102 protein-coding genes, 1 pseudogene and 2 riboswitches (2 of these 105 cut by a window edge) are annotated in these 115343 nt (G+C 53.3%); of the genes and pseudogenes, 70 read left to right on the top strand and 33 right to left on the bottom strand.

The window, feature by feature from the left end:
* The 3 genes from HQN87_RS15990 to kdgT all read left to right on the top strand — a co-directional run.
* Nucleotides 1-1656 carry the 3' portion of a helix-turn-helix domain-containing protein gene (locus HQN87_RS15990; protein ID WP_173135279.1) on the top strand. Its footprint begins 663 nt before the window's first position, so 1656 of the gene's 2319 nt are visible here — the last part of the coding sequence; the start codon falls outside the window, past its left edge; the stop codon is at nucleotides 1654-1656.
* 184 nt (nucleotides 1657-1840) lie between these two features.
* Nucleotides 1841-2854, top strand: a complete 1014-nt coding sequence (locus HQN87_RS15985; protein WP_173135276.1) for a tripartite tricarboxylate transporter substrate binding protein — start codon at nucleotides 1841-1843, stop codon at nucleotides 2852-2854.
* Between the two features lie 63 nt (nucleotides 2855-2917).
* The gene (gene kdgT / locus HQN87_RS15980) at nucleotides 2918-3922 is read left to right on the top strand and encodes a 2-keto-3-deoxygluconate transporter (RefSeq protein ID WP_173135273.1); all 1005 of its coding nucleotides are present in this window, start codon (nucleotides 2918-2920) and stop codon (nucleotides 3920-3922) included.
* Between the two features lie 371 nt (nucleotides 3923-4293).
* On the opposite strand, the gene HQN87_RS15975 is transcribed toward kdgT, so the two are convergent.
* Nucleotides 4294-5274, bottom strand: a complete 981-nt coding sequence (locus HQN87_RS15975; RefSeq protein WP_173135271.1) for a phosphotransferase enzyme family protein — start codon at nucleotides 5272-5274, stop codon at nucleotides 4294-4296.
* A 113-nt stretch (nucleotides 5275-5387) separates the two neighbouring features.
* Nucleotides 5388-6278: an AraC family transcriptional regulator gene (locus tag HQN87_RS15970; RefSeq protein WP_173135268.1), complete on the bottom strand. Its 891-nt coding sequence runs from the start codon at nucleotides 6276-6278 to the stop codon at nucleotides 5388-5390.
* A gap of 483 nt (nucleotides 6279-6761) precedes the next feature.
* On the opposite strand from HQN87_RS15970, the gene HQN87_RS15965 reads away from it, so the two are divergent.
* The 3 genes from HQN87_RS15965 to HQN87_RS15955 are packed head-to-tail and all read left to right on the top strand — an operon-like array spanning nucleotide 6762 to nucleotide 8803.
* Complete coding sequence (locus tag HQN87_RS15965; protein WP_173135265.1) at nucleotides 6762-7352, top strand: bifunctional transcriptional activator/DNA repair enzyme AdaA; 591 nt, start codon at nucleotides 6762-6764, stop codon at nucleotides 7350-7352.
* Entirely contained in the window at nucleotides 7333-7923 is a 591-nt protein-coding gene (locus HQN87_RS32745; RefSeq protein WP_173135262.1) for a methylated-DNA--[protein]-cysteine S-methyltransferase, read from the top strand. The genes HQN87_RS15965 and HQN87_RS32745 overlap by 20 nt, the downstream gene beginning before the upstream one ends.
* On the top strand, nucleotides 7904-8803 hold the full coding sequence (locus HQN87_RS15955) for a DNA-3-methyladenine glycosylase family protein (RefSeq protein WP_173135259.1): 900 nt from the start codon (nucleotides 7904-7906) through the stop codon (nucleotides 8801-8803). Before HQN87_RS32745 ends, HQN87_RS15955 begins: the two co-directional genes overlap by 20 nt.
* A gap of 113 nt (nucleotides 8804-8916) precedes the next feature.
* Here HQN87_RS15955 and HQN87_RS15950 read toward each other — a convergent pair whose 3' ends face one another.
* Nucleotides 8917-9342, bottom strand: coding sequence for a VOC family protein (locus tag HQN87_RS15950; RefSeq protein WP_173135256.1), 426 nt, complete (start codon nucleotides 9340-9342; stop codon nucleotides 8917-8919).
* Between the two features lie 115 nt (nucleotides 9343-9457).
* Here HQN87_RS15950 and HQN87_RS15945 point away from each other — a divergent pair, with 115 nt between their 5' ends.
* Complete coding sequence (locus HQN87_RS15945) at nucleotides 9458-10417, top strand: helix-turn-helix transcriptional regulator (RefSeq protein WP_173135253.1); 960 nt, start codon at nucleotides 9458-9460, stop codon at nucleotides 10415-10417.
* A 196-nt stretch (nucleotides 10418-10613) separates the two neighbouring features.
* Here HQN87_RS15945 and pdxR read toward each other — a convergent pair whose 3' ends face one another.
* Complete coding sequence (pdxR, locus tag HQN87_RS15940; protein ID WP_173135250.1) at nucleotides 10614-12050, bottom strand: MocR-like pyridoxine biosynthesis transcription factor PdxR; 1437 nt, start codon at nucleotides 12048-12050, stop codon at nucleotides 10614-10616.
* A gap of 106 nt (nucleotides 12051-12156) precedes the next feature.
* On the opposite strand from pdxR, the gene HQN87_RS15935 reads away from it, so the two are divergent.
* The 4 genes from HQN87_RS15935 (at nucleotide 12157) to clpB (ending at nucleotide 17442) form a co-directional block, all read left to right on the top strand.
* On the top strand, nucleotides 12157-12711 hold the full coding sequence (locus HQN87_RS15935) for a GNAT family N-acetyltransferase (RefSeq protein WP_173135247.1): 555 nt from the start codon (nucleotides 12157-12159) through the stop codon (nucleotides 12709-12711).
* A 214-nt stretch (nucleotides 12712-12925) separates the two neighbouring features.
* On the top strand, nucleotides 12926-13399 hold the full coding sequence (locus tag HQN87_RS15930) for an Hsp20/alpha crystallin family protein (protein WP_173135243.1): 474 nt from the start codon (nucleotides 12926-12928) through the stop codon (nucleotides 13397-13399).
* A 293-nt stretch (nucleotides 13400-13692) separates the two neighbouring features.
* Nucleotides 13693-14697, top strand: coding sequence for a DnaJ C-terminal domain-containing protein (locus HQN87_RS15925; protein ID WP_173135240.1), 1005 nt, complete (start codon nucleotides 13693-13695; stop codon nucleotides 14695-14697).
* Between the two features lie 102 nt (nucleotides 14698-14799).
* Nucleotides 14800-17442 carry an ATP-dependent chaperone ClpB gene (clpB, locus tag HQN87_RS15920; protein WP_173135222.1) on the top strand — a complete coding sequence of 881 codons (2643 nt, stop codon included), beginning with the start codon at nucleotides 14800-14802 and terminating at the stop codon, nucleotides 17440-17442.
* Nucleotides 17443-17552: 110 nt separating this feature from the next.
* On the opposite strand, the gene HQN87_RS15915 is transcribed toward clpB, so the two are convergent.
* Complete coding sequence (locus tag HQN87_RS15915) at nucleotides 17553-19490, bottom strand: glycosyltransferase family 2 protein (RefSeq protein ID WP_254075516.1); 1938 nt, start codon at nucleotides 19488-19490, stop codon at nucleotides 17553-17555.
* A 207-nt stretch (nucleotides 19491-19697) separates the two neighbouring features.
* Between HQN87_RS15915 and HQN87_RS15910 the strand changes: the two genes are divergently transcribed.
* Nucleotides 19698-20144: a hypothetical protein gene (locus HQN87_RS15910; protein WP_173135219.1), complete on the top strand. Its 447-nt coding sequence runs from the start codon at nucleotides 19698-19700 to the stop codon at nucleotides 20142-20144.
* Between the two features lie 101 nt (nucleotides 20145-20245).
* Here the strand turns inward: HQN87_RS15910 and HQN87_RS15905 are convergent, their stop codons facing one another.
* On the bottom strand, nucleotides 20246-21085 hold the full coding sequence (locus tag HQN87_RS15905) for an SDR family oxidoreductase (protein ID WP_173135216.1): 840 nt from the start codon (nucleotides 21083-21085) through the stop codon (nucleotides 20246-20248).
* A gap of 223 nt (nucleotides 21086-21308) precedes the next feature.
* Between HQN87_RS15905 and HQN87_RS15900 the strand changes: the two genes are divergently transcribed.
* The 8 genes from HQN87_RS15900 (at nucleotide 21309) to HQN87_RS15865 (ending at nucleotide 27643) form a co-directional block, all read left to right on the top strand.
* Nucleotides 21309-22337: an AI-2E family transporter gene (locus HQN87_RS15900; RefSeq protein WP_173135213.1), complete on the top strand. Its 1029-nt coding sequence runs from the start codon at nucleotides 21309-21311 to the stop codon at nucleotides 22335-22337.
* Nucleotides 22338-22428: 91 nt separating this feature from the next.
* Complete coding sequence (locus HQN87_RS15895; RefSeq protein WP_173135210.1) at nucleotides 22429-23466, top strand: S66 family peptidase; 1038 nt, start codon at nucleotides 22429-22431, stop codon at nucleotides 23464-23466.
* A 24-nt stretch (nucleotides 23467-23490) separates the two neighbouring features.
* Nucleotides 23491-23883 (top strand): hypothetical protein, encoded by a 393-nt coding sequence (locus HQN87_RS15890; RefSeq protein ID WP_173135207.1) that lies wholly within the window; start codon nucleotides 23491-23493, stop codon nucleotides 23881-23883.
* Nucleotides 23883-24275 carry a hypothetical protein gene (locus HQN87_RS15885; RefSeq protein WP_254075514.1) on the top strand — a complete coding sequence of 131 codons (393 nt, stop codon included), beginning with the start codon at nucleotides 23883-23885 and terminating at the stop codon, nucleotides 24273-24275. Before HQN87_RS15890 ends, HQN87_RS15885 begins: the two co-directional genes overlap by 1 nt.
* Nucleotides 24276-24329: 54 nt before the next feature.
* Entirely contained in the window at nucleotides 24330-25154 is an 825-nt protein-coding gene (locus HQN87_RS15880) for a MerR family transcriptional regulator (RefSeq protein ID WP_173135204.1), read from the top strand.
* Nucleotides 25155-25239: 85 nt separating this feature from the next.
* A complete protein-coding gene (locus HQN87_RS15875; RefSeq protein ID WP_173135201.1) occupies nucleotides 25240-26010 on the top strand; it encodes an SDR family oxidoreductase in 771 nt (256 codons plus the stop codon).
* A 194-nt stretch (nucleotides 26011-26204) separates the two neighbouring features.
* Complete coding sequence (locus HQN87_RS15870; RefSeq protein ID WP_173135198.1) at nucleotides 26205-26585, top strand: hypothetical protein; 381 nt, start codon at nucleotides 26205-26207, stop codon at nucleotides 26583-26585.
* Between the two features lie 497 nt (nucleotides 26586-27082).
* Nucleotides 27083-27643 carry a hypothetical protein gene (locus tag HQN87_RS15865; RefSeq protein ID WP_216857321.1) on the top strand — a complete coding sequence of 187 codons (561 nt, stop codon included), beginning with the start codon at nucleotides 27083-27085 and terminating at the stop codon, nucleotides 27641-27643.
* On the opposite strand, the gene HQN87_RS15860 is transcribed toward HQN87_RS15865, so the two are convergent.
* Nucleotides 27606-28763, bottom strand: coding sequence for an MFS transporter (locus HQN87_RS15860; protein ID WP_173135770.1), 1158 nt, complete (start codon nucleotides 28761-28763; stop codon nucleotides 27606-27608). The genes HQN87_RS15865 and HQN87_RS15860 overlap by 38 nt on opposite strands.
* Nucleotides 28764-29030: 267 nt before the next feature.
* Between HQN87_RS15860 and HQN87_RS15855 the strand changes: the two genes are divergently transcribed.
* Nucleotides 29031-29612, top strand: a complete 582-nt coding sequence (locus HQN87_RS15855) for a TetR/AcrR family transcriptional regulator (protein ID WP_173135195.1) — start codon at nucleotides 29031-29033, stop codon at nucleotides 29610-29612.
* Nucleotides 29613-29623: 11 nt separating this feature from the next.
* Here HQN87_RS15855 and HQN87_RS15850 read toward each other — a convergent pair whose 3' ends face one another.
* Complete coding sequence (locus HQN87_RS15850; protein WP_173135767.1) at nucleotides 29624-30067, bottom strand: SMI1/KNR4 family protein; 444 nt, start codon at nucleotides 30065-30067, stop codon at nucleotides 29624-29626.
* A gap of 328 nt (nucleotides 30068-30395) precedes the next feature.
* Between HQN87_RS15850 and HQN87_RS15845 the strand changes: the two genes are divergently transcribed.
* The 5 genes from HQN87_RS15845 (at nucleotide 30396) to HQN87_RS15825 (ending at nucleotide 35994) form a co-directional block, all read left to right on the top strand.
* The gene (locus tag HQN87_RS15845) at nucleotides 30396-31442 is read left to right on the top strand and encodes a LacI family DNA-binding transcriptional regulator (RefSeq protein ID WP_173135191.1); all 1047 of its coding nucleotides are present in this window, start codon (nucleotides 30396-30398) and stop codon (nucleotides 31440-31442) included.
* On the top strand, nucleotides 31439-32848 hold the full coding sequence (locus HQN87_RS15840) for an extracellular solute-binding protein (RefSeq protein WP_173135187.1): 1410 nt from the start codon (nucleotides 31439-31441) through the stop codon (nucleotides 32846-32848). Before HQN87_RS15845 ends, HQN87_RS15840 begins: the two co-directional genes overlap by 4 nt.
* Nucleotides 32849-32950: 102 nt before the next feature.
* Nucleotides 32951-33826: an ABC transporter permease subunit gene (locus HQN87_RS15835; protein ID WP_173135172.1), complete on the top strand. Its 876-nt coding sequence runs from the start codon at nucleotides 32951-32953 to the stop codon at nucleotides 33824-33826.
* 2 nt (nucleotides 33827-33828) lie between these two features.
* A complete protein-coding gene (locus HQN87_RS15830) occupies nucleotides 33829-34701 on the top strand; it encodes a carbohydrate ABC transporter permease (protein WP_246553235.1) in 873 nt (290 codons plus the stop codon).
* A gap of 15 nt (nucleotides 34702-34716) precedes the next feature.
* On the top strand, nucleotides 34717-35994 hold the full coding sequence (locus tag HQN87_RS15825) for a CehA/McbA family metallohydrolase (protein WP_173135169.1): 1278 nt from the start codon (nucleotides 34717-34719) through the stop codon (nucleotides 35992-35994).
* Nucleotides 35995-36103: 109 nt separating this feature from the next.
* On the opposite strand, the gene HQN87_RS15820 is transcribed toward HQN87_RS15825, so the two are convergent.
* On the bottom strand, nucleotides 36104-36514 hold the full coding sequence (locus HQN87_RS15820; RefSeq protein ID WP_246553237.1) for a hypothetical protein: 411 nt from the start codon (nucleotides 36512-36514) through the stop codon (nucleotides 36104-36106).
* 338 nt (nucleotides 36515-36852) lie between these two features.
* Between HQN87_RS15820 and HQN87_RS15815 the strand changes: the two genes are divergently transcribed.
* From HQN87_RS15815 to HQN87_RS15800, 4 genes are all read left to right on the top strand, one after another.
* Nucleotides 36853-37545: a response regulator transcription factor gene (locus tag HQN87_RS15815; protein WP_173135166.1), complete on the top strand. Its 693-nt coding sequence runs from the start codon at nucleotides 36853-36855 to the stop codon at nucleotides 37543-37545.
* Nucleotides 37542-39011 carry a sensor histidine kinase gene (locus tag HQN87_RS15810; RefSeq protein WP_173135163.1) on the top strand — a complete coding sequence of 490 codons (1470 nt, stop codon included), beginning with the start codon at nucleotides 37542-37544 and terminating at the stop codon, nucleotides 39009-39011. Before HQN87_RS15815 ends, HQN87_RS15810 begins: the two co-directional genes overlap by 4 nt.
* Nucleotides 39012-39115: 104 nt before the next feature.
* Nucleotides 39116-40237: a TolB family protein gene (locus tag HQN87_RS15805; RefSeq protein ID WP_173135160.1), complete on the top strand. Its 1122-nt coding sequence runs from the start codon at nucleotides 39116-39118 to the stop codon at nucleotides 40235-40237.
* An 89-nt stretch (nucleotides 40238-40326) separates the two neighbouring features.
* The gene (locus HQN87_RS15800) at nucleotides 40327-40563 is read left to right on the top strand and encodes a DUF6953 family protein (protein ID WP_173135157.1); all 237 of its coding nucleotides are present in this window, start codon (nucleotides 40327-40329) and stop codon (nucleotides 40561-40563) included.
* Nucleotides 40564-41013: 450 nt separating this feature from the next.
* Here the strand turns inward: HQN87_RS15800 and HQN87_RS15795 are convergent, their stop codons facing one another.
* From HQN87_RS15795 to HQN87_RS15785, 3 genes are read right to left on the bottom strand one after another with little or no spacing between them, the layout of a single operon-like run.
* Nucleotides 41014-42096, bottom strand: coding sequence for a mannose-1-phosphate guanylyltransferase (locus tag HQN87_RS15795; protein WP_173135154.1), 1083 nt, complete (start codon nucleotides 42094-42096; stop codon nucleotides 41014-41016).
* Nucleotides 42089-43195, bottom strand: a complete 1107-nt coding sequence (locus HQN87_RS15790; protein ID WP_173135151.1) for a glycosyltransferase — start codon at nucleotides 43193-43195, stop codon at nucleotides 42089-42091. The genes HQN87_RS15795 and HQN87_RS15790 overlap by 8 nt, the downstream gene beginning before the upstream one ends.
* Complete coding sequence (locus HQN87_RS15785) at nucleotides 43195-44376, bottom strand: glycosyltransferase family 4 protein (protein ID WP_173135148.1); 1182 nt, start codon at nucleotides 44374-44376, stop codon at nucleotides 43195-43197. The genes HQN87_RS15790 and HQN87_RS15785 overlap by 1 nt, the downstream gene beginning before the upstream one ends.
* Before the next feature lie 200 nt (nucleotides 44377-44576).
* Here HQN87_RS15785 and HQN87_RS15780 point away from each other — a divergent pair, with 200 nt between their 5' ends.
* The 3 genes from HQN87_RS15780 (at nucleotide 44577) to HQN87_RS15770 (ending at nucleotide 46455) form a co-directional block, all read left to right on the top strand.
* On the top strand, nucleotides 44577-44873 hold the full coding sequence (locus tag HQN87_RS15780; RefSeq protein WP_173135145.1) for a helix-turn-helix domain-containing protein: 297 nt from the start codon (nucleotides 44577-44579) through the stop codon (nucleotides 44871-44873).
* Nucleotides 44839-45786 carry a DUF1861 family protein gene (locus HQN87_RS15775; protein ID WP_173135142.1) on the top strand — a complete coding sequence of 316 codons (948 nt, stop codon included), beginning with the start codon at nucleotides 44839-44841 and terminating at the stop codon, nucleotides 45784-45786. Before HQN87_RS15780 ends, HQN87_RS15775 begins: the two co-directional genes overlap by 35 nt.
* An 84-nt stretch (nucleotides 45787-45870) precedes the next feature.
* Nucleotides 45871-46455 (top strand): 50S ribosomal protein L25, encoded by a 585-nt coding sequence (locus HQN87_RS15770; RefSeq protein WP_173135139.1) that lies wholly within the window; start codon nucleotides 45871-45873, stop codon nucleotides 46453-46455.
* A 139-nt stretch (nucleotides 46456-46594) separates the two neighbouring features.
* Here HQN87_RS15770 and HQN87_RS15765 read toward each other — a convergent pair whose 3' ends face one another.
* The 3 genes from HQN87_RS15765 to HQN87_RS15755 form a co-directional block, all read right to left on the bottom strand.
* On the bottom strand, nucleotides 46595-48943 hold the full coding sequence (locus tag HQN87_RS15765) for an ATP-dependent helicase (protein ID WP_173135136.1): 2349 nt from the start codon (nucleotides 48941-48943) through the stop codon (nucleotides 46595-46597).
* Between the two features lie 51 nt (nucleotides 48944-48994).
* The gene (locus tag HQN87_RS15760; RefSeq protein ID WP_173135133.1) at nucleotides 48995-49450 is read right to left on the bottom strand and encodes an Imm30 family immunity protein; all 456 of its coding nucleotides are present in this window, start codon (nucleotides 49448-49450) and stop codon (nucleotides 48995-48997) included.
* Nucleotides 49451-49739: 289 nt separating this feature from the next.
* The gene (locus HQN87_RS15755; RefSeq protein WP_173135130.1) at nucleotides 49740-50603 is read right to left on the bottom strand and encodes a Cof-type HAD-IIB family hydrolase; all 864 of its coding nucleotides are present in this window, start codon (nucleotides 50601-50603) and stop codon (nucleotides 49740-49742) included.
* A gap of 300 nt (nucleotides 50604-50903) precedes the next feature.
* On the opposite strand from HQN87_RS15755, the gene HQN87_RS15750 reads away from it, so the two are divergent.
* On the top strand, nucleotides 50904-52145 hold the full coding sequence (locus HQN87_RS15750) for a DUF445 domain-containing protein (RefSeq protein ID WP_173135126.1): 1242 nt from the start codon (nucleotides 50904-50906) through the stop codon (nucleotides 52143-52145).
* A 152-nt stretch (nucleotides 52146-52297) separates the two neighbouring features.
* On the opposite strand, the gene HQN87_RS15745 is transcribed toward HQN87_RS15750, so the two are convergent.
* Together HQN87_RS15745 and HQN87_RS15740 are read right to left on the bottom strand one after the other, a co-directional pair.
* Nucleotides 52298-53404, bottom strand: coding sequence for a glycosyltransferase family 4 protein (locus HQN87_RS15745; RefSeq protein ID WP_173135123.1), 1107 nt, complete (start codon nucleotides 53402-53404; stop codon nucleotides 52298-52300).
* A 102-nt stretch (nucleotides 53405-53506) separates the two neighbouring features.
* Complete coding sequence (locus tag HQN87_RS15740; protein WP_173135119.1) at nucleotides 53507-54328, bottom strand: hypothetical protein; 822 nt, start codon at nucleotides 54326-54328, stop codon at nucleotides 53507-53509.
* Between the two features lie 347 nt (nucleotides 54329-54675).
* Here HQN87_RS15740 and HQN87_RS15735 point away from each other — a divergent pair, with 347 nt between their 5' ends.
* From HQN87_RS15735 to HQN87_RS15625, 23 genes and pseudogenes are all read left to right on the top strand, one after another.
* Nucleotides 54676-55302, top strand: coding sequence for a C39 family peptidase (locus tag HQN87_RS15735; protein ID WP_173135115.1), 627 nt, complete (start codon nucleotides 54676-54678; stop codon nucleotides 55300-55302).
* Between the two features lie 239 nt (nucleotides 55303-55541).
* Nucleotides 55542-57497: a type I pullulanase gene (gene pulA / locus HQN87_RS15730; RefSeq protein WP_173135112.1), complete on the top strand. Its 1956-nt coding sequence runs from the start codon at nucleotides 55542-55544 to the stop codon at nucleotides 57495-57497.
* A 160-nt stretch (nucleotides 57498-57657) separates the two neighbouring features.
* Nucleotides 57658-57984: a PadR family transcriptional regulator gene (locus tag HQN87_RS15725; RefSeq protein ID WP_076243519.1), complete on the top strand. Its 327-nt coding sequence runs from the start codon at nucleotides 57658-57660 to the stop codon at nucleotides 57982-57984.
* 5 nt (nucleotides 57985-57989) lie between these two features.
* Entirely contained in the window at nucleotides 57990-58979 is a 990-nt protein-coding gene (locus tag HQN87_RS15720; protein ID WP_173135109.1) for a permease prefix domain 1-containing protein, read from the top strand.
* Between the two features lie 297 nt (nucleotides 58980-59276).
* Complete coding sequence (locus HQN87_RS15715; RefSeq protein ID WP_173135106.1) at nucleotides 59277-60761, top strand: glutamate synthase subunit beta; 1485 nt, start codon at nucleotides 59277-59279, stop codon at nucleotides 60759-60761.
* A 300-nt stretch (nucleotides 60762-61061) separates the two neighbouring features.
* Nucleotides 61062-61604 carry a phosphodiesterase gene (yfcE, locus tag HQN87_RS15710; protein WP_173135103.1) on the top strand — a complete coding sequence of 181 codons (543 nt, stop codon included), beginning with the start codon at nucleotides 61062-61064 and terminating at the stop codon, nucleotides 61602-61604.
* A 166-nt stretch (nucleotides 61605-61770) separates the two neighbouring features.
* Complete coding sequence (locus tag HQN87_RS15705; protein WP_173135757.1) at nucleotides 61771-62799, top strand: agmatine deiminase family protein; 1029 nt, start codon at nucleotides 61771-61773, stop codon at nucleotides 62797-62799.
* 58 nt (nucleotides 62800-62857) lie between these two features.
* On the top strand, nucleotides 62858-63733 hold the full coding sequence (gene aguB / locus HQN87_RS15700) for an N-carbamoylputrescine amidase (protein WP_173135099.1): 876 nt from the start codon (nucleotides 62858-62860) through the stop codon (nucleotides 63731-63733).
* Between the two features lie 99 nt (nucleotides 63734-63832).
* Nucleotides 63833-64087 (top strand): annotated as a pseudogene (locus HQN87_RS15695) (ABC transporter permease subunit); the annotation flags it as partial.
* A 388-nt stretch (nucleotides 64088-64475) separates the two neighbouring features.
* The gene (locus tag HQN87_RS15690) at nucleotides 64476-64922 is read left to right on the top strand and encodes a tellurite resistance TerB family protein (RefSeq protein ID WP_173135096.1); all 447 of its coding nucleotides are present in this window, start codon (nucleotides 64476-64478) and stop codon (nucleotides 64920-64922) included.
* Between the two features lie 109 nt (nucleotides 64923-65031).
* Nucleotides 65032-65628 carry a TerD family protein gene (locus tag HQN87_RS15685; protein WP_173135093.1) on the top strand — a complete coding sequence of 199 codons (597 nt, stop codon included), beginning with the start codon at nucleotides 65032-65034 and terminating at the stop codon, nucleotides 65626-65628.
* A gap of 29 nt (nucleotides 65629-65657) precedes the next feature.
* On the top strand, nucleotides 65658-66233 hold the full coding sequence (locus tag HQN87_RS15680) for a TerD family protein (protein ID WP_173135090.1): 576 nt from the start codon (nucleotides 65658-65660) through the stop codon (nucleotides 66231-66233).
* Between the two features lie 50 nt (nucleotides 66234-66283).
* Nucleotides 66284-66865, top strand: a complete 582-nt coding sequence (locus HQN87_RS15675) for a TerD family protein (protein WP_173135087.1) — start codon at nucleotides 66284-66286, stop codon at nucleotides 66863-66865.
* 95 nt (nucleotides 66866-66960) lie between these two features.
* Entirely contained in the window at nucleotides 66961-68289 is a 1329-nt protein-coding gene (locus HQN87_RS15670) for a TerD family protein (RefSeq protein ID WP_173135084.1), read from the top strand.
* 27 nt (nucleotides 68290-68316) lie between these two features.
* Nucleotides 68317-69060 (top strand): TerC family protein, encoded by a 744-nt coding sequence (locus HQN87_RS15665; protein WP_173135081.1) that lies wholly within the window; start codon nucleotides 68317-68319, stop codon nucleotides 69058-69060.
* Nucleotides 69061-69296: 236 nt separating this feature from the next.
* Nucleotides 69297-70505: an HpcH/HpaI aldolase/citrate lyase family protein gene (locus HQN87_RS15660; protein ID WP_173135078.1), complete on the top strand. Its 1209-nt coding sequence runs from the start codon at nucleotides 69297-69299 to the stop codon at nucleotides 70503-70505.
* Nucleotides 70506-70581: 76 nt separating this feature from the next.
* Entirely contained in the window at nucleotides 70582-71877 is a 1296-nt protein-coding gene (locus tag HQN87_RS15655; protein ID WP_173135754.1) for a phosphoribosyltransferase family protein, read from the top strand.
* On the top strand, nucleotides 71874-73028 hold the full coding sequence (locus tag HQN87_RS15650) for a cysteine protease StiP family protein (RefSeq protein ID WP_173135075.1): 1155 nt from the start codon (nucleotides 71874-71876) through the stop codon (nucleotides 73026-73028). Before HQN87_RS15655 ends, HQN87_RS15650 begins: the two co-directional genes overlap by 4 nt.
* On the top strand, nucleotides 73025-73861 hold the full coding sequence (locus tag HQN87_RS15645) for an HAD family hydrolase (RefSeq protein ID WP_173135072.1): 837 nt from the start codon (nucleotides 73025-73027) through the stop codon (nucleotides 73859-73861). Before HQN87_RS15650 ends, HQN87_RS15645 begins: the two co-directional genes overlap by 4 nt.
* Nucleotides 73858-74919, top strand: a complete 1062-nt coding sequence (locus HQN87_RS15640) for an ATP-grasp domain-containing protein (protein ID WP_173135069.1) — start codon at nucleotides 73858-73860, stop codon at nucleotides 74917-74919. The genes HQN87_RS15645 and HQN87_RS15640 overlap by 4 nt, the downstream gene beginning before the upstream one ends.
* 29 nt (nucleotides 74920-74948) lie before the next feature.
* A complete protein-coding gene (locus tag HQN87_RS15635; protein WP_173135066.1) occupies nucleotides 74949-75674 on the top strand; it encodes a hypothetical protein in 726 nt (241 codons plus the stop codon).
* Nucleotides 75675-75687: 13 nt separating this feature from the next.
* Nucleotides 75688-76782 (top strand): toxic anion resistance protein, encoded by a 1095-nt coding sequence (locus HQN87_RS15630; RefSeq protein WP_173135063.1) that lies wholly within the window; start codon nucleotides 75688-75690, stop codon nucleotides 76780-76782.
* Between the two features lie 335 nt (nucleotides 76783-77117).
* Complete coding sequence (locus tag HQN87_RS15625) at nucleotides 77118-77906, top strand: formate/nitrite transporter family protein (protein WP_173135060.1); 789 nt, start codon at nucleotides 77118-77120, stop codon at nucleotides 77904-77906.
* Nucleotides 77907-78274: 368 nt separating this feature from the next.
* Here HQN87_RS15625 and HQN87_RS15620 read toward each other — a convergent pair whose 3' ends face one another.
* The gene (locus HQN87_RS15620) at nucleotides 78275-80539 is read right to left on the bottom strand and encodes a TPM domain-containing protein (protein ID WP_173135057.1); all 2265 of its coding nucleotides are present in this window, start codon (nucleotides 80537-80539) and stop codon (nucleotides 78275-78277) included.
* Nucleotides 80540-80979: 440 nt separating this feature from the next.
* Nucleotides 80980-81123 (bottom strand): hypothetical protein, encoded by a 144-nt coding sequence (locus HQN87_RS15615; protein ID WP_171720322.1) that lies wholly within the window; start codon nucleotides 81121-81123, stop codon nucleotides 80980-80982.
* A 329-nt stretch (nucleotides 81124-81452) separates the two neighbouring features.
* Between HQN87_RS15615 and HQN87_RS15610 the strand changes: the two genes are divergently transcribed.
* Nucleotides 81453-84593: an EAL domain-containing protein gene (locus tag HQN87_RS15610; RefSeq protein ID WP_173135041.1), complete on the top strand. Its 3141-nt coding sequence runs from the start codon at nucleotides 81453-81455 to the stop codon at nucleotides 84591-84593.
* Here HQN87_RS15610 and HQN87_RS15605 read toward each other — a convergent pair.
* Nucleotides 84583-85647, bottom strand: coding sequence for a GGDEF domain-containing protein (locus HQN87_RS15605; protein WP_173135038.1), 1065 nt, complete (start codon nucleotides 85645-85647; stop codon nucleotides 84583-84585). The two genes, HQN87_RS15610 and HQN87_RS15605, sit on opposite strands and share 11 nt — an antisense overlap.
* 296 nt (nucleotides 85648-85943) lie before the next feature.
* Nucleotides 85944-86043: riboswitch (purine riboswitch) on the top strand.
* A gap of 124 nt (nucleotides 86044-86167) precedes the next feature.
* On the opposite strand from HQN87_RS15605, the gene HQN87_RS15600 reads away from it, so the two are divergent.
* Together HQN87_RS15600 and HQN87_RS15595 are read left to right on the top strand one after the other, a co-directional pair.
* Complete coding sequence (locus HQN87_RS15600; RefSeq protein ID WP_173135036.1) at nucleotides 86168-87598, top strand: NAD(P)/FAD-dependent oxidoreductase; 1431 nt, start codon at nucleotides 86168-86170, stop codon at nucleotides 87596-87598.
* Between the two features lie 70 nt (nucleotides 87599-87668).
* Nucleotides 87669-89186, top strand: a complete 1518-nt coding sequence (locus HQN87_RS15595) for a methyl-accepting chemotaxis protein (protein WP_173135033.1) — start codon at nucleotides 87669-87671, stop codon at nucleotides 89184-89186.
* Between the two features lie 76 nt (nucleotides 89187-89262).
* On the opposite strand, the gene HQN87_RS15590 is transcribed toward HQN87_RS15595, so the two are convergent.
* Both HQN87_RS15590 and HQN87_RS15585 read right to left on the bottom strand, forming a co-directional pair.
* The gene (locus tag HQN87_RS15590; RefSeq protein WP_173135030.1) at nucleotides 89263-89841 is read right to left on the bottom strand and encodes a nucleotidyltransferase family protein; all 579 of its coding nucleotides are present in this window, start codon (nucleotides 89839-89841) and stop codon (nucleotides 89263-89265) included.
* Between the two features lie 33 nt (nucleotides 89842-89874).
* A complete protein-coding gene (locus HQN87_RS15585) occupies nucleotides 89875-90447 on the bottom strand; it encodes a TetR/AcrR family transcriptional regulator (protein ID WP_173135026.1) in 573 nt (190 codons plus the stop codon).
* Between the two features lie 144 nt (nucleotides 90448-90591).
* On the opposite strand from HQN87_RS15585, the gene HQN87_RS15580 reads away from it, so the two are divergent.
* From HQN87_RS15580 to HQN87_RS15555, 6 genes are all read left to right on the top strand, one after another.
* Nucleotides 90592-91278, top strand: a complete 687-nt coding sequence (locus HQN87_RS15580) for an SDR family NAD(P)-dependent oxidoreductase (protein ID WP_173135023.1) — start codon at nucleotides 90592-90594, stop codon at nucleotides 91276-91278.
* Between the two features lie 211 nt (nucleotides 91279-91489).
* Nucleotides 91490-92338 (top strand): BglG family transcription antiterminator LicT, encoded by an 849-nt coding sequence (licT, locus tag HQN87_RS15575; protein WP_173135019.1) that lies wholly within the window; start codon nucleotides 91490-91492, stop codon nucleotides 92336-92338.
* Nucleotides 92339-92469: 131 nt separating this feature from the next.
* Nucleotides 92470-94395 (top strand): beta-glucoside-specific PTS transporter subunit IIABC, encoded by a 1926-nt coding sequence (locus HQN87_RS15570; RefSeq protein ID WP_173135015.1) that lies wholly within the window; start codon nucleotides 92470-92472, stop codon nucleotides 94393-94395.
* 46 nt (nucleotides 94396-94441) lie between these two features.
* A complete protein-coding gene (locus HQN87_RS15565) occupies nucleotides 94442-95911 on the top strand; it encodes a glycoside hydrolase family 1 protein (protein ID WP_173135012.1) in 1470 nt (489 codons plus the stop codon).
* Between the two features lie 272 nt (nucleotides 95912-96183).
* On the top strand, nucleotides 96184-96795 hold the full coding sequence (locus HQN87_RS15560) for an RNA polymerase sigma factor (RefSeq protein ID WP_173135009.1): 612 nt from the start codon (nucleotides 96184-96186) through the stop codon (nucleotides 96793-96795).
* Nucleotides 96756-97739, top strand: coding sequence for a hypothetical protein (locus HQN87_RS15555; protein WP_173135006.1), 984 nt, complete (start codon nucleotides 96756-96758; stop codon nucleotides 97737-97739). Before HQN87_RS15560 ends, HQN87_RS15555 begins: the two co-directional genes overlap by 40 nt.
* A gap of 422 nt (nucleotides 97740-98161) precedes the next feature.
* Here the strand turns inward: HQN87_RS15555 and odhB are convergent, their stop codons facing one another.
* Nucleotides 98162-99478 (bottom strand): 2-oxoglutarate dehydrogenase complex dihydrolipoyllysine-residue succinyltransferase, encoded by a 1317-nt coding sequence (odhB, locus tag HQN87_RS15550; protein WP_173135003.1) that lies wholly within the window; start codon nucleotides 99476-99478, stop codon nucleotides 98162-98164.
* A 57-nt stretch (nucleotides 99479-99535) separates the two neighbouring features.
* Nucleotides 99536-102403, bottom strand: coding sequence for a 2-oxoglutarate dehydrogenase E1 component (locus tag HQN87_RS15545; RefSeq protein ID WP_173135000.1), 2868 nt, complete (start codon nucleotides 102401-102403; stop codon nucleotides 99536-99538).
* Nucleotides 102404-102875: 472 nt separating this feature from the next.
* Nucleotides 102876-102960: riboswitch (cyclic di-GMP riboswitch) on the top strand.
* Nucleotides 102961-102988: 28 nt separating this feature from the next.
* Between HQN87_RS15545 and HQN87_RS15540 the strand changes: the two genes are divergently transcribed.
* Nucleotides 102989-103138 (top strand): anti-repressor SinI family protein, encoded by a 150-nt coding sequence (locus HQN87_RS15540; protein ID WP_425516986.1) that lies wholly within the window; start codon nucleotides 102989-102991, stop codon nucleotides 103136-103138.
* 127 nt (nucleotides 103139-103265) lie between these two features.
* On the opposite strand, the gene HQN87_RS15535 is transcribed toward HQN87_RS15540, so the two are convergent.
* The 9 genes from HQN87_RS15535 to HQN87_RS15495 all read right to left on the bottom strand — a co-directional run bounded on the left by HQN87_RS15535 (nucleotide 103266) and on the right by HQN87_RS15495 (nucleotide 111935).
* On the bottom strand, nucleotides 103266-103598 hold the full coding sequence (locus tag HQN87_RS15535) for a helix-turn-helix domain-containing protein (RefSeq protein ID WP_173135748.1): 333 nt from the start codon (nucleotides 103596-103598) through the stop codon (nucleotides 103266-103268).
* A gap of 260 nt (nucleotides 103599-103858) precedes the next feature.
* Nucleotides 103859-104449 carry a TasA family protein gene (locus HQN87_RS15530; protein ID WP_173134997.1) on the bottom strand — a complete coding sequence of 197 codons (591 nt, stop codon included), beginning with the start codon at nucleotides 104447-104449 and terminating at the stop codon, nucleotides 103859-103861.
* A 61-nt stretch (nucleotides 104450-104510) separates the two neighbouring features.
* Nucleotides 104511-105107: a TasA family protein gene (locus tag HQN87_RS15525; protein ID WP_173134994.1), complete on the bottom strand. Its 597-nt coding sequence runs from the start codon at nucleotides 105105-105107 to the stop codon at nucleotides 104511-104513.
* 100 nt (nucleotides 105108-105207) lie between these two features.
* Nucleotides 105208-105804, bottom strand: a complete 597-nt coding sequence (gene sipW / locus HQN87_RS15520; protein ID WP_173134991.1) for a signal peptidase I SipW — start codon at nucleotides 105802-105804, stop codon at nucleotides 105208-105210.
* 1 nt (nucleotide 105805) lies between these two features.
* On the bottom strand, nucleotides 105806-107209 hold the full coding sequence (locus HQN87_RS15515) for a hypothetical protein (protein ID WP_173134988.1): 1404 nt from the start codon (nucleotides 107207-107209) through the stop codon (nucleotides 105806-105808).
* A 1036-nt stretch (nucleotides 107210-108245) separates the two neighbouring features.
* Nucleotides 108246-109223, bottom strand: coding sequence for an aldo/keto reductase (locus tag HQN87_RS15510; protein WP_301953184.1), 978 nt, complete (start codon nucleotides 109221-109223; stop codon nucleotides 108246-108248).
* Between the two features lie 80 nt (nucleotides 109224-109303).
* Complete coding sequence (locus tag HQN87_RS15505) at nucleotides 109304-109516, bottom strand: YczO family protein (RefSeq protein ID WP_173134985.1); 213 nt, start codon at nucleotides 109514-109516, stop codon at nucleotides 109304-109306.
* A gap of 326 nt (nucleotides 109517-109842) precedes the next feature.
* Nucleotides 109843-110406, bottom strand: coding sequence for a PadR family transcriptional regulator (locus HQN87_RS15500; RefSeq protein ID WP_173134984.1), 564 nt, complete (start codon nucleotides 110404-110406; stop codon nucleotides 109843-109845).
* A 5-nt stretch (nucleotides 110407-110411) separates the two neighbouring features.
* Entirely contained in the window at nucleotides 110412-111935 is a 1524-nt protein-coding gene (locus HQN87_RS15495) for an MDR family MFS transporter (protein ID WP_173134983.1), read from the bottom strand.
* Nucleotides 111936-112205: 270 nt separating this feature from the next.
* On the opposite strand from HQN87_RS15495, the gene HQN87_RS15490 reads away from it, so the two are divergent.
* The 3 genes from HQN87_RS15490 to HQN87_RS15480 form a co-directional block, all read left to right on the top strand.
* The gene (locus tag HQN87_RS15490; RefSeq protein WP_173134982.1) at nucleotides 112206-112556 is read left to right on the top strand and encodes a metal-sensitive transcriptional regulator; all 351 of its coding nucleotides are present in this window, start codon (nucleotides 112206-112208) and stop codon (nucleotides 112554-112556) included.
* Between the two features lie 269 nt (nucleotides 112557-112825).
* Nucleotides 112826-113026, top strand: a complete 201-nt coding sequence (locus tag HQN87_RS15485; RefSeq protein WP_173134969.1) for a copper ion binding protein — start codon at nucleotides 112826-112828, stop codon at nucleotides 113024-113026.
* Between the two features lie 134 nt (nucleotides 113027-113160).
* On the top strand, nucleotides 113161-115343 hold the 5' portion of the coding sequence (locus tag HQN87_RS15480) for a heavy metal translocating P-type ATPase (protein WP_173134966.1). 271 nt of this gene lie beyond the right edge of the window; only the first 2183 of its 2454 coding nucleotides appear in the window; the start codon lies at nucleotides 113161-113163; its stop codon lies beyond the right edge, outside the window.

Below are 115343 nucleotides of genomic sequence, written 5' to 3'. Positions count from 1 at the left end.
GGGGAGCTGATCTATCCCAAGCTGAATCTTCCGTTTCCGCTGGCGGAGCTGGAGCATGTGCTGAAGGCTATTGATGTCAGCCCCTTTGCCCATGTTAATGTTGGAGGCCAGGCCTACATGGCTAATCAGACCTTCTCCAATGTGACCGGCTGGCGGCTGCTGTCGCTGGTGCCGATGGAGCAGTTGCTGAAGAATGTGAAGATTGCCCGCAATATGATGCTGATGCTGTCACTGATCTCTATTGCTGTGGGCCTTGCCGCCATTTATTATTACAATTTCGCGGCCTTCCGGCCGCTCAAACGGATTAATAAGCTGCTGTTCCCCGAACAGAAGGCAGCCGGGCAGGGCGGGCTGTATGATCTGGAGCCGGTGATCGGCAAGCTGGTCGGTGATTTTCGGAGTAAATCACTGGTAGCGGACTGGAGTCTTCCTGAGCTGCGCTCCAAATTCCTGCAGGATCTGATCACAAGAAGCATCGGCACCCAGGAGACGCAGACGAGGTTTGAGCATTACTTTGCCGGCTGGAGGGAAGGTCCGTTTGAGCTGCTCGCCTTATCCATAGACCGGCATACCCAGTGGTCTGCAGGCTTCATTGAAGAGGATCAATTGCTGCTCAAATATGCGATGATCAATATGGCCTACGAAACCTTCGAAGCTTCGTGGCGGACCGTCATCGCTGCACCGCAGCAGGATAGTCTCGTCATCCTGCTGCAAGCGGCAGGCCGGGAAGAGAAGGAGCTGTACGCAGATGCCCGGAAGCTGGCGGCTACTATGCTGGAAGTGCTGAAGATCCCGGTGTCCATCGGCATCGGCGAGCAGGCCGCCTCGATTGCCCAGATCGCCCGTTCTTATTCAGAGGCACAGCTTGCCCTGTCCTACCGGTTATATGAAGGTTATGCCCATGTAAGGGTGTATTCCCCCGCAGAGAACAAATATGAAGAGAGCGGCGGACCTGCTGATGAGGTGTGGAAGCAGGAAATGCTGAATGCCCTGAGATCTTCGGATGCCAAGGCTGCACAAGAGTGGGTCCGCAGAGGGACTGCCGAGATCCGCAGGCGGGGAATTCAGCCGCAAAAGGTATTCCGCTCAGTAGATGACCTGCTGGAGGAGATTTTGCAGATAACCGCTGCCGGAGGATACCCGGTGCCTGCCGAGCTGGCTGACTACACCCGGCATCAGGTTGCGACTATGGATCTTAACGAGATCGAGCAGATGTTATGCAGTATTGCCGTTCAATTGTCAGATGCCTTTGGAACGCACCGGCAATCGAAGGACTTCCTGCTGGTACAGAATCTGATTAAGTATATGGAAGAGAATCTGCAGTTCAATATCGGACTTCAGGATATCGCCTCCCATGTGAATATGGGGGTATCCTCGGTAAGTACGATCTTCAAGGAAGAGACCGGGACCACGATTTATGACTATCTGACCAACCTGAGAATGGATAAAGCCTGTGAGCTGCTGCTAGACAGCAGTCTGAGAATTGCCGATATTGCCCTGCAGGTCGGTTACCAGAATGAGAACAGCTTCATCCGGGTATTCCGCAAGATCAAATCCACTACACCCGGCAAGTTCAGGGAGAACAGCAAATCTTCCAAAGAGTATGCAGATCTGCCAAAACCCCGCCATTCCGGGGTTTCTGAGGATGCGGAGTAAGATTATACGATTGAAGGGAACCCCCCGGTTACGATAATGTTCTATTTGAGAAAAATTTCACATCCTCCCTCAGGGCGGCTGATACTCAAAGAATCCGGGGGTGATAGCTGCGGGCGCAAGGCCAACGTAAGCGTAAGTACAAGATTCAGCAGGCCGCCCGATTACTGTTATTTAGAGAAGAGGGATGGATTTGAAACGGACAACCCGAATAGGAATCTGGACAGCATCCGCACTTGTAGTCCTGCTCCTTCTATGGACCTTCTTGCAGTTAAGAGGCAATGCGGACAGGAAGGAAGCCGGCACTGATTTTCCCGGGCGGCCGATTACACTCATCGTACCTTATGCTGCAGGCGGAGGAACAGATATTACGGCGAGAGCACTGGCCAAAGCGACAGAGACTGTACTGGGCCAGCCGATTATCGTGGTCAACCGGACAGGCGGAGGAGGCTCCGTGGGACTAATGGAAGGCGCTAACGCCAAGGGGGATGGCTATACCGTCACCTTTTTGCCGGCCGAGCTGACTATTCTTCCCCATCTGGGACTGCTGCCGATTACCTATGAGAAGTTCAAACCGATCGCACAGACGAATTTTGATCCTTCCGCCATTACCGTAAGACAGGACGCGCCATGGCAAGACGTCAATGAATTTCTCGACTTTGCGAAAGCGCATCCAGAGGAATTGAAAATGGGGAATGCAGGAACGGGAAGCATTTGGCACTTAGCCGCCGTAACCTTAGAACGGGAGACCGGTGTGAAGTTTGCACATATTCCCTTTGAAGGTGCCGGACCAGCCGTCTCCGCCTTGATGGACGGATTCGTGGACGCGGTGCCGGTCAGTCCCGCCGAGGTGAAGAAGTATGTGGATGAAGGGAAGCTGCGGATACTGGCGGTTAATGCGGACAAGCGTTCAGAGGCGCTGCCGGATGTGCCGACCCTGGAAGAGCAGACCGGAATTCATGTGAACTTCACAGGTACATGGAGAGGACTTGCTGTACCGAAGGATACGCCGGATGCCGTCGCGGAGGTATTGGCCGGGGCATTTATCAAAGGAACCGAAGACAGGGAATTCCGCGAATATATGAACTCGAACGGGCTTGGACTGCTGGTGAAGGATGGCAAGGCTTTCGCCAGGCAGCTTAAGGAGAGCGATGATCTGTTCGCAGGAATGATCCCCGAGCTTGGACTAAGCCGCAAGTAGCCTGTAGGAAAGGTGAAAGCGCCATCAGACACTCATCATGAGTAAGAAGGGTATGATAATGATATGAAAATCAAAAAGACACTAGATCGGATTCCCGGCGGAATGATGCTGGTCCCGCTGTTCCTGGGAGCGATCATTCACACCGCTTATCCTGGAGCGGGCGAATATTTCGGAGGCTTCACCAAAGGCCTGATGACTGGAACCGTTCCGATTCTGGCCGTATGGTTCTTCTGTATGGGAGCCGCCATTGATGTAAGGGCAACCGGAACGGTATTGCGTAAATCCGGTACGCTGGTTTTGACCAAGATTGCCGTAGCGTGGGTGGTTGCCCTGATTGCAATCCAGTTCCTGCCTGAGGGCGGTGTACAAAATGGCTTCTTCGCCGGGCTGTCTGTCCTCGCCATCATCTCTGCCATGGATATGACCAACGGCGGCCTGTACGCTTCCATCATGCAGCAGTATGGCACCAAAGAAGAATCCGGTGCCTTCGTGCTGATGTCACTTGAATCCGGCCCGCTTGTCACCATGCTCATTCTGGGCAGCACCGGTGTTGCTGTATTTGAACCGCATCTCTTCGTCGGCGCGGTACTGCCGTTCCTGATCGGCTTCCTCTTGGGTAACCTGGACCATGACCTGCGTGCTTATTTCGGCAAAGCGACCCAGACCCTCATCCCCTTCTTCGGCTTCGCACTCGGCAGCTCGATTGACCTCGGCGTGATCGTTGACACTGGACTGCTTGGCATCCTGCTTGGCGTGGTCGTTATCATTATTACCGGCATTCCGCTGATCCTGGCCGACAAATTCATTGGCCGTGGTAACGGTACCGCCGGATTGGCAGCCTCCAGTACAGCCGGAGCTGCTGTCGCTAACCCTATGCTGGTGGCGAACATGAAGCCGGAATTCCTGCCTGCTGCTCAGTCAGCAACAGCGCTCGTAGCCGCCTCAGTGATCGTAACCTCCATTCTCGTTCCAATCATAACCGCCTACTACTCCGACTATATGAAGAAAAAGAACCCCCCGGCAGCAGAGGGTCCTATAGACGCTAAAATTCAGGAAGCAGCGGTGTAAAACATCGGATAACAACGTAAATTTGTCAATTCATTTCCGCTAAAGTTTACTTTCCTGACCCTTCGGACGCCGTTACGGCTGCTGGGGGGGCTTTATTGATGTATATAGGATGTATATAGATGGAAACGAATGAATATCGAATCCTTCGGGGATAGCAGTTGGATTTTCTCCACTTGCTAATTAACGAAGGGCTCCTATTAAGACAGCAGTTGGAAAATCAGCACTTAAATTTCTTCATACAAGCCAAAACCGAGGAAATACAGGAAATTAAATGCCGTTTTTCCACTTGCTTCGGTCCAACCCGCTAAAATGGGCAAATTAAGATACGTTTTTCCACTTGCTTAGAGCCCAGGGAAAAGGCTTCTGCCTAGCTATAATTTAATATCGCAGCCGTCGAACGATTGGTCATTCCCGATTAGATGAATGGCATGGGCAACCGCAGCCTGCTGAGCTTCCGACAACCGAGTCTCATCGCCGTCCCAATCACTCAGCCACCAGAAGTAGGAGCAGATATTCCGGTAGTCCATGAACAGGGGGATCTGCTGAATCCAGCAATCGGCCAGATCATTATTAATAGAGTATCCAGCCAGGAATTCATTCAGGAAGCGGGCGGCAAAATTATGTTTGGACTGCCGGTCATCTCCGGGGGAACCCCACCATACAGCATGGACGGCGGCGATTGCAATATCAAGGGCGAACCAGCCATAGATACTGTCATCGAAATCAAAAACCGTAATCTCACCCTTGTCGATATGGAAATTATAAGGATGGAAATCATTGTGGATCAGTCCATACGACTCCGTATCTTTTGGCAGAGTAGAGATCGTATCCTCCAGGGATTTCAATTTGTCTACCAGCATCCGGTAACGGCCTTGGTGCAGATTAGAGTTAGCTATGTCCCGCCTTGCCCAGTCAGACCTTCTTGCAGCGGAAGCTGTAGAATAGGTTTTGGTAAGCAGGTGTATTCTCCCCATGATCTCTCCCCATCGTCTGAATATGGAGTGACCCCACAATTGCGGATTGTTTTTGTCAAAAAAACATCCAGGCGCCATATGAAAAGCTGTAGCAATATAACAATGTTCCTTCTGTCCATATACGGCAGTTAGCTGCCCATCCGAGGCATGTATAGGCAGGGAGGTTGGCACACCATGGCGGGCCAGATAGCAGACCCAGTCTAACTCCGCTTGGATTTGTTCCACATACACCTCAGGCTTCGCCGACATTCGCAGGATATGCGGCTGATTGTTTTTGACAAAACGGTAGACTTCGTTGCTTGAACTGCTCAGACAGACCAAAGTTTCCACATCAAATTCAAAAGATGCCGCAGCTTGAAGCAGCAGTTGTTGGCTCACCAAATGAAACCCTCATCTCATTCTTTAGCGTCCCCCGGCCGGGTGCCCCCTCAGACTAACAACATTTCCCGCTGAAATATAGACTTATAGTTTCCTGTCAAATATACTAAGAATTAAGTCCAAATCATTTTCTTGACCACCGGAATCCACACCTCGCAGATAGATTCTTCATGGCTGTCATCAGTCCAGTAGTATTTCTCCATGCACGGTCCTTCCACTTGTTCAAAACCCGCTGACGGGAACCATTCGGAATAGATTCTCCGCCACACATTCAGGATCTCCATTCCCATCTCAGTGTCATCAGAATAGGTATCCCGGCTATCGAATACAGCATAGGTCTGGTCAGGTACAGTCAGGCTGACAAGCTCCTCTGGCACCTGTTGTCCATCCGGCAGTTCAGTCCCCATCAGATACCGTTTTGTCCCGTCCTCGTTGAAGTCGTAATAATAGCCGAACAGCAGCGAACCCGCAGGTCTCCCGGCACATTCGTTAATCCGGTCATGCGTCCCATCATTCCAGATCATCTCTACGAATGCCGGGATTTCTGTATAAGCATCCTGGCGGACAATGACCTCTTTTCCAATCACATGACAACCCTTTTCTTCCACGATCCGATAATCCATTTCGGTCTCTCCCTTAATTTGAATTTGAAAGGAGATGCGGGGAAACGATTTGAGCTTCACGTTCTTTTTCTTCGCCATATTCGGAGTCACCCCATGCACACGCTGGAACGCCTTGGCGAAGGACTCCGGGGTCTCGTAACCATACTTCAGCGCAATGTCGATCACCTTGCCGTCCGTCCCGGCCAGCTCTTCCGCCGCCAGCGTAAGCCGTCTGTTGCGTACATACTCTGTAACGGTGAAGCCCGTCAAGGCATGGAACATCCGCTGAAAATGGTACTTCGAGGTCATCGCGGCTCCCGCGATATCTTCCACCCCAATGGCGGAGTGCAAGTTCTGCTCCACATAATCAATCGCCTGCTGTAGCAGCCGTATCGTCTCCAAATCCTCACCTTTCCTTTCAATTTCATTGTAGAGAAACCGGCAGGGCGGTTCCTGACCGGGAGTGCTTTGATTTGTCCAACAGAGGTATTAGCTAAGAGCGGATATTATGGCGGCAGAAGCAGTTGGATTTTGTACACTTGCTAATGAGCGAATGGACCGTGATGAACCGGTAGTTGGATAAACAACACTTAATTTCTCCCATTTCAAGCCCAGTAGCCAATACTAGCATTAATAAATGCTGTTTTTCCAATTGCTTCCTCACATCCTTGGAAAATCGACGAATTAAGATACATTAATCCATTTGCTTGTGGCGTGGAGTCTTGCTCCCGACGAACGGCCTAATCTCAATACGTAATCTGCGGCAAATGCGAATTCATCACAGTATCACGGAGCGATACCCCTGTCGTAATCTTGCTCTCCTATCCCAATAGGCTGCATAAGCCAAAACGAATCGTTTATACTGGCTGTAAGAGGTGATCAGGGATGGAACCGCAATTATTTGAGCGTATTTACGATTCGGTGGTGCGGCGCGAGCCGACCTATGACGGTGTTTATTATACAGCGGTGCTGACGACGCATATTGTCTGCCGGCCTTCCTGCCGGGCCAGAACACCGAAGGCTGCCAATGTGGTGTTCTACGGCTCATTGGAGGAGGCCATCCGGGAAGGCTTCCGGCCCTGCAAAAGATGCCGCCCCGAAGAAGGCGGCGTCCTCCGGCCGGACGCGGTGCTGGCGGCGCAGGCGGATGCCATCATGGACGGGCAGTTCGGCAGCAAGCTGACCCTGCAGTCCATGGCCGCAGAGCTGAAGGTCAGCCCGTTCCATCTGCAGCGGACCTACAAGCGGGTAACGGGCCAGTCGCCTGCGGCCAGACTGGATGCCCTGCGCGCGGAAGAAGCCCGCAGGCTGTTGACGGAGACAGAGGCGGGAATGGCTGAAGTAGCCGGGGCCGTGGGATTTCGTACACCCTCCCATTTTGCCGCCTGGTTCGTGAAGAAGACGGGGCTGACCCCTACAGACTACCGCATGAAGCATAACGAAGGAGGAAGACCGCATGAACCCAAGCCGGAATAAAAGTCAAAGTCAAAGTCAAAGCAAAACTGTGATCTATCATCATACCCTGAACCTGGGGAATAGAGAGTGGACCCTATGGGCCAGTGAGAAAGGGCTTATCCGTATCTCTTATCAGGCGGATGAAAGACGCCTGCCGGCTCCCTGGCTGAACCAATATGCTCCGCACACCGAGTTCCATGAAGATGCTGTAAGGTTTGAACAGCTTGGCGCCGTGCAGCTGCTCCAGCGTTATTTTGCCGGAGAGCCGGTAGATTTCAGCAGTGTGGAGCTTGATTTGTGGGGCACAACCTTTCAGCAGGAGGTCTGGCGCGGGCTGCTCACGATCCCGCATGGAGAGGTTGCCAGCTACAAGGAATTGGCTGAACGGATCGGAAGACCGCTCGCCGTCCGGGCTGTCGGCACAGCCAACGGGCAGAATCCGGTGCCGGTGATTGTGCCCTGCCACCGGGTCATCGGCGCGAACGGCACCTTAACCGGTTACCGGGGCGGATTGCAGCTCAAGCAGGAGCTGCTTCAGCTGGAAGGGATTCTAAATGTGAAGGCGGCGGGCCATGAACGATTTGCTTTTTGAGCTGCCGCTGCCGGAGGATTTCAGCCTGGACGCCTGTCTGGAGTACATGAACCGTTCGCCGCTGGAATGCCTGTTCCGCACGGATGAGGCGGGAGTGACCCGGATGTTCAAGCTGGAGGACGGCCCGGTCCTGATCCGGCTTAGTGTGTCTGAAGAGAACAGGCTGAGCGTAACTCTGCTGCACGGGTCTGTTCCCGGTGTCCTGGAGCAGGAATGGCTGGCCCGTTATATTGTCGAGTGGTTCGATCTGGACCGCGATCTTACGCCGTTCTACCGGCTGGCGGATGCAGATCCGCTGCTCCGGCCGCTGGTCAGCCAGCACCGGGGGCTGCGGATTATCGGCATCCCGGATCTGTTCGAGGCATTATGCTGGGCGATACTGGGCCAGCAGGTCAATCTGGCTTTTGCCTACAGGCTCAAGCATCGCCTGACCGAGGTGTATGGAGAATCTCTGGAGCAGGGAGGGCAGACCTATTACCGGTTCCCTGGACCGGAGGTCTTCTCGGAGGTGCAGATCGAGGACTTATGCGCCCTGCAGCTGACCCGAAGCAAAGCGCAGACGATCCTCACGGTCGCCTCGCTGATCGCAAGCGGAGAGCTAAGCCGGGAGGAGCTGCTGGCGCTCCCGTCTCCGGCAGACGCCGAGCAGCGGCTGTTGAAGATCCGCGGGATCGGCCCGTGGACCTCGCAGTATGTCCGGATGCGCTGCCTGCGGGACAGCTCTTCGTTCCCTGTCGGTGATGTCGGTCTGCAGAATGTGATCAAGTTCCTCACCGGCATGGACCGCAAGCCTACGCCTGCAGAGCTGCTCGTCCTGGCCCGGCCCTGGCAGGGCTGGGAGGCATACGCTACCTTTTATTTGTGGCGGGCATTATATTAGCGTGCGCCAAGTATATTGCCGCACACGGCAGCAAGCACTGTCTCGCCGGAGATTCCGGGAGACAGTGCTTTTTGTATCCTGCGCCTGAAGAATTCACCCGGCCCGACTGAGCTTTATTGCGCCCGCTTCGTGAAGATCTGGAAGCATACCCCGTACTTGTCGGTAACCATGCCGAAGGCGGGGCTGAAATAAGCCGGAGCCAGCTCGATATCCACCGTTCCGCCTGCCTTAAGCGAGTCGTACAGCTGCTGCGCTTCATCTGCGGTATCCGCTGTGATACAGATGGTGATGGCATTGCCATAGCTCAGCGGCTGGCCAACCTCCTGATCTGCAACAAAAAACTTGGTTTCGCCCACCAGCAGGACGGAATGGGCAATACGCGCTTTTTCCTGATCGGTCATGGGGGAGTCAGGGTTCTGCGGGCCTTCGCCCACGGTTTGCTTGAAGAGCAGCTCAGCGCCTAGTGCCTCTTGATAAAAGGTAATGGCATCGCTTGCTGTACCGTCCACGAGAATAAAAGGGTTGATTTGCAGGGTCATGTCTAATTCGCTCCTTAGGATGTTCAATTTGCCTTAGCTAACCGGCTTGATTATAGTGTAGTCTATGATAGTGACAGGTATTGTCATAGTTAGAATAATAAATGGAGTGAAGCCTATGTCTAAGTCCAAAAGGCTGCTGGATCTGATGATGACCGTCAACCGCAAGCGGAAATTCACCGTCAAAGAGCTGGCCGACGAATTCAATGTCTCCTCCCGGACCATTCTCAGGGATTTGCAGGAGCTGGGGGAGCTGGGCGTCCCGCTCTATTCCGAAGTGGGGCCGCATGGAGGTTATCAGGTGCTGAACGAAAGAATACTGCCGCCGATTGCGTTCACGGAGGAGGAGGCGGTGGCGATATTTTTCGCCAGTCATGCCCTGCGCCACTACAAGTATCTCCCCTTCAAGCAGGAATCATTATCCGCCCAACATAAATTCTATAACTATATGTCCGGCGATGTCCGCGACCGGATTGACGAGATGAAGAACCGGATTGACTTCCTGACTCCGGTGAGACAGGCGGAATTCCCTTATCTGTCGCTCTTGCTGGAAGCGGCCACCGGGCAAAAGGTGCTGCTGATCCATTATGAATCGAAGGGGCAGGGCAAGGAAAGATGGATTCAGCCGGTAGGCATCTACGCCCATAACGGCTTATGGTATTGTCCGGCGTACTGCTTCCTGCGCGGGGATATCCGTGTATTCCGCTGTGACCGGATTCGCTCTGCCGGATATGACGAGTCGGGGCCGGCAGCACGTGATCTGCGGCATGTTCACCTGGGCAACAAGGAGGGTTACAGCAGCCATACGGGGCAGGGGGATGAAAGTCTTGTGCGGATGTGGGTTGAATTGGGACATGGAGGCGTTCAAGCCTGCGAAGCCGAGCTATGGTCCTCTCCGCTGCTGCATATCCGCGCGGATGGAACGGGCTGGCTGGAGGGGGAGATCCAGAAGAGTGATCTGGGCTTCTTCGCGCGTTTTGCGATCGGCCTCTGCGACGAGGCCACGGTACAAGAGCCGCCTGAGCTGGTGGCGGAGGTGAAGCGGACGCTTACGGGAATGCTGGCGAGATATAAGTAGCTATATAAGAAGCACTAAAGAAATAAACAAAAAGCAAAAGAAGCGGAGGGGAAATTTGGAACTGTAGGAGCGTAGCGTCCGCCTTTGTCACCGGATTTCATCCGCGAACAGCGGATTTAATCAAGAAATCTGGTGACAACAGCGGCCGGAAGTCCAAATGTTCACCGCAGTGACGATGAAGCTTCAAGTTTAAATCTTAAGTGCGTCTTATATAGTTCACCCATATCTCTGCCAGCCTGCGGATGCCCTCATCAATCAGATCCTCGGCGATGCCGCCGAATCCCAGAATGAATTCCGGCTCATCGTAATCCGGCTTATCCCACCACGTATACGACATAGGCGTAACACGGATACCTCCGGCTTCCGCTGCTGCTGCGGCCAGCTCCCTTGCTCTACCCGCTGCGGGAGAGGTCAGGGTCAGGAGAAGATGAAACCCGGCATCCGCTCCGCTGAGCACTGCGGCATCGCCGAAATGCTGCCTGACCGAGCGTAGCAGCAGGTCATGCTTGCGCTGATAGAGCAGCCGCATCCTGCGCAGGTGTCTCTCGAAATGTCCCCGTTCCATGAAATAATGCAGGGCAATCTGATGCAGCCGCGAGGCCGAATGCTCCAGGTACAGCTCACTTCTCAGGCTGTGATAGAGCGGCAGCAGTTCCTCCGGCAGAACCATATAGTGAATGCACAGGGCGGGGGCCACCGACTGCGCGAAGCTGCACATGTAGATGACTGGACTGTCCGCTATAAGCCCTTGAAGCGCAGGAATAGGCCGTCCATGATAGCGGAACTCCCCGTCATAATCATCTTCTATAATGTAACCGCCCGTGGACCGGGCCCAGTCCAGCAATGCAAGGCGTCTGGCTATCGGCATCGCTATGCCCCGGGGGAACTGATGGGAAGGGGAGATGTATACGGCGTCTGCCCCGCTTGGATACAACTTCTCTACTTGCAGACCGTCTTCATCCAGCGGAATGGGCATGACCATATAACCGCTGCGTTTGAATGCTGCGGGCAGCAGGTGATACCCCGGATCTTCAATTCCCAGCCCGCTCACCCGTTCTTTAAGCATCAGGCACAGCAGGGAACACAGCGTATACTGGTCGCCGCCGACTACGATTTGCTTCTCTGTGCAGCGCAGTCCGCGGAATTGCCGCAGATGGGCGGCAATGCTCTGACGCAGCGCCGGTTCCCCCTGCGGATCGCCGTACTGGAGCAGGTCCGGATTCGTAAGCTGCTCCTGATAGAGGCTGCGCCATATTTTGTGCGGGAACAAGGAGAAATCATTACGTGATATATGGAAATCATAAGTATACTGCCGCGAATCGCGGGGAGTGATCGGGCGGGCTGCCGGACGTAACCGTTCACCGTCTTCCGCAGCACTGCTGCCTTTATGCACCGGCAGGATATAATAGCCGCTGCGCGGTTTGCTGGCGATGAAGCCTTCCGCAAGCAACTGCTGATAGGCAAGCTCCACAGGAGTTGCGCTGATTCCGCATAGCGTTGCCAGCCGGCGGATCGAAGGCAGGCGTGTGCCGCTCTCCAGGGAGCCGCCCAGAATCGCTTTTGAGAAATAATTATAGAGCTGTATGTAGTAAGGCAGCTCACTGTGTTCATTCAGATCGGGGACAAGCAGCATCCTTCACCTTCATTCTGTCCTTCGGAATTAGACGTTTTTGTATATTTTATAGTATGCAGTTCTGGTTTACCATAGGAGCTATTACAACAGGCAGGAGATGACGGGAATGAACAGGCATTCGGAGCTGTTAACAGGAGACAAGGTATATCTGCGCCCGCTTAACGGGGAAGACGCTGAGATGTATTACCATATGTTCTATGGCACGGAAGTCCGCAGATTAACAGGGACGAAGAAGCATGTCACCAAAGAGCAGATTGAGCAATATATCGCGCATAAATCTGGAGATGACAGTACGGTGCTGCTGCTTATTGCTCTGAAGGAGAATGATGAGGTCATCGGTGATATCGCCATTCAGGATATAGACGCAGACAACCGCAGCGCAAATTTGCGGATCGCCATCGGGGATGAGCGGCATCAGGGACGAGGGTACGGGCGTGAGGCGCTGCTGCTGATGCTGGAATACGGCTTCGGCATTCTGAATCTGCACAGGATTGAGCTCGAGGTCTACAGTTATAATGCCCGTGCTGCGCATGTGTATGAGTCTATTGGTTTTGTGCATGAGGGGGTGCGGCGCCAGACGCTGTTCTATAACCATGAATACCATGATGTCGTTATGATGGGGATGCTGGAGAGTGAATACCGGGAACGTTATATAAAGTAAAGTCGAATAAAGGTCAAATAAGGTCAAATATTTAAAAATGCTAAAATTTAACCTAAAAAGTGAGCCGAAACGCCGGATTTTCCCGGATTTTCGGCTTATACCGGTTTTGTCATCCCGGTGGATGCAGACTATAATAAAGCCATAGGTCAGACAAAGTCAAAGTCGAACCCATGACCAAACTAAAACTACAAGTCAAATGAGAGGAGAATGGATGATGTTTGATTTAGTTCCTTTTGGTAAACGCAGAGATGATGCATTTGGTGCGCTGGCTAAATCGCTGAATGAAGTGTTCAATGATGATTTCTTCGCACCGCTGACAAGCTCCACGTTGTCCTTCCGGACGGATATCCGCGAGAGTGAAGGGGCGTATCTGATCGAGGCCGAGCTTCCGGGCTTCCGGAAAGAAGAAATCGACATTGATTATTCCAGCCCTTACTTGACGATCAAGGCCGTGCGCAAAGAAGAGAAGAACGAAGAGAACAAGGAGCATCAGACCGTGCGCCGGGAACGGCGGTATGGTGAATATGTGCGCCGCTTCTACGTTCAGGATATCGCTGAAGAGAGTATCCGCGCGTCTCTGAAGGACGGGGTGCTGAGTCTGGAGGTTCCGAAGCGGCAGAAGCCGCAGGGCAAACGGATTGAGATTCAGGATGGCGGGAATGCTTCAGATCCGCAGCAGCTGGAGTAAGCTGTAGAGGAAGGTTGACTTCCAAGTCTGGTTGGAGCAGCCGCTTTACGCGGGAATCCCGGGCTGAGCGGCCGCCGCCGCTGGCCTATCCGGTTCCTTAGTCGGCAGCAGGATTCCGCCGGGCTTTTCATATAGCACTATCATATCAAGGCGCATTGTAGTGGGGTTACCGGCTATAATGCGTCTTTTCCCCGGAGGAAGGATAGGGCGAATAATCGTCCAGGCCAGGAATAGGCTTGATACAGGACGATATGCAGTAAGAGGTTCCCATTATACGAAAGGAGGAGGTACCGGTGGCGGCAAATTACTATGAGCATCTGGGCGTAGACAGGCAGGCCTCGAAGCAGGAGATCAAGAAGGCCTATCAGAGGCTGGCCAAAAAATGGCATCCCGATGTCAACAAGGCCCCGGAGGCAGAGGCGAGGTTCAAGGAAGCGGCGGAAGCCTATGAGGTGCTGGGTGACGAAGAGAAGCGCAGAAGCTATGATGAGGAGCTTCGCTATGGAACCGGCTACGCAGGGTCGCGGGGGCAGCGGAATCACGGGGCAGCCTCCTCTGCGTCATGGGAATCGCCGTTTGGCCCGGACTGGGGCAGCGGAGCCTCTGCTTCCGGCGGCATCCCCGAGGAGGATCTGTTCGGGATGTTCTTCGGCAGCCGGGGAGCTGCTGAACGCAGCGGCTTCGACTTCTTCTCCGGGAGCGGAGAGGGCCGTTCCGGGGGCAGTTCATGGGCTGATGAGTTCAGTACGATGCAGGCCCAGCTTGAGATTACCCTGGAGCAGGCCTACAGAGGCGGCAATATCAGCGTACAGGCGGCCGGCAAGGACCTGAATGTGCAGATTCCGGCACGTTCAGCCGAAGGGACAGTGATCCGGGTGCCCGGCGGCGGAAGCGGGGCGGGCCAGGGGGGCGATCTGCTGATCTCGCTGCGTCTCCTGCCCCATGATATCTATGAACCGGACGGCGGGGATCTGCTCGGCACAGTTGAGATTGCCCCCTGGCAGGCTGTGCTTGGCGGGGAAGCCAAGGTAGCGCTGCCGGATGGCAGCAGCGTGAAGCTGAAGATCCCCGCAGGTATGGCGAACGGCAGAACGCTGCGCCTCTCCGGGAAGGGTCTGAGACGTTCTGACGGGACGAACGGTGATATCCTGTTCCGGATTGAGATTGTCGTTCCGGCAGAGACATCGGAGGCGGAGAAGAAGCTGTACCGCCAGCTTGCCGATTCCGGCAGCTTCCAGGCCGGGGCGAAACGCCACCCTTCAGGCTGGGCGCAGCGGCGTAGGGCGACAACAGGGTAATCATGAATATAAACGCGGCGGTTTGTTATCCGGCTGAACTGACATATGGAATGCTGCGGCTGGGGCTGCAGCAGCATAAATGAATGGAAAGGCGATGATCCTATGGATTTCAATAAGCTTACCCAGAAGCTGCAGGAAGCTGTTGCAGACGCCCAGTCGCTGGCTGCTTCCGGCGGGCATCAGGAGATTGACAATCTCCATCTGCTGAAGGCGCTGCTTCAGCAGCATGAAGGTCTGCTGCCGCGGCTGCTGCAGAAGATGAATATTCCCGCTGCCGGGCTGCTGCAGGATACGGAGACGCTGCTCCAGCGGAAGCCGAGTGTAAGTGGAAGCGGGGCGGGCACGATGCGGCGTTACGCTTCGCCCGCGCTGATCGCCATGCTGGAGCAGGCAGAGCAGGAAGCGGCGAAGATGCAGGACGAATTCGTGGCCGTAGAGCATGCCGTGCTGGCGATGGTCTCGGACTCCCGCAGCGGGAACCGCGAGCTGCGCGGCTTGTTCACAAGCCGGGGGATTACCCGGGAGAAGCTATTAGAGGTGCTGGCGGAGATCCGCGGGCACCAGCGGGTGACCAGCCGCGAGCCGGAAGCCACCTATGAGGTGCTGGAGAAGTACGGCCGCGATCTTGTAGCCGAGGTGCGGGCAGGCAAGATTGATCCGGTGATCGGACGCGATGCCGAGATCCGCCGGGTGATCCGTATCCTCTCCCGCAAGACCAAGAACAACCCCGTGCTGATCGGGGAACCGGGTGTCGGCAAAACTGCGATTGTCGAAGGGCTGGCCCACCGGATTGTCCGCCGGGATGTGCCGGAGGGGCTGAAGGACAAGACCATTTTCTCGCTGGATATGAGTGCCCTGATTGCCGGGGCCAAATACCGCGGGGAATTCGAGGAGCGGCTCCAGGCCGTGCTGAAGGAAATCCGCGAGAGCGACGGACGGATTATTCTGTTCATTGATGAGCTGCATACGATTGTCGGTGCGGGCAAGACCGAGGGAGCCATGGACGCGGGCAACATGCTGAAGCCCATGCTGGCCCGGGGAGAGCTGCACTGTATCGGGGCGACGACGCTGGATGAATACCGCAAATACATCGAGAAAGACCCGGCGCTCGAACGCCGCTTCCAGCAGGTGCTGGTCAGCGAACCGGATGTGGAGGATACCATTTCGATCCTGCGCGGCCTCAAGGAACGCTTCGAGGTGCATCACGGGGTCAAAATCCATGACAGCGCCCTGGTCGCAGCGGGCGTATTATCGAACCGCTATATTACGGACCGGTTCCTGCCGGATAAGGCGATTGACCTGGTGGATGAAGCCTGTGCGATGATCCGCACGGAGATTGACTCCATGCCAGGTGAGATGGACGAGGTGACCCGCCGTCTGATGCAGATGGAGATTGAGGAAGCCGCGCTCAAGAAAGAAACCGACGAGGCCAGCGGACGCCGTCTGGAGCTTCTCCAGCGGGAGCTGGCGGACCTCAAGGAGAAGCATCTGGGCATGACCGTCCGCTGGGAGAAGGAGAAGTCGGCGATTCAGGGCATCCGCGAGCTGAAAAAGATGTTAGAGCAGGCCCGCAAAGACCTGGTCGATGCCCAGGAGATCTACGATCTTAATAAGTCAGCAGAATTAAGCTACGGCATTATTCCTGATCTGGAGCGGCAGCTGAAGGCTGCGGAGGAAGCGGCACAGCAGGATCAGGAGACCCGGCTGCTGCGTGAAGCGGTGACAGAGGAGGAGATCGCCGATATTGTCTCCCGCTGGACCGGAGTTCCGGTAAGCAGACTGGTGGAAGGCGAGCGCGATAAGCTGCTGCGGCTGGAGGACACGCTGCATGAACGGGTGGTCGGGCAGGAGGAGGCCGTCAGGCTGGTGGCGGACGCTGTACTCCGGGCAAGAGCCGGGATCAAGGACCCGAACCGCCCCATTGGCTCGTTCCTGTTCCTGGGGCCGACCGGTGTCGGGAAGACCGAGCTGGCCAAAGCGCTGGCGGTATCGCTATTCGACCGCGAGGACGGCATGATCCGTATCGACATGTCCGAGTATATGGAGAAGCACAGTGTCTCCCGCCTGGTGGGCGCGCCTCCGGGATATGTCGGCTATGAAGAAGGAGGCCAGCTGACGGAAGCGGTACGCCGCCAGCCCTACACCGTGGTACTGCTCGATGAGGTGGAGAAGGCCCATCCCGATGTGTTCAATATTCTTCTGCAGCTGCTGGATGACGGGCGGCTGACCGACTCGCAGGGCCGGGTGGTTGACTTCAAGAATACGATCATCATTATGACCTCCAATATCGGCTCGCCGCATCTGATTCAAGGCACGGACGACAATGGCGAACTGACGGAAGCCGTTAAGGACCGGGTGATGAAGGAGCTTAGCGGCCATTTCCGTCCAGAGTTCCTTAACCGGGTGGACGATATCGTGATGTTCAAGCCGCTGACGCTGGATGAGACCCAGCAGATCGTGGTGAAGCTGGCGAACGGCCTGCGCCTGCGATTGGCAGAGCGGAATATCGGCCTCACGCTCAGTGACCGGGCGGTCCGCTTCATTGCCGAGGAAGGCTTCGATTCCGTCTACGGTGCCAGACCGCTGAAGCGGTTCATCCAGCGCAGCCTGGAGACCCGGGTGGCGCGTGCGCTGATCGCCGGAGAAGCGGAGGAAGGCTCCGTGATGGCGGTGGATGAAACTGGCGGCGAATTGACCGTGCAGATCACGAGACCGGAGCCTGCGGAGACAGTAAGCTCCGTGTAACCTGGGGTCAGACCACTGTCTCCACAGCAGAGGGCTGCTGCAAATCAAAGAAAAAGCGTTCCGCCTTAAGCTTAAGGCTGGAGCGCTTTTTCTTTGAAATATAAGGAATTTTATTCTCTCCAAGGCACCAGATAAGGCTGCGGGTCAAGGATAGACTCATACTGTTCCTTCCAGCCGTATTGTCCGTTCGGGTCCAGCTGCATATAGCGTAAATATTTCTGCTCGCGGTATTCCGGCTTCGACCAGCCGAGATGCTTCAGACGCAGGTTGCTTAACTGATGGCGCAACTCAAAAATATTCTCCGGCAGCCGCCCGCAATGCTGCGGGAGGTTGTTCCATAGATAGTTGAAGTTCTCCCGGTAGCGGAGCAGGAACGGCCGGTAGCTGAAGTGTGCCCGCCAGTAGAGATCCTCACGGTAATGGGTCTCACTCCAGAAATCGTAGAGCCGGAAGCAGAATAATTCGCAATTGTCCGTGCGCAGCAGAGAATCCACTTCTTCCGGGAACCGGTCTTCAAACATCTCATCCGCATCCAGATTGAGAATCCACTCTGGACGGGTGGCTACCACCGCATCCCACTGCTGCTTGCGCAGCTCCGATTCATGGTGGAATTTGGAGACAGGATTGCAGATCAGATGAAGCGGAATACCCTGAAGGACCTCGCGGCAGATGTCTGCCGTGTCATCCGTACTGCCGTCGTCGATGATGACCGCTTCATCAATATATTTGCGGTGTTCCAGAAGGACCTGCCGCAGAAACCGTGAGCCTTCATTCTTGACAATCATGGTAAGGGTCAGCTTAGGCCGGGGGGCAGCAGTGGCCGGTGCCACTGCCGGGGCGGCAACCTCTCCGGAAGCAGCTTGCAGTCTCTCAGAGGCTGCTTCCCCGGAGCCGTCCGCACCCGCGCCTGCTGTCGGATCTGCCATCTCTGCCCCGTCTGCTTCAGCAGCTTCCAGAGCTGCACCGCCAGTATCGTCGTCCCCGTCCGGCTCCTTGGACAAGCGCCGCCGGGCCTCGGCTTGCGTCCAGAGTGCTTCCCACTCTGCTCCTGCCTCCTGCACCCTTTTGTCAGCGGGTGCTGCCTCTGCATCGCCGGTCAGATCCGCACCGGCTGCTGTACCTGCGCTGCCCGGCAGCGCAGCCCCGTGCGCTCCGGCTGGCTCCGCTCCAGCCTGACCCCCCGGTGATTCGGAGTCGTCAGCGGACTCCTCCTCAGCTATAGCGGTCTCCGCGTCTGATGTCAGCCGGATGAACTCTGCCACCAGGTCCAGATCGCTGTCTCTGTAGAGATGCAGCGCCGGGAAATGGGTGTCCACAAACAGCGGAATGCCGAGGGCCGCTGCACGGATGCAGAAATGGCGGTCCTCTCCCCAGTAGGAGATGTTGGGGACCCGGTCGTAGCTGACGCCGGACCCGATGGCCCGGCTGCTGATCAGCGTGCAGGCGCCAAGTCCGCCGACCTCGTAGACTCCGGGCTGCTGCATTCTCAGCAGAAATGCGTAGAAGCGGCGCCGGATCTCTTCAGGCGAGAGTTGTTCTCCTGGGAGAACTTCCCACTGGTTGTATTCGTCATGCATCCAGACCTGCGGCTGCATAAGCGTATTAGGCTGCCACTTAGTCCAGAATATTTCGGAGATAATGTCCTTACCTGTACTGATCAGATGCAGCAGCGTACCCGGATGAAGAATGAGATCGGAATCGATCAGGAACAGGTAGTCATAGCCGAAGGCCTCCGCCCGCCGGATCATCAGATTCTTGAAGCCGGCCACCTTCCAGACCAGACTGGAATGCCAGACATGGGTGTTCTCATCCCGGATATAGTCATCACGATAGCCGGAGGCTTGCAGGAAGACGGAACGGCCGCTTTGGCTGGCGAACTGCTGCAGCAGCTCACTGGAGGCTTCATCCTGGTTATCGTCTATAAGATAGTAATCCAGATCAATATGCCCTAAGTTCAGGCGCAGTAGAGAGTTCAGGAATTGCTCCAGGATTGCCGGTTTCTGATGGATCGGGCTGCCCAGCAGCACCCGGATTCTTTTTGAATTCATAGCAGGCCACTCCAGAATAAGCTCAACATGATAGAACATCCCCTTGGATTCGTGAATAGTTGATATGAATTATATGTATTCAATATATTTAGAGAAGTAACTGATTAACCCTCATTCCCCGAAATAAATAGCTGCTTGCGTGAGAACACCTGGATTGCTGTCTGCCCGAAGGCTGTTGTACAATACCGCTTAAAGGGAGGTTATATCATGGGAGATGTACAGAATAAGGTGAAGCTATCGCAATGGGATGCCCTGCTGCTGGAATCGCTGCGTTCGCTGAGCGGGTCTGACGAAGAACTGCTGCGCCGGGTAGGGGAAAAGGATCTGCCGGCGGATGAGAGTGAATACGGGTTCGACTATGGGCAGCTGTCTGCACTTGCCGATGAACAGCCGGAATTGTTCCGCCAGGCTGTCTTGGAGGGCTATCAGATCAAATATAATACCATCCGTGGTATCCGCACCTGGATTGCTGTTGCACTCGGAATCGAAGCGAAGCTGGAGCTTGCGGAAGGCCAGGAAGCCGTGGAGGCAGAATTGACGGAGGCTGAGAGCATCCGGCTGCAGAAGGTATTGTCCTACGGCTGGGAGATTACCGGCGGTTCTGCCTCGGATGGCAGCGCTGGAACGTACTTGATCAAGCCCATTCAGCGTTAGGAGCCGAGAAGGGGTGAAGGATATTCCGGTTCCCCATATAAGAAGAAGCCCTGTCGCTAGGTGGACAGGGCTTCTTCTATATTCTATAGGGGCCGTAGTGATTACATATTCAACTGGATTCGGCGGGTGCTCAGCACTCCGTCCAGTCCGGTAGGGTCTGTGCTGACCTTGCGCGCGACGAATTCTTCGGCCCGCTCCGAGGTGCGCAGGCGCAGCGGCTTGGTCTCCAGCCGGACCAGCTCCCACATGACATCCGCTACGGATTCCGCAGTCTGCGGCTCTACATTCCGCTCCAGGAACGTTCCTCTATAGGCATCGAGGACCGCCTTATATTCGTCTTCGAGGATGCCGCCGGTGCTAGCCACATGCCCCAGCACGGTGTTGTTGAATTCGGTAGCGATGGCCCCGGGTTCAAGCAGAGTGATGTCGATATTGAACTGCGGCTTGTAATAGGTTGCCAGACTCTCCAGCAGCCCTTCCACCGCGAATTTGCTGGCACAGTAGATCTCATTCATCGGTTGGCCAATCAGTCCGCCGACACTGGAGGTCGCCACAATATGGCCGTAACCGGTCTTGCGCAGCAGTGGCAGTGCGGCCCTGATCGTATGCATAACCCCGTAAACGTTGGTGTCGAAGACATCCTGGATCTCAGGGAACGGCGCCTGCCCGAGCGCTCTAAGGTAGCCGAACCCCGCATTGCAGAACAAGACATCCAGCTTGCCCTGCTCCTGTTCAATCCGGTCCATGACCTGCTGAATGCTCTCCGGCTGAGTGACCTCCAGCTCTACGAACTGCAGACCGTCCACATCACGGTACCGCTCCTGCTCGCGCTCCAGATGGCGGGTCCCGGCATAGACGGCCCAGCCTTCCTGCGCGAACTTCATGGCGGTTGCGAGGCCGATGCCCGAGGAAGCCCCGGTAATACAGATAACTTGTTTCATAAGAATACAGCCTCCATTTATTTGAAATCTATAGCCTTCACACGTTAAACTTATACAATTTTGCCCATATTATAGCATATAGCAGAGGAAATTCCGGTAAGATGACATAAAGTTTGTTTTTTCGCAGAATTGGGCGGTGCCGAAGTTGCTATATTTGTTTTCGGTACGGTACACTATAATAAAAAATCCTAATCGCCAGCGAATGGAGAGGAACAAGGGAACAATGGATGTATTCAAGCGTTATATTGCAAATTTAACAGTCCGTCGCTTCTTGATTTTGGCACTGATAGGACTGCTGCTGTACAGTATTAGAGACATGCTTAATCTCGTGCTGCTGACCTTCCTGATCGCCTACGTAATGAACAGCTTTCAGGTGCTGCTCAGCAAACGGATCGGCAAATTTGTGAAGGTGAACAGCAAGGTCATTATCATTATATTGTATCTGGCGCTCATCACCATGATTGTACTTGCGCTGGTCAAATATCTGCCCAAGGTGTTCTCGCAGATCAAGCAGCTAACCGCATTTCTCGGCACACTAACCTCTGATGATATTCCGCAGAATGAGATTATGCAGTATTTGTTCAATACGGTCAAGGAACTGAACTACCAGAGCTACCTGAATCAAGGGATCGAATACGTCTTCAAAATCAGCAACTGGGGAACGACCTTCGTCTTATCGACGATTCTAAGTCTGGTCTTCATCCTGGAGAAGAATAGAATCGTCAGCTTCACCACGCGCCTGAGAGACAGCAAGATATCCTGGTTCTATGTAGAACTGGAGTACTTCGGCAGGAAATTTATAGCCTCCTTCGGCAAAGTGATTGAAGCACAGATCCTGATTGCGCTGTTCAATACCTTGTTTACAGTTGTGGGGTTATGGATTCTGGGCTTCTTCTTCGAACCCTTCCCGTATCTCTTTGCCCTCTCCATTATGATCTTCATGCTCAGCTTAATTCCCGTTGTCGGCTTCGTTATTTCGCTTATTCCGTTATGCATCATCGGCTACAGCACCGGCGGGCTGATCATGACAGTCTATATTCTGGCGATGATTGCTGTATTGCATGTCATTGAGGGGTACTTCCTTAACCCGAAGCTGATGTCCTCCAAAATGAACCTGCCGATGTTCTACACCTTAGTCGTGCTGCTGTTCTCCGAGCATTATATCGGTGTATGGGGACTGATTCTGGGGATTCCTATCTTTGTCTTCTTCCTGGATATCCTGGATATCAACCGGGATAAGGAAAAGGCCTGATTCTACATCTATAAACAGCATAAGTGATATTCAGACTGCTAAGGTTTGGGTATCACTTTTTTAATATTAAACAAGCAGGAGGAACTACAGGATGATCAGATATCCGGTTTTAGACAAAAAGACAGTAATTGGTGTAACAGCCCCTTCATCGGGAGTGGGGGAGGAGCTTCGTGAACTGCTTGAGCTTGCCTGTGTGCGGCTGCAGAAGCAAGGTTATGGCGTAGAGTGCGGAGCCACGGCATGGACGCAGGAGAAGGCCAAGTCTGCCCCGGCCAGCGTGCGTGCGGCTGAATTCAACGGGATGATGGCTGACGAGCGCATCGGGCTGGTAGCCCCTCCATGGGGCGGAGAGCTGCTGATCGAGATGCTGGAGCAGGTGGACTTCGGGCAGATGAAATGTAAATGGATTCTCGGCTATTCCGATATCAGTGTGCTGCTGCTGGCAGTAACTCTTCGGACAGGTATTGCCACCGCCCACGGCACGAACTTCATTGATCTGCGTGGAGAAGAGACGGACAGCGTGACGGCCATGTGGGAACAAGTATTGTCCACCCCAACCGGTGGGTCCGTCGTTCAGCATTCCTCGGAGCAGTATCAGCTGGAATGGGGAGGCGGCGATCCTTCACCCCATGTGTTCAATCTTACCGAAACGACAAGCTGGAAGACGGTCGGCCATCAGACAATAACCATGCAGGGCCGCCTGCTGGGCGGCTGCATCGACGTAATCCGGCATCTCATCGGCACGCCGTATGGGGATGTGCGGCATTTCCAGCAGCATTACATCCAGAATGAGCCTATCCTGTGGTACCTGGAGAACTGTGAGCTGGCGGTGACGGATCTGCGCAGATCTCTGGTGCAGATGAAGCTGGCCGGATGGTTCGAGCATTGCTCGGGCCTGATGTTCGGCCGAAGCGCAGCTAACCGCCCTGTGGAGAATTACACCGTAGAGGATGTGTACCAGGAGCTGGCTATCGAGCTGGGACTGCCGATTGTGTATGACATCGACTGCGGCCATCTGCCGCCGCAGGTTACGCTGGTGAATGGAGCTTTTGCAGAGGTGGAAGTAGCTGGATCAGAGAGCGGGGACCAGAGCGGCAGAGGAAGGGTTATACAGTATTTTCGGAATTGACTAATCGACTTAGGAGGACTTCATATGAGCTATGATCTGATGATTTTCGAGCCGTCCAGTGCACCAAGGGACAAGAAAGAGTTTATGGCTTGGTTCGAGCAGCAAGTACAGTGGTCGGAAGATCATGAATATAATAATCCGTTGGTCTGCTCCGAGCCGCTGCAGCGCCTGTACAGTAAGCTATCGGAGTATTTTCCCAATATGAATGTGGATGAGGAAGTTTTTGAAGCTATGGAGGAAGCCGGAACGGACAACCGGTTAACCGACTACTCGCTGGGCACCGACGTCATCTATGCGGCTTTCGCTTATTCTGTAGCCGGGGAAGCCTATACTACAATGCGAAGTTTGGCTGTAGAGCATAAGGTAGGATTTTTTAATGTTAGCAGCGATGACGGCGAAATCATTTTCCCTGATTGATGAAGCTTAAGGAACAGGATGAGTACATGGACAATAAACGGACATACCAACCACTCGATAACCTCTCGTCTGAAGAAGTTATGAACGTTCTAAATAGAAATCAACTGGAGGAGCTTCTCATTCTTCCGCTATCAGTAGGTGAGAATCACCCCAATTGGAAATTTGCCCAAGACGTTTGCGTTCAACTTTCGAACCACGAATCTTCAGACGTTAGAGCCAATGCTGTTTTGGGGTTTGCGTATATCGCGAGAACCAAAGGACAGCTGGAAAAACACATCGTTAAACCCGTTGTACTTAGAGAACTCAGAGAAAATCACGAGTATAGCTGGAGAATAACCGATTCGATTGAGGATATTAATCTGTTTATGAAGTGGAACATGGCTTCTAAATAATGCTCGGAGAAATAAGAATCAACTGGGAAAATAATTCACATAAGGGGATTTAGGATGTTCAAAATTGGGGCGTTTGCGAAACTGAGCGGCGTGACTGTGAAGACATTACGCCACTATGATGAACTCAGCTTGTTAAAGCCCGCTCATGTGGACGAAGAATCGGGATACCGTTTTTATACTGCGGAGCAACTGCTAACGATCCGTCGTATCGCCGGTTTCAAAGAGCAGGGTTTAACCCTTGAGAAGATACGGCCGATGCTCACCGGAACCGACTCTCTGACTAAAGCGGAGCGCACGTTGCTTGAGAAACGAAAGGAGCTGGAGCGCCAGATCCAAGAGGCTCAGCGACAAATTACGGTGATCGATGAACGACTCGTACGGATTGAACGGAATGAGGCGGTTGCGGAGGAAGGAACGTTCTTGGTGCGTAGCGTTGATCCGGTTCTCGTCGCTTACGTCCGCGAGACTCTTCCCAAAAACCAACTGTGTCTGTTGCTCGATGAACTGAAGCAGTATGTCCGCTCACATGGGGAAGAGCCGGACGGTGAGATGACAATTGTCTGGCATCGGAGGAGCGATCGCGATGAAGACCCCTCGGACATTGAGGTCGCTATGCCTGTCTCAAAATCGCTTCCTAATAGCGGCAGGGTGAAGATTCACCAAATGCCTGGCATAAAGGAAGCAGCCTCTTACACGCATCAATGTGACCCGTATAAGGATAATTGCAGGGCAAGCGAGACGCTGCGGGCTTGGATTGCTGGTACGGGTTACCGGCCACTTGAGACGATACCGGTTCGGGAGATTTATCTGACGTCGGACAAAGATATGTATGGTCAGCTACGTTTAGCAGAGGCGATCGTGCCGGTTGAACGAGTCTGAAGAATAGAGTAGAGTCCATTCCTTGACTCTCCCCTTATGAGGAGGGTTTATGATGGGATCAACCCATTATAAGGAGTGGATCTACATGAAATTAAAGCGTTTGGAAGGTCGAATCGCAGTCGTTACAGGAGCCAGCCGAGGGATAGGGAGAGCGATCGCGCTGCGTCTCGCCGCTGAAGGTGCTCTAGTCGCTGTACATTATGGTACACGGAAGGATGCGGCGGCAGAGACGGTTTCTACGATCGAAGCAGCGGGAGGTACGGCTTTTGCCATTTGTGCCGAGTTGGATTCTCTGGAGGGGGTCGATCGGCTTCTTCAGGGTTTGGATGAGGAACTTATCCGCAGAACTGGCATTAACCATTTTGATATCTTAATTAACAATGCCGGTATCGGCACATCCCCATCATTTGAAGAGACGGGTGAAGAGGACTTTGATCGGCTGTTCGCTGTCAACGTCAAGGCGCCGTTCTTCCTCGTCCAGCAATCGATCGGACGTCTTAGAGACGGAGGGCGCATTATCAATATCTCATCTGGAGTGACACGAATTGCCTATCCGCATATCATGGCCTACAACCTAACCAAAGGTGCACTAAATACATTCACCCTACACCTGGCTCAGCTTCTGGGTCCGCGGGGTATTACTGTCAACGCTGTCTTGCCCGGTATAATTGATACTGAAGTCAATTCGTCGTGGCTGCACACGCCCGATGGCCGTAAGTCTGCGGTAGAGATGTCGGCACTTGGACGGGTCGGCGAGCCTTCAGATATCGCAGACATTGTCGCCTTCACGGCGTCACCTGACGGCCGGTGGATAACGGGACAAATGATCGATGCGACCGGTGGATCACATTTGTAAAACTGATCTAATTTTGTTTTCCGGGTAGGTCTTTGGTATGGCAGAACAAACGGCCGACTGAGACTATACGACGATTATTATTCAATATGGGTTCTGACTGTTGTCATTGCCGGGCCGAATGGGTAATAGAAATGATTAGAACTTTGGAATTGGCTTAATTTGGAACGGGAGCCAAGGAAACGGAGGGACCAATCATGGCGGCACAGACAGTATCAGGAGTCAGCGGGGTACAGGCTATTCAAGCTTACGGCAGTACACAGAGCGATGTCAGTTCTCTGGAGAAGCAGCGGAACCGGCTGCTGATGGAGCTGGACAAGGTGAATGCGGCGCAGGGCGGAGAGATGCAGACTCCGTATCGCCGGGAGCAGCTGCAGCGGCAAATACGGCAGCTGGAGGCCCACCTGGTACAGAAAAGCGGGAGTACCGCCTCGGCTTCATTGGTGCCCGCTCCCCCGCTCCAAGACCATACCCCGCCCTGGCAGGCGGAGAGTAAGGGCGGCTTCAAGGGCATCGGCCTGACCGATCCCCGGACGGCGACGGTAGATGCTGACGGCCACTTCGACGCGTGGATATAGCTTAATAGCGAAGGTGCGCGATGCTTCCGGTGATGAGCCGGTTTGCCGTGCCCCGATGAAGGTGCACATGGTATGCTTAATTGTACTCTGTACACCTAAATTGTCTGATGTACCGGCGAATATCTGTTTAGCTGTATTTCGTACAATTAAAAAGCATCTGTACCTTGGTTTTCACCTATTCGGGCAGATTTAGTTGTACAGACTACAGTTATAAGAGGCGAGCCTTCCTTTTCACTGTTTTTAACTGCACAGAATACAACTATCCCTGAATGATCGCTTCGAACGCAGCTTGATAACGTAAAGCGAAAGAAGCGGAGGGGGAATTTGGAACTGTAGGAGCGGTAGCGACCGCCTTTGTCACCGGCCGGAAGTTCCAATGTTCCCCGCAATGACGGCGAAGCTTCATGTTTAAATTGGGCAAAATTCACACAATCAGAGAAGAAAGAAATGAAGACACCGCGCTTCGTTTCTTTCTTCTTTCATATCTGGAGGGGGAAATGATGTTTCTATATCATTATTTTGATGAATCGGTGGGGCCATTTGTCAGTTTATCCGACTTGCCCATTGATCAGGCACAAGCAGTGCTGGAGACGATTAAACAGACCAAGCCCGGTTCCCAAAGCGCACAAAGACAGGATACATATGTGGAGTACCGGCGCCATTGTGAACAAATTATACGGACGGAATTCAAGAGAAAAGGGGGTCTTGTAAAAAGACCAACCCCGCACTATATGGTAGTTGAACACAGTCCGTGGTTAAGCACCTGGTTTGAACATAGCGCATGTATAAAGATTCCCATTGAAGAATTTGAACGAAACACGATTTCATTTACATACGGCGACTCCATGCCGACATTCAGCCCGAAGGTGAACGACGGAAAAGAATACAGGCATACGCTATATACCTATGACGAGATTCTAACCATCATTGAAAAGTACGGGTTGCCGCAGACCTGGAACAATGACGGCCAATACGGCCCTGAACGGTATATCGAAGCGCATATCTGGAACGATGAACCGGTTAATAAATACCGCGACGGGTCATTACCCAGAATATAAGAGCTAGAGCACTAACGGCTGCACCCAACAAGCACACTCCGTTCCAGCCTGCGTAAGCATAGATAGTGGTAGATGCAATTGCTCCCGTGGCGCTGCCAATGGAATAGAAAACCATGTAGCCGGCAGTAAGCCTGCTGCGTGCCTCAGGGCGTACATTAAGGATCATGCTTTGGTTGGTGACATGCACGGCTTGTACCGCCAGGTCAAGAAGGACAATACCAACGACTAATGCGATCAGCGAGTGCTCCGTATACCGGATGGGCAGCCAGGATAGAAGCAACAGAATCAAGGCCACACCTGTGGTCCTCTGCCCTAAACCCTGATCGGCAAGACGTCCTGCCCGTGCTGCGGCTAAGGCTCCGGCAACTCCGGCGAGGCCAAACGCTCCAATCGCAGTATGCGAGAGAGACAGCGGCGGAGCGCTGAGAGGCAGCACCAGGGAAGTCCAGAATATACTGAACACGGTAAAAATCATCAGGGCCAGCACAGCACGGATTCGCAGGATTCGTTCCTCTGCAAAGAGTGTGAACAGCGAGCGGAGCAGCTGCAGGTAGGATAGTGATTCTCTTTTAGACTCATCCTGCGGCAGTATCCTAAACAGTACACAGACCATGATTAATGTGAACACCGCGGAGACCAGGTAGACAGAACGCCAACCGGCCACATCGGTTAAAACGCCAGCGAACGTTCGCGCCAGCAGAATGCCAATGACGATTCCACTTGTCACCACACCGACCGTACGCCCGCGTTCGGCCGGGGCCGCCAGAGTTGCCGCGAAGGCAACCAGCGTCTGTGTCACCACGGCGAGTAGTCCAACCGCAGCTATCCCGATGAATAACACTATGCCGGTGGGGGCAGTGCCAACCACAATCAAGGCCAACACAGATAATAGCATCTGTCCGGTGATCAGCCAGCGTCTGTTCAATAAATCGCCGAGGGGCACTAATAGCAGCAGTCCAAGAGTATAGCATACCTGAGTAATTGTAATCACAATGCCGACGGATGAATGAGTAATACCGAACTCTTGTGCAATCGCGTCCAGCAAGGGCTGCGCGTAATAGATGTTGGCCACTGCCATTCCGCAAGCAACCGCAAATAAGAGCGCAATTCTGCGGGACATTAAGGGGGCAGCCGTTGTGTCTGATGCGGTCAGCTCCTTGTGAGCAGGTTCAATGTGTTCCAAAAGATAACGCCTCCTTATATTTAGGTTTGTTAGATATGTGAAATTACATACTGATCGGTATATAATAGTCCTGATTAATATAAAGTGCCAAGAAGTCAGATGTCAAGTTGTATTTTTAGCCTACTTCACACATTTGACAGGATGTAATTCAGAGAATAAAATACTAATAACATACTGTTCGATATGAAAAGAGGGGGAATTATTGTGGCCCGGCAACGCGAATTTGATGTGGACAAGGCCTTGGATGCAGCTATGCAGCTATTCTGGGAAAAGGGATTTGAAGCAGCCTCCTTAAGCGACTTGACCTCAAGAATGGGGATTCAGCGTCCAAGCCTATACTCTGCGTTCGGAGATAAAAAGGGGCTATTTGAAGCGGCGTTGCGTAAATATACGAGTGCCCATGCAGCCCATATTCGTTCCACTCTGCAAGGAAAGGCTTCGGTTAAAGAGGCGTTCCGTGCCTTTTTTGAAAATCTGGTGGCTAAAGAATATACAAAAAGCCCCAACTGGGGCTGCTTTTGTATTAATTCAATGGTGGAGCTGGCGCCGCATGATGAGAAATTTGAAATTTTAACCAGAGAACATCAGATGTACCTCTCGGTAATATTTCAGGAAACGATTGAACGGGGAGTGCGCTCAGGTGAGCTTGACCGGGATATTCATGTTAAAGGCCTGGCGCAGACTCTGGTGATCTCGCTAATCGGACTTACTGTATTCATGAAATCCCGTCCTGAACGGGGCTTTGTGGATAATTCCGTGAAGGAGATCCTTACCTTGTTAAGGTAACATCGGGTTTATTACCACTCCGCAAAATTCTCTTCAATCAGCGCCGCGAACGACACCGCGATAACCTCGTATTCTCCGGTATCATGATCGCCGAGCAGCACCCGCCCTTTGGGATCAAGCAGGATCGGATTGCCTGAGCCGTCCATAGAGAATACAACGCTGTGTGCGAGTATGGCTCCCGCAGGAGTGTCCTTGAAATCCTCGCGGAAGGACAACGTTAACTCAGTGATGCGCTCCTGTCCCATGGAGGAGGCGTTGCTGAAGGCATATACGGGTAGCCCGGCATAAGCGCCGCCGAAGCTTTTAATGAACCGGACATAGTCCCTATCCAGTGAAAGACCCAGCACCTTCTCTGCCGCTTCGATCTGGTCATCCGTTGCCGGTATGCCGAGCAGACTCCGGTTATCCTCTCGCGTTAAAAAAAGGTGCAAGCGTTCCATCAGCGCATCATTCATAGTAATTCCCCCATTAAGTATGATATCCCATAATAATAACAAGAGCGGAACACAGGTCAATAGCCCCCGGTTCCGCTCTTTCCATATTCAATCGTTGTTTCTCGCTTTCCCCCTTACACAAAAATAACATTTCGATAATATCAGTCGCACAAAACCGCTTTAATATAAAGCCTGTAAGATATACCGCAGCACTACGGGAATTCCGGCTCAAGACAAGGCCAGGAACAGGGGGCGAATGATGTCCAAGCATTAAACCGGTTTAATGAAATGCGGGAACAAGATTATATAATCCGACTGCACGGGCAGGAGATAAGTGAGGTTTCTTTCTATGGCTACCATTGAGGATGTGGCGAGAGCATCAGGCGTTTCTAAAGGGACGGTATCAAGTGTGTTCAGTAAAAAAAGACCGATCAGCAAGGAAGTCACAGAACGTGTACTGGCGGCAGCCCAAGACCTTAATTACAAGCCTAATTATTGGGCAAGAAGCCTTGCGAACAAGTCGACCCGAATAGTAGGCCTTAATATTCAAGGCGAGAAATTTAAGTTCAGCCAGTTTCACCTCTCGCTTTTAAATGGTGTGTTAAGTGTCTGTTATGAGCAGGGTTACCGGCTGCTCGTCAACACGCTATCCCATACGTATCAGAATCAGCTGGAGCATAGGGTCACAGGTCCTGCCGACGGGGAGATTCTGCTGAACCCGGAAATTAGAGATGAGCGGATCACCGGGCTGCTGTCCGGGGACATCCCCCTCGTACTGATTGGCAGGCCTTCCGCCGAGTTCGAGAACCATATTTCTTATGTCGACAATGACAATGTCAGTATGACCGAGCAGATTACCCTCTACTTGCTTGAGCTGGGGCACCGGAACTTCTTATTTCTGAACGCGCCGGCAGACCGTACAGTTGCAGTTGACCGGGCCAGCGGGTTTCTGGCTGCGGTCATGCAAGCAGGACTTTCACAGTCTTCCTACAACATCCTATATAAGCCTGACCCGGACAATTCTTCCTTTGATTTCGGTTATAAGACAACGCTTAGGGAACTCCGGGCTAACCCGGCAATTACAGCCATAATATCGGATACCGATACGATGGCGCTCGGTGTTTACAAAGCAGCCGGGGTGCTCGGCATCAGTATTCCCGGCCAATTGTCCGTATTCGCCTTCAGTGACGACTCCATCTTCTCTCCCGAATTCACGCCGCCGCTTACGGGGGTCCGCCTCCATGCCGAACAGCTCGGGCGGGAAGCGGCAACTCTGTTGATTGAACGGCTGTCAGGCAACCTCAAGACCGTCAAAAGAACGATTGTCCCAACAGACATGGTTATCCGCAGCTCCTGTTCTGCACCCATTACAAACCTTGGAGGAAATCAATCATGAATAGGAATATGAATGCAGCAAAGGCCTTAGTCTTGGCCGGGACTGTGCTATTGTCCGCATGCAGCAATAACAGCAACGCCTCTTCGCCATCGCCAGCGCCAGCAGAGAATTCAGAGGGCATGAAGCTTGAGATTCTAGCCGGTAATGTGGGAGGCAAGACGCCTGAAGGCAATACCCAATTTGCGCAGGCCCTCAGCGAGAAGACCGGTCTTGAAGTGACACTGGACAAGCCCGCCAGCGATTATGACCAGAAGGTGCTGACCGCACTCAGCTCAGGGGCGAAATATGATCTAATCGAGGTCAGTGACCTGGCCAAGCTGAATGCACTCATTGACCAGGGTGTGGTAACCGATCTGACAGGCTTCGTGCAAGACTCCAAGATATTATCGGACCCATCGGTAATTCCGACCGGTGAATGGGAACAACTTAAAGGTCCGGACGGTAAGATATACGGCGTTTTCTCCAAATTTCAGGGGGCAACCATGCCTATCGTGCGTAAAGACTGGCTGAACAAGCTGGGCCTTCAGGAGCCTAAGACACTGGATGAGCTATACACAGTTCTGAAGGCGTTCAAGGAGAAAGACCCGGACGGGAACGGGCAGGCGGATACCTATGGACTCAGCACTGCGGGGCTGTATGATATTCAGGGGATTATGAGCGCAGCCGGGCTGAAATACAGATATGTGCTGGATAACGGCAAACGTACCCTTCCTTATGCAACCGATGCGGCTATTCCGATGTACGAATGGTTCGCCAAGCTTGTGAAGGAAGGGATTATGGACCCGAATTTCATTACGAATGATACCGCCAAAATGCGCAACCTCTTTCTGACGGACCGCGTAGGGATGGTAACCTACTGGGATGCGTGGGTAGGGATGTTCAATAATCTGAAGCAGCAGGAAGATGCTGCTACAACCTTCCAGGCTGCAGGGATGGCAGGACTTCAGGCGGCGGACGGTACGATACTTATGCGCCGGGGGGACCCGGATTTCTGGATAATTCCTGCCAATGCACCGCATCCCGAGGCTGCTAAGAAGTTCCTCGAATTCTGGAACACTGAAGACGGAATCACACTAGGAAGCCTGGGCGTCGAGGGTTATGACTATGCCTTGGACAACGGGAAGTACACCCTTACGGATACCGGCAAGGAAGCCAACATGGACCACGGCGTTCCTTATTGGTATAACACCACGGTGAAGCCGAAGTTCCCTGCTCTGCCTGGCGTCGAAGACGCTATGGCCCTCTCCAGAGAGTATGCAACCCTTGAACTTTCACTGCCGACATGGCCGGATGCGGAGAAGATTGTGACGAATTACGCGCTCAAAGCCATGGCAGGGCAGATGCCGGCGGGAGAAGCGGTAGAACAGATGCAGAAAGAATTAAAGGCGGCAAACCTAATCGACTAGAATAGACCAGAATCTGCAAGACTTGCAGGGGAAGCGGACTGTGATCATATTACCGCTCCCCGCTTGTTATAGGATTTCATTAAGGCAGGAGGCGGGACAGCCATGAGATTGATCAGGAAAAACTCTATATTGTACATCATGATGCTTCCGGTGATCCTGTACTTCATCATATTTGCCTATTACCCGCTGGCGAAAGGGCTGCAGACCAGCTTCCAGGAGTACAAGCTAATGGGCGAACGTCCTTACATCGGCTTGGATAACTATAGACAGGTTATCCATGATCCAACCTTTTGGGATGCGCTATGGAATACGTTGTATATAGGGGGCGGAATTCTTTTGGCCGGTTTTTTGGCTCCGCTGTTCATTGCCTTGTCTTTGAACGAGGTCATGAAGAGCTGGTTCAAGAGAACCGCGCAGTTAGTGCTGTATGTTCCACATTTATTATCCTGGGTGGTCATTGGCGGGATATTTATTTTTCTGCTGTCTCCTGACAGCGGGCTTGTCAATTTGCTGCTGGTCCGGGTATTTGGCATTCAGCCGGTTAACTTCATGGCAGATGAAGCCTGGGCCCGCAATATCATGATTGTTTCAGCCGTGTGGAAGGATATGGGTTACAATTGTATTTTGTTTCTGGCGGGCATTGCAGGAATCAGTCCCACACTGTACGAAGCAGCCCGGATGGACGGGGCAACCAGATGGCAGCAGGTTAGATACGTGACGCTGCCGCAGTTAATGAACACGATGAAGGTCATTCTGCTGCTGAACACACTCGGAATATTCCGGATATTTGACCAGATCTTCGTGATGCGCAATCCGGCGATCGCAGGCAAGGTCGATGTGCTCATGATGTATACCTTTCAGAAAGGCATTATGGAGATCCGTATAGGCCCGGCAGCGGCAGCCAGCTTCTTCGTGGTTTTATTTACCCTGGTACTTGCTTCTGTGGTTAGAAAAACGACACGTTTTGATGAGGTGTAATCATGAATATTGAACATATGGAGCGAAGAGGATGGGCGAGCAGGACGTTTGATGCTCTAAATGCGCTGTTCTTAATCTTACTGATGTTAACGATGATTATCCCTTTTGCCAATGTAATCGCCCTGGCCTTTTCTTCCGGGATGGCTTCCATGAAGCCTGAGATTATTCTGTTTCCCAAAGAATTCAGCGTAGAAGGCTTCGGGACAGTGTGGAATAGTCTGGATCTGCGGCGCCCTTTCATGAATAGTGTAATTGTCACGCTCACCGGCACGTTTCTTCATGTCCTGCTGTCCAGCCTGGCCGGGTTTGTGCTGATCCAGCCGCAATTGCCCGGCCGAAAAATCATGGTCTCCTTTATTCTGCTGACAATGATGATTCCGCAGGACGCCATGATGATTCCGCTCTATCTGGTGAATCAGGACCTGCATCTTATAAATACGTTAAGCTCCCTGGTCTTGTCGGGCATGATCTCCGGCTTTTCGATTCTGCTCATGCGCAATTTTTTCCTGAATGTCCCCTACGAGATGTGTGAATCGGCGCAGATTGACGGGCTGGGGATGTTCCGTATTTTCACAACGATGTATCTGCGTCTGGCTATCACCGGAGTCGCTACGGTCACCTTGTTTGAATTCGTGAGCCGTTGGAACATGCTCAGTGCACCGGTTCTGTTCATCAACGATAGCACGAAGATTACCCTTCAGGTGGCCCTCAAGTCGATGATCACAGATGCGAGTGCCACATCCGGCAATCTGCTGATAACAACCAATGTCCGGATGGCGGGAATCCTCATTTCGATTCTTCCGCTGCTGGCGGTATATCCGTTCATTCAAAGATATTTCATGAAAGGTCTTATGTTAGGAGCGAACAAAGAATAGAAGGGAGGATATCACATGCAGATTGTCTTGGAGCTGCCTTTGAACAGAAGGATTACAAAAAAAGAAGAGCAGACGTACCTCGAACTCCCTTTTGCAGTAGGGGCTGCTGTGGAAAGGATCGAAGTGAAGTATACGTATGAATCCCGGAACGGGGCGGCAGTGATCGATATCGGACTCCGTTCGCCGGGACGGATCATAGGCTGGAGCGGCGGAGCCAGGGAATCATTCTTCACCGCACTCGGCAAAGCGACACCCGGCTACCTGGCGGGTCCGATCGCTGCCGGAGAATGGAAGGTCATGCTGGGCGCTTACCGCGTACCCGAAGGGGGGTGTGAGGTCCATGTGGAGGTGAAGCTCTTTCATAAGCATCCCCGCTGGATCAGGGGCGACTTGCATATGCACAGTGTTCACAGTGATGGTGCGTACACCATCGGGGAGGCGATGCGGTCGTGCAAGGACAAAGGCCTGGAGTTCATGGCCCTCACAGATCATAATAATGCCTCGCAGAATATAGCCGCGCTGGCCGCCGATGATCAGCTCGTGCTTATTCCCGGTGTGGAATTAACCAGCTATAAGGGGCATTGCAACCTGCTCGGGCATCCGGATGCCTTGGACGATTTTCGTATCCTGACACCGGAGCAGGCCAGGCGGGAATTGCAGCAGGCCACGGACAAGGGAGCCTTCATTTCACTGAATCACCCGTTCTGCGCGAACTGTCCATGGGAACTGGGCTTTGACTTGCCCTTTGATGCTGTTGAGGTATGGAATGGGCCATGGCGCCCGATTAACAGAGCAGCCCTCAACTGGTGGCAGGAGCAACTCGTCTCCGGGCAAAAGATTATTGCAGTAGGGGGAAGTGACACACATAGAGTAGAACCGCATGCCCAGCATGGAACGCCTACGGCTTATGTCCGTTCAGAAGCGGAATCGCAGGAGGAGATTCTTCGCGGAATCAGGGCCGGGCACGTAGTGCTCTCCTCCGGCACCTGCGGGACCTTCATCGACTTATCTATCGGTGCGGCAGGTGTCGGTGACACAGTCATCGTGGATAGCAGGCAAGAATATGAACTGGTTGTGCAAGTGGCCGGTGCGGCAGGAGACCTCGTGCAGCTATGGTCTGACCGCGGCATAGAGCAGGAATGGTCCGTGGAGAGCGGCGGTGAATATACATTGCCGGTGTTAACGGACCGGTTATTCTACCGCGCGGAAGCCATCCGTCACCTGACAGAGATGAATATAACGGTTACCGTCTGCCTGACGAATCCCGTCTACCTGCGCAAGCCTGAACAATAACAACAATAACCCTATAAATAAAGCTGCCCCATCCGCAGTTATATCTGCGAGTGAGACAGCTTTATTTGAATTTAAAAGGTTACCGCTTTCGTCCTGCCTGCCGGATCACTCAACCAAACGAGGTCTCGACACTCTGCGTCACAATCTCCCTGAGTTCAGCCTTCTGTGCGGTGAACTGCTGCAGGGTAATGCTTCCGCTCGCCAGTCTCCCTTCAAGCTGCTGGGTCAGCTGTCTGACCTGCAGATTGATGACCTGCTGGATATTACCGCCGTTCTCTTCAGCGATAGTGTGCAGGGATTTGCCGTCGTACAGGGCATCATACAGCTCTTCGTCGGAGGAGGCGCCCAGGTTCAGGCCATCCAGCAATTCATCGGTATCGGTCACATCTACTGTGGACCATTTGGCAACAGGCAGGGTATGTAAGGCAGGCTTACCCCAGGCCGTTCCTCCAAACGACATCGCTACAATCATCGTTCCAACAATCATTACCCGCTTTATATTCATACGTTCTATGTTCATATCTGTTATCCTCTTTTCGTGTGTGGTTATATCGTTCAAGGTTCAGGGATTGCGGCGGCTAGTGAACTTCAGCTACATACATCTTACCCAACAATACTGAAATGAAGCTTAAGTCTTCTTAAAGATAACCTAAACTTTTGAGCGTTCCTGAATTGTAGTGTCTTGGGCCGATGAATGGAATGCTCCCTGCCCAAGGTTTGCCTGCAAGCCTGAACGGTGATTCTAATAGTAGAGCCCAGCAGCCGTCTGCCTTGTTCTTGCTCCTGCTTCTGGATCTGCGTTATTCTTGAAGGGACTGATCCGAACGAAGCAAGCGCCAACGGAAGGATGAACCGCCTATGAAAAAAATACTGGTCGTCGATGATGAACCGGCCATTGCAAGTGCGATTGCCTATGCGCTGCGGCGTGAGGGCTATGAGGTTGATACCGCCGGTGACGGAGAGGAAGCGCTGAGCAAGGCAAATTCCTTCCGTCCGAATGTGATGGTGCTCGATGTAATGATGCCGAAGCTGAGCGGTTATGATGTCTGCCGCAAGCTTGAGGACCGGGATGATATCGGCATTATTCTGCTGACTGTCAAGAATGATATTGTTGATAAAATTGTCGGTCTGGAGCTGGGCGCAGACGATTATATGACCAAGCCGTTCGAGATCCGCGAGCTGCTGGCCCGGGTCAAGGCGCTGCTCCGCAGGCTGGAGAAGAATACAGTAGAGACCCGCAGCGAGCGGATCGAATACGGCGCGCTGCAGGTTCACCCGGACCGGCGCAGCGCTGAGCTGGACGGGGAGCAGCTGGAGCTGACCCCGAAGGAATTCGATCTGCTGCACCTCCTGCTCTCACACCCGCAGCGGGTGTATATGCGCGAGGAGCTGCTGGAGCAGGTCTGGGATATGGACTATGCCGGGGGCACGCGCACCGTGGACATTCACATCCAGCGGCTGCGCAAAAAACTGGGTGAACCTTACCAGAACATCCTCCAAACCGTCTATGGCGTAGGCTATAAGGCCGTGCCTGCGGGGAGCTACCCATGAGAATCAGCATCAAGCTGAAGTTCAGCCTGTTCCTGGCGGTGCTGCTTATTCTTGCCGTCAGCGTGCTGAGCTATTTCGTGCTGCGCGGCGTCGAGCGTAACGAACAGGGCCAGACGGAGCGTTATCTGGCCCAGCATGTCACCACGGTCAATCTGCGGGTGAAGCAGACGTATTATACCGGCGCGCGCCTCGAGCCGCAGGCCTTCATGCAGCAGCGGGGCAAGGCGCTGGCTGCCGAGCTGGCCGGGTTCACCGGCCTTGAGGTGACCCTGTACGACGCTCAGGGTCAGCCGGCAGGGACCTCGGCGCAAGGCGGGCCGGGTCAGGGCAAGCCGGATCTCAGCGCGGCGCTGGGCTACGCGCTGAACAATAAAGTCGCCTATCAGAGTGAAGGCGACAGGCTGTTCTATCTGGCCCCGCTCCAGGGGCCGGAGGGGCAGATGGGCGTGGTGCAGCTTCAGTACTCCCTGAAGGGCGCCCGCAGCTTCCAGCAGACGCTGCTGAATCTGTTCCTGACCACGGGCGGAGCGGTGCTGGTGCTCAGCTTTTTGGGCGGGTACCTGTACTTCAACCGCGCTGCGGTTGCGATCGGACGGCTGAAGAAGTCGGCGGAGGATATCCGCCGTGCCGATTATATTGCGGCTCCGCCGGTGCGGCGCAAGGATGAGCTTGGAGAGCTGGCCGAGGGCATCTACTTCATGAGCCGGGAGATCGAGAGCAGCATTGCTGCGAAGGATGAGGAGCGGCGCAAGCTGCAGCTGGCCGTGGAGAAGCTTCAGGCGCTGGAGCAGCAGCAGAAGCAGTATATCGGGAACATCAGCCACGAATTCAAGACGCCGCTGACCTCGATCAAGGCGTATGTAGATTTGCTGAACATGTATGACGACGACCCCAAGCTGCTGCATGATGCCAAGATCAATATTGCCAAGGAGACGCAAAGGCTGTATGAGATGGTGGAGAAGGTGCTGCAGCTGACAGCGCTGGAGAAATACGATTTCGAATCCCAGGCGGAACTGCTGGAGGTCGAGAGCACACTGCGGGATATCTGCGGGCGTATGAAAGGCAAAGCGGAGCGCTACGGCCTTACGATCACACTTGACGTCAAGCCGGCGCATATCTGGATCGACAAGGAAAGCTTCATGCATATCTTCATCAACCTGCTGGACAATGCGATCAAATATAACGTGCCCCAGGGGAGGATTCACCTGCACAGCGAGGTCCGGGATCAGCGGGTATGGATTACAGTCCGGGATTCGGGAATCGGCATTCCCGGGGAGTCGCGGGACAAGATCTTCGAGCCGTTCTACACAGTCAACCGTGACCGTTCGAGAGCATCGGGCGGCACAGGGCTCGGACTCTCCCTTGTCCGTAACCTGGTGGAGAAGCAGAACGGCACCATTGCCTTGCTGCAAGAGGGCCCGGACGGGGGGGCGGCGTTTGAGCTGTCTTTTCCGCTGGTGTCCTGAAGGAGTTAAGTTTACAACTTGGAAACATTCTGTGTGCGGTTTGGAAATATGCGTCAGGTATGCTTCTGGAAGCCATAGAAGCGAAGAGCTGGAGGGAAGCCTGGATGAATCGTGAGAGCTATAGAGCCTGGGGCAAGACTTGGAGAGTTCTGCTGTGCGGAGCCGTTCTGCTGTCGGTCACTGCCTGCAATACAGAGAATACGGAAATGCGGGAGGTCGTTGAGACATCCGGCCAGAAGATTACCGTCCTCGATAATATCAGCGAATCGGTCTACACTCAGCTGAAGCTTGAAGGAATCCATAAGGTGGAGGGAGTGCGGGGCACCGACTTCGTCAGTGAGGAGGTGATGGTCGTGACCCAAGAGAACCGGAATCTCCCTGCGCAGGTGATTGAAGGCCAGAAACGGTATCCGGTGAATCTCTATCTCCATACCTTCTCCACAGGAGAGGAGACTCCGCTGCGGGAGGGAGAGCTGAATTATGGCGCGCCGCTGCTGTCACCGGACAAGACACATTTGTTCTACAAGGAATTGTATGAAGCTACGGGAGTGGGCTACATAATGGATCTGTCCACAGGCGCTTCCGTGAAGCTGGGGGACGCAGAGTTCCGGAGTGAAGAAGGAACGTGGGCGGATGACGGGCATGTGATTTTTCCGGATATGGAAGGCAATCTTCTGAGCGCTGATGTGAACGGTAAGCTGGAAACTGTACTCAAGACGGGCGTGTCTTATGCTCATGAGGTGATTCAGACCGGCAGCCGGATTCTGTATATTTCGGGTGAAGAGAGCCAGCTTAACGCTTATGACAGAGGCACGAAGCAGACCAAGGTGCTGGGGCAAAATGTCGAGTGGGCCATTCCCTCCCCTGACGGGAGCAGGCTGGCCATCGTGGAGCGGATTGGAGCCGGGGAGCGGGTGCTGAAGCTCTGCGACAGCGAAGGTAATGAGCAGTCCCGGCTTGCTGACGGACAGCAGATCTTCGGTACCAGCTGGTCGCCGGACGGCAGCAAGCTGGCCTATGCCATTACGGCAGCAGGTGCCGCCGATGACCAGGAGGGCCTGTTCATTACGGAAGTGGAGACCGGGGAGCAGACACCTGTGCTGAATGATATTCATATCGCGGATAAGCTGCACTGGAGCCCGTCTGGCAAGAAGCTTCTGGCTTCAGCAACGGTGCTGAAGGACAGTGCTTATCAGAGTCTTACGTATGTGATTAGTTTGTCGTAACCGGGACCGGCTGAACGAGCTTCTGGTTTTGTTTTCATGCTATAATGGGGAAATGTACAGGCAGGACAAGCCGGAAGGAGCATTATCCTATGGAAGTAACCGCACAGGAAGTGGCGGAATGGATGGTCAAGGAAATCAAATTTACAGGAACCCTGCATCAGACTGCAGCGATTGAATATGTGAAGGCGAATTTCGGCGAATCCTTTGTATTTGTGAATGAGAATGGCAATGCCTCGCTGTCCAAAGAGGTGAAGAAGGCATTCCGTAAGCTGCATGGCGGAAGAATTGCCTGGGACCGCGACGGGTTCCTGTGGGCCTGGACCTGAGGACAGCATGAGCGTAGGGCCATATAAGACGCACTTAAGTTTTAAACTTGAAGCTTCGTCGTCACTGCGGTGAACATTTGGACTTCCGGCCGCTGTTGTCCCCAGATTTCTTGATTTATTCCGCTGTTCGCGGGTGAAATCCGGTGACAAAGGCGGTCGCTACCGCTCCTACAGCTCCAAATTTCCCCTCCGCTTCTTTTGCTTTTTGTTTATTTCTGTAGTGCTTCTTATATAATACTTATATTTCAATAAAGGGAGCGTTGCTTGTTCAGCAGCGCTCCCTTTTCGTGCGGTTTAGCAGGACGATTCTTGCAGTTTCTACAACAATTCCTCGAACACCCAGCTATCTAATAATCACAGTTGCATAACGTGCAACATTTATGTTAACCGTGCTACTAAGTAATTTTTCTCCATCATACTAAGAAGTCTTCATTCTGCCGGTGACATCACCTATACATATTCCAGCATGCCCTTGTCCTTGAGCAGATCAACAATGTCTTTGACCGACTGTGCTTTATCCTTGGGGCAGATCATGACGGCATCCCCGGTGTCCGCGATGATGAAGCCGTCTACGCCAATGGTGGTGATCAGCCGCCCGTTGCCATAGATGATGGAATTGCGGGTGTCGATGCCGACATGATTAGCCTTGATAATATTGCCTTCATCATCAGGCGGGAAGATGGCGCCGAGCGCGTCCCAGCTGCCGATATCATTCCAGCCGAACTGGCCGGACAGCACCACTACTTCATCAGAACGTTCGAGTATGCCGTAGTCAATCGAGATATTCTGCAGCAGCGGATAGATCCGGTTAATCGTCTCCTGCTCCCGGGCTGTACCGAGCGCTTCACTAATCGGCAGCATCGTATTATACAGCCGCGGCAGATAACGCTTGAAGTTATCAATAATGACCGAGGTTTTCCAGATGAAAATCCCGCTGTTCCAGAGATAATTGCCTGAGGCCAGATACCCCTGTGCCTTCTTGAAATCCGGCTTCTCCACGAATTCAGCTACATCGTATACAGCAACCGGCTGGACGGCGATCGGCTCTTGATCATAAGCAATGTAGCCGTAGCCGGTGGACGGGAAGGTCGGTTTGATCCCGATCGTGACAATGGCGTCACTCTCCATCGCAACGGTGCAGGCTTCGTCCAGCGTAAGCCGGAACTGGGGCTCATCGGTAATATAATGATCAGAAGGCAGGACAACCATTAAGGAATCCCCCTCACTCATCTGCTGGATGGAGAAGGCGGCGAACAGGATGCTTGCTGAAGTATTCCGGGCCACAGGCTCGATCAGAATATTACTCTTCTGCACACTGCTGTGCATGATGCTCTCTAGCAGGACTGCCTGGGTGCGGTTCGTCACAATAACGGTATTCTCCTGCGGGATGATGCCCTTGAAGCGTTCGATCGTATCATTCAGCATAATATCGTTGCCGCTGATGTTCAGCAGCTGCTTGGGAATTTCCTGTCTGGACAATGGCCAGAAGCGGGTACCGCCTCCGCCTGCGAGGATCGTTGCATATTTATTCATGGTGAGTCACCAGATGGGCAATCGTGAAGGAGATGATACTCTCCGATCCCTGATTGAGGTTCAGCCCCGAGCTGTGAATCCCGTCGTAGCAAGCCCCGGTCTGGGGATCGATCAGGGAGAGCTGCAAGGAATTATGTCCCGTGTACCAGGCGTAGCATAATTCAGCCTGCTTCAGATAAGCCGGCTCCTGCAGCACTGCGGCAGCCTCCCGGCAGGCGAGCAGCATCTCGCAGGCTTCGATCGGCTGCTCGTCATAGAGAGCAGGCTTGCCGCCGCGCAGCAGCCAGCCATGGCTGCCGATAGGCCGGTAATAGCCTTCCGGTGCGAAGGTCATGGAGATCAGGAAGTCTAGACTTTCTGTCGCTGTTACACGAAGCTCAGGATTGCCGGAGAGCGTGGCAGCCTTAAGCAGCGCCCAGGGCAGCATCGAATTTCCGTATGTCAGGCTGTCTTCGTACCAGTTCCAGCCCCCGCCCTTGGTATGATTGTACTGGTCATTCAGCCGGAGCGCTACAGATTCTATAAGCTCTTGAATGTAGGCTTCAGGCAGGAAGTCCCGCTCCTCTTCTGTACTTGGTATATGCGGATAAGGGAAGGAGTAGGTGAGTGCTCCCGGAGTCTCAAGCAAATAGCTGAGGCCGATAACGGCATAGCCCAAGGCCCGGGGAGAGCGCAGGCCAGCGATATGCGGCAGTGCCTGGTTGATCAGATACCGGCAGGTATTCAGCAGATTATCCGGCAGAATGGAAGAGTGGGAGAGTACGAACCCCAGCGCCCAGAGTGTGCGCCCCTGGCAATCCTCGGAGCCGCGCTCCTCCAGGAAGGAACGGCTGTAGTCCATGAAGTTCCGGAAGTTGCCCTCTTCATTCTGGGCATGATGGACGAATGAGAGATACGTATGAATCAGACCGAGTGAGGCGGTGTCCTGATTCTGCCGGTACATCAGCACGGCTGCGATTAATGCCCGCGCATTGTCATCGGTCGTGTAGCCCTTGGCACGGTCGGGAACACCGAATTTCGTATGCTGGAAAATGCCCGTGTCATCGGTTATTTGCTTCAGATAGCCGGTATTGAACTGTAACACCGCTGGCGCCTGCATCAGATCACACTCCGGTCAGCCGGTGTGGCAAGGCCTATAATGTCCTGGAAGATAGCGGCATAGGTCTTCGCAACCTCACTCCACATCATTGTACTGCCGAGTGCCTGTGTACGCTGTTCCATATCCCGGACTTTGGCCGGACTGTCCAGCAGCTCTAGAATACAGGCCTCCAGGGAAGCTGAATCGCGGAATTCCGCCAGCAGTCCTCTGCCTCCGGCAAGCATTTCTTCGGCATAGCGGTAAGGGGTGGAGATAATCACTCTGCCATAGCCGACTCCATAAGCGAGCGTTCCGCTGACGGCCTGTTCCTTGCCCAGATAAGGAGTCATATATATATCCGACATCACCAGGGACTCAATGACCTCTTCCTGGGTCAGCAGCTTGTCGACGAACAGCACATTATTGACCAGGTCTAATTCATGCACCAGATCGGTCAGCTTTTGACGGTATACTTCACCGATCTCCTGTTTGACCACCGGGTGCGTCTTGCCCCAGATGATATAGAGCGCGTCAGGATGCTGCTTCACTACTCCGCTCATAGCCTCAATCGCATATTCAATGCCCTTGCCGGGACTCAGGAAGCCGAAGGTCGAGAGGATTTTGCGTTCGCCGAACTTGTATTGAAGCTTCAGCTCTGCACGGGTGGAGGTCTGGACAAAAGGAACGCCGTGATGAATGAATGCTATTTTGGCGGCGTTAATATGATAGACAGAGATCAGATCTTCTACGGTGGACTGGGCCATGGTGACCACCTTGACGCTTCCTTCGGCGAGCCGGGTGATAATCTCATGCTGCTTGGGGGTAGGCTTGGTTAAGACGGTATGGAAGATAACCACGTAAGGGACCTCAAGCTCCTTAGTGAACTGTAGCAGATATTCGCCGCTCTCTCCGCCGTATATGCCGAATTCATGCTGAATGACTAGCAGATCGGTATCTGACTGGTTGATGTCCCTGGCTGATTCTATATAATCAGATAGCTGATGTTGGTTAATTTCCCGCATGACCTGGTCCGTGTAACGGTAGTTTCCGTTGTTATTCATGGCGATAATGCGCGGTTTGTTGAAGCCCTGAAGCTTCGTGAATTCATCCAGCAGATCCTGGGTGAAGGTAGCAATTCCGCATTCTCTAGGCAGGCTGGTGGACAGGAAAACAATGTTTTTGTTGCGGTTGCTGTGGTTCATAATAGAAAGCCTCCCTATGATTATCGAACTTTTGGGGACAAAAAAAGAAAATAAAGAGGACTTTATTTTCCGGGGATGAGTGGTATAAAATTTTGTTTCTGCAAATTATTTCCTGCCCAAACTATAACATGACCATTTAATCTTGTCAATTTATTGACTCCCTTGAAATCACCGGATATAGTGATGTAGGAGGTGTATGGATGCCAGTCATACGCAGTAAGTTGAGTGAGGTTATGGAGAAGCATGACCCGAAATTATCAATCCGTAAGCTAGCGAAGGACATTAATTACCATTTCGATTCCGTCCGGCGGATGTACAAAGACGAGATGGTGCAGTATCCCCGCGATCTGCTGCTGAAGCTGTGTTCGTATTTCAATATTCAGCCCGGAGAATTGATCCGGATGGAATCCGATGAGAACGATTGGGACATAGATAAGACAAATGAATATGAGGAGGAAGGCAATGACAAGGAGCCCGGCGAAGACAGCAACCTGTAATGAACTGCTGGATACCTTTTATGCCAATCTCCGTACCGTGCACGTGGAGAAGCTGGTCTTCTCCGGTGTGGGCGGGCGTGATGTCTACAATATAACGGCTCCGTTCCCGCATGACGGGGAGGAAGTGATCTTGGGAAGAGTTGAGGAACGGGATAGCGAGTTCTCTCAAGTCTTCTTTTTTACATCCGGCGAAGATGGGGTATGGGTTCCCCGTGCGCATACCCATACCTATAATCTGCAGGACCCGTGCGTAACCCGCGTTAAGGGAGAACTGATTGTCGGCGGAGTTGAAGTGATTACGGCCGGGGATAACCCGTCCAAGATAGTCTCCTGGGTTACCCAGTTCTACCGGGGATACCGGATCGACTCACTGCATCACTTCTCCTCCGGTCCGGGGCTGATGAAGGATATCCGGCTGATTGAGCTTCAGGATGGCAGAATCGGCGTATTGACCAGACCGCAGGGAGAGCGGGGCGGCAGGGGGCAGATTGGCTTCACCATTATTGATTCCCTGGAGGAGCTGCATGAACAGACCTTCCTGGAGGCGGAGATTCTGCAGCAGCAGTTCGTGCCGGAAGAGTGGGGCGGAGCCAATGAAGCCCATCTGCTGCGCAATGGCCATATAGGTGTACTCGGGCATATTGCCTGCTTCGGCCGCTCCGGGCAGAAGCACTACTATTCCATGGTGTTCTCGCTTAATCCGGGTACCTTTGAAACCACTCCGGTCAAAATCATCGCGGCCAGAAGCGATTTCCCCATCGGTCCGGGGAAACGTCCCGAGCTTCAGGATGTCATCTTCAGCGGCGGTCTGGTGCGCGGAGCGGACGGCCGGGCGGTGTTGTCTGTAGGCGTCAGCGATGCGGAAGCCTATAGAATCGAGATCCCGGATCCTTTTGCCGAATATGAAGTCTGATTGCCGCAGGTTTGACTAGATTCTATGGTCATGTTACACTTGATATGACAAGAATTTATGGTCGAAGAGAGCGGGAACCAAGCAATGAGTAAATTTATTCAACTAAGCAATCGTACGTCTGATACGAAGTCCAACCTGAATGTGGCAAGACAGCAGGGCCGCATCCCGGCTGTACTGTACGGAATTGGTAAAGATACTCTTAGTCTTGAAGTGAACGAGAAGGAACTGCTGGAAGTGCTGAGAACGAATCCGCGGGCGATCCTGCAAGGGAAATTGACCGACGGTACAACCGTTCCGGTAGTGGTTCAGAACATCCAGAAGCAGTCGATGTCCGGTAAAGTGCTGCATATTGATTTCCAGCATGTAAATATGAGCATCAGCATGGACAGTAAGGTGACTATTCATTTTGCAGGCGAAGCTGCCGGCGTCAAAGAAGGCGGCGTTCTGCAGGTGGAAATCTATGAAGTAGAAGTCCGCTGTATGCCGGGCAATCTGCCCACTTCCATGGAAGTGGATATCAGCAGCCTTGCCATCGGCGACCAATTGCTGGTGTCGGATCTGATTTTCCAGGATGGCATTGAAGTGCTGACCGATCCAAGTACGGTCATGATTCAGATCAAGACTGTACATGAAGAAGCTGAAGAACCGGTAGAAGTTACTCCGGCTTAAATACAAGAATGACGAAATAACCCCTTTCAGCAGGATCAGCGGGGAACTCATGGGTGCATGAGTCCGCTGTTCTGTGCTGCAAGGGGTTATTTGTGTTGTCTATCAGACTGGAGATTCCGCTGTAGCAGCGAAAGGCCAGTTATACAGGGACTTCCCGGGTGCTTTTCTCCATCGGGGACTTGCAGAGCGGGCAGGGCTTCGAGGCCAGATGATCCTCAGCCCCGCCTGCCTTCATCCGGGTCCAGCCCGGGCAGGCCTTGCCGGTACATGTCCAGACCGGGACGGTCTGCGTTCTCGCTGCGGCCGAACCCGGGCTGGAACCCGTAGTATAGCTGCTGCGCACGCTAGGGGGTCTGCCTCCAGTGGCCGGAGCAGGCGCTTGCGGCTGAACGGCCGAACGGAAGGCTGAGAGCATGAAGCGCGAGACCTCGGCCTTCTTGCCCCGGTGCCTTGCAGGCGAGCTGATGAACAGCTCCTCCTTGGCCCGGGTAACGGCAACATAGGCGAGTCTGCGTTCCTCCTCTAGCAGCGCGATGCCCGCTTCGGCTGCGGCTCTGGCCGAAGCTGTGCTGATCACCGTTACCGAAGCCTTCCCTGGCTTACGGTCCTTGGGGCGGGCCTCCTCCAAGGCGGAGCTGTGCGGAAGAATGCCCTCGGAGGCTCCAATCAGAAAGACCACGGGGAACTCCAGCCCTTTGGATTTGTGGATGGTCATGAGCGCAACCCGGTTGCCCTGCTCCTTCAGGCCCGGCTGCCGGTTCAGCTCATTGCGCTCCGTCACGTTGCTGATGAACTCGAGGAACAGCGGAATCGTGCCGAACCGCTCCGCCGATGCCTCAAGCTCGTCCAGCATCTCCTTCAGCGTCTCGCGGTGCAGGGTGGCCTGATGCCGCTCGCTGCCTTCGATGAAGTAATCATAGAAGACGGTGCGGATCTGCCGGATTGCCTGCACCGGCGTCAGCTCGCGCAGGCCGCGGATCAGGTCCAGCCGCTCGCGCAGCTTAACGCCTTTGAAATCCTCCATGCCCGGCATCGACAGCAGATGGATCAGCGGGCCTTGCTTCGCCTGCACGGCCTCCATGCGCCGGATATGGTCCATTCCCTTGTCGCGGCTTATATAAAGGGTCGGCAGAATATTCTCCATGGCGGCGAAGTCCCGGCGGTTGACCGACAGGCGCAGGTGATCCAGCACCGGGGAGATCAGCCAATGCTCGTAGAGCAGCTGGCCTTCGCCATAATCTATATATGGGATATCGCGCAGCAGCAGCAGCTCCAGGATTGCCCGGTTGCTGCTGGTAGCGCGGTATAACAGGGCGAAATCCCGGTATTCCCTGGCTCCGCTCTCAATTTCACGCTCTATATGCTCGACAATCTGCCCGGCTTCGTCATCCGCCGTTAGCGGACGCAGATAACGGGGCGGCTTGCCGGTGCTGCGGGCCGCTTGCAGCGTCTTGGTCCGGCGCCGTGAATTATGGCGGATAATTCCGTTGCCGAGGCCGATGATCGCCGGACCGGAACGGTAGTTAATATCCAGGGTAATCACCTTTGCCTGCGGATACAGCTTCTCGAACTCCAGGATGAACTCGCTGCGAGCGCCGTTGAAGGAGTAGATTGTCTGGTCATCGTCACCGACCACCATCAGATTATCCTGCGGATGTGCAATCATCTTCACCAGCTCATATTGCAGCGCGTTCGTATCCTGGAACTCATCGACCATGACGTACTGATACTGCTGCTGCAACTCCCGCAGCAGCCCCGGCTGTTCCCGGAGCATCCGGTAGGCGATCAGCAGCACATCGTCGAAGTCGATTTTGAAATGGTCGGCCTTCCACTGCTCATACCGCGCGAGAATGGCCTTCACTTCCTTCTCCTCCTCGGTAGCCTCCGGCAGATGCTCCGGCAGGCCCATATTCATCTTGCAGGCGGAGAGCAGCGTGAGCAGATTCTCCGGGGGATAGGCATCCTTGGGCAGTCCAAGCTCACGCATAATCTGCTTCAGCAGAATGTGCTGGCGGCGGGTCTCGTGAAAAATCTCCTGCCGCAGCCCCTGCCGCCGCAGGAAATATAGAAAGAACGAGTGGAATGTGCGCGCCTGCAGGCGCGCGGCATCCCCCTCGTGCACCCCGGGCAGCAGGGCGATCCGCTCACGCATCTCTGCTGCTGCCTTGCTGGAGAAGGTCAGCAGCAGCAGGCGGCCGGGGGCGATGCCGCGCACAGACAGCAAATACCCGGTTCTGCAGATCAGCACCGAGGTTTTGCCGGAGCCTGCTCCAGCCAGCGTCAGCAGCGGTCCGAGATGATGCCGCACCGCTGCGATCTGCGGCGGGTTCAGCAGAATGCCGCCTTCCTCCAGCCTGCGGAAATAAGCCGCGTCGCTGTCCCCCGGCTGTACGGTCTCCCGGCTTGTCCGGGCGGAGGCTACCTTCGCCTGCGGTATATTCTCACCGCTGGCCCCCAGCGGGATATTATGAAATATGAGCTTGTTCATTGAGTTCACCTTCATTTGCTCCTTGAGTCAATTTGACCAGTATATCCCGGATCATTTCAGTCTGGCCAGAATGTAATTCACCTTGCGCTCGTACAGCCGGGGCTGATCTTCCTTGATCTCCTCCAGCAGGAAGGCCAGGCATTGACGGATTCTTGGCGGCATACGTACTGCGATCTCTGCATAATCCTTGCGGTAGCTGTCATCCTGCAGAATTCGTTGATTCAGCACAATCGCCCAGTTGCGGGCATGCTCCAGCATCTCCGGCAGCGACTCCAGCAATTGGGTCAGGTACATCTCCATCTGGACACTCTCTACAAAATGAACCAGGCTGAACATCATTTCTTCCTGCTCGGTATCATCATCGAATACCTTGAAGATCTGGTGAATGACGGCATCCTCCGTATCACCGGCCAGACTCTCCAGCGCCTGATCGAACTGCTCGCATTCCAGCTCAGTGCGCAGCAGCCGGTTGTCATACAGCCGGGCAATCCCGGGGTATAGGTCCATAGGTGATTCCTCCTAAGCAAAAAATAACGCCATTTTTCATATAGTCCAATTTTTGACAGCTAAGATTAATATATTGGACAAGGATTAGCTGATTCTAGCAGCTGTACAAATATAAGTGAGGTCTGGAGGGATATCATGTTTATTCCTGTTCTGATGGAATTATCCACAGCCGAGCGGCTCACGCTCATGCTATATCTTGCAATCAACCTGGGTGCTATATCATTGTGCTGCTTCCGGCGCTCAGGAACCAACCGCCGCTAAGAAGAGCAGCCTTCACCAAGAAGGCTGTTCACCCCTTATTCAGAAGATGCCGCAGTCCCGCTGCTACACCATTCTCTGTATTGCTTGACGTAATGAAGTCGGCAGTTTGCTTAAGAACGGGTGCGGCATTCTCCATGGCAATCTTGTACCCCGCCATCTCAAACATAGGCAGATCATTGTAGCTGTCGCCCATAACGGCCACTTGCGCCGCAGGAATGCCATAACGGGCAGCCAGCAGGCTTACCCCGGCGCCTTTATTCGCATCCGTATGATTGATCTCAATATTATTGACATGCGATGCGGTAATAATCAGTCCGGGAATGGCGGCGAACCGCGTAGAGGCTTCTTTCAGCAGTTCACGGTTCAGGGAGAATACCAGGGTTTTGTAGATCAGATTCTCCTCCTTGCTCCAGATTTCCTCCATATTCTCCACATAGGTTACCGCCGCCTGCTGGAATTGCTGGTCGATCATCGCTTGAAGCAGCCAGCCCAGCTCCTCCGGCACCTCATCCTCCTTAAGGGAAGCCAGCTTCTCCAGCTGTACCCGCTTATCCAGCTCTACATACACGTTATCCTCTGTGTACACCTCATAATACAATTCAGGTATTTCGTTCATCCAGCGCAGCGCGGGAATAATATCCTGTTTGTTCAGCGGAGTGCTTGCCGCCACGCTCCGGTCAGACAAGGTGACAACAGCACCGTTAAGACTCACCACGGGACACTCCAGATCAGCCAGCCGCAGTTGCCGCTCAGCATCCATGTAGGACCGGCCTGTAGCGATAATCACGATATGTCCCAGGCTCTGTGCGTGAAGAATGGCCTCTTTGTTCTCCTTACTGATTTCCCCCTCCCCGTTTAGCAGTGTCCCGTCCATATCCAGTGCAATAAGCATAATTGTATATCTCCTGTCCTGTCTATTTATTGTAGGTACCCCTTCAAGGGTGTGAGAGCTTTGCCTGTATTTTATCATTATTTATCTGAAAATTAAAAATCAAAGTATTCGTTAGCAGCCTTTCAGGACAGACTGATTGCTGGCAGGCAGTGTGCGGGATTTTCAGAAAAGAGTATTCGCGTGGTACAATAAAAGGCAGGCCTGCAACCTGGTAACCTGGGGGGCTCCTGCTGAATGCGATATGGACGATTTCCGGGCGAAGGCGGCTTGGGGTCGTTAGGTAAGGGGGATAATATACTTATGAAATCCAGAAATTTAGCTACAATATCTCTTGCGATTATGGCCTGCGGATTCCTGTTCACCTTGTTTCTGCCGGAGAATCTGGCGGTTATACTGCTGAGAGGTGGCTTTGAGGCAGGGCTCGTCGGAGGAATCGCCGACTGGTTTGCCGTAACAGCCTTGTTCCGTCATCCGCTGGGTCTGAGAATTCCGCATACCTCACTGCTGCTGAAGAACCGGGATAAGCTGATCCAGTCCCTGATCTCTGCCATGGAGAATGAGCTGCTGAATAAGGAGAGCATTGAGAATAAGCTGCGCAAAATCAACATAATCTCCATAGGCGCCACCGTGCTGACACGCTTCTTCTCCAGAAGAAAAGCGCGCATGGAAATGCTGGAGCAGCTTAAGGGATTCGTGCTGCGGCTTCCGGTGGAGAATGCGGTTCCGTATCTTCAATCGGCGGCCGCAGCCTATCTGCGTGAAGCCAAGCTTGGCGTAGCTGCAGATTCCATTGCTACCAGTCTGATGAATGACGGCAAGGACATTGCCGCTCTTGATTTCGCGCTGGAGGGGATCTCCTCCTGGAGCGGGCGCCCGGAGACACGGGCGATGCTGGGCAAGATCGCCAGCGAGAAGCTGGCCGAGGTGAAGCTTGGCGGGCTGAAGGGGATGGCTTTCCAGGCTTTTGTGGGGTTCGTGGATGCCGACATGCTGGGTGAAATGCTCCAGGGTATGGTGCAATCGACCATCCGTGACTTCAAGGAAGAGGATAGCCCTTACCGTGAGGAGGTTATCCGGGAGATCCGGGTGGCTCTGTTCCAGCTGTTAAGCGACGAAGAACGGATCGAATCGCTGAGAATCTGGGCGCTGAACGAGCTTCAAGGGGAGGCTGCCGCCACATTTCTTCTTCAGCAGCTCGAAGGGCTGCGCGGTAAGGCGGTCTCGCTGCTGGATGAAGACCGGGCACGGGGCGGCCGCAAGCTGTTCAGGCTGTATGCCATGCTGGTCCGGCGGATCGGCCGGGAGCAGGAGTGGATTCAGACTTCTGAGGAGCGGATTCGCGGTACGCTGATCTCCTTCGTAGAAGCGAATCATTACCGGATCGGGCAGCTGGTCAAGGAGAACCTGGATCAGATGGATGATGCCTCTCTGGTGAATATGCTGGAGGAGAAGGTCGGCAAGGATCTGCAATGGATTCGTGTTAACGGGGCCGTATGCGGCTTTGTGGTAGGGCTTGTACTTACAGTGATCCAGTTGATCTGACCATGGAATAACATAGATAGGGCAGAGGCAGCAAGGCGTTCCCCCGGGCCATCCGAGAAGATGGCACCGGTGTGGGCGCTTTGCTGCCTCTTTCATTTGATCTATCGCCAATAATGGCAATTCAGAGGCGCTGTACAGACAGCCTCCTCTGATTATTGTGAAGGAACCAGCTTAAGGTAGATATTCTCCAGCAATTCAACGGTATGCTGCCATTCGTACATCTGCAGAGCATCGTTTCTACCCTGAAGTCCGATGCTTGCGGCAAGGGCCGGATTACGGCCGATCTGCAGCATGAGCCTGGCAAAAGGAGCAGGGTCCCTGTATTGCTTCACCAGGTACCCGTTACGGCCCGAATCAATAATCTCCCGGATTCCGCCGTTGCTGGAGGCGATGACCGGCAGGCCGGAGGCCATGGCCTCCACATTGACCAGCCCGAAGGCTTCATGGCGCTGGGAGGGACAGATGAAGCAGTCGGCTGCCTGGTATAGACTGTGAATCTCCTCGTGCGGGATATTGCCGAGGAAGATCACCTGGACGCCCAGCCGCCGGGCGAGTGACTTCAGCTGCCGCAGATACGGCGGCTGCCCCCTGCCTGCGATCAGCAGCCGGGCAGGCATATGCTGCTTCAGGCGGCGCATGGCCCGGATCAGCACATTCACTCCCTTGCGCGGAATGACCCGGCCCACGAACAGGACCGTGAAGCCGGGGGGCAGACCGTACAGCGTTCGGAGGCGTGTCTTCTCCTGTGATGACACAGGGATGAAGCGCGACAGGTCCGCTCCCAGAGGAACAACGCTGAGCTTGCTGCGGATGCCGGGGAAGCGGCGGGTTAGCCGCTGCTGTAAGGAGCGGCTGTTGGCTGCGACCGCGTCTGCCAGGGCAAGGCTGCGGGCAATTTCGGGCCTAGCGGGCACGAACGTCAGAGAATGGAGGAACGCCAGCACCGGAGTGCCGGGGTGCTGCCGCTTCACGGCAGCCAGCAGCAGCGGCCGGTTATCAATCTGAATAAGATCATACGGCTCGGCGGCTTCCAGATATCCGAGGACGGAGCTGCGGTACCGGGAAGGGGTGCCGGAAGGCAGCCGGATGAACCTTACCTGCTCGGTCTCGGCTGTGTCAGGGAGTCCGGGGGCTCTCCGGCTCACAATGGTTACCTTATGTCTCCGGGCCAGTCTCCGCGCGATATTCCAGATGCAAATCTCCACAGAGCCGTTCCCTGGAACCGCGAACTGTTCCGGTGCAATAAGGCAGATACGCATTGTGGATCTCCCCTCCCGCTGCATAATAGGTGATGTCCTTAACCTAACATATGCGTTCATGCCTGCGGAAGACACTGAAGCCGCAGAGAGCCGTCTGTCACTCTAGCTCCTGGTCTGCTTAAGAGTGGTGGCAATGACTCCGGCGACAGCCTGCTCATACTCTATAATCTTCAGCTTACCGGCTGCAATCTGCCTGTACCCGGAGACCATAGAGGATAAGGATTGCCCGGCCAGGGCTGGATTCTGCTTGCGGATTGCCGATTTGAAATCACTCCAGTCTGCGGTAAGCCGCTTGTTCAGCGCAGAGACTGCGCTTTTCTGCGACTTGATGGCGCTCTGCGGTCTGTCAATGCCTGCCAGGGTCTTGCGTGCTGCGGCCATCCGGCGGGTGCGGGTATCCTTCGCGGCCTTGAGCAGTGCCTCCTTGTCGCGTATCTCCTGGCGGGCTATTTGGACAAGCAGCTTCATGGCCTCAGACTGCGCCTTCAGGACGGAGTTCAGCGTCTTGTCCTTCAAGCCTTTGAGCAGGGAGATCCGCTTGTTGAGCGCGCTGTATTGATCGAACAGCGGCTGATAACGTTCCTTGGCACTGGCGACGGCTGCGCTCTGCCGTGTCACGGAAGCCAGATCAATGTTCTTGATGGACTCCCGGACTGCATTCAGCGCCTCTGCATTCTGATCGTGAAGAGTCCGGATCTGCACTTCCCGGCTGTCATATTGGGCAGACAGGGCGGTTAGTTCACTGAACTGGCTCTTCAGCCGGGCACGGACAGTACTGTCCGCCGTTGCCGCCGTCAGGTCAAAAGAAGCCTGGACAGATGAGGTGATCACCGTTGCCGATGCAGAAGCAGAACCGGCAGGGGACGTCAGGGCAATGATCAGGCACAGCAGCAACAGGCAGCCAGTCTTGTACAACTTGTTCATTTCATTCCTCCGTTTGTTGTCCATGTCCCCGAAACACAAAGAAGCACCCGCAGCAGAGGCCAACAGGCCTCTGTTACGGGTGCTTCCAGCGTAACGAGTCATGAATATGTATTTAACTTTTAATATAGGGACAAATTCTAGATTAGTCAATATTTACAATTTTAACTGTCTCTGTGCAAGGGAGGCTCTCCGTTTCATTCCGTGCCTGTCTTAGCGTATACTGTGAGAGTAGAACGACAAGCGAAGAACAGCAGAGGGTCTGCAGCAGCGCGGGGCCCCAGATGAAGGAGGCCGTATATAATGGAACACTTGGATGGGCGCTCTATTCAGAACATTAGGAGGCTGCTATGAGCCGGAAGCCTTCCGGGCCGCGGCTCAAGGCAGAGGCGTATACCCAGTGGGAGACGGGGGTCGCTGCGCCTTCCTCTGCCTGCGGTCCGGCAACCATGGCCGCTCTTTTGGAATATTGGCACTCGCATAAGGGCAGGGTGTTTGTTCCGGGGTTCCGTCATTTTGGCTCCAAGGCCGCGCATATCAACTACATCTATACCCATCATGGCGGCACGCCCTGGGGAATGAGCGTACGCAGCCTTGTCAGAGGCCTCCGGGCGTATATCCGTCAAGCGGCTCCTCCTGGAGAGGACCGCAACAGACGGGTTAAGGTATCTGTATTCAACGATATCGGGCGTTACAGAGCCGAGATTGATGCTGCGCGGCCTGTAGCCCTCAAATTCGATAAGTGGTTCAGCTTCCGCTGGCGGGGAAGCTATGTCTATGATTATCATTGGGTGCTGGGAATCGGTTATGAGGATCAGGCGGACGGCTCCTGTACGCTCGTTGTCCATGACAACGGGGTGCGGCATCCGGGCGGCGCATATACCCCGGGCCGAGAACGGCAGATTTCGTATACAGCGAATACAAGCATACTTACGATGGTCTCGCTGGACCTGCCGGGAATCCAGGAAGTCCCGTAAGCCCGGCGGCACATTGGCAGACAACCATAAGCAACAGGGGTGCCAGGGTTACAAAGCGGACAGGGCGGGCAGAGCAGGTACCGTCCTCTTTCTGCTTTTCGGCATCCTGGTGCGGTTGAGTTCAAACGTTTGCACTAAAGAGAAGATTAGGATAAAATTTCATATGGAGAGAAGAAGTATTGTATAAATACCAGGAGTTGTGCCGTATATTTAGTTAAAGGTAAAGGAGGCGGTCTGCCTTGTCTGTACAGAAAGAAATGAAGGAACCGATTGATTACGGGGACCCGGCGGCTACCAGCGGAATATCCGTCTTTGACCGGAATTTCGACGAGCTGTTCAGCTATGACGGAGGTGATCTGGGGCTGAGCTATTCGGCAACCGGCTCTGCGTTTTGTTTGTGGGCCCCAACTGCCCAGGAAGCAGAACTAATACTTTATAAGTCTTGGCAGGACGCGGCGGGCCGGCGAATCCCGATGATCCGCGACGTTAGGGGAACCTGGAGAATCAACGTTCCGGGTGATCTGGACGGGATGTTCTATACCTATAGTGTGCGTATCGGTGATCTATGGAATGAAGCGGTGGACCCTTACGCCCGTGCTGTCGGTGTAAACGGGGACAGAGGTGCCATTCTTGATCTGCGCAAGACTGATCCGGAGCGCTGGACGCCGGACAAACCGCCGCTCCATGACCCAGTGGATGCGGTGATCTATGAGCTTCATCTGCGTGACTTATCGGTTCATCCTGCCAGTGGAATTACCCATAAGGGACAATACCTGGGTCTTGCAGAGGCGGGAACCCGTGGTCCGGGAGGGATTGCCACCGGCCTGGATCATATTGCCTCGCTGGGCGTAACCCATGTGCAGCTGATGCCTGTCTATGATTATGCCACAGAGAGCGTGGATGAGACCCGCCTGGATGAGCCGCATTATAACTGGGGATATGATCCCAAGAACTATAATGCTCTTGAAGGCTCCTATGCCTCAGATCCATATGTTCCGGGCCTGCGGATACGTGAGCTGAAGACGATGATACAGGCCCTGCATGACCGCGGCCTGAGAGTCATCATGGATGTTGTCTATAACCATGTCTATGACGGGTTCCGCGTGAACTTCGCCAAGCTGGTTCCCGGATATTATCTGCGTTATACCAAGGATGGCCGGTTATCTAACGGCTCCGGCTGCGGGAACGATGTCGCCTCCGAGCGGAAGATGATGTCCCGCTTCATTGTGGAGTCTGTGCTGTACTGGGCCAAGGAATATCATATCGACGGCTTCCGTTTCGATCTCATGGGGCTTCTTGATACCGGCACCATGAACGAAATCCGCCGCCGTCTGGATGAGCTGGACCCCTCCCTGATCACCATCGGTGAAGGGTGGGTGATGGATACGGCGCTGGCGGAGGATCTTCGGGCCAACCAGCGCCATGCCAATGAGCTGCCGGGCATCGGACACTTCAATGACGGCTTCCGGGATGCGGTGAAGGGCAATATATTCCTGCATGACCAGAAGGGCTTCATCAGCGGCGGCATCGGCTTCGAGCGGAATGTGAAGGCGGGGATTGCCGGAGCCATCTACTACGGGCCGGGCTTGGGGCAATATGCACAGGAGCCGGAGCAATGTGTTAACTTCGTGGAATGTCATGACAATCATACGCTGTGGGATAAACTGCTTCTGTCCACACCAGGAGTGGAGGAAGAGCAGCGGCGGGCTATGCACCATCTGGCCTCGGCTATGGTCCTGACGAGTCAGGGGATTCCCTTCATCCATGCCGGGCAGGAGTTCCTCAGAACTAAGGGCGGGCTTGAGAACAGTTTCAAATCACCGGTGGAATATAATTGGCTGGACTGGGAACGCTGCGCCGCCCACGCGGAATCTGTTGATTACATGAAGCGGCTGATCGCGCTGCGCGCTGCCCATCCGGCCTTCCGGCTGCGGACTGCCGAGGAGATCCGTGACCGGCTGGTCTTCGAGGAGGCTCCGGCGCACTCGGTGGCTTACACGCTCCGTGATCATGCCGGCGGGGATTCCGCGCAGCATTTGTACGTGCTGTACAATGCCAACCCGCAAGGGGTCAGCCTAAGTCTGCCTGAGCTGGGCGAATGGAGCATTTTGTTCGGCGAAGAGCATATCGGCGGGCTTACGGGCGGTATTTTATCGGCTGACGGAATTGGAATGATTGTACTGGCAGTGATCTAAAAGAATACATTGTACCGCAGAAGCAGGCTGCCCCGGCAGTCTGTTTTTGGCGTGCTGAAAATAACAAAATATAAAGAGAAAAAAACTACTTCATCTGTCGTAGTAATTATGCTACAATGAACCTAATTACTACGACAGATGAAGTATAGGAGGCAGGCAATTGATCAGCAGTGACGTTATCCGGGGATACAACGATACGATGATCCTCTACATGCTTCTGGACGGGGAATCGTACGGCTACGAGATCTCCAAGAATATACGGAAGCTCTCGGAAGAGAAATACATTATGAAGGAGACCACACTCTATTCCGCATTCACCCGGCTGGAGAAGAACGGATATATTGATTCCTTTTATCTGGATGAGACGTTCGGCAAAAGACGCACCTACTACCGCATCACTCCCCAGGGCCTGGCTTATTACCGTACCAAATGCGAGGAGTGGCAAGTCACCCAGGAAGTCATTAACAAATTCATAAAGGAGCTGTGAGAAACTTGGATACAATCATAGGATATTTGAACAATATGTTCGCTTCCCTGCCCAGAACGGAACAGATGCACAAGCTGAAGCAGGAGCTGCTCGGCAACATGGAGGAGAAATATTATGAACTGAAGCATGACGGGAAGTCGGAGAATGAGGCGGTAGGCATCGTTATTTCCGAATTCGGCAACATTGATGAGCTGGTCAGTGAGCTGGGGATCGGGGAGATCCATCAGGAAGAGAAGGTTGCGATGCTTCCCGAGCTTACGGAGCTTGAGACAGACGAATTCATTGCTGCCAAAAAAAGATCCGGCCTGCTCATCGGGCTGGGCGTGGGACTGATCATGGTTGGCGCCGGCCTGCTCATTCTGATTACAAGTTTGGCCGAGAACGGGTTTATGCGCTCTGTGCTCTCAGAGGATGCCATGAGCGTGATGGGAATCATCTTCTTCTTGATTCTGCTGGTTCCTGCCATTGCGATGTTCATCTACAGCGGATTGAAGCTGGAGAGGTTCAAATATATGGAGTCCGGCTTTAACCTGCCCCACCATCTGGAAGCAGAGATTCAGCATAGGCAGTCTGGATTTGCTGCAACGTACACACTATCCCTCATTATGGGAGTTTGCCTGATCGTCCTGTCGCCAATTGCTGTTTTTGTGGCTTCTGCCTTCGGGGATGACGCTTCCTCATATGGGGTTGTAGTCCTGCTTGCTGTGGTGGCTGTATCTGTCTTCCTCTTTGTCTATTACGGGAATATCCGGGGGGCCTACCAGATGCTGCTGAAGACCGGAGATTTCAGTACAGCCAAGAAGGAGGGGGAGGAGGACCGGGTAATCGGCGCGGTTGCCTCGATTGTCTGGCCGCTGGTCACCTGCGGTTTTCTGGTCAGCGGGCTTGTGTTCAATATGTGGCATATTAACTGGATTGTGTTCCCTGTGACGGGAATCCTGTTCGGGGTGTTCAGCTCCGCCTACAATCTGCTCAAGAAGAAGGATGCCGCCTGAATTCCGGTCTCTGAACCGCCTGCTGTAAAAGGGTGCTGTAAAAGGTGACATTGCTCATGTTCGCGCTTAGCGGATAGGTGGTAATATGAAGGCATTTATTCCCCTTATTTGAGCCGTGCAAGAGTCTGTACCGGGGTAATATCAACCCCCGTTGCAGCCTCTTGCTTCGCTGCTTTACAGTGACAGAATAACGGCCGGTGACTGAAGAGTATGCCTCTTTTTGAAGCCGGATGTGGGCATGAATGCCGCTAGACACAGGATCGGCGGCCAATCAGAGAGACTCGGAGGATGACAGGGATGGGTAAAACAACCGGATTTATCGAATATCAGCGGCGGACGCCTGCTGAATGTGAGCCTATGGAGCGGATTAAGAACTGGAATGAATTCTCGGTTCCCATGGAGGAAGAACAGCTGCGGGAGCAGGGGGCCCGCTGCATGGATTGCGGAACACCGTTCTGCCATGTGGGCCGTCTGCTGTCCGGGATGGCCAGCGGCTGTCCGCTGCATAACCTCATTCCGGAATGGAATGACATGGTATACCGCGGCAACTGGCAGGTAGCGCTGAAGCGCCTGCATAAGACGAATAACTTCCCCGAATTCACGGGACGCGTCTGCCCTGCGCCCTGTGAAGGTGCTTGTACCGTGGGGAAGACTGGTGATCCGGTAACGATTAAGTCTATTGAGAAGGCGATTGTAGATAGAGGTTTTGCTGAAGGCTGGATCGTACCGGAGCCGCCGCTTACCCGTACGGGCAAAAAGGTGGCCGTCGTAGGCTCCGGCCCTGCCGGGCTTGCCTGCGCTGCCCAGTTGAACAAGGCAGGACACAGTGTAACAGTGTATGAGCGGGCTGACCGGATTGGCGGTCTGCTGACCTACGGTATCCCGAATATGAAGCTGGATAAGAAGAAGGTGCAGCGCCGGGTGGATCTGCTGGCGGCAGAAGGAATTACCTTCGTCACCCGGACCGAGATCGGAAGAGATATTTCTGCAGCCCGGCTTCAGGAGGAGCATGATGCGGTGGTGCTCTGTGGCGGATCTACCAAGGCGCGGGAGCTTCCGCTAGAAGGCCGGGAGCTGCGCGGCATCCATCAGGCGATGGAGTTCCTGACGCTGAACACGAAGAGTCTGCTGGATTCCGGGCTCTCTGACGGGGAATATCTGTCGGCGGCAGGCAAGGATGTTGTCGTGATCGGCGGCGGAGACACGGGGACGGACTGTGTAGCCACTTCTATCCGCCATGGCTGCCGCAGCGTCATTCAGCTTGAGATTATGCCGCGCTCTCCGCTCACCCGTCAGCCGGGCAACCCTTGGCCGGAGTGGCCGAAGGTGCTGAAGGTGGACTACGGACAGCAGGAGGCGGCTTCTCTGTATGAAGAAGATCCGCGCCGCTATCTGGTCAATACCAAGCGCTTCGTCGGCGACGCCGGCGGACAGGTGCAGGAGCTGCATACCGTTCGCATTGAATGGAAGCGCACGGAAGACGGGCGGATGGTACCAGTAGAGGTGCCGGGCAGTGAAGAGGTTATCCGGGCCCAGCTGGTGCTGCTGGCCCTGGGCTTCACCGGACCGGAAGATACGGTGCCGGGACAGCTCGGCGTAGAGCGCGATGAGCGCTCCAACGTCAAGGCTGAATTCGGTGCGCAGGCAACGAATGTGGAAGGTGTCTTCACCGCCGGTGACATGCGGCGCGGCCAGAGCCTTGTGGTCTGGGCGATTGACGAAGGCCGCCAGGCGGCCCGTGAAGTGGACCGCTTCCTGATGGGCTCGTCCAATCTGCCCTGAGCCTGCTGCGTAAGTGAGGATAACAGCCGGACGCCCGCCAGGGCGTCTTGCTTTGCGTTAAGCCTGCTGAGGCATTTACAATGGATGCAGGTCGGCAGCATTCGATTGCTGCATATAATGCAGCTTTGGTTCAACGACGCCCGGGAGTCTAGGGGAAAGTTGCACAGAATGCAGGAATTTGTCCCGTGAATCCGCTTGGAGGGGATGAGAAGCTGTCTTTTATGCAACAATTTTGGATTAGGGGCAGAATTATGAACGGAATGTTGTATTTCGGGCATGAAGCAGAGAGGAAGTATGAAGATGAAACTGATGTTTATTTCCGATATTCACGGGTCCTTATACTGGCTGGAACAGGCTCTGGCGAAGGCGGAGGAGGAACAGCCGCACACGCTGGTGATTCTGGGGGACTTCCTGTATCACGGGCCGAGAAACCCGCTGCCGGAGGGGTATAATCCTCAAGGAGTCGCCGACATGCTGAATGCTTATGGCAAATCCCTGGTTGCTGTGAGAGGGAATTGTGATGCCGAGGTAGATCAGATGCTGTTGCAGTTCCCGATGATGGGCGACTACGTGCTGATTCTGCATGAGGGCCGCAAGATCTATGCTACGCACGGGCATGGGTTCAGCATCGACCACTTGCCGGCGTTATCCCCGCAGGATGTGTTCATCCAGGGGCATACGCATGTACCGGTGGCGGATCTGAAGGAGGGCATTTATGTGCTTAACCCCGGATCAATCGCCCTGCCCAAAGACAACCACCCGAACTCCTACGGCATTCTGGAGAACGGTGAGTTCCGCATCAAGGATTTCGGCGGCAACATCATCAAGCAGATCCGCCTGTAGAATTGCCGCCCAACTCAGTTCCTCTGATTGTAATCCCTCTGGATATTTCCAGAGGGATTATTGCTCTCTGCAATTGAGCACCCCGGCATATTATTGTATGATGGGTGAGGAGCTTGAGGTGTCTGCCCGGCTTCAAATATAAACAGCAGAGGTAACCAACCAAATGATGTATCCACGAGATTTAAACTATACAATGCCGGCAGAGTGGGCGAAGCATGAACGGACCTTCATTTCCTGGCCGGTGCAGGACTCCATGGTACATCCGGACAATCATGCCGCAGTAAGTGCAGGTTATGCCGGGATTATCCGGGCGATTGCGGAATTCGAGCCGGTGACTGTTATCGTCAATCCTGATGATAAGGAAGCGGTTGAGAAGCTGGCGCTTGGAAGCAATGTGACGCTGCTCCCGATCCGGCATAACGATGCCTGGCTGCGTGATAATGGCCCCACCTTTGTTGCCGGTCCCGAAGGCAAGCTAGCCGGGGTGAACTGGAAATTCAATGCCTGGGGCGGCAAATACTCGCCTTGGGATCTCGATGATGAGGTAGCTCCGCAGATCCTGAAGCATATGGATGTCAGCGTCTTCGATGCTCCGCTGGTGATGGAGGGCGGCTCCATTCATACCGACGGTGAAGGCACGCTGCTGACCACTGAAGAATGTCTGCTGAACACGAACCGCAATCCTGGGCTGAACCGTGAAGAGATTGCCGGTTATGTCAAGCAATATACCGGGACTGAGTCGATCATCTGGCTGAAGCGCGGCCTCAGCGGTGACGAGACGGACGGGCATGTCGATAACATTGCCTGCTTTGCTGCTCCGGGGAAGGTGATTATCCAGGTCTGCGAGGACCCGCAGGATGAGAACTATGCGATTTCGGAAGAGAACCTGCGCATTCTGGAGCAGGCTGTCGATGCCAAGGGCCGGAAGCTGGAGATTATCCGTATTCAGCAGCCGCCCCGTGTAGATTATGAGGACAACCGCCTGACCCTGAGTTATCTGAATTTCTATTTCGTGAACGGCGGTATTATCCTGCCCGTCTTCGGCGGTACGGCGGCTGAGACGGACAAGCTTGCCGAAGAGACTCTGGCCGGGCTGTTCCCGGATCGCAGAATCCGCACGGTAGACGGAATGGCCGTGATCGGTGAAGGCGGGAACGTCCACTGCACCACCCAGCAGATGCCAGCGGTGAATTAGAACCGCAGTTACACACGCCCAAGATCGAATCTTAAGTTCGTAATAAGGAGGAACAACCATGAGACAAGTAAAAGTAGCCGCAACGCAAATGAGCTGTTCCGGCGACATTGATGAGAATATCCGCAAGGCCGAGACACTGGTGAGAGAAGCGGCAGCCCAAGGCGCGCAGATTATTCTGTTGCAGGAGCTGTTCGAGACACCTTACTTCTGCCAGAAGGAGAAGTCTGATTATTACGCCTATGCCACCGAGCTGGAGCAGAACAAGGCGGTGAACCACTTCAAGGCGATAGCCAAGGAGCTTGCGGTAGTGCTGCCGATCAGCTTTTATGAGAAAAAGAATTATGCGCGCTACAACTCGCTGGCTGTAATTGATGCCGACGGAACCGTGATGGGCAAGTACCGCAAGAGTCATATTCCTGACGGTCCCGGCTACGAGGAGAAGTTCTACTTCAACCCGGGCGATACCGGCTTCAAGGTGTGGAATACCCGTTATGCCAAAATCGGAGTCGGCGTATGCTGGGACCAATGGTATCCGGAAGCTGCCCGGGTGATGAGCCTGATGGGTGCAGAAATTCTGTTCTATCCGACAGCCATTGGCTCGGAACCGCAGGATGGCTCGATTGATTCCAAGGATCACTGGCAGACCTGTATGCTCGGACATGCGGCCGCTAACCTGATCCCTGTCGTAGCCTCCAACCGGATCGGCAAGGAGATTGACGAGGATTCCAGCATTAACTTCTACGGTTCTTCGTTCATTGCCGGACCGCAGGGCAACAAGATTGTGGAAGCCGGGCGTGAGGAGCAGACGGTGCTGGTTAGCGAATTTGACCTCGATGCCCTTGAGGTAGGGCGGATTGAATGGGGGATTTTCCGTGACCGCCGTCCAGAGCTGTACCGGATGATTGCTTCCTATGACGGTGATCTGACCTTCTAACAATTGACCAATTGCAATCACTAGCAGCCGGAATGCTGCCGGGAGAGATTTCCCGGGGCATTCCGGCTATTTTTTTGGAAAAATAATAGGCCCCGGCTACAGGCGATGCGCTTCATTATCCTGCCCCAGGCCATCAAGCGGATGGTTCCGGCGTTCGGGAATGAATTCATCGTTCTTGTGAAGGATTCCTCGCTGCTGGCGCTGATTGCCGCACCGGAGATTATGTACTGGAGCAACACCATGAAAGGCCAGTATCTGCGGATTTGGGAGCCATATCTGACCGCTGCGCTGATCTATTTCATCCTGACCTACTCCCTCAGCAAGCTGCTTAATTATATCGAACGGAAGGTGTAGCCCAATATGGAGCCTATGATCTCAGTGGTGCACATGAGACGGGCCTCGCCCGTGAAGTGGGGCCGCCTGGGCAATTGTTCGGAAGTCCGTCACATGAACGTATGCGGGAGCTCCTGTCCAAGGTGCTGCGAGATTCGGCCAAAGTAGAATATTGTTATTTAATCGGTTATATTAGAAGAGTAAGAATTAGACATTAGGACCATGAATGAATAGCTGCCAGAGATGGCGGGGAGGAGGCTCTGGGATATCTTTTTTTAAAGTATAAGGATTAGGGAAGGTTCTGCATAATGATTTATCCTTATATTTCCGGCAGACAAGGTTAGGGTGCTTAGTAGAATGGCATACTATTACTGCTGGTCATAATTCAGAATGATAGAAGGAGAATACGATGAGCACATTCAAAAATTGGCTGAATACGACAAAAGCCGGACTGACAGAACAGGTTAAGAAATTTAAAAATAAAGACTTCATGAATGCTGTAGTGGCAGGCTGCGCACTGGTTGCGGCGGCTGACGGTAAGATTGAGGAGTCCGAGAAGAACAAGATGGCGGGATACATGAATCTCAGCAATGAACTGAAGGTATTTGATATGAGAGATGTCATCGCCCAGTTCAATTTCTATGTGAGCAACTTCGAATTCTCGCCCGAAATCGGCAAGCAGGAAGCGCTCAAAGCGATTGCAAAATTCAGCAGCAAACCGGAAATTGGCCGCGTTATTGTAGGCGTATGCTCCGCGATTGGTGCGGCTGACGGTGACTTCGATGAGCATGAGAAAGCGGTTGTGCGGAATATCTGCAACGTGCTGTCACTTAGCCCTAGCGAATTCAGCCTGTAACCACAGGCTGAATTCGGCTGCCAAATAGGTGAAACTTAGGCGAAGGATCGCCGTATGACTGATGTAGCACCATACGCAAACTTCTATTTGGAAACGGAGGTACTTCAAGTTGGCTGGAATCAATCTGGTAAAAGGACAAAAGATCGACTTAACCAAAGGAAATGCCGGTCTGTCTAACGTAATCGTAGGACTGGGCTGGGACCCTGCCGAACCGGCAAGAGGATTCTTTGGCGTCAAGAAACAGGCGAACGTGGACTGTGATGCCTCAGCGCTGCTGCTGAACGAGAACGGCAAGCTGACCAATAAGCTGAACCTTGTCTGCTTTCACAACAAACAGAATACGAACAACTCCGTGGTTCACTCGGGAGATAATCTGACGGGTGAGGGAGACGGGGACGACGAGCAGATTAATGTGAATCTGAAGTCAATTCCTGCCGATGTCCATAAGGTTCTGGTTGTAGTCAACATCTACGATGCTGTGAACCGCAAGCAGGACTTCGGGATGATCAAATCTGCGTATATCCGGATTATTAATGCGGCAGGCAACGCAGAATTGGTTAAATTTAATCTGACAGACAATTATACCGGCTTCACGGCACTGATCTGCGGTGAGCTGTACCGTCATGGCGAGGAGTGGAAATTCGCCGCCATCGGTGAAGGCGCCCACGCAGCGCATATCAATCAGCTGGCAGAACGGTATCTCTAAATCCAATTTGAGAAAAGAGGGCTCTATTCATGGCTATTAACTTATCCAAGGGACAAAAAATTGATCTGACCAAAACCAACCCGGGCTTGTCCAAAATCACAGTCGGCCTCGGATGGGATACGAATAAATACGATGGCGGCAAGGACTTTGACCTTGACGTATCCGTGTTCCTGACCAATGCGAGCGGTAAAGTCGATAAAGAAACCAACTTCATCTTCTTCAACAACAAGCAGAACGAGAACGCTTCGGTTGTGCACACCGGCGACAACCGTACCGGTGAAGGCGACGGAGACGATGAGCAGATTCAGGTGGACCTGCTGAATGTCCCTGCGGATGTTGACAAAATTGCGTTCACTATTACGATCTATGAAGCTGAAGCCAGAAGCCAGAACTTCGGACAAGTCTCCCGCTCCTATGTGCGTATCGTCAATGATGCGAACAGTGAAGAGCTGATCCGCTTTGACCTGGGTGAAGACTTCTCCGTTGAAACCGGCGTGGTTGTCGGCGAATTGTACCGTAATGGCGCAGAGTGGAAATTCAATGCGATCGGCAGCGGCTACAAGGACGGTCTCTCCGGACTGACCCGCGATTACGGTCTGCAATAAGACCAGTTTGATCTATGAATTAAATTTTTCAGGAAAGAGGGTTTTTGAACGTGACGATCAGTCTTTCCAAAGGTCAGCGGATTGATCTTACCAAAACTAATCCGGGCCTGACGAAGGTAGTTGTAGGACTGGGCTGGGATACGAACAAGTACAGCGGCGGCAAGGATTTCGACCTCGATGCTTCTGCATTTCTGCTGCATGAGGACGGCAAAGCCAAAGGTGAAAACGACTTTGTATTCTATAACAACCCAAGCGGCGGTACAGGCTCTGTAACCCATACAGGCGACAACCGTACCGGTGAAGGCGACGGGGACGATGAGCAGATCCTCGTAGACTTCAGCCTGGTGCCGGCGAATATTCAGCGTATCGGGATTACAGTTACCATCTATGATTATGAGACGCGGGCGCAGAACTTCGGACAAGTCTCCAACGCCTTCGTCCGTGTGGTCGATGCTTCGAGTGACCGCGAGATTCTGCGGTTCGATCTTGGTGAAGACTTCTCCACCGAGACTGCCGTTGTCTTCTGTGAATTCTACCGCCACGGGGCGGACTGGAAGTTCCAGGCGATCGGCAGCGGGTTTGCCGGCGGGCTAAGCGCCTTATGCAAGAATTATGGACTGGATGCACAGTAAGAGCTTCAAAGGCGGGATCATCATTCGATCCTGCCCTTTTTATACACAAAATCTAGTAATTTGCGCTCTTATCCATTTATAAAGGTGGCGTAAGAATGAATACAGAAGTAGTCAAAGGGCAGAAAGCCGACCTGACCAAAGGGAACCCGGGAATCCGCAGTGTGACTGTAGAGATCGGGTGGAAGGCCCCGTCTTCCATGGATATTGATGCCTCTGCCTTCCTGCTTGGGGCGCAAGGCAAAGTAAATAGTGACGATGATCTGATCTTCTATAATAACCCGTCCACCCCTTATATCAGATATAAGGATGTGCCGGGTACGGCTTCTGGAGGACTGAAGCAGTTTGAAGTCTCGCTGGATAAGATTCCTGCCAATATCATGAAGATTGCCTTCACGCTTACCCTGTATGATGGCGAGAACCGCAAGCAAATGTTCGGACAAATGAGCGAGGCGGAATGCCGGGTCCTGGATCAGGCGACAGGGTCGCAAATTCTGCGGTGTAACCTCGGAAATCAGTTCTCTGTAGAAACGGCTGTTGTGGTTGGAGAATTATATAGATACGGTGAAGAATGGAAATTCAGTGCGATTGTTGCAGGCTTCTCAGGCGGACTTAAGGCGCTGTGCGGCAACTATGGCATAGAAGTGGAGGACGAGCCTGCTCCCTCTTCCGCAGCGAAGCAGCCCGAGAAGGCGGCTCCGCCGCCGGAACGTACGCCGCTTCAAGTGCCGCCGCCCCGGGTGGAGCCCTCCAGGCCGGCGCTTGTGATTCCTCCCCCGCCAGCACCTGCGCCTAAGCAGGAGACGCCGCCGCCGGGACTGAATCTCAATCTGAAGAAGATTGAGCTGAAGAAGAAGGGCGATTCCATCAACCTGAAGAAATCCGCTTCCGGCCTTGGTGAGCTCTTAATTAACCTGAACTGGAACCAGAAGCAGGGCGGAGGGCTGTTCAGCCGTAACAAGGGCGGGGTGGACCTGGATCTTGCCTGTCTGTATGAACTGAAGGACGGCAGTAAGGGAGTGGTGCAGGCGCTCGGCAATGCGTTCGGCAATCTGCAGCAGCAGCCTTACATCATGCTCGATGGAGATGACCGGACCGGCTCCGTAACATCCGGCGAGAATCTGCGTATAAACGGAAGTAAGGTTGCACAGATTGAGCGGATTTTGGTGTTTGCCTTTATTTACAAAGGAGTTACCCATTGGTCCGAGGCGGATGGAGTGGTTACCCTGAAGCAGGATGGAGGACCGGATATTATCGTTAATCTGGACGAGCATAACAACCGTAAGGGCATGTGCGCCATCGCGCTGATCCGGAATGTGGACAATGAGACCTTCAGTATTGAACGGCTCGTGCAATATTTCAGCGGTCATAGGGAGATGGATGAGGCTTATGGCTGGGGGCTTCGCTGGGTAGCGGGCAGTAAATAATCTTATTTTACCGGAGGCGCAAGTGGAATGGACTGGTTCAGTGATTTTTTTAGGAGTATCGGTGAGAATTACGGGCATTTCTTCTCATGGAGTGATATTGCAGGAACGCTCTCCGACCCTGTAAGCTGGGGGATTATCGGAAGCCTGATTCTGCTGGAGGGTCTGCTGTCCGCTGATAACGCGCTTGTACTGGCGGTAATGGTTAAGCACCTGCCGAAGGAGCAGCAGCGTAAGGCATTGTTCTACGGTATTATCGGTGCTTACGTATTCAGATTCCTGGCCATTGGTCTGGGGACCTATCTCGTCAAGTTCACGCTGGTTAAGGTGCTTGGAGCCTTGTATCTCTTCTACATTGCCTACAAAGGGTTGTTCAAGGGCGGCGGAGAAGAGGGGGAGATTAAGAATAAAGGCGCCTCATTCTGGAAGACGGTACTCCTGGTTGAATTAATGGATATTGCCTTCAGTATTGACAGCGTGGTAGCTGCATTCGGTCTTAGCAGTGAAGTATGGGTGCTCTTCCTGGGCGGTATCCTCGGCGTACTGATGATGCGCGGAGTGGCACAGGTGTTCCTCAAGCTGATTGCCAGATATCCTGAACTGGAACAGACGGCATTCCTGCTTATTGCACTGATTGCCGGTAAAATGCTTGCCGGAGCCTTCGGCTATGAATTGCCGCATGTCATTTTCTTCGGGATTCTGATTGCGGTGTTTGCGGGTACTATTCTGTACAGCGCAAGCAAACGCAAAAAAGAGGAAAACCGCAAAGCCTGAACCATCTAAAAACCTGATTCATAAGTTCATAGGTATAGCTGTACAGGAAGGCGGGGAGTTCACGGGAAGGGTGGACTCCGGCGTGCTTCCGGGTAATCGTTATATGTTGTAACATGGCCTTTGCCTGGGTCTTGAGCAAGCCGGATGCCGTCCCCGAGAGGACGGCATCGCTGGTTCTGCTTGCTTGCAAATGGCTATTCGTTAGGTGCTTGGCACATCATTAAGGGGGAAGGGCCTTGAGATATTTCGATTACCTCACGCAAGAACAGGAGTCTTCATTATTCCATGTTCCGCCGGTTTCATTTGATCATACTACCCGCAAGGATTTACTGGCTTATGCCGTCGGAGCTGCCCTTTATATGCCTGCCACCCGCTCCAGTGTCGCTGAAGATATCATTAAGCTGAGAGCTTCGGGGCTCGTTACGGTAATTATAGATTTGGAGGATGCCATAGGTGACGGTGAAGTGGATTATGCCGAAGAATCTGTCGTAAGGCATCTGGCCTTTCTCTCCGCTTATACCGAGAATGAACCGGAGCCGCACGGCAGCCTTCCGCTTTTATTCATCCGTGTCCGTAACCCGGCGCAGCTGCGGGAGCTGATATTTCGGCTGGGCTCTTTAATAACCATGCTGACCGGCTTCGTATTCCCCAAGTTCTCCGTAGAGAATGGTACAGAATACTTCGAGGCCATTGCCGATTACAATCACACGCGGAGTTATTCGGCTCCGGTGCTATACGGGATGCCGATTCTGGAGAATGCTCCGATCATCTACCGGGAGAGCCGGATGGACAGTCTGCTGGCGATCCGGGATCTGCTCGGGCAATACCGCGAATATGTGCTTAATGTCCGGATTGGAGCGACGGATTTCTCCAGCCTGTTCGGACTGCGGCGCAGCCCGGATATCAGTATCTATGACCTGACGCCGATCCGTGACTGCATGTCGGATATCATTAATGTATTTGGCCGTGTGGAGGAGGGTTATGTCATCTCGGGACCCGTGTGGGAATACTTCGCCAGCAAAGGGCACCGGGTACTCCGCCCGCAGCTTCGTGAGACCCCCTTCGAGGATACCTATGGCAAGCATGGCCGCGAGATGCGCAATAATTTTATCTCCAGCTCAATGGACGGGCTGATCCGGGAAGTGATTTTGGACAAGGAGAACGGGATTGTGGGTAAAACCATTATTCATCCCTCCCATCTCAGACCCGTCCAGGCGATGTATACCGTGATGCACGAGGAATATGTGGACGCCTTAAGTATTGTAGACAGCAACGATGGCAGCCGCGGAGTGTTCAAGAGCGAATATTACAACAAAATGAACGAGATCAAGCCTCATTTGAACTGGGCCAGACGAATCTTATTACGATCTCAAATATACGGGGTGTTACATGAACAACAGCATTTTGTCGGATTACTACCCGAGAACGAATATACACACGTTTAATATCGTCGAGAATCTGCAGGTTACGGTAACCGAGACCTCCAACCCCTTTCATATGCCCGTGGACTCCTTATTCTCCATGGCCGCACGTATTAACAAGAAACGCTCTTTTCTATTCGTCAGCAAAGTGCTGGGGAAGCATATTCCCGTAGGGCCTTATACACCGCTGCTTGGCGGCGCGGCGCTTGCCCTGCTGCTGTATCTGGAGAAGTGTGCGGATACCGCGGACCGGCAAGTGATGGACCAGCTGATGAATCAGGCTGTCCATGGCCTGATTCATCCTGAATGTGCCGAAGAGGCCTATCATGCGCTGCTTGCTGCGCGTCTGGTTCTGCCTCAGCCGGCCCTATTCATCGGGTTCGCCGAAACCGCTACCGCCTTGGGCCACAGCATGTACCATGTGTTCGCCGGCGGAGCTTCCTATATTCATACTACGCGTGAGAATATTCCTGAGCTGGAATCGGTGGTCACCTTTGAAGAGGAGCATTCCCATGCGGTAGATCATTTCTGTTACGCCTTGGATGCCAAGCTGTTATCGGGAACGGAGCCCATTGTACTGGTGGATGATGAGATTACGACCGGGAATACGGCGATTAATATCATCCGGGATATCCAGTCCAAATTCCCGCGCAGGGAATATGTAGTGGCATCGCTGCTCGATTGGCGGAGTGCCCGCAATATTCAGGCTTACCAAGATCTGGAGCAGGAGCTGGGTATAAGGATTACCGCACTATCCCTGCTGCAGGGAAGCATTCAGGTTGAGGGAACGCCGCTGCTGCAGGCGGCGGCCGGAAGCGCGGCTGAAGCCTCCGCTGGAGGTGCAGAGCTTGTAACCACTTATGTGCGGGATGGCCTGGAACGGCTGCCTGTAACCTCTGTGGATGCACAAGGCGTGATCAATCCGGCGACATATCTGAAGCTCAGCGGCCGCTTTGGCCTGAAATCAGAGGATAATGTGCAGCTTGATGCCGGTGTAAGCCGCGTGGCAGAGCAGCTCCGGAACTTGCGGGAAGGCTCCCGTGCCCTGGTGATGGGAGTAGGCGAGTTCATGTACCTGCCGATGCGGATTGCGGCGGAGATGGGTGAAGGCGTGTCTCATCAGTCCTCTACCCGCAGCCCGATCCATCCGGAGCGGCGGGCGGATTACGGTGTGCACAGCGCCGCCGCGTATCCGTCCGCCGGAGATACGGAGATTATGAATTTCATCTATAATGTTGAACCTGGCCAGTATGACGATATCTTCGTCCTGCTTGAGCGTGAGGTGCCCCGGCAGCGTATGGAGCCGATGACGGATATTTTACAGCGGCTGGCGGGCAATAAGGTACATCTTGTTATACTCACCCCAGAACCAGACACGGGAGGCTCACGGCTATGAAGGGAATAGAGACCGAAGCGATTAGGAATAGAAGAATAACCCCTCCGGTTCCGCTGGGCAGCTACCCTGCCTCCGATGTTACCTTCCTGCTGAAGGACCTCAGCGATGTGTCTCTGGAGCGGGGAACGGCCGAGCGGGAGGAAGCGATCCAGTCGGGAGTGCATTATTCGGAGATGCTTCCTGTGGAATACCAGCCGACAGAGCAGTATATCGAATTATTCCATGATACGCTGCAGCATACCGCCAGGAAGGTGGCGCTGGCTGTGGCGGTTGTATCGGAGATGATCGTAGCCCGGCGGGGGACCGCGAAGACCGTGCTGGTCTCCCTGGCGAGAGCAGGTACCCCTATTGGCGTACTGATCAAACGTTATATTCTTGAGCAATATGCGGCGGATCTGCCGCATTATAGCATCTCGATTATCCGCGGCAAGGGGATTGATGAGAATGCAGTGCTGTATATGCTGCAGCAGCACGGAAGGGATGCCGAGCTGCAATTCATTGACGGCTGGACCGGCAAGGGAGCTATCCGGCAGGTGCTGATCGAGGCTTGTGAGAGCATGTACAACAAATATGGCATTACGCTGAATGATGATTTGGCCGTACTCGCTGATCCAGGATATTGCTCGGGAACCTTCGGTACCCGGGAGGATTATCTGATTCCAAGCGCTTGCCTGAACTCTACCGTATCCGGTCTGATGAGCCGCACCGTGCTGCGTGACGATCTGATCGGGCCGGAGGAATTCCACGGAGCCAAATTCTACAAGGAATGGCTGGACAGTGATCTGTCCAATGTATTCATTGATGCGATTGTCCCGTATTTCCCTGAAGTCGCGGCAGAGGCGCACCGGTTGGCTAAGGAGATGCGTGAGCATCCGCCGGAGATTACCTGGCAGGGCTTGGCGGATATCCGCAGTATTCAGGAAGCCTTCGGCATTGATAATATCAATCTGGTGAAGCCGGGCGTTGGCGAGACCACACGCGTGCTCCTGCGAAGAGTACCCTGGAAAATACTTGTCGATACGATAGACAATCCCAACCTGCGGCATATCCTGCTGCTGGCCGAAGACCGGGGCGTACCAGTAGAGGTCTATCCGGGCCTGACGTACTCCTGCTGCGGAATCATCAAGCCGCTGAAAGGGGAGAGTGAATGATCTACGCCAGCGATCTGGATCGGACCCTGATCTATTCTCTTAGCGCGATAGGAGTTCCGGAAGATACGCCCGGCCTGGTGCCCGCAGAGGTTGTAGACGGCAGAACGGTCTCCTATATTTCACAGCACGCTCTGGACAGGCTGAAGGAGCTTGCGGCGAAGATTGTGTTCATGCCGGTGACTACCCGCACCATTGCACAATACCGGCGGATCAACTTGTTCCAGGAGACGGTCATTCCGGATTACGCGATTACCAGCAACGGAGGGAATATTCTTGTGAACGGGGTGCTCGATCAGGACTGGCGGTCGGCGGTCGGCCGTCTGGTGGAGCGTGGTTCGGCTCCGGCTGAGGAGGCTGGAAGGATCGTCCGCTCCGTGGTCCGGGCAGAATGGATTATCAGCGAACGGTACTGTGATGAACTGTTCTACACCTTCGTCGTGCACCGTGATTCGTTGCCGCTGGATGAGATTAGCCGTATGGCGCAGCGGCTCGAGAATCTGGGCTGGAGGGTATCCCTGCAGGGGCGCAAGCTCTATATTGTGCCGGAGGCTGTCAACAAAAGCGATGCTATTCTCCATGTCCGCCGCACGGTTCATTCGGAGCCGATGGTGGCCTCGGGCGATTCCCTTCTGGATAAAAGCCTGCTGGCCGCCGCAGACTATGCCATTGCCCCTTGTCACGGAGAAATATTTGCCGAGCAGCAGGCAGGTCTAGTAAACTTAGAGTATCCATTTACGGAGCAATCGGGTGTTTTTGCCGGGGATGAGATTATGCAATATGTTCAAAGGATCTATAATAATTTGACAGCATTGGGAGTTGGCCCACCACCATGAAAAAAGTAAATATATATTTCAACCGCTGGTTCTCCGTGGCTTATCATTACATGAATCTCATCCGGAGCAATGAAGACGGCCTCCCGGTTCAAATCTTCGCCACCCATCCGGATATCCACCATATGTCGCTGCAAGGCGCCGATGTGGCCGGAACCGAGCCTGCGCTTGAAGGCATCGAATATGTGCAGTTCTGCGTGGATTTCTGCCGCCGGAATGAGATTGATCTCTTCATCCCCCGGCTGCATATGCTGGATATTGCCCTGCATGCCTCCCTGTTCGATGACATCGGGACGAAGGTGCTGGTCTGCCGTGATCTGGACCTGCTGGAGATGATCATGGACAAAGGCAAGTTCTATGAGAGTGTGAAGGCTACCGGGATTATGACGATTCCAGATTATCATGTGGTTAGTAATGCGGAACAATTCAGGGAAGCTTATGAGGATCTCGCAGCCAAAGGACATAAGGTCTGCTTCAAGCCTACCGAAACAGAAGGCGGCCTCGGCTTCCGGATTATAGATAATGACCGCAGTCCTCTGGAGGAGCTGTTCGGCCATGTGACACCGCTGATCTCCTTCGAGGAGGCTTACCGTATTCTTGCGGATGCCGGAAGCTTCCCTAACCTGATGGTGATGGAGCTTCTGGAGGGCTACGAATACAGCATTGACTGCCTGTCGGATGAGCACGGCAGCCTGCTGGCCGCAGTACCCCGCCGTAAGGCTGGCGGCCGTCTGCGGCTGATGGAGCATATTCCGGAGCTTGCGGAGGTGGCCCGCCGGGTGGCTGAGACCTACCGGATTCCCTTCAATTTCAATATCCAGATGAAATACAGCGGTGACGTTCCCAAGCTGCTGGAGATTAACCCGCGGATGTCCGGCGGACTGCATGTCACTTGTCTGTCCGGGATCAACTTCCCTTATCTGGCGGTCAAAAGCGCACTCGGCGGCGAGGTTCAGCCTGCCGGGTTCGAGCATAACGTCCTGGCAAGCCATGTCGAGCAGCCGCTGATTATGAAAATAAACGGAGAATCCGTAGTTGCGGATTCTGTGAATGGAGCGTGAAGCATTCACGCTCATAAGAGGTGAGAGGAATGCAAGCTAAATTCAAAGTACTGGCTTATGCCGGTGCCGGTTATGTCGTAGCCGCACTGACCGGCGGATTCCTGCCTGAGCTGGTCTCGCTGCTGTTTCCTGTGATCGGAGCCGCGCTTGCGGTGCCCGAGTTCAGGCGCAGCAGAGTGAATCTCCCGGTAGAGGTTATTCCTGCCGGGCAAGAGCCGGAGGCTATCCCTGCGGCTGCGCCAGCAGCACCTCAGGCACCGGCTGGTGCCGCAGCCGCAGCAGGTCTGCCCGCCGCAGCAGGACAGGCCCCTTTGGCCCAGGCGGGAGCCGGGCACAGGGAGGAAGTGCGGATCGGAGCAGAGTTCGCTCCGGTGGTGGAGTATCTGGGCATCCTGGAGGACATGATTATCTCCGAAGGGCAGAAGGATACACTGGACAATGAGATTGTCGAGAAGTCGCTGGCGCTGTTCGCCAGGCTGCAGCGCGTCATTCCGCTGCTGCAGGAGCTGGGCAACGGCGATATCAACCATACCGTGCGCAGGCTGGTGCTGAAGGATCTCAATGGTGTTATCAACCCGTTCCTGCGCCTCGGCGGCGAGGCCAAGACAAGAAACCGGAGAATGCTGCTGAACGGTCTGCGCGATGTCGATGCCAAGATATCCGATATTGCGTCTACGATCGAACATAAAGACCTGATGGAACTTCAGACCAAGGCGGAACTGATTCATCAGCGTTACAGCAGTTCCGAACTATAGGAGGAGGAGAACCATGTCCACGCAGTTGATCGAGCTGAGAAAAGAAGATGAACAGAAGGTCGTAGAGGAAGCTTCCCAGTTGATTGAGAAGGTAGCCAAGACCGACACCGTAGCCCTGGATTCCCTGATGGACGATATCGGCAAGCTTGGAGTGAAGACGCAGGAGAAGGCAGGGCAAACCCTGAAGCTGCTGGATCGTCCGGTCAATGACCTGATGAGCGGCAAGCGGGTGGAAGTGCCGAATATGATCATGAAGCTGCGTAATGAGTGCGAGACGCTCCAGCAGAGTAAGAATGTCAGCTTTTTCGGCAAAATGCTGCGCAAGAGTCCGCTCAAGAATTACGTCTACAAATATCAGTCTGTCCGCACCAACATTGATGCCATCATCACCGGTCTGCGGGACGGCCGCGATACGCTGGAAGAGAGCATCGTCAATATGCGCCAGCTGAAGCGGACCTCGATGGAGGAGATTTATAACCTGCAGACGAAGATTGCCTTCGGCAATAAGCTGAAGGAACTGTTCGAGGCAGAGATCGCCAAGCCGGAGAATGAATTCCGCAAAGCGTACCTGGAACGGGGACTGCGCAAGGTGATGGTGCGGATTCAGTCCATGACCGAGATGATTCTGCTCTACAATCAGGCGATTGCCGCAACGGATATCATCAATGACAACAACGACAAGCTGATTGATTCCGTGAACAATGCCATTGATAAGACCTCTAACCTGATCACCGTCTCGGCGATGATTGCCATGTCCCTGGCCGATCAGGAGAATGTCATTAATGCGGTAGAAGCTACCAACAAGACCATCGAAGATCAGTTCAAGGAGAATGCACGGCTGCTGCGTACGACTACCGAGAAGACCACGGAGCTGCTCTCCAAGCCGTCCATGTCGCTCGAAGCCGTCAATCAGGCCATTGGCGATCTGCTCAGTGCTCTGGATACCTCGGAGCAATCCAACCGGCGGATTATCGAGAGCTGTCAGGACTATACGTCCAAAATGACGACCATCAACACTCAGCTCAACAACCGGCTGGGACTGAATGAGGGATCGCAGCCGCAGGCCTTGAAGCAGGCGGAGAACGGGCTGAGCAGCTTTTTGAACTGATGGTTTGATTCGTCCCCCATTCATATTGCTCTACTCTTCCACATAAGTTGTCACTAAGGCGACCTATGGAGAAAGAGGGGATAAGCGGATGATTCTGGGGTGTTTGATAGTGGTGCTCATCGTCGTAGCCAGCAGTGAGAAAGCGGAAGCTATCGCCAGGCTGAATGATCCGGATGAGAATAGCCTGTGATGCGGATGCGGGGAGTGCACGGATTCCATACATTTTTGACGCGCTGTGATTCAAGCAATTTCCAGTGGTTTATTGGGTATAATAACCTGGAGGCTGCCTGTCAGTCTCCGTATCACTGAAAATATGAAGCGAAGACGGAGGTCAAATGGAGAACGAGGCACTGCTGCAGGTGGAGAAGCTGGCACTTAAGAAACAGAAAATTTTCCGGCAAAGCGTATTCCGGTATATTGCCAGAGCCATGCTCGCCAGCATGTTTATCGGATTCGGCGTAATCGTAGCCTTTAAGACCGGCAACTTTTTCTACATGGAACAATCGCCGATGACTTATCCGATGGCTGCGATCACGTTCGGCGCAGCCATCATCCTGATTTCCTACGGCGGGGGAGATTTATTCACCGGGGATACCTTCTATTACACCTATGCGGCATTGCGGCGCAAGATGGCATGGACCGAGGTAGTGCGGATGTGGGTGGTAAGCTACCTGGGCAACATTCTTGGGGCAACGGCCTTCGCATTGCTTATTTTTTTGACCGGATTGTTCTATGACTCGTCGGTGAACGGGTTCCTCCTGAATGTGGTTGCCCACAAGATGGAAGCTCCGGCGATGCAGCTGTTCTTCCGGGCGATTCTTTGTAACTGGCTCGTGTGCCTGGCATTCTTCGTACCGATGTCGATGAAGAACGACGGGGCCAAAATGTTCGCCATGGTTCTATTCGTATTCTGCTTCTTCATCTCCGGGTATGAGCATAGTATTGCCAACATGTGTACCTTCGCGATTGCCCTCGTCCTGGATCACCCCGGCACTATCTCCTGGGGAGGCGTTGTGCATAATCTCGTCCCGGTTACGCTGGGCAATCTCATCGGCGGCGGTGTGCTGATGGGCGTGATGTATTACTATGTGAACAAGCCGTTCCTGGATGAGGAGTCCCACTAAGGAGGCGCAGGGTTGCTTGCGCCTGTGGCCGTCGTTATCCGGGTCGAGAGGGAAGAGAACGGACAGGGCGGCTCCGAACATAGCAGTTGGAAAAAAGGCATTTAATTCTGCCAAAATAGAGTGTTACGGATAAGCAGTTGGAAAAAATACACCTAATCGACCGAACCCTAGAAGTTTAGCGGGCATCGGACCGATTAAGTGTTGTTTTTCCAACTATTTTTTTGTAAGTGTCCCAGCACGCCAAATTAGATGTACAATTTCCACTTGAATAAACTTTCCGCGTCTACTTGAGTCTATTTAACTATACTGTCGTAATGCACTCCGGTAGCAGATTGCCTGCAAACTAGGACTTCCCGCCAGGCATCCGGCTACCACTTGGAGCCGCCCGAGCTGCGGCCGGACTTGCCGCCGCCCCAGGAAGAACCGCCCGATGAGCGCCCGCCACCGCCACCGCCACCGCCGCCCCAAGAGGAGCCGCCCGATGAGCGCCCGCCGCCGAACCCGCCCCCGGAGGAATTCCTGCGGCGGGCCTGCTCCCGGCGCTGCTGTTCCCGCATCATGGCCAGCCTGGCTGCGCGCTCGGCCTCCTCCTTCTGACGGACTAGGCGGTTCGCTTCTTCCACGAAGGAGGAAATCTGCGAAGCATAGGAGCGCCCGGTGCTCTCCAGTTCATCCAGATCGTATGGACTGGAGGAGAGACGCTGCTCCAGCTCGCCGTACTCCGGCAGCAGGGATAGCTGGAAGCGGCTCTGCGAGGCAATACCTCTGCTATGCAGCAGATTGTGCGCGGCATCCACCCGGCTCTGTCCTTCGCTGAACAGCCTTCTTAAGCTATCCAGACGTTCCTCTAGAGCGTCCAGACTTCCGCTGATACTGTTGAAGCTGCCTTCCGTCTCGTCCTGCAGGGCAAGCAGCCCGTCGAGTCCGCTGCGTGCCTTGTCATACTCCCCGCGTGCGTCGCTGGTCCAGGTCTCAATCTGCGGCACCTCAGCCGCACCCTGCCGCAGTGCGCCGCCGGTCTTCTCCAGCAGCTGTTCCAGACTGTCCAGATGCTGCCGGGCGAACCGGTTCTTCGCCCCGGCAAGCCTGCTCTGAAGGTCATTGCGCTGCTGGGTCAGCGTTCCCCATTTACTGCGCACAGTCTCCAGGTCTCGAAGATTATTCTGCCGGATCATAGCCTGGCGCTCCGTCATAGCAACGGCTTCGGCGAGCAGCGCATCCAGTGCAGCGCCGGTCCGGCGCACTTCGTCCATATCGCCGCTGTGCAGCGGCGCTTCCATGGAACTCGCGGCAGCGGAAGCCTGCTCCAGGCTGTCATAAGGCTTGACCTTCATGTTGTGCAGGGAATGCTGGTCAATCAATCCGGCAATGCGGCTGCGGGTTGCAGCCAGAACACCCGGGAAAGCCTGCAGCTTATCGTGAAAGGCATCCACATCCTGCAAGTCCTGCTCAATCTGCTCTTGCCGCTCCTGCGCTTCTTCAGTGATCTCCTGCGCGGCAATCGGGTCGAACAGCTCCAGTTGATCAGCTTTGGCAGTCTCCTCAGCCAGCTCCTGAAGATCTTCGGCGATCTCCTGTAGCGTATAGCCCGTCTCTTGGGCAGCTTGCTGCAATTGCCCCTCAAGCTCCGGCGCATCCTCTTTCAGCTCGGTGATCTGCTGTTTGACGTTCCGGTCAGCATCGCTAATGACCGCGATGTTCTTCTCTTCTTCTTCCAGGGAGACGCGGAATTCCCCCTCTGCCCTCTGAAGCTCCTCTGCCGCCGCCTTGAGTGCAGACAAACGGTAGAACGGCGGCAATGGTCCTTGCCCGGCTGTCTGCAGCGCTGAGATTTCCACCAGCCGGGAGGTGAGGCGCTTCGAGATGCCCTCCACCAGCTCTCCGGTCTTGCCTTGTACGATTCCCTGAAAAGGCTGAAGGGACTCCAAGGCACGGTTCGCCCGCACCAGCAGGTCTGCCAGCTGCTCCTGCTGCTTAACAAGCCCTTGGCGGCGGCGCATTCCGGTAATCAGTACATACAGCAGGAGCAGCAGCAAGGCAGCACCGGCAACGACAGCTGCGAGGGTTAAGAGAGGGAAGCCGCTGCGCGTTCCGTCGCTGCTGCCGCTAACCCCACCCGTTCCTGTCTGGACACCACCAGCCGTACCACCGCCAGTTGTGCCGTTCTGCGTGCTGTTGCCTATGGCCTGCAGCTCCTGAATTACGGAGCCGATGCCTCCGGCAATATCGCCGTCTCTGGCATAAGGATTGAAATAGGTCTCCAGCACCTTGCTGATTGCTGCGCTGCCCGTAGCACCGCCCTGTTTCTTCGACCAGGTATCGAGTGCATTCTGAAGATCCCGGTTAATGAAGCTAATCTCCGTCTGCTGATCTCCGTAAGCAATCAGAAGCAGAATGTCCCGGGTCTTCAGCCCCCAGGTATCATATACATCCGCCGCATAACTGGACGAATTGTTCCCATTCAGTGAATCAATCGTTAAGACATGGAAGGTATAACGGTCTGTAGTAGCCATCCGGGTAAGGTTATCGGCTTCTTTGGCTGTGAGCAGCCGGGCTTCATCTGTAATGGCTCCCTGCTGTGCGGGAATATCGGCAGCATAGACCCCGGGTATCCACAGTAAGGATAATATCAAGACTAAAGAGAGGATTTTTCTCAATCTGACACACTCCGATCTATAGGCTATTGTCGTTATAGTATGCTGATCATTATACTATATCATTACACATTCTGAGGGCTGCAGATGCAGGCGCCCGGGAATTAACCGGATAAAGGGCAGGTGGAAAAGATTTTGCCCATCAAAAAAACCGCACCCCATTAAGGGATGCGGCTCTGTATGTGCTCTCTATATAAGAGGCACTAAAGAATTAACGAAGCAAAAAGAAACGGAGGGGAAATTTGGAACTGTAGGAGCGGTAGCGACCGCCTTTGTCACCGGATTTCACCCGCGAACAGCGGTTTGGATCAAGAAATCTGGGGATGGGCAGCGGCCGGAAGTCCAAATGTTCACCGCAGTGACGACTAGCTTCAAGTACAAATCTTAAGTGCGTCTTATCTATTCCTGTATGAAATGAACTATCGGGTTTGCAGACAAAGGATATATTGAAGTCTGGACTTGATTTCTTTCTGCCATTTCATATCTCCAACTTTTACAGCAAGATTGAGCAGATCCAGGTAATCGTCAACCTGCAAGGCGGTCCGGGTAGTGGCTGCGTTCATGGGTGTTCAGTCTCCTTTTAACTCAAATATAAAAATATGAATGATATACATCCAATAATGATAATCATTATCAACCATTACTGCTATTATCCACATTTTAAGCGCAAAAAGCAATATAAATTCTAAAGATGGATGATAAATTTGATTCCATGTGTTTCTTTCGCTATTAAGTAAACGATTCTGCAGAATTTGCACATTTTATCAGAATTGAGTCGTTAGGAGCAGGAACCCTACCATTTTTTGTCGAATAAGCTTGGTATACATACGTTAAGCCGATTCAACTGCAAGTGTGCATATAAATTCTTATACTTGGATAAAGGAGAATTGCGATGAAGCGGTGTAAATTGTTGCTTCTAATTAGCATTGTGCTCGTGCTTGCACACCCCGCTGCCGCTTATGCCGAAAGACAGGAGATTAAGTACCAGGCAGAACTGGAGTATCCACCTTATAAGTACATACAGAATGGTTATCTGACGGGCTTCGATATGGATCTGACCAGTATGGTGTTCGAGAAGCAGGAATATCTTGTCCACTACAGCACAGGAGAATGGGAGCAGACGTACCGGCAGCTTACTGAGGGAGCGATTGATACAACCGGGCTAATGGCTGTAAGCGAGGAGAGGAAGCAGAGTATCCTGTTCTCGAAGCCTGTGTTAAAGAGCTGCATCTCCGTCTATTCGCGTCAAGAGCTTCAGGAAGAAGTGAAGCTGAGCACACTCAGCAAGTACAGAATCGGTGTGGGCAAAGGGCAGTATGCAGCAATGGTTCTGCAGAATAAGGTGGGCATCCCGCCATCGGAATACATAGAATATGCGACCGTACCGGAGGCTGTAGCGGCTCTCGGACAAGGCAAGATTGACCTGTTATTCGAGAATCAGGGTGTTGTTGATTATCTGATTGTTGAACAGGGGTTAACCGGCAGTATTATCCGTAAAATGAGCAACTTGTATCCCCAGGATGTCGCGTTCGGCATTAGCAAATCGAGGCCGGAGCTGGTGCCCTATGTGAATGCGCGGATCGAGCATCTGGAACGCTCGGGAGCTTTTGAGGAGCTGTACCAGAAGTATTTCTTCATTCATTCGGACAGTTATAATGAAATGATGCGCAGCCGGATTTTTGCCGGATTTGCCTTTGGTGCCGTTCTTCTGGTATTCGGGGCGCTCCTGCTCCGGATCTATATCCGGCGTCTGCGCCGCACGATTCATTCTGAACAGGAATTCTTCAAGGATGTGATCGAGAATACCGGAGTAATTGTCTGGGCTGTTCACGGGGACAAACGGAGCGTGCGCTTCAATAAGTATGCCGAGGCCATGACCGGCCTTAAGGAGAAGGAAGTACTCGGCGTTAGCATTGATGAGCTATCCGGGCTTGAAGGCGGAGCAGCCGTGCTAAGAGATCTCTTGATCAAAGCGGTATATAAGGATTATGTGACTAATGTCGAGCTGAAGCTTCCCGACCATTCTCCGGGTGCGCATTATTTCTCTGTACGCACTGCCTTAATTAAGGGGATGGACGAGCAGGCGGAGGATATCTTCGTGCTGGTAGGCATTGATATCGACGAACGCAAGCAGAATGAGCTTAAGCTGCAGCTTAGTTACGAGGAACTGGAAGCCACCTATGAGGAGTTGGCGGCAACTGAGGTTGAGCTGCAGGACCAGCTTAACAAGCTGGGGGTCAGCGAACGGCGGTTCCGTCTGGCCTCGGAAGGCTCAGGTGCATACATGTGGGAGCTGGACTGGAAGAGCGGCTTCTACAAGCTCTCTGACCGCTGGTATGAGGTGATGGATTATACCGAAGCAGAGATCAACTCCTTCGAGGGAGGCGTCCTCAGCATTATTCATCCGGATGATCAGGAGTCTGCGAACCAAGCCAGACAGGCGCATCTTACCGGGCTAACCCCGATCTATGAAACCGAATACCGGATGAGGACCCGGCAGGGGGAATATGTGTGGTTTGAGGTGCGGGGGAAGGCTATCGTGGACCCGCGGGACCAGATCGTCTTGTTCCTGGGCTCACTGATCGACATCAGCAAACGCAAGCAGGCTGAATTCAATCTGAACCACAGCTATCAGGAGCTTGAAGCAACCTATGAGCAGCTTACCGCGACGCAGGAGGAGCTTGTAGGGCAATATGATATGCTGCTGGAGAATCAGAAGAATATGCACCGTCTGGCTTATGTGGATTCTCTCAGCGGTCTTCCCAACCGGCTCTGTCTGCTGGAGACGATGGAGGGTTATTTCCGCCGGCCGGGCGGCAGAGCGGCGCTGCTTTTTGTAGATATGGATAACTTCAAGTACATTAATGATACGCTTGGACACAAATCCGGCGATATTCTGATCCGCAAAGCCAGCGAGCGTCTGCAATCGGTTGTGCGTGAGAGGGATATGCTGTCGCGGCTCGGCGGAGACGAGTATGTCGTGTTCCTCCAGGATATCGAGAGCCGGGTGGATGTTCTCAATCTGGCGGAGGATATTATGCGCGCCTTCCGCAAGTCGTTTCTTATCGGCGAGAGCAATCTGTATGTCTCCTCCAGTATCGGGATCTCCTTCTATCCCGAGGACGGCGAGACAACGGAAGAGATTCTGAAGAATGCCGATGTAGCGATGTACCGGGCCAAGGAAGAGGGGAAGAGCACTTACGTGGTGTATGACAAATCCATGCACACCGCCTTCAATGACCGGATGAACATTGAGAAGCATCTGCGCAGTGCCATGAACAATAATGAATTTGAGCTGCACTATCAGCCGCAGGTACAGATTGAGACAGGGCTGATCTCAGGCTTCGAAGCCCTGATCCGCTGGAACAGTCCGGTTCTCGGGTTCGTCTCTCCGCTCTCCTTCATCAAGATCGCCGAGGATTCCAGATTAATTATCTATATCGGGGAATGGGTGCTGCGGGAAGCCTGCAAGTTCATGAACAGCATTCACCAGCTTACCGGAATCCCCTACAAAATATCGGTGAACATCTCCATCATTCAGCTATTGCAGGATGATTTCGTTGAGATTGTGCTGGACAGCCTGGAGGAGAGCGGCCTTGCGGCATCCAGTCTGGAGCTGGAAATTACCGAGTCGATATTCATGGAATCGTTCGGGAGTACGGTCAGCAAGCTGGAATTCCTTAAGTCCCGGGGTATCCGGATTGCACTGGATGATTTCGGAACGGGGTATTCCTCCCTTAGCTATCTGCAGCAGCTGCCGATCTCCACGCTCAAAATGGACAAGATCTTCATTGATTCCCTGGCGGACAAAGCCTTCAGCGAATCCTTTGTCCAGACGATCATTATCCTGGGCCACAAGATGGGTCTGGATGTGGTAGCCGAGGGGGTTGAGGATGCCGGACAGCTGGCTTTTCTCAAGGAATCGGGCTGTGACAAGGTGCAGGGTTATCTGATCAGCCGGCCGGTGCCGCAGCGCCAGGTAGTGGATCTGCTCGTTCCGCAGCGAAGATATGGAGCGGATGTCATACGATAACCATTTTGTTTTTCCCTGTTTTTTTGGCCTCATAGAGCGCGTCGTCCGCCTGCTGAAAGGTGGAGCTCTTGGAATCACCCTTACTATAATCATGCATTCCGATGCTCACCGTAACGGCCTTGTTCTCCATTTCGCTGATGGGAAGCCCGGCAATCCCGGTGAGTATCTTCTCCATGATCCGCTCGGAATCAGCCACCTGCTTGGCTGTCAGGATAATTACGAACTCTTCACCCCCGTACCGCGCTGCGAAATCATCCGAACCGATATGCTGCAGCATTACGGCGGCCACCTGCTTAAGTACAATGTCCCCCACCCAGTGTCCATATTGATCGTTTACTTGTTTGAAATTGTCGATATCAATAACAGCCAGCTGCATGGGAAAAGGGTTGCTCTGCTGGTGCTCAATCAGCCAGCCCAGATATTCATGGAAGGTCTTGTGGTTATACAGATCGGTCAAGGGGTCGATTTTGGACAGCCTGTCCATAATGATATTCTGGATGCGCAGCTCCTGCTCAGACTTCACCGAATTCTCGAGTGACCGCATAAGATCCTTGCCCCGGGCAATGACACCGAAGCCGGCCAGGGCGGTTCCGGCTAAGATCAGGGTGATAATGATGTTCTGGATGCGCAGCGTGTAATCGTAAACAGAGGTGTTCAGAAATAACATGATGATGTAGATGAGGCAGATCACAGAGGAAGCCCTCAGATAATTCTCCCTCAGATAGATCATGGATACCAGCAGGGGAAGCAGCATAATCAGCGGCTTCACATGATATTCGGAACTAAGATTCAGGATAAACACGATGCCGCACAGGTGACTTCCAAGAATAATTGAGAATTCAGATAACAACGGCTTGTATTTATGAACGGCTTCCAGAATCAGCATCAGGGCGAACAGAATAGCATCTGGAATCCAGATATGCCTAATGAGATATGGCTTGTCGGACAACTCGGGCCGGTGGCCCCACATGGATAAGCAAACATATAGCTGGCTTGCCATATAAACAATAAACGCCATCCAAAAGGTATTGAGGATGACGCGGTTCCAATACATTTGGCGAGGAGTAGGGGGCGGGATCTGCATAAGATGTTCCTCTTTTCCAGTGTCAATGTACTTATATATTCGACAATGTTCTCGTTTTTCCTTCTGGGACTTATGTTGGGTATTAATGCCGGGATTCCAGAGAATCTTCAAGTTCAATCGTATAGGAAGGGAATAACGTTCGTCTTTATTGATGTATTTATGATTTAATATAGGGATTAATCATCATTATATGTCCTAAACACGAATTATAAACAGGATTTATCATTGACACATTCGCATTATTTCTGTAGAATTCCAATTGGCCCGTAATAACGGGTGGAGCTGTTCGTATATCCTCAATGATAAGGTTTGGGGGTTTCTACAGGGGACCGTAAATTCCTGGCTACGAATAGGGTGCATTTTGCATACCTATGATGAGGCAGGGATTTTTTGTGCTGTCTTGCAATTGGAAACTATATACCGCAGAAACGCTTCAGGCCTTGGTCAATGAAGGACGGAGCCGTTTCACCCTGGGAGGAACAGAGAAGATATGAGTAAATATGATGTGATTGTGGTTGGAGCCGGTCCGGCCGGCATCTTTGCCTGTTATGAATTAACGCTTAAGGCTCCTGAGATGAAGGTACTGCTGGTTGACAAGGGACATGATATCTACCGCCGCAGCTGCCCGATTCTGGAGGAGAAAATCAAGCTCTGCCCGCCGGCCTCAGGCCGCAAGGAATTCGCCGGTTGTCTGCCGGCCTGCTCCATTACTGCGGGCTTCGGCGGTGCAGGCGCGTACAGTGACGGCAAATTCAACATCACGACCGAATTCGGCGGCTGGATGACGGATTATCTGCCTCCTTCCAAGGTGATGGAGCTGATTGAATATGTGGACGGGATTAACCTTGCGCATGGTGCAACACCGGTGATTACCGATCCCACCACGGAGAGCATCCGCGGGATTGAACAGCGGGGATATGCCGCCGGACTGAAGCTGCTGCGGGCCCAGGTCCGCCACCTCGGAACGGAACAAAACCTGGAGATTCTGAAGTCGATCTATGAATATTTGCGGACACGCATTGATATGCTGTACAAAACAGAGGTCGAGGATATAGTCACCGTCAAAGAGAACGGAACCCACCGCATTACAGGCATTACCCTGAAGAACGGGGAGAGTCATGAGGCAGATCAGGTGATGATTGCTCCCGGACGGGACGGCTCGGCCTGGCTGACTGCCGTACTGAAGAAGCGCCGGCTCAAAATGTACAATAACCAGGTCGATGTCGGGGTGCGTGTTGAAACCTCAGATGTGGTGATGCGGGAGATTAACGAGCATCTGTATGAAGGCAAATTCATCTTCAACACCTCTGTGGGGACGCGGGTCCGTACCTTCTGCAGCAATCCTTCCGGTCATGTGGTTGTGGAGAATCACAGCGGAGTGATGGCGGCGAACGGCCACTCCTACAAGGACCCGGCGCTGGGCTCGAAGAATACCAACTTCGCGCTGCTGGTCTCCCATACCTTCACGGAGCCGTTCGACAAGCCGAATGAATATGCCCGGGAGATCTGCAAGCGGGCGAATGATTTGTCCAGCGGCGGTGTCATTGTGCAGAAATATGGAGATATCCTGCGCGGACGCCGGTCTACGGAGACCCGGATCAAGGAAGGATTCCTGGAGCCTACGCTGAAGGAAGCGGTGCCTGGCGATCTGGGACTGGTGCTGCCGTACATCACGATGAAGAGCCTGATTGAAATGGTCGAGGCCCTGGAAAAAGTAACCCCGGGGATAGCCTCCGAGCATACGCTGTTCTATGGCGTGGAAGCAAAGTTCTATTCCGCCCGCCCGAAGCTGACGGAGCAATTCGAGACGGAGATCTCCGGTCTCTACTGCGGCGGCGACGGGGCGGGCATTACCCGGGGACTGGCCCAGGCCGGGGCGGCTGGAGTCTGGATCGCGCGCGGGATGATGGCGAAGAAATAGTTCCCTTAATTTAACTCTGCTGATATAATGTTAGAATACATAACATGATAGAGTGGAGTGAATATGCAGGATGGGAATTCGCCGGAGTAAGGCCGCTGTCACTATTGTTCTGCTGCTGGTTGTTGGTCTATATAGCTTATGGATTGAGATGTACTGGGTTCATAAGGTTGTCTATCTGCTGCTGATGGCGGCACTTGCCGGGCTTGCGCTGGATATCCGCCGCAGCGGCGTGCACAGCGCAAGCCAATTGGCGGAATCCCGGGACAGAGTAGAGCTGCTCGGCAATGAGATCGTGGTGACCTCAGACCGGCTGCATGGCGCTTTGGAGGAGATCACCCGTCATACCGGAGGGCTTCAGCAGACGGCAGACTATTCCCATGCCTATGAAGTGGAGCTGCAGACCCGCAGTAATGAAGCGAAGGCCAATATAGAAGGGGCTTTTGCCACAATGGGCGGAGTAGCAGCGGTTACCGGACATCTGGGAGAATTGAACGGAAGGCTGAATGCAGCGATGCAGGCGGCGCGCACGGGAGTGGCAGATATGCTGGATTCGCTGCAGAATACAGATGGGGTCATGGTGGAATTGCAGGAGCAGAGCGGAGATATGCTGGGCAAATTCACCGCATTAAGCGGACATATCGCCTTGGTCGAAGAGATGAACTCCCTGATTGTAGGCATCGGCAATGAAACCTCGCTGCTGGCTCTTAATGCCTCGATTGAAGCTGCACGGGCGGGTGAGGCTGGCCGTGGGTTCGCAGTGGTTGCGGGCCGGATCAGGCAGCTGGCCGATCAGAGCCGTGATTCGGTTGAACGCTCCTCGGCCGTGCTGCTTGACATTAATAATGGCGTGCGGCAGGTGCTGGAATCCGTAACGAAAGAGCAGGCTGCGGTGGAGCATGGTGTGCAAGAAGTAGCTACCGTGAAGCAGCGCCTGGGGGATATCTCGGCAAGGGTGGAAGAGGTTGGAGCCGTTGTCGCGGAATCGGCTGCAGCGGCCCAGCGGCAGAGCAGGCTGATTGAAGAGGTAACCAGTGAGCTGAGCGGCGCGGTGGGCATTGTTAATGAGACTATAGCAGGCGTAGATCTGACCCTGGAGCAGGTAACCCGGCAGCGGACGCAGATTGGACAGCTTAATGAGATTAGCGCGAGTCTGCTGCTGGAATCTCAGGCTCTGCAGCAGTCGGTGAATGGCATTGCCGGACGCGAAGTGATGGAGCAGAGCCACAATACGGCGCGGCTGCAGGATATGCAGCTGTTGCTTCAGGAGATAGCTGCCAAGCAGGAGATGGACACGCTGGATACGGATATCCATGGCAGGGTCCTTACGGCCTGTATGCACAAGGTGCCGGATGTGCAGGCGATCTGGTCCAACCGGACGGATGGTACGTTCATCTATTCCGAGCCTGCGGCCGGACTGCTGAATGCGAAACGCCGGGACTGGTGGAACGGAGCAATGACGGAAGGGCAATTCGTATCACAGCCGTACGTGTCAGCTATTACGAAGCGTTCCTGCATTACCCTCTCCAGAGTGATTAAGGATGGCCGCGGGGAGATTGTCGGTGTGGTGGGGATTGATCTGGCGGTGTAGCACAAGAAGAGCAGCAGGTTGTTCCCGGCCGGGACGCCTGCTGCTCTTCTTGTGGGCTTGGCCTCTTCTGGCCAGACTAGGCATGTTCAGCCGGGAGAATGCGCAGCCCGCTCCAGAGGCTCTGCCAGTTCTTGCCGGCTATCCGCCTCTCGAATACAGGCAGCAGATGCGGATGGGCTGCGAAGTAAGGCGAGGGCCGTAATACCAGCTGAACCGCGTCTTGAACACCATGGGGAGCCGCGAGGATCAGCTGACCGTCTTCGGTGAGAGAGAGGCCCAACGCCGTTGCCGTCTCTGGGAATTTGGACATGCCGTCTGTGGAGGAGGAATACGGCGGCAGGTTATTGACAATATGCATTCTGGCCTGGTTCTTGACGGACCAGGGAATGCCGGGATACCGGCTCTTCAACTGCGCTTCCCATGACTTCTCCGCTTCTTTCCGCAGGTCGCCCGGGTCATAATAGATCACATCAATATCCGCGAGCGGAGTTCTGGCCGTTAACCCGTGCTGCACATCCCAGATCTTGGACCGTACGAATCCGGCGCAGACCCACCAGTCCGGCAATTGCAGCGTGCTGGCGGCGTTCAGAATATCCATCATCCAGATATCCTCCCCCACCAGCCGGAGAATATCGGATTCTGTATGGATCAGCATTTCTATGCACCTCCGTAGAATGTTAGTGAGTATCTATAAATGGACAAAATTATTGAAATGAATATCACTAAGTTGCTCCGAGATTTCATCAATTGAAAGTGGTTCAGGATCGCTAATCCATAGGCAGATCACGCCCACCAGGCCTGAAATGATATATTCCAAGCCTAATACCTTTTTTTTATCATGAATAGGAAGGGCCGCGCCATTAAGAATGTGGTTTCTTAACACATCCTTTAGGCGGGAGGAGAAGCTCAATTGACCGTTGTCGCCAAGCATGGTTCTATATAAACGGATATCGGATTTAATGCTCAAGAACATCTTTTTGAAAATCGCCGTAAATACTGACTTATTGATTTCTTGAAGATTTGTAATTTCTGAGGCGAGGCTGTCATTTAAGATCTCAAGGCATTCCTGGCTTAGCTTTTCCATCAGATCAGGTTTATCCATATAGTGCAAATAAAAGGTGTTCCGGTTAATCATGGCTTCATCGGCAATGTCCTGGACGGTTATCCGGTCGTAACCTTTGATCGGGATCAAGGTTAAGAGGGCTTCTTTGATTGCTTTTCTTGTTTTTATTATCCGTAAATCTACTTTTTCTGTTCTCATCCATGACTCCCTCTTAGATATAATAGTCAGATTATTAAAATCTGTATTTTATTTATCATTACGCATCATATCGACCATTGAATGGTTTAATTCTACGTTTTACACTTATTATTGTCAAAAGACTTTAATAGGGAGTGTTAACATATGAAAACAATAGCAATTATCGGCGCAGGGAAAGGTCTGGGCTTGTCGATTGCCAAACGCTTCGGCAAAGAGGATTTTCAAGTTGCGCTCGTATCGCGTAATGAAGACAAGCTGCAAGAAATGGTGGATGAGCTGAGAGCAGACAGTATTGAAGCTTCGTTTTTCACGGCAGATATTTATAACAAAGAACAAATTGAACAAGCAATGAACGGGATAACTGACAAATACGGACATATTGATGTACTGGAATTCAGCCCAACACCGGGTAAGTTTCCCCCGACCTCCGTATTGGAATTAACCCCTGACAATGCCAGAGATCAGTTTGAAGGTTATGTTGCAAGTGCCATTAATACGGTCAACGCGGTATTGCCGGATATGCTGGCTAAGCAGGAAGGTGTTTTGCTGTTTACAACCGGTTTGTCGGCCATGTATCCAGTTCCTATGATGGGGAACGTAGGAATTGGATTAGCAGGACTGCGAAATTATATAACGAATCTTCATGCAGAGCTTGAATCCAAGGGCATATTGGTCGCACACAGGTCATTAGGGGTAATGATCAAACAAGGAACAGGCACTGTTAATGACCCCGATGTAATTGCCGACATGTGGTTCAAGGTTTACGATGAGCAGAAAGTATGGGAAGAGGAATATCCGAAGGGCGTTACACCTGCAACGATTTTATTTTAAAACTTTACAAAGAGTGCATTGAGAGCTTTTAGAATAAAGCGCTTTAAAAAAGGGTTGACACCGACTGGCTAAAAACATACAATATGGCTATATTAAGGAGTGTCACTGATTCGATCAGGCACCACCATCGTCGATGATTCTACGAGAAATGCTTCATTTCTTGTATATCGGACTGTGGTGGTTTTTTGGTTTTCAGAGGGAGGAAACTCAAATGAAATTTAAGAAATCCCTAAATAATAACATTGCTTTGGCAGAGGACCCGGACGGCAATGAAGTGATTGTAATTGGAACGGGAGTGGGTTTCAAAAAAGCAAAGGGACAGGAAATCAGCCAAGCAGATATACAAAAAACATTCCGGATTGGCGCTGACGAACGGTACCAGCGGATGGAGCAGTTTTTTAATGAGATTCCTTTGCAGGTTATAGATATTACGGACCAGATTATACAACTTGGCAAACAGAATATTAGTACAAAGCTAAATGATTCCATTCTTTTGCCTTTGGCCGATCATATTCATTACGCCTTGGAGCGGCTGAAGAATGAGCTGGAGATTCAGAATCCGCTGCAATGGGAGATTAGAAATCTCTACCCCAAGGAGTTCATGACAGGTCAAAAGGCTGTAAGCATGATCAATGAAGCATTTCAGGTGAAGCTGCCGGATGCAGAAGCCAGTTTCATTGCACTACATTTGGTGAATTCGCAGATTGATCATGGGACCATGAATCAGACGATGAAGATTACAACGATTATCAACCAGATTATTGAACTGATGAAGGAACACTTCAACATCAAGCTGGAGCAGGATTCGATTAATTACTCCAGATTCATCACGCATTTGCGATATTTTGTCGTCAGGCAAATGAACGAGGTCATGCTATCCTTCAAGGATGAGCATTTTCTATATGACATATTATCGTCGAGATATCCCGACAGTTACGAGTGTGTCCAGAAGATTAAGCATTTTGTGGAAAAGGAATACGGTTTCTCGATTAACAAGGACGAAATGGTCTATCTGATTATTCATGTGGAGCGAATGACTTCGCGCTCCGGTACGGAGTGATCCCCGTTCTTGAAATATGGAGTGTTACTGACTCGATCAGGCACCACCAAATGTTCCCGAATCTGCTGTTCAACGCAGACTTGGATTACATTTGGTTTTTTTTATGCCTACATTCTTAGGAGGAATGACAAGTGAACAACAGAGAATTGTCCCAGGAGATTATCCGCCGAATCGGAGGAAGTGCGAACATTGTTCAAGCCTGGCACTGCATCACAAGATTACGCTTCAATGTTAAGGACGAGAAGCTGGTTCAGGTCGCTGAGATTACGAAGCTGCAAGGTGTGCTGGGGGCACAATTTCAGAATGACCAGTTCCAGGTGGTTATCGGAAATAACGTTGCCTCCGTCTATGCGGAGGTAGAGAATGTTATGAAGGAATCAGCGACGTCTGAGTTAAGCGGAGCAGAACGTTCAGGCACCGGGGCGAGAGGATTCAATGCCGTGCTTGATACGATTTCCGGCATATTCACGCCTATTCTGCCGGCGATTGTAGGTGCGGGGATGCTCAAGGGCGTACTTGCCCTCTTGGTCACACTGGGCTGGATCTCGGAGACCAGCGGAGAATACAGCGTATTCACGATGATCGCCAATGCCTCTTTTTATTTCCTTCCGTTTCTGCTCGCAGTCTCTGCCGCCAGAAAGTTCAAGGTGAATGAATATCTGGCTCTGACATTGGCGGGAACCCTGCTGTATCCGACGATCCTGGATGCGTATAATGCCGGGAAGCTGGAAGCAATCCCCTTCCTTGGCCTTCCGGTCTCTATTGTGAATTACACGCAATCCGTGATTCCGATCATTCTGGGCGTATGGCTGCTCAGTTATGTCTATCGCCTGATCGACCGGTTGATCCCGAATACGCTTAAAATCATATTCACGCCTATGCTGGTTCTCGCAATTACAGTGCCTATAATGCTTATTGCCATCGGTCCCTTGGGAAATTTCGGGGGGATCTATCTGGAGAAGGGCGTATCCTGGCTGTTTGCCCACTCCGGTCCGCTGACAGGGATTGTGCTTGGAGGCCTGATGCCGCTGATTGTTATGACAGGCATGCATTACGCGTTTTTCCCGGGAACCTTGCAGAACTTAAGCAAACTCGGTTATGACGTTCTGCTGCTGCCGATCAACTTAATTACCAATCTGAGTCAAGCCGGAGCTGTACTCGCCGTATTTCTTCGGACCAAAGATCCAAAGATGAAATCTGTGGCCCTGACCAGTGGGATTTCCGCCTTATTAGGAATTACGGAGCCTGCGTTGTATGGGGTCAGCCTTAAGCTCAAAAAACCTTTCTATGCCTCGATCATCGGGGGGGCTGCCGGAGGCGGGTTCATCACTGCCGTTGGACTGAAATGTTACGGGTTTGCCGTCCCGGGCCTGTTATCACTCCCGCTCTATATCCAGCCGGGTGGGGGGATGAAGAATTTCGGCTATGCAGTGATCGGAATTGCCATCAGCTTTGTCGTCTCCTTCGTCATGACACTGATACTCTGGAAAGAGACCGACAGCGCAAAGGCCCGCAGCGAGCGGCCTATGGGGAGTACTGCTGCCGACCGGAGCGAAGCAGGCACCCCTGCACCGCAGGCTGTCCAATCTGTACAGGATAAGAAAAATGAAATCTTCAGTCCCTTCCAGGGCGAGCTTGTTGCGCTTCAGCTTTTGCCGGACAAGACCTTTGCAGACGAGCTGACAGGTAAAGGCATTGCGGTTAAGCCCGCCGAAGGACGGATGACAGCACCTTTTGACGGAATCGTTACGATGGTTGCCAAATCGAAGCATGCAGTGATGCTCCGTTCCACAGAAGGGGTGGAGGTGCTGGTTCATATCGGATTAAATACCGTATCGCTTAAGGGCCAGCATTTCGATGTGAAGGTCGTACCTGAGCAAAAGGTGGAAAAAGGCGATCTGCTTGTCGAATTCGACTTGGAGGCGATAGAAGCCAAAGGAATTAATATAGTCTCGCCCGTAATTGTAACCAATACACCGGATTATCTGGATGTTGTTCCAGTCCAGGTGAAGGGGGTGATTCCAATGAATGGAATACTTCTTTTCACGATTAAATAATCAGCAATCCTAAAAAAATATCATTCTGGAAGGAGTTAGATGAATCATGTTAAAACATACAGAGGGATTTTCTTTTCCGCAAGGATTCTTATGGGGGGGAGCTACAGCGGCCAACCAGTTGGAGGGGGCTTACGACGCGGATGGCAAAGGACTATCCACTTCAGATATGGCACCGTTTATCCCGCATGAATTGCGGGACGGCAAGGATTTTACGTTCGATGTGGATTCTGTACAGCTGGAGGAGTATCTGGACGGGGATACCGGAGTTTATTTTCCGAAGCGCAAGGGTGTGGACTTCTACAATCATTATAAAGAGGATATTGCACTTTTTGCCGAGATGGGATTCAAGGTCTTTCGTCTTTCGATTGCCTGGACGCGCATTTTCCCTACGGGAGAAGAAACGGTACCTAATGAAGCCGGACTTGCTTTCTATGATAAAGTGTTTGATGAGCTGCTGAAGTATGGAATTGAGCCGCTGGTTACCATCTCCCATTATGAAATGCCTGTGGAGCTGTCAAGAAAATATAACGGCTGGGAAAACCGGAAAATGATTGAGTTGTATCTGAAGTTTGCCAATACTCTATTCGACAGATACAAAAATAAAGTCAAGTACTGGATTACCTTCAACGAAATGAACATGATTCTGACCAGCCTGTATACAGGAGGCGGTATTCTCGAAGACCGCATTCTGGGAACCAAGGAGCAAGTGGCTTATCAGGCTACCCACCATCAGTTTGTGGCCAGCGCGCTGGCGGTTAAGAGCTGCAAGGAGAAGATCCCGGGTGCCCAAATCGGCTGCATGATCTGCCGTCTGGAGACCTATGCGGCATCCAGCAAGCCTGAAGATGCGCTGCAGACGCTCAAGGAAGATCAGATGAATCTGTTCTATCCGGAGGTTCAGGCGCGCGGAGAATATCCGGCCTACATGCAGCGTTACTTCAAAGAGAATCAGATCGAGCTGGTGAAAGAACCTGGTGACGATCAGATTCTCAAGGACAATACGGTGGATTACATCGCGTTCAGCTATTACATGACCTATATTGGCAAATACGACCCGAATGACAACAGCAACTCAGGGATGCTCGTAAGCCAGATCAAAAATCCGCATCTCCAGGTGTCGGAATGGGGCTGGCCTATTGATCCGATCGGCTTAAGAATTGCCCTTAACCGGCTGTATGACCGTTACCGGATGCCTCTGTTCATTGTTGAGAATGGATTGGGTGCGAAGGATGTTGTGGAAGAAGACGGCTCTGTCCATGATTCCTACCGGATCGATTATCTGCAGAAGCACATTGAACAGATGAGAGAAGCTGTACAGGACGGAGTAGAACTGATGGGCTTCACCAGTTGGGGACCTATTGATATCATCAGCTGTTCGACCTCGGAGATGGAGAAACGTTATGGCTTTATCTATGTGGATCAGGACAACTCCGGCAACGGGACGCTGGAAAGATCACGCAAGGATTCCTTCTACTGGTATAAAAAGGTCATTGAAAGCAATGGCTCGGAGTTGTAAATCATAGCCGTAAATAAATTTCCCAAAACCAGCCGATAAGAGGTGTACCTTCTTATCGGCTGGTTTTTTTGCGAAAAATATTAGTATATGGTGCGGGGGAATTTCCATACGTTCACTTCGCGGGGATCAATGCCGCATAAATGGCTGATTAGAAGCGCCAGTGTAACGTTTGGGATCACGCTGGCATGAAATTATAGAATTTTTTTAATTCAAACGTGCCGCAGGCACTTTTTGCGGGAGTCAGGTGTTATAGAAGTATTACGAGTAAGGAGGTGAGGGCAACGTCACAGGGACATATGCCGGATGGGCAGCAGGTAGAGGCGATTATCATCAGAGTGCAGCAAGGGGAGAGGGAATGTTACTCCCGGATTGTGGATGTGTATCAACAGCCGATCTACCGGTACTGCTGCCGGATGCTGGGGAACAAGCAGGATGCCGAGGATGCGGTGCAGGATGTACTGGTCAAGGCCTATCAATCCATTGGGAGGTACAAGCCCACCGTCAGCTTCTCAGCCTGGCTGTACCGGATTGCCGGCAATCATTGCCTGAATCTGCTGCGTCAGCAGAGAAGACAAGGGTATTTCCTGCGGTTGTTCCGCCCCGACACGGCGGTAGCCGGCCCTGAGGAAGAGCTGGTAGAGCGGCTATACAGCCCGGCACTGGAAGCGGCGCTTGGACGGCTGTCACTGGAGGAGCGGAATCTGCTGGTTCTGCGGGTGTTCGAAGAGCAGAGTTTTCCCGAGATCAGCGCTATTCTGAACATCAGTTCCAATGCGCTGCACAAAAGGATGGAGCGGATCAAACGTAAAGTGCGGGAAATCATGCAGGCGGAGGAGGGGATATCATGGACCGGACAGGAATCAGTGATGAGTACCAAGATATAAAAGCCGCAGCTGTCGGCGGGGAGCAGTTCCCTCTAATCGAGGTGACGGACAGGGTGATGGCCCGGGTCAGAGATTCGGGACAGCAGCGCAGTCCGCGCGGGATCAGGCTTGCGGGCAGAACGGCAGCGTTCTCCGGGGTGCTGGTCATGCTGCTGCTGGTTGCCGTGACAGCTTACGCCGCCACGGAGTATATTCAGATCCGAAATCACGCGGGTGAAGTGAAGGTGCAGCATGTTGCGGAGAATCCTAATCCGGGAGAATCGGCGCCTTATTCCCAATATGCCTCGAAGCTGATGGATTCGGCCAAGCCGGGGGAGCTTATTGCTTATTTCGTCAGAGGAGAGAAACTCCCGGAAGGCGCGAAGTCTGCACTTCAGTACGCGGGGAAGGAGCTGCGTCTGACTGATTATTCGGCTTTTCTTGGAGAGATGAACAAACGGAAGACGCCTGTACTGCCCAAGGAAGCAGGGGGATATGTCTTCAAGTCCGGCACGATCGTTCCCGGTTCACCCTCGGACAAGGAGTATGATACCAACCCGCTATACGGTCAGACTCTTGACGAGTTGACTGCCGAGGCGAGGCAGAACACCGGCCGGAATCTGTTCATGAAGGCCATCCCGTGGACCGAGGTATCGTCCGTTGGCGCTAAATATACCAGGCAGGGGGCGGTTATTGAATTAAGTGCCACCTTAATGCATGGAGGCCCTATGCAGGTTATGCAGCCGCCGGGGGCAACCGCAGAGAAGCTGACGGTAGAGGGCCGTGAGATGGTCCACAATCTGGTAAGCAGACCGGAGGTGCAGCCCGGGTTCAGCTACCATTATCTGAACTGGTACAACGAGCAGCAGGATACCTATTACACAGCGACTACCTATGGGGACCGGGAATTGACCAAGGAGCAGCTGCTGGACCTGGTAGGTGAATTAATCCGGGGCGGATTATAGAGAGGGCATTCATTCGGGTGCCGGTCTGTACAGGCAGAAATGTTGTACATTTTGCAGCTTCGGTCCCTGTATACCTGAATGTTTGGGAGGAATGCTGCATGGAATGCAGGAATTTCTGTGCCAAGCTGCTTGGGAGTAAGGGAGATGCTGCTTTTTATACAACAATTTCGGGTTTGGGCTATTTGGATGAGGCGGATGTTGTATTCTCTGCAAGAATTACATGGTGCGAGTGAGAAGTGGGGGAATGTTTGTTTTAGACTGAGGACTGAAGACTGAAGACTGAAGACTGAAGACTGAGGACTGAAGACCGAAGTTAGTTTAGTTATACAAAACAAAAGGCATCCGGAGAGCGTAGCCTGTACGCTCGATCGGATGCCTTTTAATTGTAAAAGTGTGATTTGAGAAGCGACGAGGCCGCAGCCTTAGCCCTCCAGCAGCAGGGATTCAGGGTCTTCCAGCAGTTCTTTGACTTTGACCAGGAAGCTTACTGCCTCTGAGCCGTCTACGATCCGGTGATCGTAAGATAAGGCGATGTACATCATCGGACGGTTAGCCGTCCGCTCCTCATCCAGTGCGATCGGACGCAGCTGGATCTTATGCATGCCGAGAATACCGACCTGCGGAGTATTGAGGATTGGTGTGGACAACAGGGAGCCGAAGACTCCGCCGTTCGTGATTGTGAAGGTTCCGCCCTGGAGCTCCGGCAGGCTCAGGGTGTTAGCCCGCGCCTTGGAGGCGAGTTCGCCAATCCGCCGCTCGATCTCGGGGAAGCTTAACCGGTCGGCATCGCGGACGACGGGGACCACAAGGCCTTCCTTGGCGGCTACGGCAATGCCGATATCGTAATATTTCTTCAGCAGGAGATCCTCTCCGTCGATCTCGGCATTCAGCATCGGGTACGCCTTGAGCGCGCCGATGACGGCCTTGGTGAAGAAGGACATGAAGCCTAGTCCGACCTCATGCTTCTCCTTGAAGGCATCCTTGCGGCGTTTGCGGATGTCGAGAATTGCAGTCATGTCCACCTCGTTGAAGGTGGTCAGCATCGCTGCCGTCTGCTGCGCTTCGACCAGGCGGCTGGCAATCGTCAGCCGTCTGCGCGACATGCGCTTGCGCTCGGTCGCTTTGCCGTCCTCGGCGTGCGGCGCCTTGCCCGCCGGCACGGGCGGCTTCGCCGGCTCCGGCCGTGCGGCCGCCGCCGGAGCTGCCTGCGCAGCGGCCTGCGGCACGGCTGCGCCATGGCCATTCACATCGGCCTGGCCAATCCGGCCGATAGGGTCGCGGGCACTGACCTCGCCGAGGTCGATGCCCCGCTCCCGTGCCAGCTTGCGCGCCCCCGGCGAAGCCAGGGCCGCAGTGCCAGCCGCCGCACCTTCGGCGGCGGCCGGAGCCGTTACAGCAGCGGCGGGTTCAGCCGCTGCGGCACCTGCGGCAGCAGCAGGCACGCTGCCGCTCTGCGGTGAGGCGGCAGCTGCCGGCTTGCTGCCGCTGGCAGCACCCGCGCCGCTGCCGGCGCCGATAATGCCGATGGCTTCGCCAACGGCAACGTTCTCGCCCGCCTGGCGCAGGATGGAGGAGATGACTCCGTCCTCCTCCGCACTGATCTCAAGATTGACCTTGTCAGTCTCAAGCTCTGCAAGCACATCCCCCTGGCCGACAGTGTCGCCCTCTTTAACCAGCCATTTGTAGATCGTTCCTTCGGAAATCGATTCGCCCAAATCAGGTACTTTTATCTCGGACACAGGCCGTTACCTCCCCAAATATAGTGGATTGCGTTATCGTATGACCGCCTGCTGCGTTCAGGAAGACGGTACAGGTGCTTGCACTTGAGTATTCAGTTTCAGGGCTTCTCTGACAATGCGCCGCTGCTCGAAGCTGTGGACATCTGCATAACCGCTGGCCGGGCTGGAACGGTCCGGGCGGCCGATATACTGGACAGTCACCTTCTGCGGGGCAATAGCCCGCAGCCGGGCGTCGGCATACGTCCAGCCGCCCATATTCTTCGGTTCCTCCTGCACCCAGACGATCTCCTCCAGAGAGCTGAAGGTGCTGAGATGTGCGCCAAGCTCGCGTTCCGGGAACGGATAGAGCTGCTCCAGGCGGAGGATGTGCAGCCAGGAGAAATCCTGTCCGCGTCCAGCTTCAAGCTCGGTCTGGAGGTCGATGGCAACCTTCCCGCTGCACACCACCAGTCGCTTCACCTTTTCCGGATTGCTGCCCAGCAGCGGTTCGGGAAGAACCGGCTGGAAGGCGCCCGAAGCAAGGTCAACTCCCGCTGAAGTGCTGCGCGGGTTGCGGATCAGGCTCTTCGGAGCCATGATGACCAGCGGCCGGGCATCTGCCTGCCCGCAGAGCGCGGCCTGACGGCGGAGCAGATGGAAATACTGCGCAGCACAGGTCAGATTGGCTACAGTCCAGTTCTCCTCGGCGGAGAGCTGGAGGAAGCGTTCCAGCCTGCCGCTGGAGTGCTCCGGCCCCTGGCCTTCATAGCCATGGGGCAGCATGATGGTCAGGTTGCTGCGCTGGGTCCATTTGGCACGGCCGGCGGAAATGAACTGGTCAATAATGACCTGGGCGGCGTTGGCGAAATCGCCATATTGGGCTTCCCAGATGACGAAGGTCTCCGGGGCAAATACATTATACCCATACTCAAAGCCAAGGACAGAAGCCTCTGACAGCGGGCTGTTATAGACCCCGAAGGAAGCCCGGGAATCACTCAGCTGATGCAGCGGGGAATACAGTCCGCCGCTCTCGCTGTCATGCAGGACCAGATGGCGGTGGGCGAAGGTGCCTCGCTGGGAATCCTGACCGCTGAGGCGGATAGGAGTGCCGTCCTTGAGAATGGTAGCGAAGGCAAGGGTCTCAGCCAGAGCCCAGTCGACCCGCTCCCCGTCATTCAGCGCATCCTTGCGGCGCTTCAGAATCCGGTCCAGCTTCGGATAGACCGTGAAGCCATCCGGTACACGCAGCAGCTCGCGGTTAATCTCCTGCAGACCGGCCAGAGAGTAGGCTGTCGGACGCTGAGTAGGCTGATCGGGCTCCAGAGCGACAGCGGTTTTGGACTCCGCATTCTTCTGTTTGCCTTCCTTCATCTGATCGAACGCCTGCTGCAATACACTCTCGGCCTCGGTAATCATGTTCTTCACATCATCCTCGGTGATCACCTTCTCACGCTGGAGGCGTTCTGCATATACCCGGTAGACAGTAGGGTGATTGCGTACCTTGCCATAGACAATAGGCTGAGTAGTATCGGGATCATCCATTTCATTATGTCCATGGCGGCGGTAGCCGATCAGGTCAATCAGGAAGTCCTTCTTGAACTGGTGGCGGTAAGCACTGGCCAGACGGACGGCGGCAATGCAGGCTTCAGGATCATCGGCATTGACATGCACGATCGGAATCTCATACCCTTTGGCCAGGTCGCTGGCGTAATGGGTGGAACGGGAATCCTCGCTCTCCGTTGTGAAGCCGATACGGTTATTGACGATAATATGCACGGTACCGCCATTCTGATAACCCTGCAATTTGCCGATATTAAGAGTCTCTGCAACGATACCTTCACCCGGGAAGGCAGCATCGCCGTGCATCAGCACAGCCATCGCCTTGCTCGTATTCAGCTTCGGCAGGCCCGGTGCATTCCGTTCTTCCTGGGCGGCACGAGTGAAGCCTTCTACTACCGGATTGACGAATTCGAGATGGCTCGGGTTGTTAGCGAGCGTGATCCGGGTGCGTACGGTTTCGCCTTCGCGGACAGCACGGTCAGCCCCGAGGTGATACTTCACATCGCCGCTCCAGCCGTAGGTGACACCCATTGAGCCTTCGGAAGGGAACAGCTCCTTGTTCGGCGAATGATGGAACTCCGAGAAAATAATATCATAAGGCTTGCCCAGAATATGGGCCAGCACGTTGAGTCTTCCGCGGTGCGCCATGCCCATCAGAATATGCTCCGCGCCGTCATGCGCGGCTGCCCGCACAATCTCGTCCAGCATAGGCACGAGGGCGTCATTGCCCTCCAGACTGAACCGCTTCTGGCCGACAAAAGTCTTATGCAGGAAGGTCTCGAAATGCTCTACTTGAACCAGGCGCTTCAGCAGCTCCTTACGCTCCGTATTGTTGAGCGGGGCCGGGGAAGTCATGGATTCCGCCTGGCTGTTGAGCCAGCGCAGCTCGCTCTCATCGTGGACATGCCCGAATTCATAGGCAATGGTCTGTGTGTAAGCCTGCCGCATTCTGTGGACAGCATCCATAGCGGTATGCACATCCGCAGGGGCATTATCCCAGATTAGCGAAGCGGGCAGGGCATTCAGATCCTCGCGGGTGAGCTCATAAGTCTCCAGCTCCAGCCATTTGGCCATCGGATTGCTGCTGCGCTCCAGCGGGTCGATGTTAGCGGCCATATGGCCATATATACGAATATTAGCGATCAGCTTCGAGGCCTTGACAGCCTTCTTGAGCCAGTCGGCATCCGCTGAAACTGCAGGTCCTGGAACCCTCTCGGCGTCTGGAGCCAGAGGAGGGGGGCCGGATACAGTGAAGAGATCGCGGTAATGTTGTTCAACAGAAGAGGGGTCCTTGACAAACTGCTCATACTGCTCTTGGATGTAGCCCAGATTGGGGCCGTAATATTTGTTCCATACAGTTGCGTTATAGGGCTCTTTGACTGCCATGAATAGGTCCTCCTAACGGATAAACTCAGCGCGTGGCATACAGGTGTGCCACTTGGCGGAGCTGCAAATGTTTGCGGTTTCATTCTCATCTTATTGTGCTACTTTCCGGCGGGGTAATCAATTCATACTTTCGTGCAATCCGTTCGCAAAACGGCATGATTCATTACAGTATTCATACAGAACAATCATAATTTAGAGGTTTGTATATTTTGGAAATGGGTAATTGTTTCTATATTTCTATATTATGATTACGGAACGGATCTAGTGCCTCTAGTATATTAAACCTAATATGGATCGTTTGAACTTGGAAATGGAAATATTTATACAAGCCACTGGCAATTTCAGCTAAGGTTCCTCACCATTTAACATAAAAAAATTCCAGAAAACGACACACTATTCGCACAAGATCTTGTATAATGTTATTGCGGAGAACGCTTTCAACGATTCTTGCCAGATCCTTTCACGGAAAGGGTCCAGTAAAGGGTAAACCTGCCGAAAGACAGGGGCACAAAGTCTCGGATCTAAAGTAGAAATACTATGATGGCCGGACTGCCTGGGGACGCGAAAATTCTAGGAGGAGATTTCTTGGATATGTCCAACCAGGGGAATGACGAGCTGCAGGCAGTTGATCTGGATTTAGAATGGGTGTACTTGCTGATGTCTGCCAAGCAGGCGGGTATTCAGGCGGAGGAGATCCGCCGGTTTTTCAGCGAGAAGGCGCTCCAGGCGATGTAGGACGGTCACTTATTGTACGGATACATACAGAAAAGGGCACAGCGAACCGGTCGCTGTGTCCTTTTCTGTGTCCCGGCAGGGCTGGAGACCTGTTGCCGAACCATAGGCTCCGCCTGCTTCAACGTCTTTAATTGTCCTTTTGATCCATGCGCCATTTCTGGTAATCGAGAAATTCCTTGAATTCACGTTTGCTTATTCCTGAGGCCATCGCTTCCTGTACCAGCCGGAACCATTCTCCATCCAGCGCCGGTTCTTCAGTCTCCGCATGTCCGCCATACAGTAATGCGTGAACGGATACCTGAAGCGCATCGGCAATTTTTTCGATAAATTGAATGGAGGGGTTGGATTGGATATTCCGTTCCACATTACTGAGGTATGATTTCGCCACATCAGCCTTATCCGCAAGCTCGGACAAAGAATACCCCTTCTCCAGCCGGAGCCTGTGGATGCGGCTTCCCATAGTATCTGACACGATTACAACGCCCTCCGTACTTTTGTTAAAAGATAAGAATTTATATGCTTCGCGCTATACATTATCCTTATCTTTCTCGCTGTAACGGTACCGCCCCTTAGAAGGACGGCAAAGCCGTTTTCACTTGTCAGTATAACAAAAATCTGTAAAACGAACAAAAATCATTGAACTGAGAAGGAGCGCGACAAAATGGCATACCCCGCCCGGATGAGGGAGGATATGCCGTTTGGGATATAGATGGCTCCGGGTTACTTGGCTTCTCCCAGACCCTGCAGCGCATCGAATGTCCAGTTCAGGGATAAGCTGTCACCCTGGAAGATGTTCTGATCCTGGCTGTTGTCCACGAATTCAAAGGCTACCTTGAAGGTTTTGGACTGGGCGGCGGCAATGCCCCCGGGTACTGCCCCCATGGCTACGAGGTCGTAGCTGGCGATATTCTTCAGATCCTTCAGGGAGACTTCGGAGAGGACATATCCGCTGGTGGAGCCGCCGGTATAAGTATCCTTAAGGAGTTTGACTTTGAAGTGGTCTCCGAGATCCTGTCCGGCGTTATCCCCCAGCGAATCGGTCACGGTGTAACTGGTGGCAAGCTTGAGGAATTTGATATCCAGTGTGCCGTCATTCGATAAGGTGAAGGTGCGGACGGTGTAGTCTCCCGGCTTCAGATTCGTCAGGGCTACCGGTGTATTGAAGGAAGAGCCGAGCTTCAGCGTGCCTGCGGCGAAGGTTGCCGTGCTGGTTGTAGTGGAGCTGAAGTAAGCGAAGGTCCCCCCTCCGATTAAAGACAACCCCAGTGCTGCCGATGCTATGCCAAGACCCAACGTTTTTTTGATACCCATTATTCATTTCCTCCTCGGTTATATTATTGATATTGGTCATTAGGAATTCACTGGCTGTGTCTTACTTCAGGGAGCCTGCTTCCTGGTTAGCTTCGAAATTCAAGGTCAAGGCAAGCGTATCGCCCTGATAGTAGTTCTGCGGCTGCAGGGTTTCCTTGAAGGCGAATTGGATGGTCAGGTTATCCGAGGTGCCCGCCTTAATGCCGGACTTCTCACCGCCCAGGATCGCACCGACAATTCCCCGGGCTACCAGATCGGGACTCTGATTCTCCAGATCAGCCAGGGAGATGACCAGAAGCGGCGATTCTTTTTTATCCTTGTTGACGAGGAAGGTCACAATAATATCATCCTTGAAATTATGCGAGCCGTTGTCTCCCTGGGCATCTGTAATAAGAGAGGAGGTGCGTAGGATCACCTTGGGAATATTGAGCGTCCCGTCATTTTTCAATTTGAAATCTCTTAGAATGGAATCTCCCGGCTTAAGGTTGCTGAGATTAACAATGACGGAGGGATCTGATTTCAGTGATAAAGTTCCGTTGTTAAAAGAAGCTGAGGTGGTGGATGTGCTGCTGAAGTAAGCGAAGGTACCCCCGCCGACCAGGGTTAATCCTAAGGCTGCCGATACAACGCCGAGACCTAATGTTTTTTTGACGTTCATTTGTTCATCCCTCTCTTATGGTTCTGTGTGGTGCATAGCCTGTGCTTCCGGGAGACTATATTGTGGCTCCGCGTTTCGTAAACGGGAGAGGACAATCGGTTCAGGGTATAAGGTCGGACAGGGGGTCAGGCCCGCTGGTCCCGCCCGGTTGTGCATTCTTGTTCTCGAGTGCCGCCACGGCCTTCCAGGAAGAATACAGGGCATAGAGGAGCAGGAGCAATCCAGGGATGATCATCAGCACTACACTTCCGGCTTTGGACACGGCGAAGTTCATGGCGTAGCCGACATAGGGGATAGTTACGCCCGCATATTGGCCCACTACATTCGTAGAGCTGACTGCTGCGGAATCGGCTGCATCGTTATTGTCGCCCTTGGTGGTATAGCTGGCTTCCCCCAGAGCACTGTTCAGTTCTGCTTCGACAACGCGGTGGGTAATCAGAATGTTATCCGGATTCGTAAAAGTAATGACATCGCCCTTCTGGAACCGGGTCATATCTCCTCCCGGCTTAATGGCTATAACGGAGCCGGTCTGGATTCCGGGCTCCATGGAGCCGGATAATACCGTCTTGATCTGATAGCCGAAGAATGAGGGTTCACCGCCGGAGGCTTTGGAGATCAACACGGCTGTGATCAGTACCAGAAAAACCATCAATATCAGTGTGGAAGCTATTGTGCTGGCTATTTTTTGGATGCGCATATTATTCGCCGCCTTTGCTGGTATCGGATTCGGGAGACGGGGTAGCTGTGGCTGTAGGTGCTGCAGGCTGCCCGCTGTCTGGGACGCTTCCGTTGAGTTCCTTATCGGGCTGATCCGCCGGAGTGGCTTCCGGGAGAAGGGTCTCATGCGCCGGAGTGGTTGATGAATTAGCCGCCGGAGTGGCCGCCGGAATGACCGCTGGAGTAGCCGCAGGAATGACCGCCGGAGAAACAGCCGGAGAGGCCGCCGGAATTACCGCTGGAGTAACAGCCGGAACGATCGTCGGAGCGGTAACCTCTGCTTCCGGCGACGCCGCTGGAAGTGGAGGTTCTCCTACTGGAGCATCTAGCACTGGCTCTTCGACTGATGGGTTCCCATCTGGCGCAGCAGATACACGCGGGGTATTCTTGGCCTGCTCCTCTGCGAGCCTCCGGGCTTCGGCGGCCGCTTCCTCCGCTTTGGCTTTTTCAAGTGCCAGCCTCTCCTCCTCCTCTTTCACTGCCTTGGCTTTGTCCAGAAGGGCCGTCTTGGCTTCAGCAATCTCAGCCAGCCGTTCCTGTAGGGTGCTGACGGTGGAAGAGAGGTTGTCCTTGGCTGCTGTCAATTCTGTGCCGAACTGCCCATACGTTGCCTGTAGCTCGGGAGATAACGCCGAATCCGCATTGTAGGCTTGGGTGATCAATGAGAGAACAGGCTCTTCCGCAGGGAATCCGTAGGCTGCATCCCGGAGAAGTACGCGGTCCGGATTGCCGGTTGGCAATGATCCGCCGATATCATGAATGGTACTGAGATAATTCACGATTCCGGTTAACGTATCTGTCAGCGACTCCGACAAAATCCCGCTTAGATGCAGGCTCTCCTGCATTTGCTCGAAGAACTGGGCGTCACGGATTTCCAGGCAGTTGGGTTCAAGGTTCACTATATATCCTCCGAGCTTTTGCAGAATGGCCGCTGCGCTGCCAATTTCCTGCAGAATTTGCTGCCAGACCGTCCCGTTGAAGCTGAGCTGTGTCCCCAGTGCGGCAATTTCGCTGCTGGCATGAAGGAGTTGCGCCGAGATTTCACCGGTAGCCTGATCCAGCTCATCCAGTGACAGTCCGCTGGCAGTGAGGGAAGTATTGTACACTCCGCTGATGCTGTAACTGCCAAGGGTTGCCTTCAGTTCAGTAATTGTACGGAGATGTCCGCTGAATTCGGACAACAGCTGTTCGATCTGACCCGGGAATACCGAGCAGAGCCCGATGGAGCTGATCTGCTCCTGGGTGGTATGGAACTCCCCGTAAGTGCTGCCGATCTGATTCGAGGTATACATTAGAAGTACAGATACCGCCACGCCGGATTGCAGAATCCGCAGGCCGAGTTTCGTAGTGTTCCGTTTGCGCCGTTTGGCAGATCTGGGGTACATAGCTAAGCCCCCTCTCAACATGCTGATTGATTGTTCGGTAGTTGTTATTCATTGTTCGATGTTCGGTATTCGACATTGGACATTCAAGAATCAATTTTCAATATTCGTTATAATCGTTCTTAATAAAGAACGTTTCCGTAATCAAATCATACACTGCCCGGCTAGAAAAAGAAAGATGTTAAATACAGCGGAATGTTCGCAATAAAGCACGAATAATTCTTATTATCTTGATTTAACTACGTATATCGCTGTTTTTCACAAATGTTCTTAATAAAGAACGATTGATTCGGATGGAGGGTCCGGGATTTTGGCCATACCCCTCTGAGTCAGCCGAAAGTGGTTAGGAGGTGTGAATGAAGAGTAATAGTGCACCTGAATTGGCTGGAAGTGGCTAGGAGGCGTGAATGAAGAGTAATAGTGCACTTGAATTGGCCAGAAGTGCTTAGGAGGTGTGAATGAGGAGCAGAAGTGCGCCTGAATCGGCGGAAAGTAGCTAGGGAGCGTGAATGAAGAGTAATAGTGCACTTGAATTGGCTGGAAGCGGCTAGGAGGTGGGGATGAAGAGTAATAGTGCACCTGAATTGGCTGGAAGTGGCTAGGATGCATGAATGAGGAGCAGAAGTGCACCTGAATCGGCGGAAAGTAGCTAGGAGTGAGAATGAGAGTAATAGTGCACTTGAATTGGCTGGAAGTAGGCGATACGCCGGAGCGAGAGGGAAAAATCCCTCTGAATATGGCCGAAGTAGGCGATACGCCGGAAGGAGAGGGATAAATCCCTCTGAATTTGTTGGAAGTAGGCGATACGTCGGAGGGAGAGGGATTAATCCCTCTGAATCGGCCCGAAGTAGGCAATACGCCGGAAGGAGAGGGATAAATCCCTCAGAATCAGCCAGAAGTAGGCAATACGCCAGAATGAGAGGGAAAGATCCCTCTCATATCTACCCAGCCTATTAGACAATCCCTATAAGTTATCTTTTAGTTGGTAGTAGTTACTGTGTATGAGCTTCTGTTCGGCACACTAGTTTATAGTGTAGTCTCATGGAAGCTTTTCCCCGCGTGAGCTGACATACAGCTCATACCATTCCTTGCGGGACAGCTCAAGCTGTTCCGCCCCTGCGCAGGCTACGATCCGCAGCGGATTCACGGTGCCGATGACAGGCATGATGGCGGCAGGGTGCGTCATCAGCCAGGCCAGCACGATGGCTTCGGCTGTCGTGCCTTTCTCGTCAGCAAGCGCCCGCACTCTGGCCGCTGTATGCACGACACTCTCCGGCTGGCCTTCCAGCGGCCGTCCGCTGAAGAGGCCCTGGGCCAGCGGCCCCCAGGCCTGGAGCTGAATGTTCTCGGCGCGGCAATACTCCATCGTGCCCTCCGGGAACGTGATGTCCTTCCACTCCTCGCGGTTGACGCTGAGTACCGCATCGACCCAACTGATTTTGGACAGGCTCATATGCAGTTGATTGACGATGAATGGCTCGTCACAATAGGCTTGCAGCAGCTTGATCTGGGCAGCGCTCATGTTGGAGACGCCGAAGTGGCGTACCTTACCTGCGGCCTTGAGCTGATGCAGGGCTTCGGCGACCTCCTCGGGGTCCATCAGCGGATCGGGGCGGTGAAGCAGCAGAATATCAATATACTCTGTACCCAGCCGCGCGAGAGTTCCATCCACACTGGCTAGAATATGCTCCTTGGAGAGGTCGAACCTATTGGAGAGGTCTCCCGGCTCCATCAGCTTAATGCCACATTTTGACTGCAGGATGATGTCTTCGCGCAGTCCTGGACGCTCTTGTAGGAGTTGCCCGAACACTTTCTCCGCTTTTCCCCGGGTGTAGATATCTGCATGGTCAAAAAAATTAATCCCGACCGACAACGCCGCATCCAGCGCCTCATGTCCCTGCTTCATATTCGAAGCGGTGACTGGTTCACGGTCCCAGCCGCCGCCCAGCCCCATGCAGCCCAGGGCGATACGGCTGGCGGGTATGCCGCGCTGGTTAAGTGGTAACGCTCTCAACAATAATATTCCTCCATTCACTATCGCTCACAACTTCTGAGTACCCCGGAATTCGGTACGTGACGTTGAAATTCTGCACTTCGTTAGAATCCGGTATGGTACTTCTTGTCGCTGGAGGAGCGGTGCTTCGTGCTCTCTTTATCCTTCTCCTCTTGCTGCTCTAATGTCAGGTCCTCTACGGGGATCGGATCTACATTCTGCTCACTTTCGTCCAAATCGAACAAGCTGGGGTTGTCCGTAGGATATTGCTCCGGGTGATCGCGGTTGTCTCTAATCGGCTTTTTGTCATCGCTCATCTTGGACTCACTTCCCTTTCTTTCCAGAATATCCGCCGGTAAAGAGGCCCGGAATTTACGATGATTCCCGAATCCTCTACCTGCGGTTTGCTCCCTTTTAAACAGAATGCGCCCTCCTTAAACAGCTTCAACGCTGGAAGCTGCGATACTGGGGCAACAAGCGGCAGGAACAAGCTGACCCAACAAACCAAGTAAACAAAAAGAAACAAACAAACAAATAAAGCCAACAAGCGAACCTAATTAAACGTACCAACAAAGGAAATAAACAAGTGGAGGACCGTCCCGGCCACCGGTAAAGGCTGCGGGACAATCCTCCTGAGGGAGGTTTATGGATCAATTATAGGGCTGCCCTTGTCACTCATCTTCCCGGCCACAACATCGTCATACAGGCGCTTCAGCCACTTCAGCTCTGTCAGGCAGTGCTCGTATCTGCCGTACATCAGATGCAGTGACGAGCGGGGGACAAGGGAGATATGCTCCTCATACACCTGATAGGCGAAGTTCACTTGATGCTCTGCCTCGCGGATGCGTTCCTCCAGCAGCTTCGCCACCTTCTCCTGATCAATATAACGGGATAAGGCCAAGGCCATGTATAGCGGATGATAGGGCGGATCACTTTTTTTAATCTGCTGCAAAATGAGCTGTTCCATTAATTCCTTGCCTTTATCGGTAATGCGGTAGATGGTCTTGTCAGGCCGGTCCGGGCTGCGGATGACCTCCACCGTCTCAATATGTCCACCCTCCGCCAGTTTATCTACAGCGTAGTAGAGTGAACCCATCTGCAGCTTGATGATTTGATCCATCGAGCGTTCCTTCATCACGAGAGTGATCTCGTAAGGATGCATATCGCGTTCCAGCAGCAGTCCCAGAATCAGCAGCTTCATGGACATAGACGTTACCTCTGCCCGGAAGCCGGCTGGTTGGCCTTCTTCGACGGGCTTATCAGACGGTCCTTAGGCATCATTAGAACAAAAACTACGGTAAGCACGGCAGGAACGATGGCCCACATGAAGGTTTGTGAGATCGAAGAAGATAATGAATTCGTGATTTTCTCCAGTATGGGCGGCGGAATCTGCGCTCTCGCTTCGGGAGTCAGCGCGGAACGCGGATCGCCGAAGGAAGAGGCCTGAGCGCCGTCTCCGAAGGCCGTGCTAAGCTCCGAGGTGAAGCTGTTGCGCTGGATAATGCCGAAGATCGTAATTCCCAGCGTCATCCCGAGTGAGCGCATGAAGGTGCTGGTTGAGGTGGCCGAACCGCGCTGGCGCATATCGAAATGGTGAATGGAAGACAAGCTGAGTACGGAGAAGGAGAAGCCGACTCCGAAGCCGGTCAGGGCCATGAATGCATTAAGCGATAAACGGGAAGTCTCAGGTGTCAGTGTGCTGAGCGAGTAGATTCCGGCCACGAAGCAGACTGCCGACAGCAGCATAATATTGCGGAAGCTCGTCTTCGTGGTCAGCAGGCCGCCGGACTGGCTGCCGATGACTGTACCGATCATCATCGGCATCAGGATCAGACCGGAGTTAGTGGCGGAGCCGCCGTATACCCCCTGGACGTATATTGGAATATACACCGTCGCTACGATAAACGCAGAGCCGTAGAATAATCCGAGTATACTGCTGGTCGCGAACAGGCGCTGGCGGAACATGTCGAACGAGATGACCGGCTCAGCTGCACGCTGCTCGATGAAGATGAAGGCAAGCAGGAGGACGGCGAAGGCGGCAAATAATCCGAGAATGGCCGCTGAATCCCAGGCATACTGGTTGCCGCCAAGCTCCAGGGCAAACATCAGGCAGATAATCCCTGCCACCAGAGTGAAGGCACCGCCCCAGTCAATGCGCTGCTTGGAATGAGAGATGGATTCCTTGTAGGAAGACATAATGAACACGAACGAGACAATACCGATCGGCAGGTTGATATAGAAAATCCAGTGCCAGCTCACATATTCAGTGATATAGGCGCCAAGCAGAGGACCGATCACGCTGGAAATTCCGAAGACTGCACCGAATAGTCCGGTGAGCTTGCCTCTTTTCTCAGGCGGGAAGATATCGAATACAATCGTGAAGGCAATCGGCATCAGGGCACCGCCGCCAATCCCTTGAATCGCCCGGTAAATACTGAGTTGGGTAATACTGGCCGCTGTCCCGCACAGGGCGGAGCCGATCAGGAACACGATAAGCCCGAAGATGAAAAACCGCTTGCGCCCGTACATATCGGACAATTTGCCGAAGATTGGGGTACCGGCCATAACCATGACCATATACGCAGAGGTAACCCAGACGATTTTGTCCAGTCCCCCCAGATCGGAGACAATCGTACCCATGGCCGAGGCTACAATGGTATTGTCCATCGCAGACATCAGGATGCCGAGCAGGAGTCCGGCGATGACGAGCTTGAGGTTGCTTTCTTTGGTGTGCATGTTGTAGCTCCTTTATATTTAGAATTCATGATGAGTCCTTATTATATTCAAATTTGAATAGGGTGGCAATCATTTTTTTGCAGGGATTGATTCGTACTTAACATCATAGAGGCAACACCTCTTCTACTTGGTATTCCTTATCGGCCAGTCCTTTATTCCTTCTCTATGGAGTGGACCGGGTGATGGATGGGAAATATAGAGGAGTATGCAATGATGTCTTGACATACCCATGGGGGGTATATTATATTGGTGTAGAGGAGGCTGATTCCTGTGTCGACAAAAGAGAAGGAACCTGCTGGACATGATTGCGGCGGTGATGATTGTCATTCTTCCGCTTCCGGTGTGCGCAAGAGCCATCATTCCCCGGAATTCAAGAATGGATTGACTACCCGGCTGAACCGGATTGAAGGGCAGATCCGCGGGGTTAAAGGTATGATTGAACGCGACACCTACTGCGATGATGTGCTGAATCAGCTTGCGGCGGTGCAGGCGGCTCTGAATAGTGTCGGCAGGCTGCTGCTTGAAGGCCATATGAAGAGCTGTATTATTGAACGGATCGAGGCCGGTGAGCATGAGGTGATCGACGAGCTGCTGGTTACAGTGAATAAGCTGATGAAATAAAGGTGGGGCCTGGAGATATGGAACTCTGAAAATATTGAATAGTTCAAGTTCTCCAGGCGTAGTGAGGTAGGAAGAAGGAAGAAACAAAGAAACAAACAAACATGAGTCTGATTGTACTTAGTGCAATAGAATCCGTGCTGATTTATCCGGCATCTGTTGTACAAATTACAATCAAGCACAGCCATCCCTTCCTCGCGTATCAATCTATATAGCTGTCGAATAGGAACACCAATTAAGCGTATACCAACAACAATTAGGAGGGTAATCAAATGTCGAATGTAACATTGAAGGTTGAAGGAATGTCTTGCGGTCATTGTGTAAGTTCTGTGGAGAAGGCTGTGAGTGGCGTGGGTGCAGCTGCGAAGGTAGATCTGCCGGCGAAGACGGTAGCAGTTGAATTTGACGAGAATACAGTAAGCCTGGATACCATCAAGGCCGCGATCGAAGATCAGGGCTACGATGTAGTGTAAGCACGGCTAAACTTAGCTAAGCTAGCTGTAATGCAAGGGCTTGGTGCCGGGAATCCTGGAGAAGGGGGACTGGCGCCAATGCCTTTTATTTTAAAGATAAACATACCCCTTAGGGGTATTAGGAGGTGCGTGAGATGGAAAAGAGTGCAGATTCTGCCCAGAAGCAGGCCACGCTGCAGATTACAGGAATGACCTGCTCTGCTTGTGCGACGCGGATAGAGAAGGGATTGTCCCGTATGGAGGGGGTATCCCGGGCGAATGTTAATCTGGCGCTGGAGCAGGCTACGGTCGGGTATGATCCGGCGGTTGCGGATATGCCGCAGATTGAAGAGAAGATCCGTTCTCTTGGCTACGATACGCTGAAGGAGTCGGCGGATTTCGATATTACCGGAATGACCTGTGCGGCTTGCTCGTCACGGATTGAAAAGGTGCTGGGACGGATGCCGGGGATTGCCGCTGTCAATGTGAACCTGGCGCTGGAGACCGCACATGTGGAGTACTCGCCGGGTAATATCAGTACTGCCGAGATTATGGATAAGGTGAGCAGCATCGGTTACAAGGCGGCCCTCAAGCAGGACCGCAAGGATATCGCCGGACAACGCAGAGAGGAGATTACGCGCAAGCGCAATAATTGGATGATCTCCGCCCTGCTGTCTTTGCCGCTGCTCTGGGCTATGGCTGGCCATTTCTCCTTCACTACCTGGATCTGGACGCCGGAGCTATTCATGAACCCCTGGTTCCAGCTGGTGCTGGCGACCCCGGTACAGTTCATAATCGGCTGGCAGTTCTATGTCGGCGCTTATAAGGCACTTAAGAACGGCAGCGCCAATATGGATGTGCTGGTGGTACTAGGCACCTCAGCCGCTTATTTCTACAGTCTGTACCTGACGGTGGATTCCTTGAGCATGAGTGGTATGCACCATACGGTGGAGCTGTACTTCGAGACCAGCGCGGTTCTGATTACATTGATCCTCGTAGGCAAGTGGTTCGAGGCGCTGGCCAAAGGGCGTTCATCGGATGCAATCCGCAGCCTGATGGGGCTTCAGGCCAAGACTGCGCTGGTGCTGCGTGACGGTGCGGAGCTGAACATCCCCGTAGAGGATGTAGTCATCGGAGACATCGTGCTGGTGAAGCCCGGCACGAAGGTTCCTGTAGACGGTGAAGTGGTAGAGGGACTGTCCTCAGTCGATGAATCCATGCTCACCGGTGAGAGCATCCCGGTGGAGAAGAAGCCGGGTGACTCCGTGATCGGAGCGACGCTGAACAAGAACGGCATGCTGCGGGTCAAAGCCCGCAAGGTCGGCCGTGATACGGCACTGGCACAGATCATTAGAGTAGTGGAAGAAGCCCAGGGCTCCAAGGCGCCGATTCAGCGGGTCGCCGATGTCATCTCCGGCATCTTCGTGCCGATTGTTGTCGGCATTGCCGCTGTAACCTTCGTGATCTGGTATCTCTGGGCGGCACCCGGACAGTTCGCCGAGGCCCTGGAGAAAGCTATCGCAGTGCTAGTTATTGCCTGTCCGTGTGCACTTGGGCTGGCAACCCCGACCTCTATTATGGCCGGGTCCGGCCGGGCCGCTGAGTTCGGTATCCTGTTCAAGGGTGGACATCATCTGGAGGCTGCACAGGGCGTCAAGGTAGTTGTAGTGGATAAGACGGGAACGGTGACCAACGGTAAGCCGGTGCTGACCGATATTATAGCGACTGCAGGAAATGAGACACAGGGCAGAGTGCTTGCTGAGAACCGTCTGCTGTCGATTACAGCGGCTGCGGAGAAGCTCTCGGAGCATCCGCTGGCAGATGCCATTGTGGCGGGTGCACAGGGCAGAGGCATTGATCTTCCGCCTGCCGAGCAGTTCGAGGCTGTGCCGGGCCGCGGCGTGTCGGCTGTCGTAGACGGCCGGAAGGTAAGCGTAGGCACGCGGCGGATGATGATAGAGAACGGGCTGGATATTGAAGCCTGGACCGGGATCATGACCCGGCTTGAGCATGAGGGCAAAACAGCGATGCTGATCTCTGTGGAGGATGCGGTAGCGGGAGTAGTGGCAGTGGCGGACACGATCAAGGAAACCTCGCGCGCAGCCGTAGCCAGATTGCAGGACATGGGCATCGAAGTCATAATGATTACCGGAGACAACAAAATTACGGCTCAGGCTATTGCGGAACAGGCGGGCATCCGCACGGTGCTGGCAGAGGTGCTGCCGGAGGGCAAGGCAGCCGAGATCCGCAGACTGCAGGAAGGCGGAGTCAAGGTCGCCATGGTCGGCGACGGCATCAACGATGCACCGGCACTGGCGACAGCAGATACGGGGATGGC

This window comes from Paenibacillus tritici, from assembly GCF_013204885.1.
Taxonomy (GTDB): Bacteria; Bacillota; Bacilli; order Paenibacillales; family Paenibacillaceae; genus Paenibacillus_AQ; species Paenibacillus_AQ tritici.
Note: the sequence above shows the minus strand (reverse complement) of the source record. Positions and strands in the feature narration are given on the sequence as shown.

What these genes read in the sequence shown, in the direction of transcription:
- HQN87_RS15795 (WP_173135154.1), bottom strand. Translation starts at nt 42,096, where the DNA reads ATGAATAAATATGCAACGATCCTCGCAGGCGGAGGCGGTACCCGCTTC.
- yfcE (WP_173135103.1), top strand. Translation starts at nt 61,062, where the DNA reads ATGAAACTGATGTTTATTTCCGATATTCACGGGTCCTTATACTGGCTG.
- HQN87_RS15845 (WP_173135191.1), top strand. Translation starts at nt 30,396, where the DNA reads ATGGCTACCATTGAGGATGTGGCGAGAGCATCAGGCGTTTCTAAAGGG.
- HQN87_RS15555 (WP_173135006.1), top strand. Translation starts at nt 96,756, where the DNA reads ATGGACCGGACAGGAATCAGTGATGAGTACCAAGATATAAAAGCCGCA.
- HQN87_RS15775 (WP_173135142.1), top strand. Translation starts at nt 44,839, where the DNA reads ATGACAAGGAGCCCGGCGAAGACAGCAACCTGTAATGAACTGCTGGAT.
- HQN87_RS15530 (WP_173134997.1), bottom strand. Translation starts at nt 104,449, where the DNA reads ATGGGTATCAAAAAAACGTTGGGTCTTGGCATAGCATCGGCAGCACTG.
- HQN87_RS15565 (WP_173135012.1), top strand. Translation starts at nt 94,442, where the DNA reads ATGTTAAAACATACAGAGGGATTTTCTTTTCCGCAAGGATTCTTATGG.
- HQN87_RS15820 (WP_246553237.1), bottom strand. Translation starts at nt 36,514, where the DNA reads ATGAACATAGAACGTATGAATATAAAGCGGGTAATGATTGTTGGAACG.
- clpB (WP_173135222.1), top strand. Translation starts at nt 14,800, where the DNA reads ATGGATTTCAATAAGCTTACCCAGAAGCTGCAGGAAGCTGTTGCAGAC.
- HQN87_RS15955 (WP_173135259.1), top strand. Translation starts at nt 7,904, where the DNA reads ATGAACGATTTGCTTTTTGAGCTGCCGCTGCCGGAGGATTTCAGCCTG.
- HQN87_RS15810 (WP_173135163.1), top strand. Translation starts at nt 37,542, where the DNA reads ATGAGAATCAGCATCAAGCTGAAGTTCAGCCTGTTCCTGGCGGTGCTG.
- HQN87_RS15755 (WP_173135130.1), bottom strand. Translation starts at nt 50,603, where the DNA reads ATGCTTATTGCACTGGATATGGACGGGACACTGCTAAACGGGGAGGGG.
- HQN87_RS15785 (WP_173135148.1), bottom strand. Translation starts at nt 44,376, where the DNA reads ATGAACCACAGCAACCGCAACAAAAACATTGTTTTCCTGTCCACCAGC.
- HQN87_RS15630 (WP_173135063.1), top strand. Translation starts at nt 75,688, where the DNA reads ATGTCCACGCAGTTGATCGAGCTGAGAAAAGAAGATGAACAGAAGGTC.
- HQN87_RS15650 (WP_173135075.1), top strand. Translation starts at nt 71,874, where the DNA reads ATGAAGGGAATAGAGACCGAAGCGATTAGGAATAGAAGAATAACCCCT.
- HQN87_RS15605 (WP_173135038.1), bottom strand. Translation starts at nt 85,647, where the DNA reads ATGTATTGGAACCGCGTCATCCTCAATACCTTTTGGATGGCGTTTATT.
- HQN87_RS15895 (WP_173135210.1), top strand. Translation starts at nt 22,429, where the DNA reads ATGATCAGATATCCGGTTTTAGACAAAAAGACAGTAATTGGTGTAACA.
- HQN87_RS15865 (WP_216857321.1), top strand. Translation starts at nt 27,083, where the DNA reads ATGATGTTTCTATATCATTATTTTGATGAATCGGTGGGGCCATTTGTC.
- HQN87_RS15835 (WP_173135172.1), top strand. Translation starts at nt 32,951, where the DNA reads ATGAGATTGATCAGGAAAAACTCTATATTGTACATCATGATGCTTCCG.
- HQN87_RS15670 (WP_173135084.1), top strand. Translation starts at nt 66,961, where the DNA reads ATGAATACAGAAGTAGTCAAAGGGCAGAAAGCCGACCTGACCAAAGGG.
- HQN87_RS15715 (WP_173135106.1), top strand. Translation starts at nt 59,277, where the DNA reads ATGGGTAAAACAACCGGATTTATCGAATATCAGCGGCGGACGCCTGCT.
- HQN87_RS15840 (WP_173135187.1), top strand. Translation starts at nt 31,439, where the DNA reads ATGAATAGGAATATGAATGCAGCAAAGGCCTTAGTCTTGGCCGGGACT.
- HQN87_RS15850 (WP_173135767.1), bottom strand. Translation starts at nt 30,067, where the DNA reads ATGAATGATGCGCTGATGGAACGCTTGCACCTTTTTTTAACGCGAGAG.
- HQN87_RS15500 (WP_173134984.1), bottom strand. Translation starts at nt 110,406, where the DNA reads ATGTCCATGAAGCTGCTGATTCTGGGACTGCTGCTGGAACGCGATATG.
- HQN87_RS15595 (WP_173135033.1), top strand. Translation starts at nt 87,669, where the DNA reads ATGGGAATTCGCCGGAGTAAGGCCGCTGTCACTATTGTTCTGCTGCTG.
- HQN87_RS15690 (WP_173135096.1), top strand. Translation starts at nt 64,476, where the DNA reads ATGAGCACATTCAAAAATTGGCTGAATACGACAAAAGCCGGACTGACA.
- HQN87_RS15705 (WP_173135757.1), top strand. Translation starts at nt 61,771, where the DNA reads ATGTATCCACGAGATTTAAACTATACAATGCCGGCAGAGTGGGCGAAG.
- HQN87_RS15950 (WP_173135256.1), bottom strand. Translation starts at nt 9,342, where the DNA reads ATGACCCTGCAAATCAACCCTTTTATTCTCGTGGACGGTACAGCAAGC.
- HQN87_RS15965 (WP_173135265.1), top strand. Translation starts at nt 6,762, where the DNA reads ATGGAACCGCAATTATTTGAGCGTATTTACGATTCGGTGGTGCGGCGC.
- HQN87_RS15745 (WP_173135123.1), bottom strand. Translation starts at nt 53,404, where the DNA reads ATGCGTATCTGCCTTATTGCACCGGAACAGTTCGCGGTTCCAGGGAAC.
- HQN87_RS15580 (WP_173135023.1), top strand. Translation starts at nt 90,592, where the DNA reads ATGAAAACAATAGCAATTATCGGCGCAGGGAAAGGTCTGGGCTTGTCG.
- HQN87_RS15930 (WP_173135243.1), top strand. Translation starts at nt 12,926, where the DNA reads ATGTTTGATTTAGTTCCTTTTGGTAAACGCAGAGATGATGCATTTGGT.
- HQN87_RS15635 (WP_173135066.1), top strand. Translation starts at nt 74,949, where the DNA reads ATGCAAGCTAAATTCAAAGTACTGGCTTATGCCGGTGCCGGTTATGTC.
- HQN87_RS15800 (WP_173135157.1), top strand. Translation starts at nt 40,327, where the DNA reads ATGGAAGTAACCGCACAGGAAGTGGCGGAATGGATGGTCAAGGAAATC.
- HQN87_RS15625 (WP_173135060.1), top strand. Translation starts at nt 77,118, where the DNA reads ATGGAGAACGAGGCACTGCTGCAGGTGGAGAAGCTGGCACTTAAGAAA.
- HQN87_RS15610 (WP_173135041.1), top strand. Translation starts at nt 81,453, where the DNA reads ATGAAGCGGTGTAAATTGTTGCTTCTAATTAGCATTGTGCTCGTGCTT.
- kdgT (WP_173135273.1), top strand. Translation starts at nt 2,918, where the DNA reads ATGAAAATCAAAAAGACACTAGATCGGATTCCCGGCGGAATGATGCTG.
- HQN87_RS15545 (WP_173135000.1), bottom strand. Translation starts at nt 102,403, where the DNA reads ATGGCAGTCAAAGAGCCCTATAACGCAACTGTATGGAACAAATATTAC.
- HQN87_RS15640 (WP_173135069.1), top strand. Translation starts at nt 73,858, where the DNA reads ATGAAAAAAGTAAATATATATTTCAACCGCTGGTTCTCCGTGGCTTAT.
- HQN87_RS15590 (WP_173135030.1), bottom strand. Translation starts at nt 89,841, where the DNA reads ATGCTGATCCATACAGAATCCGATATTCTCCGGCTGGTGGGGGAGGAT.
- HQN87_RS15890 (WP_173135207.1), top strand. Translation starts at nt 23,491, where the DNA reads ATGAGCTATGATCTGATGATTTTCGAGCCGTCCAGTGCACCAAGGGAC.
- HQN87_RS15645 (WP_173135072.1), top strand. Translation starts at nt 73,025, where the DNA reads ATGATCTACGCCAGCGATCTGGATCGGACCCTGATCTATTCTCTTAGC.
- HQN87_RS15860 (WP_173135770.1), bottom strand. Translation starts at nt 28,763, where the DNA reads ATGTCCCGCAGAATTGCGCTCTTATTTGCGGTTGCTTGCGGAATGGCA.
- licT (WP_173135019.1), top strand. Translation starts at nt 91,490, where the DNA reads ATGAAATTTAAGAAATCCCTAAATAATAACATTGCTTTGGCAGAGGAC.
- HQN87_RS15750 (WP_173135126.1), top strand. Translation starts at nt 50,904, where the DNA reads ATGAAATCCAGAAATTTAGCTACAATATCTCTTGCGATTATGGCCTGC.
- pdxR (WP_173135250.1), bottom strand. Translation starts at nt 12,050, where the DNA reads ATGCTGCTTGTCCCCGATCTGAATGAACACAGTGAGCTGCCTTACTAC.
- HQN87_RS15585 (WP_173135026.1), bottom strand. Translation starts at nt 90,447, where the DNA reads ATGAGAACAGAAAAAGTAGATTTACGGATAATAAAAACAAGAAAAGCA.
- HQN87_RS15945 (WP_173135253.1), top strand. Translation starts at nt 9,458, where the DNA reads ATGTCTAAGTCCAAAAGGCTGCTGGATCTGATGATGACCGTCAACCGC.
- HQN87_RS15875 (WP_173135201.1), top strand. Translation starts at nt 25,240, where the DNA reads ATGAAATTAAAGCGTTTGGAAGGTCGAATCGCAGTCGTTACAGGAGCC.
- HQN87_RS15915 (WP_254075516.1), bottom strand. Translation starts at nt 19,490, where the DNA reads ATGAATTCAAAAAGAATCCGGGTGCTGCTGGGCAGCCCGATCCATCAG.
- HQN87_RS15680 (WP_173135090.1), top strand. Translation starts at nt 65,658, where the DNA reads ATGGCTATTAACTTATCCAAGGGACAAAAAATTGATCTGACCAAAACC.
- HQN87_RS15655 (WP_173135754.1), top strand. Translation starts at nt 70,582, where the DNA reads ATGGCCGCACGTATTAACAAGAAACGCTCTTTTCTATTCGTCAGCAAA.
- HQN87_RS15505 (WP_173134985.1), bottom strand. Translation starts at nt 109,516, where the DNA reads ATGAGCGATGACAAAAAGCCGATTAGAGACAACCGCGATCACCCGGAG.
- HQN87_RS15830 (WP_246553235.1), top strand. Translation starts at nt 33,829, where the DNA reads ATGAATATTGAACATATGGAGCGAAGAGGATGGGCGAGCAGGACGTTT.
- HQN87_RS15815 (WP_173135166.1), top strand. Translation starts at nt 36,853, where the DNA reads ATGAAAAAAATACTGGTCGTCGATGATGAACCGGCCATTGCAAGTGCG.
- HQN87_RS15905 (WP_173135216.1), bottom strand. Translation starts at nt 21,085, where the DNA reads ATGAAACAAGTTATCTGTATTACCGGGGCTTCCTCGGGCATCGGCCTC.
- HQN87_RS15760 (WP_173135133.1), bottom strand. Translation starts at nt 49,450, where the DNA reads ATGGACCTATACCCCGGGATTGCCCGGCTGTATGACAACCGGCTGCTG.
- HQN87_RS15515 (WP_173134988.1), bottom strand. Translation starts at nt 107,209, where the DNA reads ATGTACCCCAGATCTGCCAAACGGCGCAAACGGAACACTACGAAACTC.
- HQN87_RS15770 (WP_173135139.1), top strand. Translation starts at nt 45,871, where the DNA reads ATGAGTAAATTTATTCAACTAAGCAATCGTACGTCTGATACGAAGTCC.
- HQN87_RS15765 (WP_173135136.1), bottom strand. Translation starts at nt 48,943, where the DNA reads ATGAACAAGCTCATATTTCATAATATCCCGCTGGGGGCCAGCGGTGAG.
- HQN87_RS15495 (WP_173134983.1), bottom strand. Translation starts at nt 111,935, where the DNA reads ATGCACACCAAAGAAAGCAACCTCAAGCTCGTCATCGCCGGACTCCTG.
- HQN87_RS15825 (WP_173135169.1), top strand. Translation starts at nt 34,717, where the DNA reads ATGCAGATTGTCTTGGAGCTGCCTTTGAACAGAAGGATTACAAAAAAA.
- HQN87_RS15885 (WP_254075514.1), top strand. Translation starts at nt 23,883, where the DNA reads ATGAAGCTTAAGGAACAGGATGAGTACATGGACAATAAACGGACATAC.
- HQN87_RS15600 (WP_173135036.1), top strand. Translation starts at nt 86,168, where the DNA reads ATGAGTAAATATGATGTGATTGTGGTTGGAGCCGGTCCGGCCGGCATC.
- HQN87_RS15535 (WP_173135748.1), bottom strand. Translation starts at nt 103,598, where the DNA reads ATGGGAAGCCGCATCCACAGGCTCCGGCTGGAGAAGGGGTATTCTTTG.
- HQN87_RS15910 (WP_173135219.1), top strand. Translation starts at nt 19,698, where the DNA reads ATGGGAGATGTACAGAATAAGGTGAAGCTATCGCAATGGGATGCCCTG.
- HQN87_RS15740 (WP_173135119.1), bottom strand. Translation starts at nt 54,328, where the DNA reads ATGAACAAGTTGTACAAGACTGGCTGCCTGTTGCTGCTGTGCCTGATC.
- HQN87_RS15780 (WP_173135145.1), top strand. Translation starts at nt 44,577, where the DNA reads ATGCCAGTCATACGCAGTAAGTTGAGTGAGGTTATGGAGAAGCATGAC.
- HQN87_RS15900 (WP_173135213.1), top strand. Translation starts at nt 21,309, where the DNA reads ATGGATGTATTCAAGCGTTATATTGCAAATTTAACAGTCCGTCGCTTC.
- HQN87_RS15485 (WP_173134969.1), top strand. Translation starts at nt 112,826, where the DNA reads ATGTCGAATGTAACATTGAAGGTTGAAGGAATGTCTTGCGGTCATTGT.
- HQN87_RS15935 (WP_173135247.1), top strand. Translation starts at nt 12,157, where the DNA reads ATGAACAGGCATTCGGAGCTGTTAACAGGAGACAAGGTATATCTGCGC.
- sipW (WP_173134991.1), bottom strand. Translation starts at nt 105,804, where the DNA reads ATGCGCATCCAAAAAATAGCCAGCACAATAGCTTCCACACTGATATTG.
- HQN87_RS15790 (WP_173135151.1), bottom strand. Translation starts at nt 43,195, where the DNA reads ATGCAGGCGCCAGCGGTGTTACAGTTCAATACCGGCTATCTGAAGCAA.
- HQN87_RS15880 (WP_173135204.1), top strand. Translation starts at nt 24,330, where the DNA reads ATGTTCAAAATTGGGGCGTTTGCGAAACTGAGCGGCGTGACTGTGAAG.
- HQN87_RS15870 (WP_173135198.1), top strand. Translation starts at nt 26,205, where the DNA reads ATGGCGGCACAGACAGTATCAGGAGTCAGCGGGGTACAGGCTATTCAA.
- HQN87_RS32745 (WP_173135262.1), top strand. Translation starts at nt 7,333, where the DNA reads ATGAACCCAAGCCGGAATAAAAGTCAAAGTCAAAGTCAAAGCAAAACT.
- HQN87_RS15665 (WP_173135081.1), top strand. Translation starts at nt 68,317, where the DNA reads ATGGACTGGTTCAGTGATTTTTTTAGGAGTATCGGTGAGAATTACGGG.
- HQN87_RS15615 (WP_171720322.1), bottom strand. Translation starts at nt 81,123, where the DNA reads ATGAACGCAGCCACTACCCGGACCGCCTTGCAGGTTGACGATTACCTG.
- HQN87_RS15735 (WP_173135115.1), top strand. Translation starts at nt 54,676, where the DNA reads ATGAGCCGGAAGCCTTCCGGGCCGCGGCTCAAGGCAGAGGCGTATACC.
- HQN87_RS15525 (WP_173134994.1), bottom strand. Translation starts at nt 105,107, where the DNA reads ATGAACGTCAAAAAAACATTAGGTCTCGGCGTTGTATCGGCAGCCTTA.
- HQN87_RS15805 (WP_173135160.1), top strand. Translation starts at nt 39,116, where the DNA reads ATGAATCGTGAGAGCTATAGAGCCTGGGGCAAGACTTGGAGAGTTCTG.
- aguB (WP_173135099.1), top strand. Translation starts at nt 62,858, where the DNA reads ATGAGACAAGTAAAAGTAGCCGCAACGCAAATGAGCTGTTCCGGCGAC.
- HQN87_RS15985 (WP_173135276.1), top strand. Translation starts at nt 1,841, where the DNA reads ATGGATTTGAAACGGACAACCCGAATAGGAATCTGGACAGCATCCGCA.